Origin of the sequence: Pedobacter sp. 22226 (assembly GCF_052045455.1) — a bacterium.
GTDB lineage: Bacteria > Bacteroidota > Bacteroidia > Sphingobacteriales > Sphingobacteriaceae > Pedobacter > Pedobacter jeongneungensis.
On the sequence record NZ_JBQEPB010000005.1, the window covers coordinates 114,735 to 230,077 of the forward strand.

Consider the following 115,343-nt stretch of genomic DNA (forward strand, 5'->3'; position numbering starts at 1 on the left):
GATCGCGTAACCATGAAACGTATTAAACGTGTACTGACACAGAATAATCATCCGGGCATTATCGATCTGCACTCCGCAAACCAATACAATAAGAGTGATGGTTTTAACAACAGCGCCATTTTATATCTCGAACATTTTCCTTACCTCAACCGCTTGTGGTTTGGCGAATATTTCGATTACCAAAAAAATAATCCCGATTTCTTTTTAACAGAAGTAAGCGGCATTCCCTTTGGTTTAATGGGTGAGATGTTACAGGATGATGGCAACCCATGGCGTGGTATGATTTATGGCATGACGAGTCGTTTAGGCTGGTCGGAGAAAAGCGACCCGAAACCATTGTGGAAAGCATGGGATAATTTCGGCATCAAAGGATCCGAAATGATCGGTTACTGGAGCGAAAACTGTCCGGTTAAAACGGATAATCCGAAAGTGTTGGCTACAGTTTACAAAAAACAGGGAAAAACAATGATTGCTTTGGCGAGTTGGGCAGAAGGGGATACTAAGGTTAATTTAACCCTTGATTGGGCTAAATTGGATATAGAGGCATCGAAAGTTAAAATTACTGCTCCAGCAATTGAGAAATTCCAGGCTGCAGGAAGTTATCCTGAGGGAAAATCTGTTCCTGTAGAAAAAGGAAAAGGTTTGATATTGATAGTGGAATAGTTTATATAAGTTTTCGTCATTGCGAGGCACGAAGCAATCTTAATGCGCTAAAAGGTAGCGATAGTTGTAGGATTGCTTCGTGCCTGGCAATGACGATTTTTTGCATTATACCTTCACATTTTCCATGCGCCGTGGTTTGTGTCCCCACGAACTACATCAATAAATAAAAAAGGTCAAGTTTTTTAAACTTGACCTTTATAACTATATCTTCACATTTTCCATACCGTACTGTTTCAGTACATCAGCAGGAACGCCTGCCCATTGGTTTGGGGCATTACCTACATAACCAATGTCTTTAACCCCGATTTCTGTGGTGTAAAAACCCGACGCCGTTAAATTTCTCATTCTATTGAAAAAAGTTACTCCTGCCTGCATTTCCGGCCGGGCTTTTTTAGGATAGGCAATTTCATCTACGATCGAAATCTGCTGGTCGGCAGAAGCTTCAACAAATGGTTTCTGGAATTTATTAAAGCTGTACACATCCAGCCATTTCAGGCCGCCACGCATGGGTACTTTATGTTCGGGAATATCTTTCACAATAAACTCGATAAACTCAGGCACTTTAGCATCAGATGCACTGCCCGAAACCTCATCTTTAGGGATAATGATATCGGCCAAAATCGTTATAGTTGCCATTTCATGTTTGGTGAAAAAAGTTTCCGATTTCAGGCTTTTGTCGCGGTCTATTTCCCATTGTTCCCTACCAGCCTCTTTCGCGGTTTCTTCCGGTGCAGCGGCTTCTGTTTTTTTTTCAGGTTGTTTACAGGCATCCAAAAGTACAGTTGTACTAATGGCTGTTAAACCTAATGCTTTTATGGAATCACGTCTGTTCATAGTTGGTAATTCTTAAATGTTTTGTTTTTTCTTTTGAGCTAAAATATATTCGGCGGTACGCATAGAAAGGGCTAAAATTGTCCAGGTGGCATTTTTATCTCCCTGTTGAACAAATGGACCTGCATCAACTACGAAAAGGTTTTTACAGTCATGTGCCTGGCAATATTTATTCAGTGCCGATTTTTTAGGATCATCGCCCATGCGGATGGTTCCTACCTCGTGAATGATTTTGCCCGGGTTTAGTAAACCGTAATTGGTATCGGCGCCCTGAATTTCTGAAGTAACCACGGCGCCCATTTCTTTCATAATTGAAAGAAAGGTTTCCTGCATGTGTTTCGCCTGTAGAATTTCATCCTTATCCCACTTATAATTAAATCTTAAAACCGGAATACCATATTTATCTACCGTGTTCGGGTCGATTTCACAATAGTTGCTTTCTCTGGCAATTGCGGTACCTCTGCCAGCCATTCCAACTCCGGTTCCGTAGAAACGGCGGTAATCATCTTTTAACGATTTTCCGTAACCTCCCGCTTCTTTCATTTTGCCATCCCGGCCAGGTACCATCCCGTTCATTTCAGCTACTCCACCACCAAAACCATAAGCCGGCATGCCCATTCCGCCCCAATATTCGATGTGGTAACCACGTGGAAAGTTGAGTTTACGGTTATCTAACCACCAGGGTGAATAAATGTGCACACTACCAACGCCATCTTCATTATAGCGTTTTCTATCCATTAATTGTGGAAGAAAGCCCGAAACACTTGCCCCGGTAGAGTCGTGTAAATATTTTCCAACCACACCGCTGCTATTGGCCAGGCCGTTTGGATGCGATGCAGATTTTGAATTAAGTAATATACGGGCAGATTCGCAGGCACTGGCACCTAAAATAACCAGTTTACCATTTACCTGGTATTCTTGAAGATCTTTACGGTTTACATAAGAAACGCCTTTTGCTGAGCCATCTTTATCGGTAATTACTTCGCGCACCATGGCATCGGTAATTACAGTAAGATTTCCGGTTTTTACCGCGGGGTTTACCAGGCATGAGGAAGCTGAAAAATCGCCATACACTTTACAACTTCTTCCGCACTGGCCGCAATAGAAACAAGGTGCACGGTCGTTATTATTTGGCAAAGCTTCGGTAAGAACAGATCCACGGCCGGTAATTACTTTTACGCCCGCTTTTTCTGCACCTTTTTTAATGAAAAGTTCGTTTAACCTTGGTTTTGGCGGTTTCATGAAAATGCCATCCGGCTCGCTTTCAATCCCTTCAGCCGTTCCATAAATGCCGATCATGCGGTCTACTTTATCGTAAAAGGGTTTTACATCCGCGTAAGTAATAGGCCAGGCATCGGTTAAACCATCTTTGGGTTTAAAATCATCCGGACCCATGCGCAAAGAAATCCTGCCCCAGTGATTGGTACGACCGCCAAGCATGCGCGAACGGAACCATTCGAATTCGCTTTTGTTTTTCTGGGTGTAAGGCTCTCCTTCTAATTCCCAGCCACCGTAAGAAGCATCAAAATCTCCAAACGGACGAACGGTACCTGCGCCACGGCGGGGAGATTCCCAGGGCCATTTTAATTGATGTGAATCTAATCGCGGATCGAAATTTTGACCGGCCTCGAGCAATAAAACCTTTTGTCCTGCATGTGCCAGAACGTAGGCTGCCATTCCGCCACCTGCACCTGAACCAACAATAATGGCATCATATACGGTAGGCGATTTTTTTATCTGAAAGTCACTCATGTGTTTTGGTTAGCTATTTAAATACCCTAATCTAAAGTTTAATTTTTTGAAAAAAAAACGTTTGTCTATTTTGTAATCAATATAGATAATAATATCACTACGCATTTCTAAATCGTATTACGTGATTCATTTATTTAATGCTTTGATAATGGTTTTCTAGCAGAAATTTATTCCATTTTCCCTTTTACATCTTCATCATTCGCTGTATAGTCGCTCTATTGTTACATTATTCCACACATGTTCAGCTCCGGATAAACTTGATTATCTTTGCAGTTCAAAATTATCAATGGGCGTGTCAGAATATATTAAACAGTTTACTAAAGCTTTAAAAGAAAGTGTGGATGCCGCAACTTTCGTGAAAATTTCTTTAGGTAATTATAAAGGTGCAGAGGGAGCATTAAAGCAAATACTTATCCGTAAAGTGGTGATTAAACGGGATGATAAGCTGGCTTTTACCTATCGCTATAAAACCCGCGACGTGGTAAAGAACTATGCCATTAATGAAGCTGTAGATTTGATTGCTGATTACCTGGAAAAAGGATTTAAAATCGGCACTCTGTTTACCACAGAAAAAGACCTGATTTTAGAAGAACTGAATAATGGTAAAGTGGTTTTGAGGGAAACCACAGCATCGGCTAAAGAAGTCCCGTCTGCCGGCCACGATAAAGAAAAAACCAGATTAATTAAGCCTGATTCGAAATCGTACCTAACCGAGTTAAAAATCACAGACGCGGAAGGGAAAGTTTTTAAAAATGCACAGGATAAATTTCGCCAGATTAACCATTACATCGAAATTTTAAGTTCTTTAATTAAAGAATTACCAGCAGGAACGATAAAAAAGGTTGCAGATATGGGTTCGGGGAAAGGTTATTTAACTTTTGCACTGTACGATTACCTGCATTCGGTTTTAAAGCTGGAAAGCGAAGTGGTGGGAGTCGAATACCGCCAGGATATGGTTGATCTTTGTAACCAGGTTGCAGAAAAATCTTCTTTTGCCCAACTCAATTTCTTACAGGGTACGATTGAAGATTATAATGCTGATGATGTAAACCTGCTAATTGCCCTTCACGCTTGCGATACGGCAACTGATGATGCTATTTTTAAAGGAATTAAAGCCAATGCCGAACTGATTGTGGTTGCACCTTGTTGTCACAAGCAAATCCGCAGGGAAATTGAGCAAAACAAAGTAAAAAATGATGTTTCGTTTTTAACCAAATATGGCATCTTTTTAGAACGCCAGGCCGAAATGGTTACCGATGGTATCCGTGCTTTAATTTTAGAATATTTCGGCTATAAAACAAAAGTATTTGAATTTATTTCTGATGCGCATACGCCTAAGAATGTGCTTGTGGTGGGGGTGAAAAAAAGTCCGAAGTCTTTAGTCGGAAGTCCGAAGAACGAAGAGCAAAAGAGAATTTTAGAGAAAATAAAAGCAAGCAAGGAATATTTCGGAATTGGTTACCATCATTTGGAAAGATTGCTGGAGTTGTCTTGATTAGATGCCCGCGAAGGGTCGTTATTTCGACCGCAGTGGAGAAATCTTTGAGTTTGTTAATCCATAGATTTCTCTCCCGAATTTTCGGGAATGCGCTTTAGTCAAAATGACGATTACTCTTTTAACTTTCCTTTCCATTAATTAAACATAAATCCAAAGCAAGACCGGTTTTTTCTTCGTTTTTAGCAGTGCATCTATTTTACTCATGGTAGCATCTGATAAAACAGGGCAGCCGGCACTTTGTCCGAATAAAGTTTGCGGATAAATTTCCTGGGCCGGAACTGGCGTGTAAGAATGTAAAACCACAATCCGTTTAAAAGCATTACTGTTTGTTTTTTCTAACCCATACATTTTATAGTGGAAATGAACGCCCCAATTGCTGTATGCGCGGCCTTTAACTTTGTATTTGCCCAATGAAGTGCAATAACTTCCTTCTTTATTGCTGAAAACCGGCTTGGTTGGAGTACTTCCACCGCCAACGCCATGGGCACATAAACCTTCGATGGTGATCTTTTTTTGTTTAAAATCGTAAACAAAAATCCTGTTTTTGCCCGAGTGGATACTCATATCAACCATAATAGCGATGGAAGTGTCCATGTTGTTTTTCTTGCAGAAAGTTAGGGCTTCTTTAATTCTATCGATATTTATTTTGTTGTTCTCAATAGGTTTAAACCCGAAGAGCGTAAATAAGATGAGAAGAGCGGATAATTTTAGCATACATAACTAATGTTGAGAAACATCTTAGTCGGTGCGGCACCGACCAATAGAAGGAGATTGACTTAGCCGGTATGATACCAACCAATAGCGTTGTTTATAAGTGCAATAAAATCAAGGCTACCAATGCCGGTATTGATTGCACATAAAGGATCTTTTTACTGGCCGTTGCGGCGCCATAAATGCCGGCGATAATTACACAGGTTAAAAAGAATATCGCTACATAAAATTTCCATTGATGATCGCTTATACATAACGACCAGATTAAACCCGCTGCTAAAAATCCATTATATAAGCCCTGGTTTGCTGCCAGAGTTTTAGTTGGCACAAATAAATCTTTCGGGATGGTTTTAAAAACTTTTGGTGCCCTGGTGGTCCATGCGAACATTTCCAACCAAAGGATATAGAGGTGAATGAAGGCTACTAAGCCGATTGCGATTTGAGCTGCTAATTGCATATAATAGGGATTACACTGATTTAAATGATTGCACAGATGGATTGTAATTTAAATATAGTAAACTTTGTGGTTATTTTTTGCACCTGCCCTTGTACATAAACCCGATAGGAGCGAACACGAGTGCAACGAAGTAAAGCGGATAGCGGGGCTGCTGCTCCCGACGAGATTCGAACTTTCATTTTCAAATCACTTTTAAATAATCTCTCTTTCAGCTTTAGTTTTCAGTCTTAATCTTCCCTCATCCATCTTCCATTTCCCATCATCCATCATTCTCTGTCATGCTGTCAGTAGATACCAGTCTCTTTTTTTACATTTTAACAGTCTTTTACCTATATTTTCTGCCAAAAACCAATTGGCACAAGCATTGTTTAACAGGAGTAGAAATTATAATACTTTAAAAAGAGAAATTAAAAATACAATGGGAAAAATTATTGGAATAGACTTAGGAACAACAAACTCTTGCGTGAGCGTAATGGAGGGCAATGAGCCTGTAGTTATCGCAAACAGTGAGGGTAAACGTACTACACCGTCTATTGTTGCTTTTGCAGAAAACGGTGAGCGCAAGGTTGGCGAGCCTGCTAAACGTCAGGCTATAACCAACCCAACAAAAACGATATATTCGATTAAACGCTTTATGGGTAGCAGCTACGACGAAAGTGCGAAAGAAGCTGGACGTGTACCTTATAAAGTAGTTAAAGGTGATAACAATACACCTCGTGTAGAAATCGACGACAGAAAATATACTCCACAAGAGATTTCTGCGATGATTTTACAAAAAATGAAAAAAACTGCTGAAGATTTCCTGGGTCAGGAAGTTACAGAAGCGGTTATTACTGTACCTGCTTATTTTAACGATGCACAACGTCAGGCTACTAAAGAAGCTGGTGAAATTGCAGGTTTATCTGTAAAACGTATCATTAACGAACCTACTGCAGCTGCTTTGGCTTATGGTTTAGATAAAGCACACAAAGACATGAAAATTGTTGTGTTTGACTGTGGTGGTGGTACACACGACGTATCTGTGTTAGAGTTAGGTGATGGAGTTTTCGAAGTAAAATCTACTGACGGTGATACACACTTAGGTGGTGATGACTTTGACCACATTATTATCGATTGGTTAACTTCAGAATTCAAAGCGGAAAACAACATGGACCTTGCAAAAGATCCAATGGCGTTACAACGTTTAAAAGAAGCTGCTGAGAAAGCTAAAATTGAGTTATCTAGCACAACTTCTACTGAAATTAACTTACCATATATTACTGCTGATGCCAGCGGCCCTAAACACTTGGTACGCACATTATCGCGTGCTAAATTTGAGCAATTGGCTGATAGTTTGATTAAACGTACTATCGATCCTTGTAAATCTGCTTTGAAAAATGCTGGTTTAAGCACAAGCGATATCGACGAAATTATTTTGGTAGGTGGTTCAACCCGTATCCCTGCTATTCAGGAGGCGGTTAAAGCTTTCTTTGGTAAAGAGCCAAGTAAAGGTGTTAACCCTGATGAGGTTGTGGCTATTGGTGCTGCTATTCAAGGTGGTGTGTTAACCGGTGATGTAAAAGATGTATTGTTATTAGACGTTACTCCTTTATCATTAGGTATCGAAACTATGGGTGGTGTAATGACTAAATTAATCGAGTCTAACACTACTATCCCAACCAAAAAATCGGAAACTTTCTCAACTGCAGCTGATAACCAGCCTTCGGTAGAGATCCACATTTTACAAGGTGAGCGCCCTATGGCCGGTCAGAACCGTACAATTGGCCGTTTCATTTTAGATGGTATTCCACCAGCACCTCGTGGTGTGCCTCAGGTAGAAGTATCATTCGATATTGATGCCAACGGTATCTTACACGTAAGTGCAAAAGATAAAGCTACCGGTAAAGAGCAAAAAATCCGTATCGAAGCATCTTCAGGTTTAACTGATGCTGAGATCAAAAAAATGAAAGAAGAAGCTGAAGCTAATGCTGCAGATGATGCTAAGCAAAAAGAAGAAGCTGATAAAATCAACGGTGCTGATGCATTGATCTTCTCTACTGAAAAACAGTTGAAAGAGTTTGGTGATAAATTATCTGCTGATAAAAAAGCACCAATCGAAGCTGGTTTAGAGAAATTAAAAGCAGCTCACGGTTCACGTAACTTTGCAGATATCGATGCAGCACAAGCTGAATTGCAAAATGCATGGAACGCAGCATCTGAGGAAATGTACAAAGATGGCGGTCAGCCTCAAGGTGGCGAACAACCACAAGCTGATGGTCAGCCTCAGGGTGGTGGCGATAACGTTACCGATGTTGATTTTGAAGAAGTAAAAGAAGATAAATAAGTCTTGAGTCTTCAGTCCTGAGTCGAGAGTCTTGGGAGGATAAAAATAGAAAGCGTTCCTGATTAATTTCAGGAGCGCTTTTTTTGTGGGCTAAACCTCGAGGGGCTCAAAAAGGGCTTATATGTTCTCCTATGTCTTATATGGTTCAAAAGATTTTGGAAATGAAGGGTTCCGTACTTTTAGGAAACAGCAGCCCCGCCATTCGCTACTTCCGATGAAGGATCGGAATCGCTGCTGTCGGGTTTAGAGTGCAGGGCTTGTGGTATAAAAATCCCGCATGTTGTACAAAGTACTTATATGTTTCTTAAATGTCTTAAATGGTGAAATAATCAGGAAATGAAGGGTTCCGTACTTTTCGGGAACTGCAGCCCCGCCATTCGCTACAATCTTTTTTAACTTCTGTCATGCTGAGGTACGAAGCATCTTTTTCATCGTTTACGGTTGCTTCGTGCCTCAGCATGACATGATATTCAGGGTGGCTGCAAACAAAAAGGATTTTGCTGCTGTCGGGTTTATTGAGGAGGGGTTATAAAAATCCCCGCATTTTGTAAAGAGTACTTATATGTTTCTTAAATGTCTTAAATGGTGAAATAATCAGGAAAAGAAGGGTTCTGTACTCTTCGGGAACTGCAGCCCCGCCATTCGCTACAATCTTTTTGAACTTCTATCATGCTTAGGTACGAAGCATCTTTTTCATCGCTTAGGGTTGCTTCGTGCCTCAGCATGACAGGATATTCAGGGTGGCTGCAAACAAAAAGGATTTTTGCTGCTGTCGGGTTTAAAATGTAGGACTTATGATATAAACCTTGCAGGTTTGAAAAAGCACTTATATGATCCTTAGATGTCTATATGGTCAATATTGCAGTAGGTTTATTTTTAATATTGTATTTCGTAGCGGGATGCTACAGTCAGGCTTAGGTGAAGAACAATTTCTAAACCAAATACTCTTCAATAATATCCTGTAATTCTTTTTCGTTTACAGCTAATTCGTAAAGCAATTTAAACTGGTTTTTAACGCGATCTAAGTTTTGTGCAGGATAACTTGTTGGGTAATACTTGTTTCCGCTTAAAAAATCGGTTAAAAAGCGTAAGGCCTGCATGTAAATCATGTATTTGCCCGAAAATAAGATAAGCTCCTTTTCTGTTTCCGTTAAAATACCTTTCATTTCAGATAAATAACCCTTTATCATCGCTTCGAAATAAGGCAAACGAATTTTGATCTTATTCAGATCGGTTTCATTTTCGGAGAAAGCACAGAGGTAGGTACGCATCATATCGCCCAGATCGGAAATAAATTTGCCGGGCATAATCGTATCCAGATCAATTACGCAGATGCCTTCGTATGTTTTGCTATCCAATAACACATTGCTGATTTTCGTGTCATGGTGCATTACACGGTCAGGGAAATCGGTGCGATGTGCATATGAGTTAAAATAATCTAAAATGTACTTATGGCTTAATGCATCTCTGATTTGTGTACTCGCCTGCTCTTTTTCAGGTTCTGATGCCTGGTTTAAGGCTTCCATAAATTGCTCATACCTTAAACCTAAATCATGAAAACCCGGGATGGTTGGCTGAAGTGTTTTCGCATCAAATCGATTCAGCAGTCTGCTCAGCTTACCAAATTGCCTGGCAGCTTCATAGGCTTGTTTAGGATCAGCAAGCACATCCAAAGAGATGGTATTGGGCACAAAAGGAAGCATCCGCCATTATTCGTTGCGGATATGTGCCATTTCTTCGCTGTTAATCGTAGAAACAGGTTTTATAAAAAGGTATTCGGGATAATTAACGGTGAGGTAATCTGCAATTGCCCTAAGGTTATTGGCAATGGCCTGTGGTGATTGAAAAACGGAAGTATTGATGTTTTGAAGGATGTATTTCCGTTCTTCGCTTTGGGGCGAAAGCAAATAAGTACGGTTAATTAAACCCGTACCTATTTGTGTAATTTTTGTATTTTCTTTAGTATATCCGTAGGCTTTTAAAACTTCGGAATCTAAATTTAGTTCCATAGTTTTTCCGGATATGTTCCGTTCTTCACTAATTGGTCAATACTGTCCTGAACATATGGTTTATCTTCCTTATAAGTTACACCGAACCATTTGTTAGGCGTTTGCACTACTTTAAAGGTTGCGATATTTCTTTTTACCAGGTTTTCGCCGATTAGCGGAATAAAAAATTCAGCTTTTGGCTTGTCTTTATTTGCTTCTGCAAAATCCCTGAACATTTCTTCTGTAATTTTGAAAACTGCTGGTGTAAAGCCCCAGAAATTCATCGAAACCGGTGTTTCGTAAGCTAAAGGAAATTCTTCACCATTTTCTTCGTAAAAAATACTGCCATCTTTTGGATAAACTTTAGTACGTTCTACAATTTCTTCCAGGTTACCTGATGCGTCAACTTTACAAACACCACGCGAAACAGCACCAAACTCAGATAATGTTTTGCCGATTTCGTAACCAATGATTGAATAATTACTGTCGCTTACTTCTGTGGTTAAGAAATCAACCATTTTTTTAAAGGCATCGTAACCATAATAATCATCTGCGTTAATTACGCAGAATGGTTCTTTAATTACATTCCTGCCCGAAAGGATTGCATGGGCAGTACCCCAGGGCTTTTCTCTGTAAATTTCTTCTTCGATACCGAACTGTTTTAAATCGAAATTCTGAAAAACGTAGTCAGTTTCAATTCTGCCTGCAAGTTTAGGCTCAAAAATAGCTTTAAAGTTATCTACAAACTCTTCTTTAATGATAAATACAACTTTACCAAAACCTGCATTTATGGCATCATATATCGAATAATCGATAATGGTTTCGCCATTAGGGCCAAAACCATCAATCTGTTTCATACTTCCGTAACGGCTTGCCATACCTGCAGCCAATATTAATAGGGTGGGTTTCATTTATTGTTCTTTATTTGTGGGACGACCTGATATGATTAAAATATCTATTTAATCATGCCGGGTTTATTGCGAAATTAATAATTTGCGTATTTTATTAGGTTAATTAATCTTTTTTAGAAGCCAAACAATCCTCCGCCGGTTTTCGACCGTGTTTTTTTTCCGGTTAACATGCCGAAAATACCACGGACAATCTCCTTGCCGATCTGGCGGGTGATGGTTGCACCCATAACCTGTTCAACCAGGCTTTTTTCACCCGGCTTCGGTTTACTTTCCTGTTCGGCCTGCTTTTGGGCTTCTGCTTCTTGTTTTTGTTGTTCGGCTGCCGCAGTTTGATCGTTAATGCGTTTGGTTAAAATTTCGTACGCGCTTTCCGGATCAATGGCATCTTTGTATTTCGTGTACATCGGACTGGCGTGAACCAGCTGCTCGAAATCTGCAGCAGTAAGTGGTCCCATAACAGCTCTTGGCGGGGTTAGCAGGGTTGCCGATACTTCCGTTGGGATACCCTTCTCATTCAGTACGGTAACCAAAGCCTGTCCGGTTCCTAATGAGGTTAATATTTTATCAATCTCGTAGAAATCTGATTTTGGATAAGTATTAACCGTCTTTTTCAGCGCATCTACATCATTTGGGGTAAATGCCCTTAATGCATGCTGTACGCGGTTACCCAACTGACCTAAAACACTTTCAGGGACATCGCTGGGAGCCTGTGTACAAAAGAATACGCCAATACCTTTTGAGCGGATTAACCTGATAATGGTTTCTATCTGTTCTAAAAATGCTTTTGATGAGTTTTTGAACAATAAATGTGCTTCATCAAAGAAAAATACCAGCTTTGGCTTATCTAAGTCGCCAACCTCCGGCATGGTATTAAATAACTCGGCCAGTAAGCTGAGTAAAAATGTAGAATATAATACGGGCTGGTTCTGAACATCGGCAATGTTTAATAAACTAATGGTTCCTTTACCATCAACCCGTTCGAAAAGATCTTCAATATCGAATGATTTTTCGCCAAACATACCGCCTAATCCCTGCTGTTCTATAGCAACGATTTTTCTTAACATGGTACCTGATGTGGCTGTTGAAATACTGCCATAACTGCTTTTAATTTCGGCAGCACCTGCACCCTCTGATAAATAGGAAATCAGTTTTTTTAAATCATTTAAATCAATAATGGGCATTTTGTTATCATCGGCATATTTAAATATTACCGCCATTACACCTGCCTGTGTATCGTTTAAATCTAAAATTTTCGATAAAAGGGTAGGGCCAAATTCGAGAACGGTTGCACGCATCTGGGCACCCATTTTACCGGAAAGTGAATAAACCTCGATTGGAAAACCGGTTGGAGTAAAGGGCTTATTAAGCTGCTGGGCCCGTTCCTCTATTTTAGGGTTAACCGCACCGGGCTGGTTTAAACCAGACAGATCGCCTTTAACATCTAACATAAAAACAGGAACTCCGGCATCCGACAGCTGTTCTGCCAGTAATTGTAGCGTACGCGTTTTACCTGTTCCGGTTGCTCCGGCAATCAGGCCGTGCCTGTTCATCATTTTTAGTGATAAATTAACTTCGGCTTCGCTGTAAATCTGTCCGTCTAAAATTCCGGCGCCTAAATAAATGTACGAGCCCGTTGGGGCATAGGATGATTTTATTTTTTCGATGAATTTTGAAGAAAGATCGCTCATTTTTTAAAATTAGACTGCCAATTTAAGAAAGATATCTTAAAAAGGTAGTGTTTTTATTACCACTTTTGATGCAAAATATTGCACAAACGGTTGTTTATTAGTGCTGATTGAGTTGCTTATAATAATTTAATTCGTTCTGAAGTGTGGTTATTTTTTCCTGCATATGCTGCAATTGATTTAGCAAATGGGAAACAGCATGAATCCCCTCTAAATTGATTTCGAGGTCTTGCGCCAGGCGGAGATACTGCTCCAGTTTAGACAACTCATCTACAGGTAAAAAAACCGACTGCTTTTTAATCGTTGTACGAATTAGTCCAAAATCTTCGAGAGACTGGATAAAATTAATTTCCACATGATGATAAGCACAGATATCTTCTACTGATATTAAATTGGTTTCCATAATGGTTAGAATTTGGAAAGTTTTTCGAATAGTTCCTTTTGCTCAGGATTTAAGTTGGTGGGTAGTTTTACCTGCCATTTGATGTAAAGATCGCCGAACTGGTTTTCTTTTTTATACACAGGAAAACCTTTGCCTTTTAAGCGCAGGGTGGCATCTGGTTGTGTACCTTCAGGTACTTTTAGTTTTACCTTGCCGTTAAGTGTTTCTACAATTTTTTCTCCACCTAAAACCGCAGTGTACACATCTATTTCTTCCTGAATGTAGATGTCGTTTCCTTTCCGCTTGAATTTAGGATCGTCGGTGATGTTGAATTTGATGAAAAGATCGCCCGGAGGGCCATTGTTAACGCCCGGTGCACCATAGCCCGGAAGTTTAATTTTTTGGCCGTTTTCTACCCCTGCCGGAATGGTAATACGTACCTGTTTGCCATTTACGGTTAAAGTTTGTTTATGTGTAGTATAGGCATCGAGCAGGTTGAGCTGCAAATCGGCATTATAATCCTGACCTTTGAAAGGTGAATTACGGCTGCTTCTGCCACCACCACCTCCAAACATGGATGAGAAGAAATCAGAAAAATCATCTCCGCCAAAACCTCCTGAATAACTGCTGCCACCACCATAACCTCCACCTTGCGATTGGTATTGCCTTTGCTGCTGTTGCTGGGCATCTAACTGATCGGCATGCTGCCAGTCTTTACCATATTTATCGTACTTCTTCCTTTTCTCCGGATCACTTAAAACCTCGTTAGCTTCATTAATCTGCTGAAATTTCTTGTTGGCTTCCTCATTATCCGGGTTGAGATCAGGATGGTGTTTTCTGGCTAGTTTTCTATAAGCTTTTTTAATATCCTCAGTTGTTGCATCTTTCTTTAAATCGAGGATTTTATAATAGTCTATGTAGTCCATATTGGCTTAACAAATAAGTAAAGGTAATGTTCAGTTTAATGGAATAAATGTAAGGTTTAAATGCGGAAATGTGCATAGGGCAAAAAGTGAATAGCATGGAGTACAGGGGAGAGGAGAAAGGAGCGGATAAGGTAATCAGGCCAAATATCGGATAAAGGCAAAGAATGGATGATGTATCAGTTTGAAATGACTAGCGTAATCCAATAGAAAGGTTGTTAACAAAAAAAGTGCTCCATATAGAAGCACTTTAATCGATAAAGGTAGAGAGAAATTATTTTTTGTTTTTTACATATTTTTCTAACCACTGGTCTTGCTCCCAAAGCATGTGCAACAGGTTTTCTTTACCACGGTAGCTGTGTGCTTCGTAAGGTAAAAATACAAAACGGGTGGTTCCGCCTGCTCCTTTTATAGCATTGAACAAGCGTTCGCTATTGATAGGGAAAGTGCCGGGGTTATCATCAGAATCGCCGTGGATCAATAATATCGGCGTTTTAATTTTATCTGCATAGCTAAACGGACTCATTTCGTAATACAATTGAGGCGCCTGCCAGTAAGTACGTTCCTCATTCTGGAAACCAAAAGGCGTTAAGGTACGGTTGTAAGCACCGCTACGCGCAATACCTGCAGCAAAAAGATTGGTATGCGCCAATAAATTCGCTGTCATAAATGCACCGTAACTGTGGCCGCCAACTGCCATACGTTTTTTATCGCCAACGCCTAAATCAGATAGTTTATTAATTGCTGCTTCGGCATTTAACTGTAATTGATCTACAAAAGTATCGTTTGGTTTTTTACCATCTTTAGCTACAATTGGCATTTCGGCATTGTCTAAAACGGCATAACCACGGGTTACCCAAAAAATAGGAGAGGCCCAGCTAATGGTGGTAAACTTATCTTTCGATCCGCGGATCTGTGCAGCATCTGCAGCAGAATTAAATTCGCGCGGGTATGCCCATATTAAAGCTGGCAGCGGTCCGTCTTTTTCTTTATTGTATCCTTTTGGTAAATACAGATCGCCGGTTAAATCTACTCCATCAGCACGTTTATAAGAAATTTTCTCTTTGGTAATGCCTTCTAAAGATGGGTATGGATTGGTGAAGCTGGTAATCGGCTGATCGGCAATACGCAGCATCAAATTTTTGATAAAATAATTCGGAACCAGTTTCTGGCTTTCTTTACGGGTAATTAAAACCAGTTTATCAGGGTTGATCACATCACTTACATATTCGAAAGTACCCTCTGCACTGCGCCAGATAATTTCATTCTTTTTGGTGGTTAAATCGAATTTAGCAAGAAAAGGTAAATCTCCTTTTTCTGATGAACCTACAATGTTATTCATTAACAGCTTGCTGCCATTATCAACCGTTTTAATTACCTGACGACCGTATTTATTTTTAACGGTAACCGGTGAGCCCGGGTTGCCATAAGCATCGGTTTGGTTGCGGCTATATAATTCTTCTACAGCACCTGTGGTTGGGTTGTAACGGCTTACTTTACTGGTTTGTTTACTACGTAAACCTTCTGAAATTAATGCCAGGCTGGCATCGCCCCATTGTACGCCACGGTAACGTGTTTGTGTTTTAAATAATTCTTTCTCTGTTCCGGTGAAAGGTGCGCTCAGGGCATAAACAGCATCGTGAAATGGAACATCTTTTTTAATCAAGCCGCTATCTAACGGTTTGCTCCAAACCAGTGTGGCCGGTTCGTCGTCGCGCCAATCGAAACCACGAGCTACATTTTGAGTATTGTCATAACCTGATGGTGTACCTTCTGATGAGGGCAGTTCGGCAATAACTTTAATGGTTTTGCCCGTTAAATCGGTAATGCTTACTGTTGACGGAAAACCATAAGCCGACACGAGGTAAGAAAAAGGCTTACGGATGGTTTCTACCATCATATAATTTTTATCGGGCGATAAACTCGTTGAACCATAAATGGCCGGTTTACCGATTGGGGTTTCTACACCAGCGGTATTTTTAACCAATTGTGAGGTCGCAAAAAACTCGAATAACTGTTCATCAAAGGGCGATTTAATTAAATCCTGATAGGTAACACTTGGTGCAGCTTTACCTAAATTTTGTTGAATGGTTGGGCCCTTAGGCATCAATGGTTTTGTAGGCGCTGCGCTTGCCGGTTTGGTTACGGTACGGTAAATAATGGTATTGTCGTTTAACCAGGTAAGGCCACTGCCTAAAACTACGTTTAAAAACGCTTTATTGGCTTTAGTTGCTTTTTTTGTAGCCAGATCGATGATGTAAAGATCTACTCCTTTTGGTGTGGTATGGGTAAATGCAATTTTGTTTTCAGAAGGGTTCCAGCTGATGTTGCCTGCAAATAATGGGGTTGGCAAACCAGCAACCTGAAAACTCTGGTTGGATTTAATATTTTTAAGACTGAAATTATTGATATAGGTTTGCCTGCTGGGCGAATAATTATTCGGGTTTAACCTTAAGCCTGCAATCCGGTATTCGGGCATAGCTAACTCTTCCACTGAAGGATAGGAGTTACGTTCGCTGAATAAGATCCATTCAGCTTTACCATCAATACTTACACCAGGTGTTGGCTTTGCAAGTAACAGATCGGCGATTTCTTTCGGTGGGGTTTGATAGCTGATGGCACCCTGGGCTGTCGCATTAAGCGATGCACAAGCGCCTGCTATTAATAAATAGAGGTGTAATTTTTTAATCATTTCCAGTTTTTTGTTCGAAATAAGGACTGATCAAATATTGCAAAATTTAACTTATTGTAGCGTAACTTCTTATTTACATGGTAATCGAACCGCAAAGGAGTGCGGGCGTAAGCTCAAAGGAAGCAAAGGTTTAGAATTTAATAGCATAAAGGACTATTCCGTGCTAATCTGTGCATCCGTGGCCATTAAATAATTGTAAAAAAAATACGGGTCTTAGCGCGACGCTAAGACCAGTAAGTAGATTTGTTTCGTTAGATTTCTCGACTTCGCTGCACTCCGCTCGAAATGACGGCGGCTGAGCCTATTCCATCATCCATTTTATATCCTCCACATCCTTAAGGGTACATATCCTTAATCTGTGCTACAGAGTTACTCACCATTTCCTTTAATACCTCCACATTTATATCGCTCAATTTTTTTATATAAACACAGGCTTTGGCGCTTTTATGTTTTCCGAATCTTGATAACAGTTCTTCCCGGTTTTTAAATTCAGAAGATAAATATAGCGAGATGGCATCTTTACGTGGCGAAAAACCGGCCAAAGGTGCATCGCCTTCTCTGCCGCTTTCGTATTTATAATGATAGCTGCCAAAACCAACAATGGCATGTCCCCACATTTTCGCTTTAAATCCTGTGGTTTCAGCAATAATATCCAACAGACTAAAACAATCTTTCCGTTTGTTCCCGTCGGTTATGGTATTCAGAAAATCGGTTACGCTTAAATCGTTTTCAGTGGTTTTATTCTGTGCCATATTTTTTATGATGAAGATAAGATTTAATGCAAAATTGTTCAATATGTTCTGATCCTTCACTTTGTAATATTTTTAAGTGTTGGCGGCAGGCCTTTTATAAATTTCTAATTTGGCATACATCAATTTAAAAATAGCATTATGGCCATTAATAACAAGGTTAAATATTTTTTAAGTACCAGCAGTTTTATTATTTGCTTTTTAATCTTTTCTGCCACCGTTTATGCGCAGCAAAAATTAAATGTGGCCATTGCCGGTTTAAACCACGATCATGTGTATCTGATCATGAACAGCTACCAAAAAGCCGAAGTTAACATTATTGGCATTGCAGAAAGTAATCCTGAACTGGTTACCCGGTTTAAAACGCGTTATAAAATACCCGATAGCATATTTTATCATAACCTGAGCGATTTATTAAAGAAAAAGAAACCGGATGTGGTGCTCGCTTACAATGCCATTAGCGATCATTTAGCGGTGGTAGAGGCTGCGGCTCCGCTGGGTATATCAGTTATGGTAGAAAAACCTTTGGCCATATCGGTTAAGCAGGCAGAACGAATGGCAGCCCTGGCTAAACAATATAAAGTACATATACTAACCAATTACGAAACCACCTGGTATCCGAGTAATCAGGAAATTTATAAAAATGTAAAGGAAAGTAATAGCATAGGTGCCTTAAGAAAAATAATTGTACACGATGGGCACCAGGGACCAAAGGAAATTGGTGTGAGTAAAGAATTTTTAAGCTGGCTTACGGATCCCGACAAGAATGGGGCCGGTGCACTGGTCGATTTTGGTTGTTATGGTGCTAATTTAATGACCTGGCTTATGGAAGGCAAAGCACCAATTTCTGTTACCGCCATCATCCATCAAATTAAAAAAGAGGTGTACCCTAAAGTAGATGACGATGCAACCATTTTATTGGAGTACCCAAATGCTACAGGGATTATTGAAGCCTCATGGAACTGGCCCTTTAGTATTAAGGATATGGAAGTATTTGGCGAAACCGGATATATGCAGACCATTAATGAGAAAAACATAAGGGCGAGGCAAAATAATAAAGATGGTTATGAAATCTATCCGGCCAAAACTTTAGCGCCCACTTACGCCAATCATTTAAACTATTTATCTGCCATTTTAAAAGGAGAAATCAAGCCTGAAAATGACCTTTCCTCTTTGGAGAATAATTTAATTGTGGTGAGAATTTTAGAGGCCGCAAAGGTTTCGGCTAAAACAGGGAAGAAAGTGATTTTGAAATAGGCTGGCCGCAAAATAAAATAGCCACCTTAATGATGGCTATTGATAAAAGATTTGCATCTTTTTTATGGTGTGCCTGCCCTCCGCGGATCTCCCGCTCACAGGACTTTTTTGTCTTTCCTTTATGTTTAACAATTTAGGCAATAGTTGGTTTTGTTTTGCAAAATAATTTTACACATCATGTGGAAAATGTTAATATCTCCATAAATTTATCAAATCTGGTCAAAAAGGGTAGATTTCGCCGTAATTCTACCAGATTTTTTAAAGCAAAAACTTTTTTAAGTATTTGATGTTTGTGATTTGATTGCATCATAGGGTTTAGGTAGCCCTTCCTATCGAAAATTATCAAAGATAAAATCATGGTCGAATTAAATAATGAGCTTTTTTGTACACTAGGCGATTTGTCTGCGGATGGATATTTTATTTTTGAACCCCGGCAGCAAAAGTTTTTATACCTGAACAAGTCCTTTACCGACATTTGGGAATTAGAAGCCGATCAAATTTTTGATCATTCTCAAATACTTTTAGAAAAGGTACATCCTGAGGATTTGGCACACGTAATATCTTGTTACGAGGAGTGCCTGGAAGATGGGAAGGAAAAAAAATACGAATTCCGTTTGTTATTTGCAGGGAGGGAGAAATATGTGCGGATTATTGTTTTTGGCGTTCAGGATAAAACTGACAGGCGTTTAGTTGGTACAGTAGAAGATACCACGGTAGCACGGCATAACAAAATCCATATCGAACAGATCAATGCCCGTAAAAATATCACGCTGGAAGTACTGGCTCACGATTTAAAAGAGCCCCTGGGCATGATGAAATTAACAGCCTCATCAATGGAACGTAGCATTGCACAAACAGGCGATGAGCAGATGATGAATTCGCTCTCTTTTATAAAAGACATGTGCGAGCGTAATTTGCTCCTCGTAAGAAGCATGATTAACCGTGAGTTCTTAAAATCATCGGTGATAGAAATTGGTAAAGAAAGGGCCGATCTGGTATGGGAACTCAGGGATGTAGTCCGTTTTTACAAACGGTCTAAATTAGGTAAGGTCAAAAACATTAAGTTTACCAGTTCAGCAGAACAGATTTACCTGCATTTAGATAGCATGAAGTTTCTTCAGGTGATTAATAACTTAATTTCCAATGCACTTAAGTTTACCGATGATAATGGTTACATTGGCCTGCATGCCGAAGAATTGGAAAACACCGTGCTGATTACCGTAACCGACAATGGAATCGGAATCCCGGAAGAGTTACAACCCGGACTTTTTGACCACCTGCCGGAAACCTTAAGACCTGGTTTAAAGGGCGAAGAATCTGGCGGTTTCGGAATGGGCATTATCAAAGCAATTGTTGATTTACATCAAGGAAAAATCTGGTTTAAGAGTAAAACCGGTGTCGGAACTACCTTCTATATCGAGCTGCCTAAGTAGCCGTTTTTAATTTTAAAATACCGTAAGTTATATTTGGATTATGATTAACATTATTCTTGCGGACGATCACAATATCATCCGGACCTCACTAAAAGTACTGATAGAAAAACACGAAGGAATTAAAGTTGTAGCAGAAGTATCTGATGGTTTAGGTGTTTTAGAACTTCTCGAAAAAGGAATAAAAGCTGATATTGTTTTATCAGATATTGTAATGCCAAATCTTGACGGGATTGGTTTGATCAGCAAAATTAAAACAGGTGGATACGATACAAAAGTTGTAGTGCTCTCTATTTTAGATGACGAAAAATATGCTTCAAACGCCTTTATTTCAGGAGCTTTTGCTTACCTCTCAAAAGACATTGAAGAAGACGAATTGTTGTTTTGCCTGCAACATGTAATGAAGGGAAAACGCTATCTTTCTTCCAATTTATGCATTGCGATATTAGAACGTTTTAATACCGAATTGAATATGTTATCGCAAAAAACAAGCACCGAAATTAACTTTTCTGAACGCGAAATCAATGTGCTAACCCTCATAGCCGATGGCTTAACCAATCAGGAAATTGCTGATAAATTATACCTGAGCAGGCGTACCGTAGAGAGCCAAAGGGAAGCCTTAATCAATAAAACCGGTACAAAAAACTCCGCTTCGCTGGTTCGTTTTGCCATGCGGAATGGTTACGTTTCCTGATATTTTTTGCTGTTTTCAGGGCCTTTTTCTATGGTTTTAAATAAACCGTAAAAAATCGGGTATTTCTACAAATAACATTGGATGATGGTATGTTGTTGAATACATAGATCAACCCTAACTGAATATGGAAACATTAAATTTCAATTGCGACATTTACCAATATAAACAGCCGCTTTTCGACCGCGCTTTAGCCTATACCCGTGATGAAGATGATGCTGCAGATTTGGTGCAGGATACGTTTATGAAAGCGTTCAGGTTTTCGGCTAAATTTGAAATGGGCAGTAACGTTAGGGCCTGGCTTTTTACAATCTTAAAAAACACTTTCCTTAACCATTATTACAAAGTAAAGCGCAAAAATGAAATGATCCAGCAGGAAGATGACCTCACCTCTGTTCAACTGGTGCCAAGTGCCTCAGCCAACGGCGGATCGGCCAAATTCATGATGGAAGATATTCAGCGTTCTTTAAACCTTTTACCCGAAGATTGCCGCTTTTGTTTCTGCCGTTATTTTGAAGGGTACAAATACCACGAAATTGCTGCCGAACTCGATATTCCTCTGGGAACAGTTAAAACTAAAATACATGTTGCAAGGGGGCTGCTTAAAAAGATGCTTAAAAACTATAAAGATGGTTTAGCCGCGTAAAAACCGGTCACACAGATCAGGAATAAAATCAAGTATAAATACGGTACTCTGATTAAGTAAGTTAACTTAGCTTTGCTCTCTAATGAGCATACAGGTTAAGAAAATATTTATCGTAGATGATGATGAAAGCATCCATGATATTGTTAATTTAATTTTTGAGCAGGACTTAGTACAGGGTGTTGTAAAAGCCGATAATTTGGAACAGTCCGTACTGGCTTTTTCTCCGGATATCATTTTGATGGATATCCGCATGGGTGATGCCGATGGCCGCGAACTTTGTAACAGGCTAAAAGAAAATCCAAAAACAGCACATATACCTGTTCTCTTACTATCTGCCCTTAATATCGACCTCAACAATTTAGGCTGCATCCCGGATGATGTAATCGAAAAACCTTTTGATATTGCACACCTTATTGAAAAGGTGAACCATTTATTAGCACGCAGAAATGTGGGGTAATTATAAAAAAGGGACAGACTAATAGCCTATCCCTATATCTAAACTCAAACATGCGCTCAAACATGAATGAATCTTAACACTAAACATTTCAGTTTAGTATTGGTTTTAAAAAGGTAAGTTTTCTGGCATTATCAGCACAAATTTTACCTCATCTTTTGTTTTAGTTCTATTTTTAATTCTTTAAGCTGTTCCTGTGCCTGCCGGTTCTCCAGGTAAAAATAGATGGCACTGGCTAAAAATACCTTACCCAGCACAAAAACGGCAATAAATACCCATCTCCAGGCTTTATTTACGCGCATTTGGTTAGATTCTGATTCTACCTCTATATATTTTTCCTGCTTGCTTTCCTGATTGTTTTTATCATGCTTGTATTCAGGCTCAGGGGCTGTTTGTATGGTCTGGTTGCGGCGTTGGATTTCATTAATCTCGTGCTCAATTTTAGCCAATGTGCCGGCAGGTGGCTCAATGCTCATGCTTTGCGCAAGCACTTCCATGTCATATTCAAGCTGCTCTAAGGCATCTTTAAATGCAGGATACTCTTCCTTAAGCGATAAAACTTTCTGTACCTCCTCTTCGGTTGCAATCCCCATTACATAGGTTTCCATTAAACCGCTTTCGATGATTTTATTAATTTCCACTTGCCCTCCTCATTTTATCGATTGATAATTTTAACTGATTGCGGATTTCGTTTTCATCACTGTTCATTTTTGCTGCCAGATCGGAAATTGATTTTCCATGATAATATACCGAACAAAATATTTGCTGTTGTAAATCATCTAACAAATCTAACTTCCCCTGGTTTACAAACTGGTTAGCTTTTAACTGATGATCGTTTGCCGTAAACAAAGTTAATTTGCTTTGTGCATACTGGCGCAATTCCAGCCAGATATTTAACCGGCTTTTTTCCTGTAAAACAACATCCTTAACAAAGGAAGTAAGGATGGAAACCAGGTGATCTTCTGATTTTTGATGATCTTGCACAATGCCATTGATATAGCCAAGCAGCATGGGGGCATACTGATCATAAAACCAGCGGATGTCTTTTGGTTCGGCAGAAGGGATGTTTAAAACTGCTTTGAACATGGATGTTTGAACGGTTACGCTTAATGAGCCGCAAGATAATTCCAAATTTTGAATTATCTTAATAATTTGTTCAAAATATGGCTCATGATGGGCCGGATTGAATGGTTTTAAAATCAAAAACAACAATCTTCCTTTTTCGGCTTTTATTGCGGAGATTTATAAAATGAAAATAGCTACTTATAATGTAAACGGCGTGAATGGACGCTTACCTGTTTTATTACGCTGGCTGGAAGAAACCCAACCGGATGTGGTGTGTTTGCAGGAATTAAAGGCACCGCAGGAAAAATTCCCTGAGCAGGCCATTAAAGATGCAGGCTATAATGCCATCTGGCATGGTCAGAAAAGCTGGAACGGAGTGGCTATACTCGCCCGAAACTTAGAAATAACAGAATTAAAACGCGGTTTGGAAGGCGATCCGGAAGACCTTCAAAGCAGGTACATTCAGGCTTTGGTAAATGGAGTGGTAATTGGCTGTTTGTACCTCCCGAATGGAAATCCTGCACCAGGGCCCAAGTTCGATTATAAATTGCAGTGGTTTGAGCGTTTTGCAGCCCATACAGCAGATTTGCTGGCACAAAATTTACCTGTGGTTTTAGCAGGCGATTATAATGTGATTCCGACAGAGTTGGATGCCTATAAACCTGAAAGATGGGTTGAAGATGCCTTGTTCCGCCCGGAAACACGGGAGGCTTTTAAAAATTTACTTGCACAGGGATGGACAGATGCCATTAGAAAGCTATATCCTGAAGAAACTATATACACTTTTTGGGATTATTTCCGCAATGCCTATGGCAGAAACGCAGGTTTACGGATTGATCACTTTTTGCTCAGTCCTCAGGTAAGCGATCGCTTGAAATCGGCGGGAGTAGACAAGCAGGTTAGGGGATGGGAAAAAACAAGCGACCACGGACCTGTATGGATAGAGCTGAATGATTTGTAATTATGGCAGTGTTTTTTTTAAATCCGTAACATCTAAAGTTGTTCCGATTAATTTTAGCGATTCGCCATCCTGTTGAGATAATATTCCGTCGGCTTTGATCCAGCGGATTTCTCCATCCGGGCGGCGAATCCGGTATAGCACATCATAACTGTTTTTTTCTCTGGTCACCGTGTGCTCAATTTCATCCTGAACATGGTCCAGATCTTCAGCAAGGATTAAACCTAAAACGGTTTCATAACTTAAAACCCCATCTGGCGGGTAACCAAAGTTTTTTTTAAACGATTGGGTTGAGCGAAGTATGCCTGTGGCCACACTTAATTCCCAAAAACCCATACCAACATGGTCGAATACTACATCCCAATGATCATTACAGATAATTGAGAGATCGACGCTTCTTTTGTTTGATCTCATAATAAGGATATCTGACGTTGTTAAATTATAAAAACAATGTAGATATAATTTCGGGTATAAATAACAATAAACGTAATCCCTAAAGTTTTAGTGATTTAATCCTAATAAACGCAGTGCGAATTAGGCTTATTCGAGATAATAATGCCTTATTTTTTTTAGGTCATCATCCAGTTCGTAAACCAAGGGAACACCCGTTGGGATTTCGAGTGCGGTTACTTCTTCGTTTGATAAGTTATCGATGTATTTAATCAATGCCCTTAAACTATTGCCGTGGGCAGAAATAATTACTTTTTCATTCCTGCTTATTGCCGGCACTATACTTTCGTTCCAGTAAGGCAAAACCCTTGCAATGGTATCGCTTAAATTTTCGGTTAAAGGAAGTTCTTCGGGTTTTAAAAGTTGATAGCGAAGATCGTTGCCCGGATAACGTTCGTCGTCTTTGCTAATCTGTGGCGGTTCTTCATCAGGATCCCTTCTCCATTTATAAACCTGGTCTGTACCATATTTTTCGGCCGTTTCTGCTTTATTTAAGCCTTGCAAGGCGCCGTAAAAACGTTCGTTTAAATGCCAGCTTTTATGTTCAGGTATCCAAAGATGATCAAGATCTTCTAAAATAATATGGAGGGTTTTAATGGCTCTTTTTAGTAAAGAAGTAAAAGCAATATCAAAATTGTAATCGTGCTTTTTTAAAATTTCGCCGGCTTTTTTGGCTTCTAAATATCCGTTTTCTGATAAATCTACATCAGTCCAGCCTGTAAAACGGTTTTCGAGGTTCCAAACACTTTGTCCGTGGCGAATGAGCACAATCTTCTTCATAATTGATTAAACAAATAAAGTGTGAAATGTTCTGAAATGATTGTCGGGTAATTGTTAATAGGATCTTATAAAAAGAAAACAGGTTTTTACCATCCACTGCGTTCCAGTCGAGATGACGAATTTTATTTTTAAAAAAAGTCAGGTTTACTGGCCTATTGGCCGTCTTCGTTTCGTCCTTTCGAGCGCAGCGCAGCGTAGTCGAGAAATCTGTCTAGGTAGATCTCTCCATTGCGCTGCGCTCCAGTCGAGAAGACGAATTTTATTTTAAAAAAAGAAGTCAAGTTTGCTGGCGCCTTGGCCGTGCTCGTAATTTCGTCATTTCGAGCGCAGCGCAGTCGAGAACCACGTATGTGCTCGGCGAAGTTAAATCTATCTCGAGATAGATCTCTCCATTCCACTGCGTTCCAGTCGAGATAACGAATTTTATTTTAAAAAAAGAAGTCAAGTTTGCTGGCGCATTGGCCGTTCTCGTGATTTCGTCCTTTCGAGCGAAGCACAGCGTAGTCGAGAAATCTGTCAAGATAGATCTCTCCATTGCGCTGCGCTCCAGTCGAGAAGACGGTCTTTTATTAATCCTGTTTATTCGCTTTTTCGATCAGTTCTTTCTGATCGGTTAAATCTTTATAATAGAAATAGGCGGTAAAACCTAAAATCAGAATAATATTACTAATCTTGAAACTATGATCGAGCCAGTAATTTAATGGAGGTGTGTTGCCACTAAAACTTTGCTTAATACTAGGCCAGGAGTTTATTGTGAAAATAATAAAAACCATCAACAGAAACTTGAGTAAAGTTCTGATGATAATTTTTTGATAATTAACTTTTTCCATTATTTAAATTCCCTGAAATCCTGCCCGTCGGTAATGTTCAGCAAGCTTTCATAAATCAGGCTGATTACATTATCAACATCTTCTTTGTGCACCATTTCTACTGTAGTATGCATGTAGCGCAATGGTAAAGAAATTAATGCTGAAGGTACGCCGCCGTTTGAGTAGGCAAAAGCATCGGTATCCGTTCCGGTAGAACGTGATGAGGCCTGGCGCTGGAACGGAATGTTGTTTTTCTCAGCTGTTTTGATCAGTAATTTATTCAGGTTGGTTTGCACAGCCGGTGCGTAAGAAACCACTGGTCCTTTACCTGAAGCTAAATCGCCCTGAACATTTTTATTGATCATCGGGGTAGTGGTATCGTGCGTTACATCGGTAATGATAGCCACATTGGGTTTAATGCGTTGGGCAATCATTTCTGCACCGCGTAACCCGATTTCTTCCTGTACCGAGTTCACAATATACAATCCGAACGGAAGTTTTTTCTTGTTTTCTTTCAATAAACGGGCAACCTCGGCAATCATAAAACCACCAACACGGTTATCCAGTGCACGACCAACATAATAACGGTCGTTTAAAACCATAAATTCGTCTTCGTAGGTAATTACACAGCCTACATGGATACCCAGCTTTTCTACCTCTTCTTTTGAAGTGCAGCCACAATCTAAAAAGATGTTTTTTAACTCTGGTGCCTGTTCTTTTTCGCCATGACGGGTGTGGATAGCCGGCCAGCCGAATACCGCTTTAACCAATCCTTTTTCGGTGTGGATGTTAACCCGTTTTGAAGGGGCAATCTGATGATCTGAGCCACCGTTACGGATCACATAAATCAACCCGTCGCTGGTGATGTAGTTTACATACCACGAAATTTCATCTGCATGGGCTTCAATAACCACTTTGAAAGCAGCTTTTGGGTTAATTACACCAACAGCCGTACCATAATTATCGATAAAATGTTCGTCGATATAAGGTTTCAAATAGTTTAACCAAATTTTTTGTCCTTCCCATTCGTAACCGGTAGGGGCAGGGTTGTTAATGTATTCTTCAAGAAACTGTAACGATTTTTTGGTTACTACAGCTGTGTGTTTCTTTTTTTCGTCGTCTTTTTTCTTAGCCATTTTAATAGATATGTGATTTGAGTATTCAGATTTGAGACATCATACTCATTTTTAACTTAACTTGATAATTCTTTTTCCATTACCACAAAATCGTGCCCATCTTTGAAAAAGGTTCTATCGGTTTCGTGGAAGCCAAATTTATAATAAAATTCTTTAGCATTTACACGGGCATTGCACCATAGTTTTGTCGCTTTTTGAATTTTACAAAAATCAAGGATATAATCCATCAGCTGCGAACCTAAGCCGAGTTTTTGCGCTGAAGGCAGAATAGCCAGTTTCCTGAACTGGTACACATCACCCTCATGAAAGAGCGAAACTACACCGGTTAACCTATGATCGAGGTATAATCCAAAATGGATGCCATCAAAATCATCTTTCAGTTTTACAATGTCGAAAGGCTCGTCAGGGTACATCGTTTCGTGCCTGATCCGCCAGGTTAATGAAGGAAATATTTGTTCAATCTGAACCATAATTAAAGCAAAAAGCTAAAGCCTATTCTTCCGTCAACACCATAATAGGTTTCATATTTATTGATGCGCATGGTTGGGCCTAATGAAAGTTCGAAATTTGTTTTTTTACCGATACTACGCTGGATACCCCATTGCGGGGTAATTCCGATTTCAAAATTTACCAGATTGTATTGGTCCATATTACCTCCTTTTATCAAAGGTGAGAAATAGCTGGCCACATCAAGGCCAAAATAATTAGAGGAATTATTAATGGTTTTTTTCCCTTTTTTTACCCTGTTTTCGAAATTGTAATATTTCCTGATGCCGGCATAAACATTTGGCGAAAGATCAAAATAGGTTTTGGTGTCTCCTCCGTTAATGTAATTGTAATTGTATTCAATTAAAAAGGTTCCGGCTACACCTGCACCCACATACACAGTAGTTAATTTTCCGATTTTTTGTTCCCTTTCGTAATGAAGCGACAGGAGGTTCAGTCGTATTTTATTCAGCGATTTTACTTCGGTTGGCTGTTCTACCTTCGTACTGTCCTGCGCTTTGGCCTTACCCCAAATGGCCAGGCAAATAAACAGCATTGAAAATGTTTTGATTGCGTTTTTAGATTTCATAAAATTTTATTGGTTAGTTATTTGTTTTTTTCTTCCGTAAAACTGATAAATTAAAATATTGAGAACGATGATCGCCGTCATGCCGTAGCAAAACAATGCCCAGCCACCCTGATCCCAAAGCCACAAACCCAGTGCAGAGCCACAACTGGCACCGATAAAGCTTACCGACATAAAAATAGTATTCAGCCGGTTTCTTGCTTCGGGTATTAACGTATAAATGCGGGTTTGGTTGGTTACATGGATGGCCTGCTGACCGATATCGATTAATACAATGCCGATTACAAACAGGAATAGATGGTCGCCTGTAAAATAGAATAAAGCGATACTAACGATCTGCAGGATAAAGCCGATCATCAGGTTTTTCCTTGGATTGTTGCCATCGCTCAGTTTCCCAACCAGTGGTGCGGCAAGTGCACCTGCAGCGCCTGCTATGCCAAATAATCCGATTTGTAAAGTTTGAAAATTAAATGGCGGATTGGCGAGGAATAGCACCATGGTGGTCCAGAATGCACTGATGATGGCAAAGGCCAAAAAGTTAATGATTGATGTTTCCCTTAATGCAGGCTGGGTTTTGATGTAGCTGAACATCGAGCGCATCAGTTCTTTGTAGGTGCCCTTAAATGCAGGGTAACTTTGCGGAAAACGTTTAGCCATCAGGAAAATTAGTAATCCGCAGATTGCGGCAGCAATATAATAAACCGCCCTCCAGCCCAGCCAGAAGCCAATGCTTCCGCTTACTGCACGCGAGGCTAAAATACCAACCAGTAAACCGCTCATAATCATGCCAATATTTGCCCCACGGTTTTCATCGGTGCTTAAATTGGCTGCCAAAGGCAAAATTAATTGAGGTACGATGGAACAGGTTCCGATCAGGATGGAAGCTACTTCCAATATGAAAAAGGTATGTGAGAGAGCTGCCACCAGCAAGGCAAAAATAGCCAGACCGGTTATAATGAGGATTTGCTTTTTACGCTCAAACATATCACCGAGTGGCACTAAAAGAAAAAGTCCTAAAGCGTAACCAATTTGCGTGAGGTAGGTAATTTTTCCTGCATCGGTTTCTGTAAGATTAAAATCTTTAGCAATTAAGATTACCAATGGCTGGCAGTAGTAAATATTTGCAACAATGAGGCCTGTGCAAAAAGCCATGAGCAAGATGTCTGCTTTTTTTAACATGTAGGATGATGTAAAATGTAATTAGAAATGTAAGATGTAAGTATGTAAAACGGATGATGGTGTTAATATGTAAGATGTGTAATGTAAAATGGATGAGGGTGTTAATATGTAAGATGTGTAATGTAAAATGGATGAGGGTGGAATTAGTCCATTTACCATCTTACTTTATCCATCTTCCGTTAAGTGTAACATAAATATGTAAAATGGGTGATGGGAAATTAGTCCATTATCCATCTTACCTCATCCATCTTCCATGACGTATAATGTAAATATGTAAAATGGGTAATGGAAAATTAGTCCATTATCCATCTTATCTCATCCATCTTCCATGACGTATAATGTAAATATGTAAAATGGGTGATGGAAAATTAGTCCATTATCCATCTTATCTCATCCATCTTCCATGATGTATAATGTAAATATGTAAAATGGGTGAAGGGAAATTAGTCCATTATCCATCTTACCTCATCCATCTTCCCTCATTACAAAGGTATATTTCCATGTTTCTTTCGGGGGTTATTTACCACCTTATTTTCTAACATCCTGAAAGCTTTTATCAACTTTATACGGGTTTGGGCAGGTTCGATTACTTCATCAACAAAGCCGCGTTCTGCTGCACGGTAAGGATTAGCAAAGATATCAGAATAGAGTTTTTCTTTCTCCAGCCATTTTTCTTCGGGGTTTTCTGCTGAGGTAATTTCTCTTTTAAAAATGATTTCTGCCGCACCCTTGGCACCCATTACCGCAATTTCGGCACTTGGCCAGGCATAGTTCATATCTGCACCAATGTGTTTACTGTTCATCACATCGTAGGCGCCACCATAGGCTTTTCGGGTAATCACAGTAATGCGTGGCACTGTTGCTTCGCTAAAGGCATATAATAATTTTGCCCCGTTGGTAATAATGCCGTTCCACTCCTGATCAGTACCGGGCAAAAAGCCGGGAACATCTTCAAATACGAGTAAAGGAATGTTAAAACAATCGCAAAAGCGGACAAAACGGGCGGCTTTATTCGAAGAATTGCTATCTAAAACACCTGCCAGATAAGCGGGCTGATTGGCTACAATGCCAATACTTCTGCCTGCTAAACGGGCAAAGCCTACCACAATATTTTCTGCAAAAGCAGCATGTACTTCTAAAAAGCTATCGGTATCTGTCACCGTGCTAATTACTTCGCGGATATCGTAAGGTTGTGAAGCGTTTTCGGGCATAAAAGTATTCAGCTCCGGACGGCTTTCGTCGGCAGCTTCGTAAGGTAAATGACCGGCAATTTCCTCACAGTTCTGAGGCATATAGCTCAGTAATTTTTTTACATGGTTAATGGCATCGATTTCGTTGGCGCAGGCAAAATGGGTGACACCCGATTTTGTAGCATGTGTGCTGGCACCGCCCAATTCTTCTGAAGTTACTTCTTCGTGTGTTACCGTTTTTACCACATTAGGGCCGGTAACAAACATGTAAGAGGTATTTTCTACCATCAGGATAAAATCGGTAATGGCGGGAGAATATACCGCTCCACCGGCACATGGACCCATAATGGCTGATAGTTGAGGAATAACACCTGATGCCTGAACGTTTTTGTAAAAGATATCGGCGTAACCACCTAAAGAAACCACACCTTCCTGAATACGTGCACCACCACTATCGTTTAAGCCGATTAGCGGTGCACCATTTTTCATGGCCATATCCATTAATTTGCAGATTTTTTCGGCATGGGTTTCGGATAAGGAGCCACCAAATACGGTAAAATCCTGAGAGAAAACATAGGTTAAGCGCCCGTTAATGGTTCCGTAACCGGTTACCACACCATCACCTAGGTATTTTTCACGTTCCATGCCGAAATCGGTGCTGCGGTGGGTAACCAACATGCCGATTTCTTCGAAACTGCCTTCGTCCATTAAAAAATGGATGCGCTCGCGGGCAGTAAGTTTACCTTTTTTATGCTGACTATCAATACGGGCCTGACCGCCGCCAAGGTTGGCCTGGTTGATTTTATCTTTAAGTAATGCTATTTTTTTATCCATTGCTGAAGCTATGAGATTTTAAAATTAAAAATTACTGGCGGTAATGCAAGGCTAATGGAATAAGAAAATAGTTAGGAGTGAATGATTTTGTTTTGGAAACAAACGGTTTTTTAACGGGCGTTGAATGGTTTATCGTTTAAAACGATAAAATTGTTTAGCTATTCGAGCACTCGTTAGAAACGAGCGCAAGCGCTGTTTAGGATGAGGGGTTTGAATAATGCGATGGCGCCACTGCCTTTGTTAATAAACCCGATAGGAGCGAACACGAAGTGCAACGGAGTAAAGCGATAGCGGGACTGAAGCCGCCATAAAAACCGAACCCTTCATTTCCAAAAAAAATAACCACCTTCGCTATCTAAGAATAACTAAAGAACATTTTAATGTTTTAAAAATCTTTGAGGTTTGAATGAGGCGAAAACAAACCAATAACCTTTTTTTTGCATCGTACCTGCCTGCTTTTTACTTAAATTACATTTTTTTTACAGCCTAAAGCATTGAAAAACCAATTATCCGTTTATTTTTGTAAACGTTAGTATTAAAACGACATTAGAATCAGCAAATGTTTTTAAGGAAGTACAAGTATATAATCGTAACCGCATTCATGTTCATCTTCATGGCGAAGATGGGTATTTCTGGTGCACCGGTTTTTTGTACAAGTATCGACAAGGAAATCATGAACGCCGTAATCATGCAGATTGAGTTAGAGCATGACGGCGGGAAGGATACCGCCAAAGACACCGCAAAGTTTACTGATTTTAAACTTGTAGAACTCAATCATCCTATCTTTTCTTACGAGTTCTCTTCTAGTCACTTCATTTTGAAGAGCAGTTTTATCGAGCACTTCAAAAGATATGTAGATCCATATCATCCTACGGTGCCCACACCGCCGCCTAACTTTATCTAGTTCTTGTTATTGGGGTAAATTATTTGTACCTGATTTTTTAATGGAGTATTGCCATGTTAATAAAATTTTACGTGGTTTTGTTCTGCTATGCTCAGTATGCCATTAATATTTCCCCCCGCGATTTATTCGTTAAAATTTACCAGATAATTATATCGTTATGCAAAAGTTTAACCCGGCCTTTTCAGGTTCGGATGTGAAAAAATATATTCTTAAAAAGAATTTAAAGAAAGATTTACCTGCAAGTATTGTAGTGTTTTTAGTGGCATTGCCATTGTGTTTGGGTATTGCACTGGCCTCGGGTGCACCATTGTTTGCGGGTTTAATAACCGGCATTATAGGCGGAATAGTGGTTGCTTCTTTTAGTGGCTCGCAGCTGAGTGTAAGTGGCCCCGCGGCAGGTTTAACCGTTATTGTGCTGGGTGCCATTACCTCTTTGGGCAACTATCCAACCTTTTTACTTGCTGTGGTACTGGCCGGGGTTTTCCAGTTGATTTTGGGCCTGGTTAAAGCCGGAACCATTGGTAATTACTTTCCATCAAGCGTAATTGAAGGGATGCTTGCAGCCATCGGACTGATTTTAATTTTAAAACAGTTACCGCATGCATTGGGTGTTGATACCGATTTTACAGGTGATGAAGGATTCTTTCAACAAGATCACGAAAATACTTTTTCTGCGATTACAGCAGCGCTAAGCCATTTTAGTTTGGCAGCGGTGGTTATCAGCTTATTATCGATTGCCATTTTGATTATCTGGCCTAAATTTCCGAAACTGGCCGTGGTACCTGCACCTTTGCTGGTGGTAACTTTGGGTGTTTTAGGAACGCTGTTGTTTGCTGGTACCGATCATCCGCTACGTGCTGACCAGATGGTTAAGATTCCGGTGGTAAGCGGTTTTGGCGAATTTCTGGGCTTATTTACCCTGCCTGATTTTTCACAACTGGCCAATAAAAATGTTTACATTGTAGCTTTAACCATTGCTATTGTGGCCAGTTTAGAAACTTTGCTGAGTATTGAGGCGGTGGATAAAATTGATCCGATTAAACGTGTAACACCTACAAACAGGGAATTAATTGCACAGGGTATAGGTAACATTACCAGCGGAATGGTTGGCGGTTTGCCTATGACATCGGTAATTGTGCGGAGTTCGGCCAACGTAAATGCGGGTGGCAGAACCAAAATGTCGGCCATTTTTCATGGTACCTGGCTGTTGTTATCGCTGTTGTTTATTCCGGGTTTGATCAATATGATCCCGCTATCCTGTTTAGCCGCAATTTTATTGGTAACTGGTTATAAATTAACCCGCATTGGTTTGTTTAAACACATGTACCACAAAGGCTGGGATCAGTTTGTTCCTTTTGTAATTACCGTTGTGGCGGTTTTATTTACCGATTTGTTAAAAGGTGTAGCTGTTGGTATGCTGGTTTCGGTTTTCTATTTGTTGAGGACGAATATGCGCAACCCCTTCTTTTACAGGATCTCGAACGAAGGGGATAAAAAGAACATCAGGATTAAACTGGCAGAAGAGGTTTCCTTTTTAAATAAAGCAGCGATACAGGTAGTTTTAACAAATATCCCCAAAGAAACCAATGTAATCATTGATGGTTCTAATGCCAGGTACATCGATCCGGATGTATTGGAAACCATTTACAATTACAAACATAATGCTTATACAAAGGGCATTATCGTAACTTTAGAAAACATACAGAAACATTATTCTGTACCGAAATTGAATATAAAAGTAGAAGAAGACATTAATAAAATATAATTATGTGCGCAAAAACAATAGATACGAAAGATATAACCTACGAGAGCTTATTACAGGGTAATAAAGACTGGGTTAAAGATACGATAGACAGTGATCCTGCCTTTTTTGATAAACTTTCAGAAGGGCAGAGTCCGCCGGTATTATGGATTGGCTGTTCTGACAGCCGAGTGCCGGCCAACCAGATTACGAATACCAGGCCAGGCGATATTTTCGTACACAGAAACATTGCCAATGTGGTGGTGCATACGGATATGAACTTACTTTCGGTACTCGATTATTCGATTAATGTGTTAAAAGTAAAACATGTTATTGTTTGCGGCCATTATGGTTGCGGTGGTGTTAAAGCTGCTTTGGGCAATAAACAAGTTGGAATTATCGACAACTGGTTGAGAAATATCCGGGATGTGTACCGTACGCACGAACGTGAGATGGCTACCATTAAAGATCCGGAGCAACGTTTTGACCGCCTGGTAGAATTAAATGCGATTGAGGGCGCTGCGAATGTAACCAATACTTCGATTGTACAAAGTGCATGGGCCAACGGACAGGAATTAGCCGTGCATGCCTGGGTTTATAGCTTAAAAACAGGAATCATCAAAGATTTAAAAGTAACCTGTACTTGCCTTGATGATGTTGCCCCTGCGTTTAAGGTAGGATAAAACACCCCACAGGTGTTATTTTTTAGTTGTTAGGAGAAGCTCCCGATTTTACATCGGGGGCTTTTATTTTTCGGTGCTGTTCGGCATATTGCCTGCATGGCCTTTATTGCCTTTTTCGGCATCTTCCCTGGCTTCTTCAGAGCCAAAATCGCCTCTTCCAAAATTCCTGCCCAGGTTACCGGCATCGCTTTCTACGGTGTTTTTCTTTTCGCTATCGTTGCTGCGGTGGCGCGGAACCAGCTGATCGGGCATGTTGGTTTTATCTGCTGAATTATCAGCATTTTTATCGCCTAAATTCTCGTTGTTATCTTTTGTACTTTCCATAATTTCAGGTATTAACTATTTATATAGAACAGCACAGTTGCAGATTGGTTTTGGTTTATTTGGCAGCAATCTGCGGATTTTTATCCCGGATTACCAATCGTAGTCCATTATATTCTCTTCATCATGGAGAAAGTGTTATTTCGGGTTTACACCAGCTGGCTTATGCTTGTGGTTTTAAAAACCTTTTTCACTTTAATAATTTTTTAAACAGGCTAAAGGGTTACGCCGAAAGAGTATAAGAGGATGTTGGTGGTGGATTAGTGCTTCTGGCTATACTGTCATTCAGAGATTCCTTTAGAGGGGTCGTCATTGCGAGGAGGCTTTTTCAGCCGACGAAGCAATCTTACAATGATCGCTACTGGCGTGAGCTTTAAGATTGCTTCGTCGTTCCTCCTCGCAATGACGACCTTTTTAATGGAACCTGGCAATAATGATCTACCTCGTCCTTGCTTCTTCTGCGCTCAGCAAAGCTTCCAGTTCTTTTATTTTTTCGGGATATTTTGATGCGAGGTTATTCTTTTCGCCAACATCATCGCTTAAATTATACAATTGGGCAGCTGGCAGGTTGCCGCTATCCGTATGGGTTAGTTTATAATAAGCTTCTCCTTTTGATGGCCTGATGTATTTCCAGTGATCTTTAACGATGGCCAGCTGGCCGCTCTGTTCGATAAAAAAATCACGTCCCTTCTGGTCTTTTCCAATAAAAGCATTCCATTGGTTTTTGCTATCAATCGCATTTTTACTTTCTAAGTTGAAAAAACCGGCAAAGGATGCCAGAAAATCAATCTGCGATACCAGGGCATCAGAAACGCCGGGTTTTATTTTTGCCGGCCACGAGATGATAAAAGGTTCGCGGGTGCCGCCTTCTAAAATGCTGTATTTCCCGCCACGTAAGGGGCCAGCGGGGCTATGTCCGTTTAATTTTTCAGCACCCTGATCTTCATATCCATCCATAATTACCGGACCATTGTCGCTACTGAAAATAATCATGGTGTTTTTGTCCAGGCCTAAGTATTTCAGTTGTTTGGTGATTTCGCCAACCGCCCAATCGAGTTGTAAAATTACATCACCGCGGTAACCGAGTTCACTTTTGCCTTTAAACATGGTAGCTGGTAAACGTGGTACATGTGGTTCGGTTAAGGCATAGTAGAGAAAAAATGGCTGTTCCTTATGGTCTTCAATAAAATTTTTGGCTTTGGTTAAAAAAGTAAAAGGGAGTTCCTCATCGGTCCAGCGGGCCAGTTTTCCTCCTTGCATGTAACCAATCCGGCCAATGCCGTTTACAATCGTCATGTTATGTCCGTGATTTACTTCCGCAGGCATTTTTAACAATTCCGGATGATCTTTTCCTGTTGGATCGGTGCCAATCGGGTTTTTGTAGTCAACCGTAATCGGATCTTTCGCATCTAAACCCACCACCAGTTGATTTTCCATAAAAACAGTTGGCACACGATCGGCAGTGGCCGGAAAAATGAACGAATAATCGAATCCTACTTCTTTGGGGCCGGGTTTTACTTCCTTATTCCAGTCTTTTTCTACGGCAGTACCTAAACCTAAATGCCATTTACCCACAAGACCGGTTTTATAGCCCGCCTGCTGGAAAATGGATGGGAGCGAAGTGTTATCGGTTGGGACAATCAATGCCGCATCGCCAGGTAAAACGCCGGTTCCTTTTTTGCGCCAGGCATATCGTCCGGTCATTAACGAATAACGCGAAGGGGTACAGGTAGCAGCCGTGGCATGGCCATTGGTAAACCTTAATCCGTTTTTGGCCAGCGCATCAATATTAGGGGTTTTTATTTTTGTTGCGCCATAACAGCTCAGATCGCCATAACCTAAATCATCAGCATAGATGATGATGACATTGGGTTTCTTTTGTGCGGATGCGTAAAAATTAAAGCTTGCTAAAAAAGCTAATAAGGAAAGTAAAAATTTGTGGTTCATGGTTAGAAAGGGTATTCGGTCAGGCATAAAAAAGGCCAGACAATAATTGCCTGGCCTGATGAGTAAATATTAATCTTCTGCTAAGAAAGGGTAACGGTAATCAGTCGGCGATTCGAAAACCTCTTTAATGGTACGTGGAGAAACCCAGCGTAATAAATTGATCATCGATCCGGCTTTATCATTAGTACCCGAACCTCTTGCACCACCAAATGGTTGCTGGCCTACAACGGCACCGGTACATTTATCGTTGATGTAAAAGTTACCAGCCGAATTACGTAGGGCATGACTCGCTTTTTCAATCGCATACCTGTCCTGAGCAATTAAGGCACCGGTTAAGGCATAAGGCGAAGTAGTATCAATTAACTCCAGCACCTGATCGAAATCCTGATCGGCATAAACATAAACGGTTAAAACCGGACCGAATAATTCTTCGCTCATGGTGGTATATTTCGGATCATCAACCACTAAAATGGTTGGTTCGATGAAATAACCTTTAGATTTATCGTAGTTACCACCGGCAATAATTTCTACACCCTGGTCCTGTTTAGCCTGATCGATGTATTTAGCCAGTTTATCAAAAGAACGTTCATCAATAACTGCGTTGATAAAATTGCTGAAATCTTCCGTTCCGCCCATTTTAAAAGTGGCAAGATCAGCTAACATTTGTTCTTTAATTTCAGGCCAAAGGCTTTCTGCAATGTACACACGGCTGGCCGCAGAACATTTTTGTCCCTGGTATTCGAAAGCACCACGTGCGATAGCGGTACTGGCTGCTTTTGTTTGTGCTGAGGGGTGAACAAGGATAAAATCTTTTCCTCCGGTTTCGCCCACAATACGTGGATATGATTTGTATTTGTGGATGTTTGTTCCGATTGTTTTCCAGATTTCCTGAAATACTTTGGTTGAACCTGTAAAGTGGATACCTGCAAAATCAGGGTGGTTAAAAATAACCTCGCCGGTTTCAGGACCATCGGCATATACCAGATTGATCACACCATCAGGTACACCAGCTTCGCGGAAAATCTCCATTAAAAGGTTGGCAGCATAAACCTGTGTATCGGCTGGTTTCCAAACTACAACATTACCCATCATGGCTGCAGATGCCGGTAAATTAGCCGCAATTGCAGTAAAGTTGAAAGGGGTAAGGGCGAAAACAAAACCTTCTAAAGGGCGTTGCTCTACACGGTTCCAGCTTCCGCGGGGAGAAACAGGAGGTTGTTGTTTGTAAATATCAACCATATAGCTTACGTTAAAACGTAAGAAATCGATCAGCTCGCAGGCAGCATCAATTTCGGCCTGGTAAGCATTTTTACTTTGACCCAACATGGTCGCAGCGTTTAATTTATAGCGGTATTTACCTGCAATCAGATCGGCAGCTTTTAAGAAAATGGCCGCACGGTGTTCCCAGGCCAGGTTTTCCCAGTCTTGTTTTGCCGCCAAAGCTGCATCAATCGCTTGTGAAATATGTGTTTTATCGCCAATGCTGAACTGGGCTAAAATATGTTGGTGGTCGTGTGGAGGAACAACTTTACCTTTTTTGGCAGTATGAACCTGTTTTCCGCCGATATACATCGGAATATCCTGTTGCTGTGCGCGGGCTTCGGCAAGTGCTTCTTTTAAAAGTGCACGTTCTTTACTGCCCGGGCCATAATTTAATATAGGTTCGTTTACCGGAGTGGGTACGTTAAAAAATCCTTTAAGCATATTTTATTTTTTATGATTTGAGCAAAGATAAGGCTTTTTGAGCTAGGCAATTCTATAATTCTGTAAAGAAAACAGGGCAAACGTTTGTTTGTGGAAAGGGAATTATTGAACAGATAATTTTAAAGCAGTTGTGGTTAAAATCCGGCTAATCTGAATGGTGGTATGAATCTGTTATTCCTTATATTTACTTACTTTAAAAAAGTAAATTAACAGATCTTATCAACCGTTTTTTAAAAATTACTACAATGGAAAAAAAGACATTATCTATCATCTGGAGTATTGTTTTAACTGTTCTTCTCTTTGGTGAAATAGCTGAATCTTTAGGCCGCAGCATCGCAAGAGATTTTAATCTTCAGAAGATAGAAGTAAAGAAATAACGGCGTGGTTTGAAATTTCTTCACTGCGGTAGCGATGATGATAATCAAAAAATAGTAGAATAATGCCTGATCAGGGGATATGAAAAGATAATTTATAGCGGTTGAGGTAAATAGTGTGGGTGGTGAGTATAAAAGACTCAAATTTGAGACTAATAGTCTCGCGGTTGAGGTAAATAGTGTGAGCGGTGAGTATAAAAGACTCAAATTTGAGACTAATAGTCTCGCGGTTGAGGTAAATAGTGTGGGTGGTGAGTATAAAAGACTCAAATTTGAGACTAATAGTCTCGTGGTTGAGGTAAATAGTGTCAATTACGGGTATAAGATACTCAAATGATGAGGATGGAGGTATGGATAGGAAGAAGCGGATGGTGTTTTCTCTGTTTTAACATTAATCATTATCATATAAAGGCACTTAGAAGGGTAAAACCTGTTCTAAGTGCCTTTTAGTTCATACTTAAATTGATTTAGACCCTTTTCTTGCAAATCTTTGGCTTAAATCTTCATAAATTGGCTTAGAAGCAGGTACTCCTTTAGCGTAAGCTTCTTTAACCTGTCCATAATAAAGCAATGCCGATGATATTGCATCGCTTCCGGCGAGCACCACGGTGTCATCAAGATCGGAAGCAAGTTGTTCTGCCAAACTGCTTAAAGGACTAAGTTGTGCGGCAAGTTGCTCATCTTTTAAAAACTCGGCCTTATCCATGTAAGCAGGAACAAATTCCGGATTTGTTTCGATATACGACTTCACCTTTTTTACAGTTGCTATGGTTTTATCGCCCATTTTAAACAACGATTTTTTTTCGTCATCGCTAAGGGCACGTAAATAAGGGGCCAGGGCAGCTTTGCTTTCCTGCAAGGCTTTCAGGGCTTTTGCAATTACCGCTGCGGGTATTTCCAGTGAAATTTGATTAGATGTACTCATATGTTTATTATTAAATGTTTCATCTTTAATACGGTTACTGTGGGATGATTTGCCTAAAGCCAGGGATTGCTTTAGATTTAATAATCGGGATGAGCTGAAATGTAATATTAATTATATTCCGATAGCTAATTTAAGAGATTTTTTAATAAATTATAAATTAGTATTATTTTTTTAAGGAATTTTTATCTGAATGTTTTTTGTGGGGCGACTTACCGCCAGGGAGTATTCTAAAAAGGTGGCATTAAATGGCTTTTTATACTTACAAATAGTTTTTGGTGCATCTTTTTTTGTAGTGGGATTTAAAAAAAGATACTTGTTGTATGTTAGGCCAGCACCAATACAGGTGGTTTCTAAGTGTTGACACTTTCTGGTTACACTGCTAATAAAGTTGTCAACTCTGGAATTAATACACCAAAGCCAGGTACCTGCCATGATGGCTCACACAGGCCGGGTTAGTACTTTTATAATCGAAAAAATGATCCGGAGCTGCATAAATCGAGATTTTAATCTCCTCCAGGTGCTTGTAAACCGCTGAGGCAATGGTATGCACAAACGGTGTCTGGATATTACTTTTGGTGAAATAGGTATCGCCATCAATATTTACTTCGCCATAAGTATTCGAATGAATCATACACTTTAAACCTTTAGGAGCAAAATTCCGGAGGCCGGTTTTACGGTTATGGATTTTATAGGCCGATTCTTTCATGCTCCACAACAGCCAGACCATCGCATCAGGATTTTCTGCTGCGGCAATCAGCAACTGTTCTTCGGTAGTAAAAATCTTGTTGAGGTAATTTTTACGCCGCCAGTTGCTCTGGGTTTTGGCAAGGTCTAAATCAACAATATCATTGCCCGTCACGCGCTTCCAGTTTTGATGCTATAATAGCTGTTGTAGCCTTTACATTGAGCATTTTTGCCATAGAATCGTTGTCTATTTCGATATTAAATTTCTCTTCAATATCAAGAATAATATCAACCAGGTTGGCTGAGTTGATCTTTAAATCGTTGATAAAATCGGTATTTTCATCAATATGGGCCAAAGCCGAGGTTTCTTCGCTGTAAGGCTGAACAATGGTTTTTAAAGCTTCGATAATCTGTTCTTTATTCATGAGGTGTATTTTTTAAATATGACGCAGGCATTAATGTCGCCAAATCCGAAACTGGCTTTAGCTAAGATATTAACCTGCTCGCGGATTAAGGTTTGGGGAATGCTTTTTTCAGGAATTAATTCCTTAATTTCTGCACTTAAATCTTCACAGTTGATGTTCGGGAAAATGAAATCTTCGGCCAATTCGAGTATGGAAGCCACACATTCTATACTGCCCGAAGCGGCAATACAATGCCCGATCATGCCTTTTAATGAGTTAATGTAGGGAAAACGACCTGCAGGTAGTTGCAATGCTGCTTTCCAGTTTTGGATTTCGAGGGCATCTTTAGTGGTAGCGGTAAGGTGACCGTTAATTACGTCGATTTCTGCCGCTTGTATGCCTGCGCTTTGCAGTGCCGCTTTAATACAACGCTGAACGGCATCAGGATTAGGTGCAGTCATCGTACCTGAACCCCGCTGACCACCCGAATTAACATGACCACCCAGTACTTCGCCATAAATTCTGGCATTTCTGGCAAGGGCACTTTCCAGCGATTCTAACACCAGTGCACCTGCACCGCTTCCCGGCACAAAACCACTTGCGGTTGTACTCATTGGCCTGCTGCCGCTTTCCGGTTCGTGATTGTGTTTAAAGGTGCAAACCTTCATGGCATCAAAACCGCCCCAAATGTAAGGGCCGCTATCGCTGGTGCTCCCTGCCAGCATTCTTGTAGCCTGACCGGATTTAATCCTTTCGTAAGCCAGTAAAATGCTTTCTGCTCCGGTTGCACAGGCCGATGAATTGGTGCTCACCTGGTTGCCCAATCCGAGTTTACCGCTGATAAATGCACTCACTCCGCTGGCCATGGTCTGTATCACTACCGTGCTTCCCAGTTTTTTGATTTCGAGCTCATCAATTTTATTAATGGCCCATCTGAATTTATCGATACCCGAAGTTCCCGTTCCGAAAACAGTCCCGCTGTCCCAATCGGGTTCATTGTTATTTTCTATTGGTAAACCTGCATCTTTCCAGGCATCCAATCCTGCAATTACACCGTAAACAATACCGCTGCTGTTTAAATTGCGGAGCTCGAGCGGGGTAAAATACTGACTGATCCTTTCTTCGCTCAATTCGGGTTTGCCGGCAATCTGACAGGAGAAATTTAACGTTTCCAGGTCAGGCTGATGGCGGATACCAGAACGTCCGTTTTTAATCGCATCCGAAAATTCCGGAATCGTGGTCCCATTCGGCGCGCATACGCCCAAACCGGTAATTACAACCCTGTTATCCATTGCTTTTTGTAATTAACATGCCCGAAATATTTCCCTTGCAAACCAACTCACCACCCACATTTTCCATTTTTACTTTGCAATTCAGTTTATTAAACCTGAAATAAACTTTCTCACTCGTAATCACCACTTTTTCGCCAGGATAAACCGGTTTTAAAAAGTCGATGGTGTTCGAAGTCATCGCAATTGATAGCTGATGTTCAGTGTGGTTATCTTTTAATAAATAAATCCCCAGGCATATCAAACCGATCTGTGCCATGGTTTCGGTGAGGATAACCGCCGGAGTAACCGGATGGTTTTTAAAATGGCCTTCATAAAAGAAGAGGTTTTCGGCATAAGTAAACGTTCCCTTCGCGCCGTTTTCGTCAACGTGCAATAACTCATCAACAAATAGAAAGGATTTGCCATAGGGGAGTTTAGCTAATATTTCGTGTTTTGTCATGGATTATTGAATGATGGAATGATGGAAGGATTGAATGTGTGAATGATTGAGGGATTGAATGTGTGAATGATTAAATGATAGAATGAGTGAATGATTGAATGAGTGAATGATGGAATGAACTTACCATTGTAACAATATTCTTTGTGCAGAAAAACCCGGGCCAAAACTAAGCATCAAACCTTTTTCTCCGGGTGCGGGATTTTTATCCATCATACGTTCTAAAACATAGAGTACGGTTGCGCTGCTCATATTTCCGTAAAGCCGTAAAACTTCTTTTGTTTCGTTTATATTTTTACCGAGTTCGCTGAATAGTTCTTCTACAATCTGAATAATTTTTTTCCCTCCCGGATGAAAAATCAAATGGTCGATATCTTTAATTTCAAGGTTGTTTTTTGCCAGAAAGGGGTGGATAATATCGGGGAAATGCGCTGCAATGGTTTCGGGCACCGCAATATCCAGTACCATTTGTAAGCCGGTGTTGGTAAGCTGAAAACCCATCATTTCTTCTGCATCATAAAAATGGTACATTTCTTCGGCTAAGATCTCTGGTCCGCTGTCTTTTTCGTCCGAACTTAAGAGTACACAGGCAGCGCCATCGCCAAATATGGCCGCACTCACAATATTGGCCATTGAGAAATCGTTGAGCTGAAAGGTTGCGGTTGGCGATTCTACAGCCACAACTGCTGCCCGTTTGCCTGGGTTTGCTTTCAGAAAGTTTTTGGCGTAAATCATACCCGATACGCCGGCTGCGCAGCCCATTTCGGTTACGGGCAAACGCACCACATCCTGACGGAGTTTTAATAAATTGATCAGGTAGGCATCCAGAGAGGGGATCATAATACCGGTACAGCTCACCGTAATGATGTAATCCAGATCCTGCGCCTGCCAGCCTGCTTTTTCGAGTGCCGAGCCCAAACATTTAGCGCCTAGTTTGATGCCTTCACGTACATAAATCTTATTCCGCTCTTCAAAGCTTAAATCACTAAAAACTTCTTCGGGCGACATAAACGAATAGCGTTTATCAACCGCTGCACCTTCGAAAATCTTTTTTACTTTTCTTACAAAGCGTTCGTCCTGGTCTTTTAACCAAACATCGAGGAATGGCAAAATCTCATCGGTTGATCGCCAGAATCCGGGCAAGGCTTTGCTTACTGCTTTTACGGTTACGCTCATATTGTTTTAATTATCCATTGGTAGCGGAAAGCCCATTTCCATTTTATCGAACCCGATTTAAGGTGTAATTGTTTCGCATATTTAACCAGGTCGGCTCTTTTAAACCCGCGGAGGATTGATACCAATCCATCCTCGCGCGACATATCGTTTAACCGGAACACATAACATAAGGCTTTAAAAAGCCGGTAAGCCAGTGCACTTCGCTGCAAATCGTTAATCACGATGCCCAATCTGGCCGATCTTTTAAAATTTTCCAGCAGCGCAATAATTTCTTCATCCTTAAAATGATGCAGGGTTAAGGTGCAAAGCATAATGTCGCAGGGTTCATCTTTGCCCAGGTCTTCAAAAATATCGCTGCAATCGTACGTGATATTGGGATAATTTCCGGATAAACTTTTCGCATGATCGATGGTAAACCTGTTGGCATCAATTCCTTTTAAGATAAAATTTAAACCTTTCCTTTTGGCATAACCGGCTAAAGTGCGCAGCATATCGCCGTTTCCGCAGCCAATATCAGTAATACGTATCAGTTCATCCTTTGGTTTGCTGCCGGTTAATTTTTTAACTCCATCTAATGTAACTTTGTTGCCACCCAGGAGTTGGTTAATGCTGGCTATTTTATCCAGTGCATCGCGTAATATTTCGCCTTCCATGGCAAAATCGTCCATAATTTCGGGGGCATTGCTTCTATATGTGGTATCTACAGGCATTTATGTTGTAATGGTAATCGGTTTTCCGTGGGTTTGTTTAATAATTTGGTTGAGCAAAAAGGGCATTTTACCTAAAGTATTCATTGTAAAACGCTCAAGGTTATTGTTTTTAAGCAAAGAAGATAAAAGCCTGCCCATTTTTAAGCGGTTTTTAAATTCCCTGTTCCATTGCATGGTATAATGATTTTCCAGCGTGGCGCGGGAGCTGATTTTACCATTTATTTTTTGATGTAATAGTGTTGAAACGATTTTGGCACTGTGAATGGCCATCGCCATGCCATTTCCACAAAGCGGATGGATAAGTCCGGCGGTATCTCCAGTCATTAAAATGTGGTTATATACCGGTTCTTTGGCTTCAAAGGAAACCTGACTGATGGTTAAAGGCGTGTCGAATAAATTTTCTGCTTTTTCAAAAATCGCTTTCAGGTAACTGTTTTTGTAAAGGATATTTTCCTGATAAGCCAGAATGTTTTTGTGCTTTTTAAAACTTTCGTAATTGGCGAGGTAACAAATGTTTAACCGGTTATTTTCTACTTTGGAAACCCCGCAATAGCCGCCTTCGAAATTATGCAGGCTAACCACATCATTAGGGAAATCTGCTTGATAGTGTGCCTTTACAGCCAGATAGGGCGATTGCTTGCTGATGAATTTCCGGTTTAGTTTAACATCGATTGCTGATCTTTTTCCATAAGCGCCGATAACATAGGCTGCAGTAAAACTATTAGTTGCTGTTTCGACTATAAATTGATCGTTAGCGAAACTTACCTGCACAACGCGATCGTGAATTACCTTTACATTTCTACTGATAAGTTCGGTATAGAGGTAGTGGTCTATCGTGTACCTGCTAAGTCCGAAACCGCCAAGTGGTAATTTCGTTTGTATGCTTTTGCCAGAAAGGGAAGTAAAAAGCAGGTCGCTGATTAAAGCAGGCATAAGACTTTCAATATTGAGGCCGAGCCATTTAAAATAGGGCAGTACTTCGTTCGAAATGTATTCGCCGCAAACTTTATGATGGGGATAGGGATCTTGCTCAATCAGTATCACGTTTAGCCCGAGCTTATTCAGGTGGAGTGCAGCAGTTAATCCTGCCAATCCGCCTCCAATAATTAAAATTTCTGTTTCGGACTGCATAAGATGAGATGGAACGCTAATATAACACTTTAAATTTCTGTTTGTTCCGGTTGCAAGTCTTTAACGCGTATGTGCCCGTTTCCAAACGAGTGCAGAAATCGCTTTATGATTACATCGTTTAAAACGATGAGTTATTGAACACTCGTTAGAAACGAGCGCTAGCTTAAAAATTAACAACCTGGCGCCGGGTTTAAAAACCTTTAACAGCAGCACTGCCGGTATTGATTAAACGGGATTGCAGCGATATACTTTTGTTTTCCTTCAAAAACAAAAGATTTAGTGGAAAGCCCGGCTAACATTAATCTTTACTGCAGGCATTGCTTTCCTAATGATTAGGATGTATAATCGCTTTATGATTACATCGTTTAAAACGATGAGTTATTCAACGCTCGTTAGAAACAAGCGTTAGCTTAAAAATTAACAACCTGGCACCGGGTTTAAAAACCTTTAACAGCAGCACTGCCGGTATTGATTAAACGGGATTGCAGCGATATCCTTTTGTTTTCCTTCAAAAACAAAAGATTTAGCGGAAAGCCCGGCTAACATTGATCTTTACTGCAGGCATTGCTTTCCTAATCATTTAATCTATTTATGTTCGCTTGCCTTCATTTCCAAACGAATGCAGAAATAGCTTTACAATTGCATCGTTTTAAACGATGAACTATTCAACGCTCGTTAGAAACGAGCGTTAGCACTACCTGTCGCTCCGTTCTTCCATATTTAAATCGCTATCAAACGGACTTTTGGTAAAAGGATAAATAGATTGTTTAACAAAACCTTTCGGGTAGGCTGCCTCGTGTACGCCCGTTCCGGCGGGCCATTCCTTGCCCGGTAAGTAATAGGTGCCGAACATCATGTCGATAAATGGAAATATGGAAGCAAAATTATGTCCGTAATATTTCGGGTCTTCGCAATGGTGCCAGTGGTGGTATTGTGGGGTAGTAAAAATGTATTTAAGCGGTCCGAAATTAATGCGGGTGTTGGCATGGATCAATACGGCGTGTATCGCAATGAAAATAATGTACACGTTAAAAACCATCGATGAGAAACCTAAAACGTAAAGCGGAATAAATGTCATGGCCCGGGTAAAAAAGATATCGATAAAATGGGTGCGGCTTCCGGCCAGCCAATCCATATTCTGCGTAGAGTGGTGTATCGAATGGAAACGCCATAAAGCTACACGGGTATGGAAAAAACGATGTGCCCAATACTGAAACAGATCTGTACTAAAGAATGCCAGGAACAAAGCCACTATAAAAGGCAAACCCTGTACCCATGCATGTACTTTATCTAATCCCATCCAGCCAAAGAATAATACGGCAGGTTTTTGGGTAATAATGCCAAAAAACTGAATAAACAGGTGACTGATTACAAAATAGGTTAAATCAGTGCGCCACTCTTCGTGAAATTTGGTTTGCTCGTTATTTTTTGGAAAGAATAACTCCAAAGGAACAAAAATAGCGACCATCAAAAGCAGGTCTAAGATCATCCAGTCTAACCCAAAATGCCAGCTCGATTTGGCTACATCCCTGCCTTCAACACTTAATGCGCCTAATATTACTGCTAAGGCGCCCAATGCAAAACCCGGCCAGGCCCATTTAATTTTTTTGCTGAGGATTAAACTCAACAAAGAAAAAAAGAAACAGGCAATAACGCCACCCAGCATTAAAGCTTCCATGCTTTCTTTGGTGTATATTTCGCGAAATTCGGGGGTGGTTAGCTTTTCAGGATAATGAAAACACAGGATCCCTAAAAGTGCCAGTACGGCTAAGAAAATAGAAATATATCCACTGATCTGGCCCTGGCCAACAACTAATCTTTTACTAGGAGACATTAAATTATGTTTTGATAGGTAACAATGATAATAAAAAAACTTAAATTATAGTTGATTTATTAGTTCATTAGTTCATTAGTCAGCATGATGCAAAAAAATATTCAGTGTAGATCAGTGCATTCGTGGCTAAATTGTTCATTAGTCATTTGTTGATTGGTAATCGCCAACTGAAAACAGGTTATTGGTTCATTGTTCATTAGTGCACTTAGTTACTGATCATTTGAAATTGATTATTGATCATTCCATCTTCCATCTTCCATTTTACATCTTTCCAAACCATTTCCTCCGCTCAGGGGTTGCTTTAATGGCATGCCGGTACAAATGCCTTTCTTTTTTAAATAATCAGTATTTTTGAAACCACGATATGTTACTAAACTACCTGCGTCTTTTACTGCTCCCTTTTTCACTGCTATATGGATTGGCGATTACCCTCCGTAAAAAATTATACGATTGGGGGATGCTGCGTTCTGTAAAGTTTGATTTGCCCGTAATCTGCGTGGGGAATCTGGCTGTTGGCGGATCAGGAAAAACGCCTACCGTTGAATATCTGGTGAGGTTGCTGGCCGATCATAAAATCGCAATTTTAAGCAGGGGTTATGGACGCAAAACAAAGGGATTTATCCTTGCCGATGCCACTACAACCGCCGAAACCATTGGTGATGAACCTTTACAGTACCATCAGAAATTTAACAGCGTAACTGTTGCCGTGTGCGAAGACCGCGTAAAAGGCATCAACCAGCTAAAAGAAAACCATGATCTCATTATCCTCGATGATGCCTTTCAGCACCGTGCGGTACAGGCAGGTTTTAATATCCTGCTGTTCGAATTCAGAAAATTAGGGACTTTACAGTTTTTACTGCCGGCGGGTAATTTGAGGGATGTTTTTTCTTCGCGTAAACGGGCAGATGTATTATTGGTTACCAAATCACCGGTTCCTCTATTACACGTAGCACAACAGGCCTCAATAAATGAGCTTCAGCCCAATACCAGTCAGCCTGTATTACATTCGTATTTAAAGTATGGTAAGCTGGTTCATTTATATGGAAAAGAAACCCGCGAACTCGAATCGGTAAAAGATTTTGAAATTTACCTTTTAACCGGTATTGCCAATCCGGAACCTTTAATAGAAGAACTTGGAAAATATTCCAAAACCATTAAACATGAAGAATTTCCTGATCATTATGCTTTTAAGGAAGCTGATATCAGAAAGTTTAAAAACACTTTTCTGGCCGGGATTAAAAAAGAAAAAATCATCATCACAACAGAAAAGGACAGCAAGCGTTTAAGAGCTACCGGATTTGAAGATTTACTGTTAGATTTACCTGTATATTATTTACCCATAGAGGTTGAATTATTTGAAGAAGATAAGATTACCTTTGACGAACTCATTTTAAATTATGTTAAGAGCAATAGAAGAAACCGTTGAATATATAAAACGCAAAACCGAAAATTTTAAACCGGAAATTGGAATTATTTTAGGTACTGGCTTAGGCGGCCTGGTAAAAGAAATCGAAGTAGAACATCAGTTGATGTATTCTAATATTCCAAACTTCCCTATTTCTACGTTAGAATTTCATAGCGGCAAACTTATTTTTGGTACACTGAATGGTAAGAAAATTATTGCCATGCAGGGCCGTTTGCACTATTACGAAGGTTACAGCATGCAGCAGATTACCTTTCCGGTAAGGGTAATGAAAGGTTTGGGTATCGAAAACCTGATCGTTTCCAATGCAGCAGGCTCATTAAACCCTGAATTTAAAAAAGGCGATTTAATGATTATTGAAGATCACATTAACTTACAGCCCGATAATCCCTTACGTGGCATTATTGAAAGTGAATTAGGTCCGCGTTTTCCCGATATGAGCCAGCCTTATAAACGCGATATTATTGCCAAAGCTTTAGAAATTGCAAAAAATGTAGATATAAAATGCCATAAAGGCGTATATGTTGCCGTTTCTGGTCCGAATTTAGAAACCAAGGCAGAATATAAATATTTACGTTTAATTGGTGCCGACGCTGTGGGTATGAGTACTGTACCGGAAGTAATTGTGGCCAACCATGCCGGTTTACCGGTTTTCGCCATTTCTGTACTTACTGATGAAGGTTTCCCTGAAGATCTGCAGCCCTTTAACTTAGATGAAATTTTAGCCGCTGCGGCAAAGGCCGAACCGAAGATGACAGAAATTTTAACCCGCTTAATTTCTGAATTGTAACATGCGTAAAATCGTTCAAATCTGTTTTTTAGTCTTCATGCTTGCCGGCATCAATAAAGCCTTTGCACAAGATTTAAAAACAAATGTGGGTACCAACAAAGAGCTCGATTCTGTTCGGAAGAAACTGGATGGCGGAAAAGATTCGGTGGTTTTTACTGCAAGGTATATCCGTTATACCAAACTTGGCCTCAGTAAAGATAGCATTGTACTGTTGCCTTTAGATACCTCTACGGTTAACATTCAGAATTATAGTCCGCTTTTGCAACCCATGCACCCTACCATCAGCACCGGAAACATGGGCTTATCTGCAAGGCCTTTATTGTACGAGCCAAGTAAAAGAATCGGTTTCGATGTGGGTTTCCACTCGCTCGATTATTACGCCTTAACGCCTGAAGATATCATTTACTATCAGGCCAGAACCCCCTTTACCAGTTTATACTTTGTTAGTGCCGGACAAAAGGAACAGCTTTTTAGGGCTATACACAGCCAGAACATTAAAAAAAACTGGAATGTTGGCGTAAATTTTAACCGGGGAGATTCCAAGGGTTTCTATGTAAGGCAACGCGGTGATAATTTAAATGTTGCCGTTTTCTCCTGGTACCAATCGCCAAGCAAGCGTTATAACATGTGGGCCTCTGCAATTTTTAACACCATGCGGGGTTACGAGAATGGATCGGTTGTGGCACAGAATATCTTCGATCCGGGATATAACGCCATCAGCAGGGATGGTGAGGCTGTAAACCTGACCGATTCAAGAAACATGTATAAAAAAAATACCGTGTTTTTAAAGCAAACTTATTACGTTGGCCGGATTGATACTTCGGCAAATGCAAATAATGCTGTTTTGCCGACTAATAAGGTTACCTATACTTTTGAGTACAATAACGACAGTTACGATTTTTATAAAAATGGTACCGATCCGAATAATGTATTGCCCCCAGGGATAAACAGTACAACCTTTACCAACGATTCTACCCATGTGCAGCACATTAAAAATGAATTTATTTATAGCTTTTTCTTAAGGCCAAAAAATTCTTCACTGATTAAAAATGAATTAAAGGTTGATGCCGGGGTAAGGCACGATTATTACAAACACGAATTTTTGGGCATTAAACAGGATGGAACAAATTACGAGCGAAGCCGTTTTGCTTATCAGAATATAACCATTTTGGGTGCTGCAGGATATCGTTTCTCTTCCAATATTGATTTTAACTTAAATGTTGAGCAGATTTTACAGGGCGAAAACGCGGGCGATTACCTCTACGAAGCTAAAAGTAAAATTTTGCTGAGCAAATCAATCGGACGGATAGAGCTGGGTGCTTACGCACAGAACCAATCGCCGGCAACCATATTTAATTATTACCATGGCAACCACTACCAGTGGACCAATAACGATTTTAAAAACACTAAAATTGCCAATTTATCATTCAATTATATTAATGATAAATATGGCCTGAACGCAGGGGCCCGGTATATTTTAACCAGTAATTACCTGTATTTCGGAGCCGATCATTCTAATGGTACCACGGCTATTTTACCTAAACAGGCCACTGCCGATATCAGCCTGATCAGGATAGATGTATCTAAAAAATGGAGGTTTGGAAGGTTTGCAATGGAAAATTACATCGCCTACCAGAAAACCGATAACAATGCCATCTTAAGAACTCCTGATTTTTATACTTATAACAGTATTTATTTCGATAATACCTTTTTTAAGGTACTAAAAGCAAACATCGGTTTTGATGTAAGGTACAATTCTGAATATGCAAATTACCTGTATTCGCCTGCTACTGCGCAGTTTTATATAGATGAAACCAATCCGATAACATTTGCCTCAAAACCAATTGTAGATGTTTTCTTTAAAGCCAATTTAAAACGGGCAAACATATTTGTGAAATACGATTTCGTAAACCAGGGTTTATTTCAGCGGGGATACTACACTGTAAACCGGTACCCGATGCAGGATGCATTGTTAAAGTTTGGCGTAACCTGGAATTTTTACGACTAATAAATTTAAGGCATAAAAAAACCGTCCCGATTTTTACATCGGGACGGTTTTTTACTTTTAAGGCTTTTCTTAGAACGAATAACCAACTGAGAAACCTAACACACGGTTAGTTAATTTGTTGGCGTTAGCCTGTCTGTCTTTTGGTGTTAAATCAGTTAAACCTAAACCGTAGTTAGCACCTACTAAAAAGCCAGAGTTTGTACGGTAAGCTAAACCAAAGTTTGCACCAAATTCTGTGCTACCATAGTTTTTGTCGCTTGCACTACCAAAAGATAAATCCCTGTCATTCGAGTTGGTAACAGTAGCACTTGTATTATTGCTGTTGTTAACCGTAGTGATTGTTGTTTGTCCTTTGTCTTTACCCGAAATGTTAAAACCGATGTAAGGACCGGCACTGATCTGAACTGCACCAGCATCGCCTGTAGGGATTCTGAATACCGCGTTAATTGGAACTTCAATAGCCATTAAATTTGTTTTAACAGATGAAGTTGTGGTAACGGTATTGTTTCCAATAGTTGAAGTACCTGTAGATTCAAATTTGTTACCCTTGTTCTGTAACGAAACACCTGGTTGGATAAAGAAGTTATTTCCTACACCAAAATCGCCGAATGCTGTAACATTAAAACCTACATTGTTTTTTGCATTGTCGTTAAAAGCATTTGCTGCTGCATCATCGCCACCTGCATGGAACTTTGATAAGTTAACACCGGCTTTAATTCCAAAACGGGCAGTTTCACCAGTCATTTTTGTTTGTGCAAATGCACCTGTTGCCAATAAAATAACCGAAGCGCTTAATAATAACTTTTTCATAATATTTTTCTTTTAGAAGAATCTTGTTTTAAAATTTCAGGCTCTCACCTGTTGTTAATTACAAGCCTCAATTCCAAAAGCTGTGCCAAAGTATCAAGTCTGTTACATTTAAGTGTCTAATATGCTGGTTTACAGTGTCTTTTTTAAGAATTTTTGGTGGAGTGATATTGATGAATAGTGATACCAATGCAGCATTTTTACTGTATAGTTAACAGGAATATCAGCAAAAATTAAGATTTTTTTAATCCTGAAAGGAATAATGCCAAAATGGTGATAATATTAAAAGTTAAGTTTTTTGCGGTTTCTTTTTGGCTGCTGGGAAAAGTACATTATTTAAAATTAAACGGTAACCCGGCGAATTAGGATGCAAACTTAAATCTGTTGGTGGATCGCCAACCGCGTGCTGGTAATCTTCCGGATCGTGGCCACCATAAAAAGTAAACTGACCTTTTCCTATCTCGCCATGCAAATACCTTACCTCGGCAGCACCTTTATTTTCGCCCAGAACAGTTACACTGGTTTTAACCAGGCTTTTTCTAAAAGAGGTTGTTTGGCCCATAAAACCTTTAATCACCTTGTCATGATCCTGGGTAAGCATGGTGGGCACCAGGTCCCATTTGGCAGAAAAATCGAATAAGGTAAAGTAATCGTTGCTTTGGTTTAACGTACGCGTTTGTGTAGCATCAATATCCGAAAATTCATAATTCATCGGATTATTGTCCAGCTTAAAATTCTGGAAAGCCAATGTTTTATTAAAATCCAGTTTAGCCTGTGCATTTGGGTCGGCAGGATCGCCGTCGAACATTTGTGCACAGATATCTACGCCATCAGCAGCCAGCGCAATATCAAAACTATCCGTACCAGAGCACATGGCAAAGAGAAAACCTCCGCCTGCACAATACTCTTTAATGTGTTTGGCCACCGCCAGTTTCATTTCCGATACTTTTTTATAGCCCATGCGTTTTGCTAAGGCTTCCTGATTTTTAACATCTTCCTGGTACCAGGTGGCATACCTGAAATTAGCCCAGAAACGCCCGTATTGCCCGGTAAAATCCTCATGGTGCAAATGCAGCCAGTCGTATTTGCTTAGTTTATCCTGAAGTATGTCGTCATCATAAATCACATCGTAAGGAATTTCGGCATAAGTAAGCACCAAAGTAACCGCATCGTCCCATGGTAATTTACTTTTAGGAGAATATACCGCGATTTTAGGTGTTTTCTCCAGTTTCACCATTTCCATATTTACGGATGGATCGCTGATTTCGTTCAGCAAACTCACTACTTTACCATCAGCAATTACCTCGTAAGATACCCCGCGGATTTTCAATTCATCTTCTACCGCTTTATTGTATTTGATTAAAAAGCTGCCGCCACGGTAATTTAACAGCCAGTCAACTTCCAGCTGTTTGCTAATGGTCCAGTAGGCAATTCCGTATGCTTTCAGGTGGTTTTTTTGGTCTTCATCCATATAAATTAAGAGCGATGAAGCCCTGAGTCCTAAAGAACAAAGCAGGCAAAAGAGGAGGATATAATATTTCTTTATCAAATCGGTATGCTTAAAACACTAAAATACCGCATTTAAACTGGATAGAAAAATTTAATGATGTTATAAGTTATACAATTTTGTTATTTTTGCCCTCTACCAAAAAAAATGAGCAATTTTTTTTAGGCAAATAAAATTTAAAATTAGTACCGATATTAATATGAGTAAAGCAATAATAAAAACAGAAAAAGGCGAAATGACCGTAGAATTCTACGAAAACGATGCGCCGAAAGCCGTTGCAAACTTTAAAAAATTAGCTAAAGAAGGCTTTTATGATGGTGTAACTTTTCACCGTGTAATCCCTAATTTTATGGTTCAGGGTGGATGCCCGAATTCAAAAGATCCGGCTAAAGCACATTTGGCAGGTACTGGTGGCCCGGGTTACAAAATTGACTGCGAACTTGACGGAGAAAACCAATATCATGACCGAGGCGTATTATCAATGGCACATGCCGGCCGTAACACCGGTGGGTCACAATTTTTTATCTGCCACAGCAGAGCCAATACTGCGCATTTAGACCGTAACCATACTTGTTTTGGTAAAGTTGTGGAGAATGTAGATCTTGTTGACGATATCCGCCAGGGCGATAAAATTTTGAACATAGAGGTTTTAGAAGACTAAAAAATAGATGCGAGATTTGAGACATTAGATTTGAGACTTGATTTTCTCTGATTGATGCTCCTATCTCATTAATAATTGAACAAAGAGCTTTAGTTATTTGATTTGAGTGATTTCTCATATCTCATATCTCGAATCTCATATCTCAAAAAAATATGAATTTAAGAGGAATTGTTGCCGTATCCGGCAGACCGGGTTTGTTTAAACTGGTTGGACAAAATAAAGTGGGTTATATTTTAGAGGGTTTAGATGCCCAAAAAACTAAAATTGTAGCCAACATTACCAATACTAAACTGGCTTCGTTAGAAGACATTACTGTATATGGTGAAGAGGAAGAAATTAAACTGGCAGATATTTTTGCTAAAATTTCTGAAAAGGGATCCACTCCGGATTTAAAAGGCGATTTACGTGCTTACTTCTTAGAAGTAGCTCCGGGCCACGATCAGGATAAGGTTTATGCTTCGGATATGAAGAAAATCATTACCTGGTATAACCTGTTGAAAGATCTTCCTTTATTTACTGAAGAAACTCCGGAAACTCCAGGAACAGCAGCAGAAGTTAAATTATCAGAAGAAAAAGCAGCAGCAGATAAGAAAACTAAAGCTGGTGGCGCAAAAGCATCAGCAAGTGCTAAAGCAACTACTAAAACTTCGGCTCCTGCAAAGAAAGCAAGCATGACAAGTAAAAAAGGCGTTTAAGCTTTATTTACTTTGCAATAAAAACACCAGGCAGATCTGTCTGGTGTTTTTTTATGGGTTTAATCGAAGAAATACCAAAGCAAGGCTACAATTACCAATGAAGCAATGATGCTGATCCATAAGTATTTATTGTTGCGGTTCTGATCACTTTTGTACCTGTATTCCCGTTTATATTTATCTAATAGCATAATTTCTTTTATTTAATGATGATTTTAATCTAGTTTTTCCATATTTCAGCCCCATTATCCATCTTCCCTGTACCATCTTCCATTTTACCTCTTCCATCCTTATGCGTGATGATAAGGTTCTCCTTTTAAAATGCTAAATCCGCGGTAAAGCTGCTCAACAAAAAATAACCTGATCATTTGGTGCGAAAAAGTCATATCCGATAGCGAAATTAAACCATTTGCCCTTTTGTAAATGCTTTCGTCAAAGCCATAGGGCCCGCCGATAATAAAAATAAGGTGCTGTACGCTACCCACCATCTGTTTATTTAAATAGTTGGAAAATTCTACCGACGAATATTTTTTTCCTTTTTCATCTAATAAAATCACAACATCGCCATTATTAATTTGTTTGTGCAATAACTCCGCTTCTTTTGCTTTTTGCTGCGCCTCACTCAGGTTTTTAACGTTTTTTACATCGGGTATGGCCAAAAAACTAAAGTTAATGTAATGTTTAAGGCGGTTGATGTATTTATCAATTCCCTCAATTAGATATTTATCTTCAGTTTTGCCAATGGCGATCAGGGTAATCTTCATTTAATATTTTGCCTATCTTTAGAATTTGGAGTTCCAAACTTAGAGAAAATTGTAACAAAAAATATAATCTATCCATCTGATAGCTCCGGAAATGTATATTGAATATAAATCATGCTAAAACAAAAACAAGAAATAATTGCCTTTTACGATCAGAAAATCAAAGAAGTAACAACAGCTATCAGTCAGAGCAAAAAACTGATTGATCAGCTTTCTTTTGTGCGCATTGGTTTATTCCTGGCCGAAATTTTACTATTTATTGCACTGGTTAGCTCGGCAGATGATAATCTGCGAACTTTAATTCAGATTGGTTTAATGCTGCCTGTAATTGCATTTGCCTTTATTGTGCGCCGGCAAAGTAAGCTCGATCGCGAAATCGATTATAAAAAACAGCTTTTGTGGGTTTATCAGAACGAGTGGAATGTTTTAAACGGAAACGTGAACGGATACGACCAGGGTACTGCTTTTGAATCGGAATTGCATCCTTATGCTGCTGATCTTGATATTTTTGGACATGCCTCATTATTCGCGCTGATTAACCGTTGCAGCACCAAAAGCGGAAATAATATTTTGGCAAAAAATTTAGGAGAAAAATCTACACGCGATAAGATGCTGCAGAGACAGGAAGCGGTAAAAGAAATAATTGAAAAGATAGATGAGACCTATAGTTTCAGGGCTAATCTGCATGGCTACGATCCGGATAAGATAGAGCAGATTAAAATGCAGTTAAAGTATCAGTTGGGAGCGCAACTGGAATTTGTAGCCGGAAAATTTTTGCGGCTTTACGTTAAATTAGTCCCTTACCTGTCTATCGCGCTGGTTTTGGCGGGATTATTTGTAAGCAGTGGTTTCTGGAAAGTTTTAATCCTGCTTTGCATTATCCACATTGGATGGAACGTATTATTGGGAGCAAAGATCAATAAGGTTTTTTATAGTTTCGGTGGAAGTTCTAACCTGTTAAACGGATATGCAAGCGCTATTTTATGGACAGAAAATCAAAACTGGAAGAGCCCTTACACCTTGAATTTATTAGACTCGAAAATTCCGGTAAGTAAAGAAATTAAAAGCCTGTCTAAAATTATCGAAAATTTTGATGCAAGGCTTAATATTATCGTTGGTGGAATATTGAATGCAATTTTATTATGGGATTTAAGGTGTTGTGTTAATCTTGATAAATGGTATAAATCGTCTTCAAATGATGTGGTTACAGCCCTCCATCACCTGGGAGATTTTGAAGAACTGATTTCGCTGGCCACCACAGCTCATAATCATCCTGATTGGGTTTTTCCGGTACTTACTGATGAGTTTGCCCTTTCGGCTATCAATATCGGGCATCCGCTTATTAATGAAAAATTAAGGATAAACAATGATTTTCATCTGGAAGCGAAACCAACCGTTGATATTGTAACGGGATCTAACATGGCGGGTAAAAGCACTTTTCTCCGCACTTTGGGCATTAATATGATATTGGCTTATGCAGGAGCACCGGTTTGTGCCAAAAGTATGAAATTATCTGTTTTCTCGATTAACACTTACATGCGGATTAAAGATTCGCTAAACGAAAGCACTTCTACATTTAAGGCAGAATTAAACCGTTTGAAAATGATTTTAGATCATGTGGTAAAAGACAAAGATACGTTGGTTTTGATCGATGAAATGCTCCGTGGTACCAATAGCAGGGATAAATACCTGGGATCAAAAGTTTTTGTAGAAAAACTGATTGCCGAAAAAACACCTGCGCTTTTTGCCACTCATGATCTGCAACTGGCCGATCTGATTATTGACCACCCCGAAACGGTTCGTAATTTCCATTTCGATATCCAGATTACAGAAGGCGAAATGAAATTTGATTATCTGCTTAAACAAGGACCCTGCAAAACTTTTAATGCTGCCATTTTACTGAAAGAAATTGGGTTGACTTTGGATTAGTGAGGTATCAGCAGCACTGTAGAAAGATATTTATATTAATCGGATGTAACTCCAAACTGCACAGGAAAATAGAATTAGAAAATCCATAGAATTCGTATCTTGGTTTAAAAAAACGCTAAACTCAATCTAAATTAAATGTATATGAAACATTCGCTCACTTATACTTTAAAAGTAACATTAACCACCTTGTTGCTTTGCACACCCATTACTTTTGCAATCATGATGGGCTATCTTAGGCTGTTGCCACTTATATCTTCAAATTACAGTTTCAATGTTAACCTGGATATAAAAGATGCTGCTGTATTTATTGTATTAACTTTCTGCACACTTTTATTTAATATGAGGAAAATTGGCGGTATTGCACCGGTAACTTATAATAAGCCTAATATTACAACCAATGCAATGATGACTTCAATTGCGATCTTTTTGGTCTATCTATGGTTTCGGGAAAAATTAATGTACCTTTCAATTGATGAATTCTTAATCACATATGGTCCTACATTTCTCATTACCTTTATTTGCATGAGGGTTTATGCACTAAGAAATGAAGAAAGCCAGGCTAAATTAATTTAAAAATTGCACAGCCTGCACGTTAATTAAACCTGTTATCCCGGTACTGTTTTGGCGAAATGCCTATAATGCTCGAAAAAAGTCTGCTGAAATAATAAGGATCGTTAATGCCGATTTTTTGGGCGATTTCATTGATCCGCAAATTGGTGAACAGTAAATATTGGGTGGTTTTCTGAATTTTGAGCTGGTTAAAGTAATCGATAGGAGAGGTTCCTGTTTTCTTTTTAAAGATCGCTGATAAATAAGATGGTGATAGGTAAACTGCCAAAGCCAGTTCTTTTAAACTCAGCATTTTTTCAATATTGTTCCGCATAAAATCAATAACTTCTTCTACTTTATCAGGCTCAATAATTTTGTCAGTCTGTTTATCGGTAAAAATAATTTCTGCAATGTAGTGGTGGAAACATAAATTGGCATAAATGATGTTTTCTTTACTAAAGCCTCTCTCCAGCCGGTTATAAATGGTATCGAACAGGATTTTTCTTTCTTCGTTAAAACCTGCATAGGCTTTGTAATGCTGTAATGACTCCACAATATTGTCGGCACCGGTCCCTGAAAAGTGGAACCAATAAATAGTCCATGGTAAAATCGGATCAGCCTGATAAATATGTGGTGTTTTTTTAGGGATGATGATGAAGTTACCGGCTTCTACATGATAAGACGTGCCCTGAAATTCAACATTTCCCTTGCCTTCGGTACAATAAATTAAAATGTGCTGATCAGCTCCATGGTTTCTTCGGGCGTAGTGATTCAGTGCCTTACGGTAATAGCCAATATCGGTAACAAATAAATTGTTGATTATTCCGTTGGCAATGCATTGTTTTAAAAGTACATTCTTTGGAATGATAATGGATTTTTGGAAATCGAAATCATTTTTTTCTCTAATCGGACGTTTTTCCATATTTAATTTCTAAAGAAAAAGTAAAATAATCCATCTTTTGCACAAATTAATACATTTTTGGCTATTATATTTTTATTCACCTTTGGTTTTACAGTAACTGTAAATTAGCAATTTAGGCTAAGAGCTGCTCCCGTTATGGTTTTGACAGATGTTTAGCTTGGTTTAACTTTGTGTATAAATACAAAACTGCTAAAAATTAATTTAAGTTTATTCTAACCAATGGTATTGAAAAAGAAAATGTTATTTACGGCCGGCTTCGCACTGGTTGTGATCACTTTAATTGCCTTTTCACTTTTTTCTTCAGAAAAACAGATTGATTTTAACGCGCAGGTAAAACCTATTCTGAATAAGAAATGTATTTCGTGCCATGGCGGGGTTAAGCAACAGGGTGGTTTTAGTGTGTTGTTTAGAGAAGAAGCTTTGGCCAAAACCAAAAGTGGTAAACCTGCAATTATCCCCGGAAATCCGGAAGATAGCGAATTTATCAAACGCTTAAAATCCAACGATCCTGAAGAAAGGATGCCATATAAGCACCCTGCCTTAAATACTGATGAAATTGATATACTGAGTGGCTGGATAAAACAAGGGGCAAAATGGGGTAACCACTGGGCCTACGTAAGTGTAAAGCCAACTGAGGTGCCCAATGTAAATAACGACTGGATCCGTAACGATCTGGATAAGTTTATTTTTGCCAAACTGGAAGAAAACAAACTCGAACCTTCTAAAACAGCTGATAAAGCTACCTTATTAAGAAGAGTAAGTCTGGATCTGATTGGTACCTATCCTTCAGATCAGCTGGCGAAATTTTACCTCAACAGTACTAACGAACAGCAGGCTTACAATGTACTGGTTGATAGTTTATTGGCTTCGCCGAAATTTGGCGAACGCTGGGCATCTATGTGGCTTGATATTGCCCGTTATGCTGATACCAAGGGTTATGAGAGCGATCCGAACCGAAATATCTGGAGTTACCGGGATTGGGTAATTAAGGCCTTTAACAAAGATATGCCTTACAATCAGTTTATTACTGATCAGATTGCCGGCGATTTGTTTCCAAAACCAACCGATGCCCAATATATTGCAACAGCCTTTAGCAGAAATACCCCAACCAATGATGAAGGCGGGACCAATAACGAAGAATTTAGAACAGCAGCCGTTTTAGACCGTGTAAATGCCACATGGGAAGGTTTGATGAGCACTACATTTTCTTGCGTACAATGCCATAGTCACCCTTACGATCCCTTTAAACACGACGAATACTATAAATTCATGTCGTATTTTAATAACACGAGGGATGAAGATGTTTCAGAAGAATATCCGCTGTTTAAAAATTTTAACGATAGTCTTAAAAATCAGCTTAACCTGTTAACCAGCTGGGTTAAAAATGTTGCAGGCAAAGAAAGGGCATCAGAAGTTGAATTGTTTTTAAAAACCGGTCAGCCTGCCTTCAATTCTACCACGGCCGATCAATTGGTAAATTCGGTTATTGGCAACAATAATATTGCCTTGTATTTTAAAAACAGTTCGTCAGCGAGATTAAAAATGGTTAACCTCGCAAATGTTGATCAGCTGATCATGCGTTATAACTGCAGCAAAGCAAACGGCACCATGAGTTTACATTCAGGTTCGCCAAACGGGCCGGTTTTAAAATCGTGGAAGCTGGCGCAAACCAGTGGCTATCAGAATGTGGAAATCGATTTCCCAAAGCAAACCGGGGTAAAAGATGTGTACCTGAAATACACCAATGCTTCAGTAAAAAATCCTGACGAATTTATGGTGTACTTCGATTGGTTTTATTTTACCAGACAGTTTCCCGGAAAAGGCAGGCCAGAGTACTTATCCTATAAAAAAACATTTAATACTTTAATGGATGCGCAGGTGCCCACTACACCAATTATGGTCGAAAATCCATTAAGTATGCAGCGTAAAAATTATGTATTTGAGCGTGGTGCCTGGACGTCAAAAGGTAAAGAAGTAAAAGCTGGAGTACCCAATTCCCTGGCTTTTGCCATGCCTAAAAATGCACCAGATAACCGGATGGGTTTAGCGATGTGGCTTACCGATAAAAGAAATCCGCTCGTATCCCGTACCATGGTAAACCGTTTATGGGAGCAGCTTTACGGTGCCGGTTTGGTTGAGACCCTCGAAGATATGGGCACGCAGGGGATGGCGCCAACCCACCAGGAACTTTTAGATTTTATGGCTTACCAGTTTATGTATAAATACAACTGGAGTGTTAAAAAAATGCTGAAAGAACTCGTAATGATGGCAACTTACCGGCAGGACAGCAAAGTATCGAATGAATTAAAAGAAAAAGACCTTTTTAATAAGTTTTATGCACGCGGCTCGAGGGTGCGGTTAAGTGCAGAGCAGATCAGAGACCAGAGTTTAGCCGTTTGTGGGGTGTTGAGCAATAAAATGTATGGTCCGCCGGTAATGCCATGGCAGCCTGAAGGGATTTGGTTTTCGCCTTATAACGGTGCCAAATGGATAACCAGTGGGGGCGAAGAACAATATCGCAGGGGAATTTATACCTATTGGAAACGCACAGCTCCTTATCCATCTGCCATCGCTTTTGATGGCGCTTCAAGAGTAGTTTGCAGTCCGCGGCGTATTCGCACCAACACGCCTTTGCAGGCATTGGTTACCCTAAATGATAGTGTTTATATCGATCTGGCGAGAAAACTTGCCCTCCGTATGGAAAAAACAGGCGGAAATACCAGTAAAACCAAAATTGCAAAGGGCTACGAAATGATTTTATATAAAAGCATTCCTCAAAACAGATTAAAGGTGTTTGAAGACCTTTACGCCAAAGCTTTTGAGGAGTTTAAAAAGAATTCGGCAAGTGTTTCGGCATTTATGGGCGATAAACAAAAAAAATATAAACCGGAAGATGCTGCAATGGTGTTAGTGGCCAATGCCATGCTTAATCTGGATGAAGTAGTTACTAAAAATTAATCTGATCAGGTTATGACGAGAGACGAATTAAATGCACATCGGTTAATTAAAGAAGCACATGAGGCAAACGCAAGGCTCCACTCCAGACGGCACTTTTTAAAAGAAAGTGCCATGGGGCTTGGTGCTTTGGCAATGGGGTCATTACTGGGGAGCTGTGGTAATCTTTTTTCAGCTAAACAAACCAGGATCGCCTATGATCCTGCACATCCTTTATTGCCAAAATCGCCCCCACTTGTTGGTAAGGCTAAAAGTGTAATTTATTTGCACATGGCTGGTGCGCCCTCACAACTGGAACTATTCGATTTTAAACCCGAACTAATGAAAATGGATGGACAGGATTGTCCGCCTTCTTTACTGGCCGGTAAAAAGTTCGCTTTTATTACCGGGGTGCCTAAAATGCTTGGTCCGCAGGCAGTTTTTGCCAAACACGGTCAGTCTGGTGCTTTGGTGAGTGATAATTTACCTCATTTTTCTACCATGGTAGATGATGTAACCTTTTTAAAGGCCGTAAAAACCGATCAGTTTAACCACGCACCGGCGCAGCTTCTGGTACACACGGGTTCGCCCCGGTTGGGCCGGCCGAGTATGGGCAGCTGGGTAACTTATGGTTTAGGTTCAGAAAACCAGAACCTGCCGGGTTATGTGGTGTTAACCAGCGGAGGCAGTTTCCCTGATGCCGGTAAAAGTGTTTGGGGAAGTGGTTTCTTGCCATCGGTTTACCAGGGCGTACAATGCAGGAGCGAAGGCGATCCGGTGTTGTTTATTAAAGATCCTGATGGAATGAACCGTGATTTGAGAAAAGCCTCTATAGAAGCCATTAACAAAGCCAACGAGCAGCAATATCAGGAATATAATGATCCGGAAATTTTGTCGCGGATAGCCCAGTATGAAATGGCTTACCGCATGCAGATATCGGCGCCTGAAGTAATGAATATTAATGACGAACCCGCCTACATCCACGAAATGTATGGTACACAGCCCGGTAAGGCCTGTTTTGCCAACAATGTGTTGCTTGCACGGAAACTGGTAGAAAAAGGCGTGCGGTACATTCAGTTATTCGATTGGGGCTGGGATGCGCATGGCGATAACCCGCACAACTCGCTTAATATAGGTTTGAAAAATAAATGCAGAAGCATCGACAGGCCAATCACAGCGCTATTGCTTGATTTAAAACAACGCGGTTTGTTAGAAGAAACCCTGGTAGTTTGGGGCGGTGAATTTGGCCGTACACCGATGATGGAAAACCGGAACGGGATACAAAACCCATTTAAAGGAAGAGATCATCATACCGAGGCATTTACCATTTGGATGGCCGGAGGCGGTGTTAAAAAAGGCTTTACACATGGCGAAACCGACGAAATAGGCTATAGTGCCATTAGCGGAAAAGTTGATGCCTTCGATATTCAGGCTACGATATTAAACCAGCTTGGTTTTGATCACGAGCAATTTACCTATCCTTTCCAGGGCCGTCCGTTCAGGTTAACCGATGTGGCAGGGAAAGTGATAACCGAGATTGTAGCTTAATTAGTGCGAAATCCGAAGTCGGAAGTTCGAAGTCGATCAGACAATCAATCAATATTCAATAACCAATTGACAATGAAATAATTAATAGTTGGCTGTGAACTATGAACCAATCAACTATTGACTAATGAACAAATGAACAATTGGCTATAAACTATGAACAAATCAACTATTGACCAATGAACAAATGCTAAATGAACAAATGCTAAATGAACCAATGAACCAAACAAGAAGAAAATTTTTACAAAATACAGCGGTTGTTACGGCGGCTTCCATGCTGGCTCCAATACAGAATATCAGTGCCAACCCGTTTAAAAATATGAAAGCTAAGGCAGGATACGAACTGTTATTTATGCAAACCGATTGGGGCTTCGAAGGTACACGGGACGAATTTTGTGCTGCGGCTAAAAAAGAAGGTTACGAAGGGATAGAAGTGTGGTGGCCAGGTGAAGATAAAGCGATAAAAGAGCTGTTCGATGCTGTAAAAAAGTATAAACTGGAGATTGGTTTTTTATGTGCAGGATCGCAATCAAATATAACAGAGCACCTGGCTTCCTTCAAAAGGAGCCTGGATGCCATTTGCGCTAATAGTTATCAAAAACCGGTTTACATCAATTGCCATTCGGGAAAAGATTATTTCACTTATGAGGAAAACAAACAGATTATCGATTACGTAACAGCTAAAAGAAAATCGTCGGGGATACCGATTTACCATGAAACCCACCGTAGCCGGATGATGTTCGCGGCACCGGTTGCCAGGAATTTTGCAGAAAAAAATCCTGAGCTCAGGTTTACGCTGGATATTTCGCATTGGTGTAATGTGCACGAAAGTTTATTGTCTGATCAGAAACAGACCATCGATTTTATTCTGGAAAAAACAGACCATATCCACTCGCGGGTAGGGCATCCCGAAGGACCGCAGGTTAACGATCCACGTGCACCAGAGTGGACAAAAGTAGTAGAAGCTCACCTGGCCTGGTGGGACAAGGTAATTGAACGTAAAAAGAAAAACGGAGAAAGGATGACCATCCTTACCGAATTTGGTCCGGCAGATTATATGCCAACTTTGCCTTACACCCGCCAACCCGTTGCCGATCAGTGGGCAATAAATGTTTATATGATGAACTTGTTAAGAAAAAGGTATCAGTAAAATGTTAGATTTTTTTGGCCGTTTTCACCCGGTTTTTGTCCACCTGCCGATTGGGATTTTATTATTGGCCTGCATTTGTATTCTTTTATCTTTCAAGCCAAAATTTACCGGTTTAAAGTTTGCCATCCCGTTGATGCTGCTGTTTGGAGCATTGAGTGCTGCTGTTTCCTGTATAACAGGATATCTTTTGGCCAATGGCGGTGATTATGAGGGTAACCTGGTGAGTTATCACCAATGGATGGGGATTAGTGTGGCTATTTTATCAATCATTTTATGGGCCATTTATAAAAAGGTTAAATCTAATGGCATATTGGGGACAGTTGCAATAATTCTCGTGGTGTTGATTTCCATTACTGGCCATCTCGGTGGTTCTTTAACCCATGGAGCCGATTATTTAACTGCTCCGCTTACATCAGGAAGTACAAAGGGAGGAGCCGCCATCCCGCCAATTCCCAATGTGCAAGAAGCTATTATTTATCAAAATGCTATTCAACCATTATTAAAAAGCCGTTGTTACAGCTGCCATGGTAGCGAAAAGCAAAAAGGCAGGTTACGGTTGGATCAGGAGGAGTATATTTTAAAAGGCGGCGAAGATGGACATACAGTTGTTAAAGGAAAAGCTGATGAAAGTGAACTGATCAAGCGGATTCTCCTTCCTTTAAGCGATGAAGACCACATGGCGCCAAAAGAAAAACCACAGCTTACTGCCAATGAAATTGCGTTGTTAAAATGGTGGATCAATAATGGTGCTGATTTTAAAAAGAAATTTAAAGATCTGCCGCAAAACGATGAAATGAAACCGGTACTGGCCAGTTTGCAAAAAGGAGAAAATGCAGAAGCTGAAATAAAAGATAGTGATATCCCAAAAGATGAGGTTTCTGCTGCTGATGATAAAGTGCTGAAAAAATTGGCAGATGCAGGTATTACAATCGTTCCGGTTGCACAAAATACAAATTATCTTTCTGCAAACTTTGTCAATGCGCAATCAATGGGAAAAGATGTTTTGGACCTCCTTAAATCAATCGACAAGCAATTGCTTTGGCTTAAGTTAGAAAATGCTAAGGTAAACGATCAAACATTAACCGCCATTAAAAATTGTAAAAACTTAAGCAGGGTAAACCTGAATAATACCAAAATAACTGATGCCGGTTTATTAGCGTTAAAAGATTTAGATCAGTTACAATCGCTGAGTTTGGTAGGAACAAAAATTACCGCTAAGGGAATTAATCAGTTAAAAAAACTTCAAAATTTAAAATTTTTGTACATCTACCAAACTGGTGTAAATAAAGCAGATTTGGCCAGTATAAAAAAACTTTTACCGAAAGTGAGCCTGGATACCGGAAATTATAAAGTACCAATGCTTGCGCAGGATACCACAGTTGTTAAGCCATAGTAATATCGAAAAACAGTCATTTCGTTACGGTTTAGCGCGCTTTTCGCTAAAAAGTTATTGCTTAACGATTTGTTAATATTAAACTTGCAACTTATGGCAATTAATTGGTAAACAATGGTCAATGCGAGCAATTTTGGTCAGGATTTTTTGTGGGGAGTAGCTACTGCTGCCGCCCAGATAGAGGGTACTGCAACCCAATATGGCAAAGGTCCCTCTATTTGGGATACCTTTACCGCAAAAAACGGAAAAATAAAAAAGAACCATAAATTAGATCCGGCCTGCGATTTTTACCACCGTTATACCGAAGATGTTGCCCTGGTTAAACTTTTAGGTTTTAAAGTCTTCAGGTTTTCTATTGCCTGGTCGCGGATTTTGCCTGCAGGTAGGGGAGAAATCAACCAGGAAGGCATCAGATTTTATCACAACTTAATCGATGAGTGTTTATCAAACGGAATTATCCCTTACATTACACTGTATCACTGGGATTTGCCCCAGGCTTTAGAAGACGAAGGCGGTTGGACCAGCTTCAGTATCAATGCTGCTTTTAATGCTTTTGTAAGCATCTGTGCTTTAGAATATGGCGACAAGGTAAAAAACTGGATTGTATTGAACGAACCTTTTGGTTATACCTCTTTAGGTTATATGCTCGGCATCCATGCACCCGGTAAAACGGGCCTAAGCAATTTCTTTCCTGCTGTATTGCATACTGCTCTGGCACAGGCCGAAGGGGGCAAGATTTTACGTGCAGAAATTAGCAATGCCAATATTGGTACTACTTATTCCTGCTCAGAAATTATCCCGAATACACAAAGTGATAACGATATCCTTGCCGCAAAACGCGTAGATTGTTTAATGAACCGCTTATTTATAGAGCCTGCACAAGGAATGGGTTTTCCAACCGCTGACTGGGATTTGCTCGAAAAATTTCAGATCGAATATGGTACATGGCGGCTACAGGAGCGGATGAAGTTTGATTTCGACTTTATCGGCCTTCAAAATTATTTTCCGCTGGTGGTAAAATACAATGCTTTCATTCCTGTAATCCAGGCTTGGGAAGTAAAAGCCAAAAGCCGGAAAAAGCCGCATACTGCCATGGGCTGGGAAATTAATGCCGATAGTTTTTACAATATCGTAAAGCAGTTTGCGGCCTATCCAAATGTTAAAAATATCATCATTACTGAAAATGGTGCAGCTTATCACGATAAGCTAACTGATGGCAGGGTGGAAGACCCTGAACGGATTGAATATTTTAAGCTTTATCTCAGTGCGCTTTTGAAGCTAAAAAACGACGGCGTAAATGTTACCGGTTACATGGCCTGGACATTGATGGATAATTTTGAGTGGGCCGAAGGTTTTACTGCCAGATTCGGTTTGATTTACAACGATTTTAAAACCCAGCAGCGCACCATTAAAGATTCCGGGTATTGGTGGCAGGATTTTCTTAAAAGGTAGCGGATAAGCTGCGGTTTTCTCTTTCTTTGCTGAACAAATTCTTATGTTTGGTTTATGAACGATAAAACAGTTGTTTACAGCACCTACTACAATCCCATGGAGGCCAATATTATAAAGGCCAAACTGGAAGATAGCGGTTTTGCCTGTTTCCTTGCCGATGAAAATGTAGCTACATTAAACCCTCTTTACAATCAGGCCATTGGGGGCGTAAAACTGATTGTTTTTGAAAGAGATGTAGAAGCAATCAATAATTTGCTGGCAGAAGATAATAGCCTGAATATTGGATCAGCTGATGAAACGGGCGATAATGAAGAACCAACAGAAGAACAGCCTGATTGCCCAAAATGCGGTTCAAAAAATGTTGGTTATGGAATGGCTACCGATAAAAAGTATAGCCTTTGGGCTACTATACTTGCCTTTTTAACATTTACCACGCCAATTAAAGCCAATAAATGCTACCATTGCTACAATTGTGGTTACGAGTTTAAATAATTACAGTTTTTTGAAGCGCAGCGTCAGTAGCCATATTAAGGTTGGTTTCCGTGCTTCGCTGTATCCTTGCGCTTCGCTTCAGGGATGCCGCTGCGCCCGGGGCTGGAAAGTTCCTTTACTGCAGGAAAGACAAAACCTCACCTCATTGTATTCAAGCAGGTATTTGTTGAATAAAGCATTTTTTGGGTAAAAAGTATTCCTGCTTCTGATCTCTAAACCCGATATACGCGTATGCTGGTTTTTTTCTAACCAGCAGCAGCATTAGCGGGACCAACCCCAACCTAAGCATTACTGCACCTGCTTTCCAAATAAAAAAAAAATCTCATTTATTTAGCCTTCCAAAATAACGGTAGAGATTGCTTCGCCGGCTTAAAAAGCCTTCTCGCAAACGAGTTTTACAATAAAAAATCCCGTTCTGATTTAACAAAACGGGATTTATATTATTTATATCCAGCCTTCGGACTACAGACTCCGGACTTTCAGACTAATTAAAGCGCTGCCTTAGCCGCTGCTTCTGCCCTGATGATATTTAATGCACCACCAGCCTTAAACCACTCAATTTGTTGAGCGTTATAACTGTGATTTACAGGGAACGATTCTTCTGTGCCATCAGCGTGGTGTAAAACCAAAGTTAATGGTTGATCAGGAGCAAAGGTTGTTAAGCCTAAGATATCGATGGTATCATCTTCCAGGATTTTATCGTAATCTTCTTTATTGGCAAACGTTAAACCCAGCATTCCTTGTTTCTTAAGGTTGGTTTCGTGGATACGCGCAAAAGATTTTACCAATACAGCACGAACACCTAAGTGACGAGGCTCCATAGCAGCATGCTCACGAGATGAACCTTCACCATAGTTTTCATCACCCACAACGATCGATCCTAAACCAGCCGCTTTGTAATCGCGTTGTGTTGCAGGAACCGGACCGTATTCGCCGGTGAGTTCATTTTTAACGTTATCTGTTTTATCATTGAAGAAGTTAACTGCACCGATAAGCATGTTGTTAGAAATGTTATCTAAGTGACCACGGAATTTTAACCATGGACCAGCCATAGAAATGTGATCGGTTGTACATTTACCTTTGGCTTTGATTAAAAGTTTTAAACCTTTTAAATCTGTACCTTCCCAAGGGGTAAAAGGATCTAATAATTGTAAACGGTGAGAAGTTGGAGAAACCAAAACCTCAACTTTAGAACCATCAGCAGCCGGTGCCTGGAAACCTGCATCTTCTACAGCGAAACCTTTTGTTGGCAATTCATCGCCGGTAGGTGGATCCAGTTTAACCTGCTCGCCTTTATCGTTTGTTAACGTATCGGTTAATGGATTAAAACCTAAATTACCTGAAATCGCTATTGCAGCAACCATTTCTGGCGACGCTACGAAAGCGAAAGTATTAGGGTTACCATCAGCACGCTTAGCAAAGTTTCTGTTAAACGAGTGTACAATTGTATTTTTTTCTGCTTTTTCTGCACCTGTACGGTCCCACATACCAATACATGGTCCGCAGGCGTTAGTGAAAATTGTAGCATCTAAATCTTCGAAAGTTTTTAAGAAACCATCACGGTTAGCCGTGTAACGCACCTGCTCAGATCCCGGGTTAATACCGAAAGCCGATTTAGTAACCAAACCTTTAGCAATAGCCTGGTTTGCGATAGAAGCCGCTCTTGATAAATCTTCGTAAGAAGAGTTGGTACAAGAACCGATCAATCCCCATTCTACTTTTAAAGGCCAGCCGTTTTTCTCAGCTTCCACTTTCATCTGAGAAACCGGAGTAGCTAAATCAGGTGTAAACGGACCGTTTAAATAAGGCTCTAATTCATCAAGATTAATTTCGATCACCTGATCGAAATAATTTTCCGGATCAGCATAAACTTCATCATCACCTGTTAAATATGCAGCAATTTTGTTTGCCTCATCAGCCACTTCATCTCTGCCTGTAGCACGTAAATAACGCTCCATGCTTTCATCGTAACCGAAGGTAGAAGTAGTTGCACCAATTTCTGCACCCATGTTACAGATGGTACCTTTACCAGTACAGCTTAAGTTAATAGCGCCATCACCAAAATATTCTACAATTGCACCGGTACCACCTTTTACGGTAAGGATACCTGCAACTTTAAGGATAACATCTTTAGCTGCAGTCCAGCCGTTTAATTTTCCTGTTAATTTAACACCAATTAATTTAGGAAATTTAAGCTCCCATGGTAAGCCAGCCATTACATCACAGGCATCAGCACCACCAACACCAATAGCAACCATACCCAAACCACCTGCATTTACAGTGTGTGAGTCGGTTCCGATCATCATTCCGCCCGGGAAAGCATAATTTTCTAAAACTACCTGGTGGATAATACCTGCACCTGGTTTCCAGAAACCGATGCCATATTTATTTGATACAGAAGATAAGAAATCAAAAACCTCAGCACTTTCAGTTTTAGCATGAGGTAAATCTATTGAAGCACCTTCTTTAGCCGTAATTAAGTGATCACAGTGAACGGTAGAAGGAACAGCCACCTGTGGCCTGCCTGCCTGCATAAACTGCAATAATGCCATTTGTGCTGTTGCATCCTGCATCGCCACGCGATCTGGTGCAAAATCTACGTAATCAGAACCACGTTTAAACGCCGTTTTAGGATCTCCATCCCAAAGGTGTGCGTACAATATTTTTTCAGATAATGTTAAAGGCCTGCCAACTATTTTACGCGCAGCCTCAACACGGCTACCGAAGTTCGCATAAACCTTTTTAATCATGTCTATATCAAAAGCCATCGATTTTTATTGGTTAAAAGGTAATACTTCTATTCTAATAGCTGCGAATTTACAAAAAAAATAGACCTCTTAAGGTCATCCTTAGATCATTGTATTATTTGGAAATATTCTAAATAGTTAGCGGAGAATAAATTTTTAATTTTATTGCAAATGAGTCATTAAGTTTTATGGAATCTGGATGTTCTGATCATCAATCTGATAAAAGATAATGAGAAAAATATGCTACCTGATGTTGTTGCTCTGCGCAACTTTTAATGCGAAAAGCCAGGAAAATAATGCTGAAAAGCTAAGCTGGCTAAATAAAAATGCCGTTGATCTGAAATCTGCTTACCTGAAAACGCTTTCAGCACAATTAGGCCAAAACGTTATGGTGGGCCTGGGAGAGGCTTCACATGGAACAGAAGAATTCTTTCGGGAAAAAAACAAAATAGTTGAATACCTCATCACTGATCAGAAATATACTCAGATCGGGTTCGAAGTTCCGGATGAGGCCATGGCAAAAGTAAACGATTATGTTACCTCTGGTAAAGGCGATTTAAAACTATTGCTAAAAGATTTCAGGTTGTACCATACAAAATCCTTTTTCGATCTTTTCGAATGGGTAAAAAATTATAACCTTGATCCAAAGCATACTAAAATTGAGGTTTTTGGCTTCGATAACGCCGGCTATACCAATCCATTTGAACGCGATAGCCTGATGGCTAAGAATGCGGTAGAGCGGCAAACAAAAACCAAGGCTAAAATGGTGGTTTGGTCGCATAACCTGCATTTATTAAAAGATACTACGGGCGGCTATAAAGCATTCGGCTATTTCCTGAATAAGCATTACAAAACCGACTTCTTTAACATTGCTTTTGATACTTATGAGGGGAAAGTGAATACCATCAGTGTTAATGATGATGGTACCAGCGAGGTAACAGCCCATCAGCTTGAAACCCCGGCCACTGGTTTTACAGCGCTATTTGCAAAAGCCAGATACGATAATTTTTTTATTGATTTTCGGAACATTAATCCTTTCTCAGGAGTAAAAGATTCTATCACCAATATCTGGGCAGATTGGAGGGCACCTTATGCCATGCCAATCCGGGTGGGTAATGATTTTGATGCCATTATCTTTATTAAAAATACCACGGCATCGCTTCCGTTAAATTAAAAATTTCATTTATTTATTTGCTGTTCAAAATCGGACATATTTGTACGGTTTTGAACAGTTTTTTGTTTGGTGCTATTTTAAGATATTGATAGTGAGGTGTTTGTTTGCTTTTTTTATGCTTGGCATAAGATTGGCTTGGCGCTATAACGTTGAAAAAGTGAAACCTTTTTCAGTAAAATAAGCTAATGCCTTGGGAAGTGTATAAGATAAACGATCAAATGCTTTTAAACTATCGTGAAAAACAATAATAGAACCATTTTCGGTATGTTTTATCACATTTTGATAGCATTTTTCGGGTGCGAGATTGATATCGAAATCACCACTGAGCACGTCCCACATTACAATGTTCAGTTTTGAGTCTTTAGTCTCCAGTCCTGAGTCCGACTTTGGACTTCGGACTTTGGACTTCAGACTTTTAATCTGGCTTTTCTTAATCCTCCCGTAAGGTGGGCGAAAAAGATTAGTTTGTGTAAGTTTCTGGCATTTTAGCGTATTTTCGAGATAGGTTTCATCATCGGTTTTCCAGCCTTTTAAATGGTTAAAAGTGTGGTTGCCGATGGCATGTCCGTCGTTTTTTACACGTTCAAAAACCTCGGGGTGTTTTACAATATTATCGCCAATGCAAAAAAATGTAGCTTTAGCATTGAAAGCTTTTAAAGTTTTTAATACAAAATCTGTAACATTGGGTATAGGTCCATCGTCAAAGGTCAAATAAATAACTTTTTCGGTGCGGGATTTATTCCATAACAAGGATGGATAATACCATTTTAGCAGAAGCGGTGATTTGATCAGGTACATTTAGAACCAAAGTTAGTAAATGCCTGTACAGATTGAAATTATTAAAGTTGTTTATATAGATTTGAAACAAATTATGAAGATGTTTACCAAGAATAAGTTAATTACCGGATCTGCGTTATTAGTGGCATTAAGTTTTAGTCAGCAAATTAGGGCTCAGGAAGTGATCAGCATTGAACAGGCGGTCGAAAATACCTTAAAAAATAATCTAAACATCAAACAGGCAGCATTTAGTGCTTCTTTAAGTGAAGAAAATGTGCGCCAATCTAAAAATGCCCTACTGCCAACCGTAAATGGTACCATTAACCAATCCATGCAATGGGGTAGGAGTCAGCAGGTATCGGGTTTATTCGAAAACACTCAGAATTATAATTTAAGTCCAAATGTGAGTACCAATGTTTCGCTTTTTGGCGGTGGAACTAAAATAAACCAGATCAGGCAGAATAAAATTTTATTGGCTGCCAACCAAACCAATGTAGAAAAGGTAAAAAATGACCTCATTCTTCAGGTGGTAACGGCATATCTTCAGGTTTTAAATAACCAGGATCAGGTTAAAGCTACGCAACAACAACTGGATGTGGCAAATTCTACCTTAAAAAGAGAGCAAGCGCTTTTAGATGTGGGTAACAAAACTCTAGCCGATATTTCACAGGCCAAATCTCAGGCCGCAACTGCTGAACTTAATTTAACTAATGCACAGAATCAGTTAACTATATCTTACTTAACTCTAGGACAGTTAATGGAAATTCAGCCACCAATGACATTTAAAGTGCAGGCGCCATTGGTTAACGAATTGAATAACATTCAAAACACCTACGTTCCAAGTGATATTTATAAACAGGCGCTTAATACTTTCCCCGATATTAAGTTAGCAGAACTGAATAGTAAAGCAGCCGAAAAAGCAATAGACATTGCCAAAGGTGGTTTTTTTCCTCAAATCAGTTTAGGTGGAGGTTTAGGATCAGCTTATTATTATCAATTTAATTCGAATTTCCCGATTTCAAAATTTACTAATCAGTTATCCGATAACTTTGGTCAATATGTGAGCATGGGTATTTCGATTCCGATTTTCAACGGTTTTACAACCAGATCGTCGGTTAGGAAGGCAAAGATTACCTGGATGCAGCGTAGAACTGATGAGCAAATTTCAAAAAATAACCTGATCAAAGTAATCAATCAGGCTGTAGCTGATTTAAATGCAGCGCAAAGCCGGTATTCCTCTACCCAAAATGCGTTTCAGGCACAAAAAGATGCTTTTTATGTAATCGATCAGCGTTATAATGTTGGTTTGGTAAATTCCCTGGATTACAGTACTGCACAAACCAATAGAAATAAAGCCGAAATAGATTTTATTTTAGCGAAATACGATTTACTGTTCCGCGCCAAAGTGATTGATTATTATTTAGGCAAACAGATTGTTTTTTAAGACTAAAGCTGAAAGCACATGGCATTCGATAAAACCTTTCAACTTTAGACCCCTAAAAACCTACAACTTTAATACAAACAAACGAAATACAATAAATAAATTATGAAACTGAAGCATATTATTATCACCGTAGTTGCTATCGTAGCCCTTCTGGTTATACTTAAACTGGCCGGAGTGATAGGTGGAGACAAAACCGAAAAAGTAACTACAGAAAAAGCATCAGATAAAACTGTTGTAGAAACAGTTACGGCAAGTGGTAAAATCCAGCCGGAAACTGAGGTTAAACTAAGTTCGGAAGTATCTGGAGAGGTAGTAGAATTAAAGGTAAAAGAAGGTGATATTGTTAAGGCAGGTCAGTTGCTTTGTAAAGTACGCCCGGATGTATTACAATCAGGCTACGAAAGAACAGTGGCGAGTTTTAATGCTCAAAAAGCCAGTGTGGCTGCAGCACAACAGCAGCTAGTGCAAAACCAGGCTAATTTTGTAAATGCAGAAGCAACTTATAAACGTAATGTAGAGCTTTTTAATAAAAAAGTAATATCAGCTTCAGAGTTCGATTCGGCCAAAGCTGCCTATTTAACTGCTAAAGCCAACCTGGCCAGTGCAAAAGAAAACGTAACCGGTGCTAAATTTACCTTAGAACAAACTGGTGCAAACGTAAAAGAAGCAGGTGCAAACTTAGCTAAAACTACCATTTATGCTCCGGTAGATGGTGTGGTTTCAAAATTATCAATCGAATTGGGCGATCGTATTCTTGGAACTTCGCAAATGGCTGGTACCGAAATTATGCGTATCTCTAACCTGTCATCAATGGAAGTTAATGTTGATGTAAACGAAAATGATATTACCCGTGTTAAAGTTGGCGATAAAGCTTCGATTGAAGTAGATGCTTTCTCTGATAAAAAGTTCAGAGGGGTGGTAACCGAAATTGCAAGTTCATCAACCGCTGTGGGAACTGCGGTGTCTACCTCGGTTGATCAGGTAACGAATTTCTCGGTAAAAATCAGGATTACTGAAGAACTGGCAGGTAAACAACAATCTATTTTCCGTCCGGGTATGTCGGCCACGGTTGATATCGAAAGCGAATCGTTAACAGGTTTAGCCATTCCAATCCAGGCGGTATTCACCGATACCGGAAAATCTGGCGAAAACCAGGGTAACCAGGAAAATACCGATAAACAAAAATCTAAACTGGCCGATAAAAAGGTTAAGCAATATATTTATGCTTACGATGCAAAAACCAAAAAGGTTAAAAAAACAGAAGTAACCACAGGTATCCAGAACGATCAGTTCATAATTGTAAAATCTGGTGTTAAAGCAGGACAAGAAATTGTAACAGGACCTTATTCTGCCATCCAGAACAAATTAAAAGATGGAATGATCGTAGAAAAAACCGCTAAAGACCAATTGTTTAACAAAGACGGCAAAAAGTAAGGTATATTTAACCATAATAAATATTTAAATTGTCCCGGTTTAAAACATTAAACCGGGATTTTTATTTTATAATCATGGTACCTAAAATAGCAATGATAGGGGGTGGGAGCTGGGCTACTGCCATTGTAAAAATGCTTGCAGATAATTTAGCTGAAAAGGAAATTTTTTGGTGGATGCGTAATGAGAGTGCTATAGAGCACATCAAGAAATTTAAGCATAATCCCAATTACATCAGTTCTGTTGAGATTAAACTTGGCCAGGATGATCATATTTCATCGAATATCAATTCCATTGTAAAATCTGCTGATTTTGTGATTTTAAACGTTCCTGCGGCATTTTTAAAAACCACATTAGCTTCTGTTACTGCTGAGGATTTAAAAGGTAAAAAAATCATTTCTGCCATAAAAGGCATCGTGCCGGAAGATAATTTAATTATCGGTGAGTTTATGCACGAAAAATATGGCGTTCCGTACCACGATATTCTGGTGGTTAGCGGTCCATGCCATGCCGAAGAAGTTGCCCTCGAAAAGCTTTCTTATTTAACCATTGCCTGTACCAATATAGAGCAGGCTTCAACCTTTGCTTCTTTTTTAAATACCCGTTATATTAAAACCAATGTGTCCGACGATATTTTCGGGACGGAGTATGCCGCAGTTTTAAAAAATATTTATGCCGTGGCCAGCGGTATCTGTCATGGAATCGGTTATGGCGATAACTTTCAGGCGGTACTGATCAGCAATGCCATCCGCGAGATTAAACGCTTTGTAGATGCAGTTCACCCGATCGATCGCGACATTAAGGAGTCTGCTTATCTCGGCGATTTATTGGTTACCGCTTATTCGCAATTTAGCCGCAACCGCACTTTTGGCAACATGGTAGGCAAGGGGTACACCGTAAAATCGGCCCAGTTAGAGATGAATATGATTGCCGAAGGTTATTATGCCGTAAAATGCATGCACATTAAAAATCAGGCCTATAATGTAGATATGCCAATTTGTAAGGCGGTACATAGCATTATCTATGAGAACCGTTCGCCGCGCATCGAAATGAAATTATTGGCAGAAAAATTAAATTAACGCCGAGTATCAGGCTTTATTTTTTATTTAATATTTGTTTGTAAATCAAGGTTCCTTGCTTTTCGGTTGGGGCAGTCCTTCTTTCCGCTATTATCTTTTTGTGAGGGTTAGCAGAATATTTTAGGATGTGCAACAAAAAGGATAGCCGCTGCAATAAGGTTTATTAAACCGGGGGCAGCTGAAGGAACAAACCGGCGCTTTGCCTATGTTCTGTGCCTTGATTATTGCAGCACCTGTGTTTCTTAGCCCCGGGCGCAGCGGCATCCCTGAAGCGCAGCGGAGGGATATAGCGCAGCACGGGAACAAACTTAAATAGTAGCTCTGGCACTGCGCTCTAAAAAAGAATTAAAGTTTATTTTGTAAAGCTGGTTCCTTGCTTTTCGGTTGGGACAGTCCTTCTTTCCGCTATTATCTTTTTGTGAGGGTTAGTGGAGTATCTTTGGTTTGTGCAACAAAAAGGATAACCACTGCAATAAAGTTTATTAAACCAGAGGCAGCGTAAGAAACAAACCGGCGCTTTGCCTATTATTAGATGTTTTGTGCCTTGTTTATTGCAGCACCTGTGTTTCTTAGCCCCGGGCGCAGCGGCATCCCTGAAGCGCAGCGGAGGGATATAGCGCAGCACGGGAACAAACTTGAATAGTAGCTCTGGCACTGCGCTCCAAAAAAAGAATTAAAGTTTATTTTGTAAAGCTGGTTCCTTGCTTTTCGGTTGGGGCCAGTCTTTCTTTCCGCTATTATTTTTTGTGAGCGTTAGTACATTATTTTAGGATTTGCAACAAAAAAGATAGCCGCTGCAATAAGGTTTATTGAACAAAGGACGGTTCAGGAAACAAATTGGCTTAATTATTTGCTTCGTACCCATTGATTGGTGTGGCCGGCTTAAAAAATAATATTTTAAAATTTTATCTTTATTTATGTAACAGAAATAAAACAAATCTAATGATCAACTGTTATCACCTAAACAAAATATAGCTGTCATGAAAAAGAAATTAGTAATGGGTTTATTAACACTTGCCTTGTTTGGTGGTGCAGCCCTAAATGTAAATGCTCAGGAAAAGAAAAAAACAGAAGTTGGTAAAGCGTTAGACCATACAGGTAAAGCAATTGGAAAAGGTGCTAAATCTGTAGGTAATAAAACAGCAGAAGTTGCTGTAAAAGGAAGCTCGAAAGTTGCAGATAAAACCTGGAAAGGTAAAATGGCACCAGACGGAACTGATGTTTACATTAATGCTAAAAATGAAAAATATTATGTAAACTCTAAAGGTGCTAAAATCTGGTTAAAGCCTAGTCAGATTAAAAACAGGCCTGAACCTAAAAAATAGAAGGTTAAAGTTTATAGAAAAACCCTCGTAGATGTTAAAACCTATGAGGGTTTTATTTTATACAATTGTTCCGTATAAATCGAAATCTTCAGCGCGATCGATTTTTACATTAACAAAGCTTCCGTTTGCAGCATAACCTGTTGCAGCATCAATTAACACTTCGTTATCCACTTCCGGTGAATCGAATTCAGTTCTTCCCACAAAGAAATCACCTTCTTTTTTATCCACCAATACTTTAAAAGTTTTGCCTACTTTTTCCTGATTGATATCAAATGAAATACCTTGCTGAATTTCCATAATATCATCCACGCGTTGTTGTTTTACTTCGTCCGGAATATCATCAACTAAAGTATGTGCATGGGTTTTTTCTTCATGCGAATAGGTAAAGCAGCCTAAACGGTCGAATTTTGTCTCAGCAACCCATTCCTTCATTTCTTCGAAATCGTATTCTGTTTCTCCCGGGTAACCGCAGATTAATGTGGTACGCATGGCAATGTTTGGTACTTTATCGCGGATCTGATTCACTAAATCGATGGTTTTTTGTTTGGTGGTACCACGGCGCATCGATTTTAGCATGTTATCGGTAATGTGCTGTAATGGCATATCCAGATATTTGCAGATGTTATCGCGTTCATTCATCGCATCTAAAATTTCCATAGGAAAGCCAGAAGGGTAGGCATATTGTAAACGGATCCATTCGATACCTGGTACATCAGATAACCGGCGCATCAGTTCATCTAATTTACGTACACCATAAAGATCCAAACCATAATAAGTAAGGTCCTGGGCAATTAAAATAAGTTCTTTTGTGCCGTTTTTAGCCAGAATTTTTGCTTCGTTAACCAATTCTTCCATTGGCTTGCTCATGTGCTTGCCACGCATTAACGGAATGGCACAGAAAGAGCATGGACGGTTACAGCCTTCGGCAATTTTGAAATAAGCAAAATGTGATGGGGTAGTAAGCAAACGTTCGCCAATAAGCTCATGTTTGTAATTGGCACCTAACTCATGTAATATATTCTGCAGATCGTTCGTGCCGAAAAAGGCATCAACATTGGTAATTTCCGATTCTAATTCGGGTTTGTAACGCTCAGATAAGCAGCCGGTTACCACCACTTTACCAATTTTGCCAGCTTCTTTAAGCTCACTGAACTGCAGGATGGTATCTATTGATTCTTGTTTAGCATTATCGATAAAACCGCAGGTATTAATTACAACGATATCATCTTTACCCATCTTATCTGATTCGTGCACAACATTTAAATTGTTGCCACGCAATTGCCCCATCAATACTTCCGAATCGTATATGTTTTTTGAACAACCTAATGTAATAACATTGATTTTAGGTTGTTTAATTGCGCTTTTACTTCTTACTATTTTGGTATTCATCTTTTACACTTGATCTTTACTGTATTAATATAGCCGTCACCCTGAATTTATTTCAGGGGCTTTTTTAAAAGATGCTGAAATAAATTCAGCATGACGATGGCATTGAAATAACTACGCCTATTTAAACAAACTATTCACAAACTCTTTCTTGTCAAAAAGCTGTAAATCGCCTATTTTTTCACCTACACCGATATATTTAACAGGGATTTTGAACTGGTCTGAAATCCCGATTACTACACCTCCCTTTGCTGTTCCGTCTAATTTGGTAATGGCCAGTGCATTTACATCTGTTGCTTCGGTAAACTGCTTGCATTGCTCAAAAGCATTTTGACCGGTAGAGGCATCCAGTACCAGTAAAATTTCGTGAGGAGCACCAGGAACAACCTTTTGCATCACCTGTTTAATTTTGCCCAGCTCGTTCATTAAGCCAATTTTATTGTGCAAACGTCCGGCGGTATCAATAATCACTACATCTTCGCCACTGGCAACGGCCGATTGTAAAGTATCAAAAGCCACTGAAGCAGGATCAGAACCCATAGCCTGCGCCACAACTCTAACGCCTACACGTTCGCCCCAAAGTTTAATCTGATCAACCGCAGCGGCCCTGAAAGTATCGGCAGCACCTAAAACAACTTTAAGACCTGATTCTTTAAGTTTATGTGCCAGTTTTCCGATGGTAGTGGTTTTACCCACACCGTTTACACCAACCACCATAATTACATAAGGTTTATGGTCGCCATATTCGAACTGACGAAAATCATTACTGTTATTTTCTGATAACAACAACTGGATTTCATCGCGGAGAATAAAGTTAAGTTCAGAGGTGTTAAGGTATTTATCTTTTGCAACACGCTCTTCGATGCGCTTGATGATTTTTAAGGTAGTACTTACGCCTACATCAGAAGTAACCAGAACCTCTTCGAGGTTATCAAGTACCTCATCATCAACAGAGGATTTTCCTGCTACAGCCTTGGTAATTTTACTGAAAAAACCATCTTTGGTTTTCTCTAAACCTTTATCCAATGCTTCCTGGGCTTCAGGTGCAGTTTCTTTCTTTTTGAAAAAATCGAATAAACCCATTAGTTTTTTATGTTTTTTAAGAAATCGGTAGGTGTTTAAAAGCTACAATTGGGTGAATGTATTAAATGCCCAGTAAGTTTATTGAGAAATTTCTGAGGATCTTTCTTGAGCAATATTTTGTTCCGTCTGAACTAAAATAATGACTTCAACTTCTTTGTTTTTTACATCAAATCCTTCGGGAACAGAAATAGTTCCATTTTCAGAAACCTTTGTCTTAAACTTGTACGCTTCCATGGTTATGCTTTTAATCAAAGATAATCAATTATTTCCTACCGTAAATTTCACTAACAAAAAAAGCCCTTCCGGTTAAAACGGAACGGCCTTTAATATTTTTATATTAAAAAATATTAACCTTATTTAGATGCGATAGCATCTTTTACGTGGTCGTTGTGTACGATAAGTTCTTTGAATGAGTAAGCACCGGTTTTAGGTGATTTTACCATTGTGATAACTTTCGAATATTCTTTACCTGTACCTGTTTTAAGGGTTGCAACTACTTTCTTTGCCATGTTCTTATAATTTTAATTATTAGATTTGAGATATCAGACATTAGATTTGAGACTTGCAAATGCTTTAGTCTTTAAGCTTTGGTCTTTTATTCTTAACCTATTTAATTTCTTTATGTACGGTTACTTTTCTCAATACCGGGTTGAATTTTTTCAATTCTAATCTCTCAGTAGTGTTTTTACGGTTCTTGGTAGAAATATATCTAGACATACCTGGCATGCCACTTTCTTTATGTTCAGTACATTCTAAAATAACCTGAACTCTGTTACCTTTTTTTGCCATTTTATTATAAATTGAAAACTGTTAATCTCAACAGTTAATGTTTTTTACAAAAATCCTTTTTTTACGAAACGGTTAATTGCTTCGCTAATGCCCACTTTATTGATGGTTTTGATCGCTGAAGTAGAAACTTTCAACGTAATCCAACGGTTTTCTTCAGGAATATAAAATTTCTGAAGTTGTAGGTTTGGGTAAAATTTGCGTTTGGTTTTAACGTTTGAGTGAGAAACGTTGTTACCTACCATTGCTTTTTTTCCTGTTAAATCACAAACTCTTGACATGACTTGTAAATATAGTTGTTAATATCGTCCGCTTAATTTTTTTAAGAGTGTGCAAATATCTGAATAATAATTGTAAAAGACAATAGCCTAGCTAATTATTTTTATAATTAATATCTGAAGGCCGCAAAGGTTTGTGCAATGTATATTAACGCTTAATATTAAATTCTTAATATATTGAAAAAAAATATTTCGAATCAAACGTTTGATATTCATTTTGATACGATAAGAGTATTTTTCCTTGGTATTATTTATTTAAATTAGCCGCAACTAATCCAAAATATAAAACAGAGCAATGCAAATAACATCTTTTAAGCAGTACGAAGAAGATTATAAAAAAAGCGTAGAAAACCCCGAACAGTTTTGGGGCGAAGTAGCACAGAATTTTCAATGGCGTAAACCCTGGTTTAAGGTTTTATCGTGGAATTTTAATGAGCCCAATATTAAATGGTTTGAAGGCGCTAAACTTAATATTACCGAAAACTGTTTAGACCGTCATCTTGCAACCAATGGCGATAAACCGGCCATCATCTGGGAACCAAATAATCCTGAAGAAGAAAGCGTTACCTATACTTATAAGATGTTGCACGAGCGTGTTTGCCGTTTTGCCAATGTGTTAAAACGCAATGGTGCTAAAAAAGGCGACCGCATCTGTATTTATATGCCAATGGTACCCGAACTGGCCATTGCTGTTTTGGCCTGTGCCCGGATTGGTGCCGTTCACTCGGTTATTTTTGGTGGCTTTTCTGCAAAATCCATTGCCGACCGGATTAACGATTCGCAGTGTAAAGTGGTAATTACTGCCGATGGTTCTTACCGTGGTAACAAACAGATTCCTTTAAAAGATGTAATTGATGATGCATTGATCGGTTGCCCAACGGTAGAGAAATGTATTGTATTAACACATGTCCGCACGCCTGTTTCGATGCTGAAAGGCCGCGATGTTTGGTGGGAAGATGAAGTAAAACATGTAAACGATATCTGTGAAGCTGAAGAAATGGATGCAGAAGATATGCTGTTCATCCTTTATACCTCAGGCTCTACCGGGAAGCCTAAAGGTGTGGTGCATACCTGTGGCGGTTATATGGTTTATGCAGGTTATACCTTTTCGAATGTATTTAATTATCAGCCGGGTGAAGTTTATTTCTGTACGGCAGATATCGGCTGGATTACCGGTCACTCTTATATTGTTTACGGACCGCTTTCGCAGGGTGCAACTTCTGTGCTTTTCGAAGGTATCCCGACTTACCCTACGCCATCGCGCTTTTGGGATATTGTAGAAAAACATAAAGTAAATACTTTATATACTGCTCCAACCGCTATCCGTTCGTTAATGAGTTATGGCGATGAACCCTTGAACGGAAAAGATTTAAGCACTATCCGCGTTTTGGGCTCGGTAGGAGAGCCGATTAACGAAGAAGCCTGGCATTGGTTCGATGAGAAAATCGGTCATGGTAAAGCACCTATTGTTGATACCTGGTGGCAAACCGAGACCGGAGGGATTATGATTTCGCCCATTGCTACGGTAACGCCAACCAAACCTAGTTTTGCAACCCTGCCTTTGCCTGGTATCCAGCCGATTTTGGTTGATGAGAATGGCAATGAAATTGAAGGGAATGGTGTAATGGGAAATCTTTGTATCAAATTCCCATGGCCAGGTATGCTGCGTACCACTTATGGTGATCACGAACGATGCAAGCAAACATATTTTTCTACTTATGAAAATTTATATTTTACCGGCGACGGCTGTTTGCGCGATGAGGATGGTTATTACCGGATTACTGGTCGTGTAGATGACGTTTTAAATGTTTCAGGACACAGAATCGGTACGGCTGAGGTAGAAAATGCCATTAATATGCATGCCGGTGTGGTAGAAAGTGCAGTGGTAGGCTACCCGCATGATGTAAAAGGACAGGGGATTTATGCTTTCGTGATTTACCCTGAAATGCATGGCGAAGCAGAATTATCGAAAAAGGATATTTTACAAACGGTTACGCGTGTAATTGGCGCGATTGCCAAGCCTGATAAAATATTATTTGTTTCCGGCTTGCCGAAAACACGCTCGGGTAAAATTATGCGCAGGATTTTACGCAAAATTGCCGAAGGCGATACCAGCAATTTAGGTGATACCTCTACCTTGCTCGATCCGGGTGTGGTAGAAGAAATTATTGAAGCAGCGAAGAAGCTTTAGTATAAACTTAATTTAGCAACAAAGCCTCCTGATTTGATTTTCAGGAGGCTTTGTTGTTTATGAAAAATATGATTAGTAGCCTGCGTTTTGAGTCAATTTGGTATTGGCATCAATTTCTCGTTGTGGAATCGGGAAAACCAATTTGGTTGAATTCCATGGTATGTTACCGATGTTAGTTTGAGTTCTTTTCGCATCGTGCAATGAAAAGCCTTCAAAAGCAAATTCAAGCTTTCTCTCGTTAAGGATGTCTGCCAGGGTAGCTGTTATTGTCGTTAAGCCAGCCCTGCTTCTAACTGTCGCCAAATCCTGCAATGGTGTTACGCCTCCAATTGGTGCTGCAGGTGCCAAACGTACATTGGATTCTGCCCTGATTAAATACATCTCTGCAAGTCTGATCACGGGAACATTACCAAATTGGTTGCCAAATTTAGCGGTAAAAATATCGTCATCATCGTAAAAGGCATTAATCCTGTCATCATCGGTGCTGTAGGTTGCATCAATCCAATCTTGCGAAATTACAGCATCTCCACGTCCGCCAAAAGTTGATGAACCATAAAACTCGTTAAATCCATTAAATCCGGTAAGCGTTGTTACCTGCATGGCAAAAACATCTTCCGTGGTATTGTCTCCAGGTTTTGCCGGTTTACCACTCTCCGGCATTTTTGGGAAAGCATCCAGGTAGTTACTGGTTAAATGATAATTTCCCGATGTAATTACGCGGTTTGCTGCATTAGCTGCAGCGGAGTAATTACCCATTTGTAAGTATAATCTGGCCAGCATAGCAGCCGCAGCCGATTTGGTTGCAAAAAAACCATTAGTTGCCGGAAGCTTAGTTTCGGCGTCTGTTAAATCGGCTATAGCCTGGTTGTAGACAGCGGTAACGGTAGCCCTGCTTACATAGTTAGCCTCGCTGATGAGATTGGTTGGTGTTAATACTATAGGTACTCCCAGATTTGTAGTTGGCGAACCATCATTATAGTCCCTTCCAAACAGTCTAACCAGTTCAAAATAGGCAGCCCCTCTGATGAACTTCGCTTCTCCTTCAACCCTGCTTTTTTTTGCGGCATCAACCTTATCAATTGCTGCGATTACGTTATTAGCATCATTAATGGCAGTGTAACCGGAAGCCCAAACGTTATCAACAAAAACATTTGTTTTTAATAGTGATTTGTTGATAGCCTGTGTTAATTCTTCATAAGTACCAAACCATTCTACAGCATCAGTATTAGCCAGGAAATCTGCCATTAAAAATGGTCGCCCACCAAAGAAATTACGGCTGCCGAGATCAGAATAAGCACCAACTAATGCACCTTCCACATCTTTTGACGTATTTAAAGCATTTTTTTGCTCGATAGTATCAACAGGGTTTATATCTAATGCTTTCTTGCATGATGATAGCATCATCAACAATATGCAGGTAAATATGATATTATTTATATATGTCTTTTTCATTTTGATTCTTGTTTAATTATAGCCCAATGTTTATACCAAATGAAATTACGCGTGGTTGAGGTGCAGAATAAAAATCAACCCCCTGATTAATGTTGGTTGATTGATAATCGGCATTGACTTCAGGATCCCAGCCTTTGTAACCTGTAATTGTTGCTAAATTTTGTGCGGTAGCGTATAATCTTAATTTACTCAGTTTAATTTTGGTTAATACGGAAGCCGGAAAAGTATAGCCAAGTGTTAACGTTTTTAAGCGGAGATATGAACCATCAGATAAGTACCTGGTAGAGTTGCCAACACCATTGCCAGCAAACAACCGTGGCTCCGGAACTGTAGTTATATCGCCTGGTTTGTCCCAATAATCCATCTGATCGGTCGTTTGGTTATCATAACCATTTGAGCCATTTGCACTCATATACTGACCACCTGAATTAAAAATCTTATTACCTTTTACGCCCTGGAAAAATATTCCCAAATCAAAATTCTTGAAAGAAAAAGTATTGTTTATACCGAATGTATATTTGGGATTCGGATTTCCGGCAAATATCCTTTGTGCCTTATTAATATCCGTTGTAGTTGATCGGTCGATATTACCTGATGCATCCGTAGTGTTCAGGTAATATAAAGCATCTCCATTGGCCGGATTTACCCCGGCATATTCAGGAAGATAAAATACACCAATCGGCTGACCGGAAATAGCGGCATTAATTTCATTGCTGTTTAAAACCTGTCCACCCAAATTGGTAATTTTGTTATTATTAATTGCGCCTGTTATAGCTGTTGACCATTTAAATGCACCTACAAAATTTTCGGTATTGATGCCTAATTCAAAACCTGTGTTTTTTAACGATCCTAAGTTTTGCGTTTTAGTAGAAAAACCTGTTGTTTGTGGGATAGGGACATCCAATAATAAATCTGTTGTGTTTTTTTGATAGAAATCAAAAACTCCTGTGATCCTGTTTTTTAAGATTCCGAAATCGAAACCGATATCCAGCTGTTTGGTTTTTTCCCAGGTCAAATCTGGATTGGCAATCCGCGAAGGTATCTGTCCGGGTAAACCACCGTAAGCGCCTGTTCCGCTAAATAAACCACGTGCAGAATAATTTCCGATCTCCGCATTACCCGTTAAACCATAACTGGCCCTTAATTTTAATAGGCTGATGGTTTCACTTTGTTTTAAGAAATCTTCTTCCGACATAATCCACGCCAATGATCCTGCAGGGAAATAACCATACCTGTTGTTGGTACCGAAGCGTGATGAACCATCAGCCCTTACACTAAAGCCAACTAAATAACGATCATTATATTTATAATTAGCCCTGAAAAAGTAAGATAAAAAGCTGAATGCACCTTCATTACTAGTTGCAATTACTTTTGTTGCCGCAGAGCCCAGTTTAATATAAGAGTCGCTAGGAAAATCCTGTCCTTCAATAGTACTGTATTTAGTTGTTGATTTTTGATAACTTGTACCTAAAACAGCATCAAATGAACTTTTTCCGATAGCGGTGTTATAGCTAAAAAAGTTATTGGTATTGGTGTTGATTACGAAAGTTGAAATATTCTGTCCATCTCCATTTGATGTGCCTGTATTTCTAAAGGTTAATGAACCATAGTAACTTTCTTCGTTTTGGTTTAAATTGTCAACTGAAAAATCCGTGCTGAATTTTAGACCTTTAGCAATATTGATGTTGGCGAAAGCCTTGCCAATGGTTCTGTACACCGTGGCTTTATAAAAAGCATTGTCGGTACTAATAAATGGATTATAGTAAACCGGATAGTTAGATGCTGCACCAGGTAAAGTTCCACTCACCAGGCCTGATCTAGGATCAATAAATGGTGTAATTGGTGATAAAGCGACCGATTGCAGAGGACTGGAAAAGGCGTTATCGTTTGATAACCTGTTATTAATGCTGTTAGAAAAGTTAAGGTTAATTCCAACTTCCAAGAAATCGGTTACCTTATTGGTAAGGTTTAGTCTGCCGCTATAGCGTTTGTAGCTGTTTCCGATTAATATTCCCTGCTGATCCAATGCCTGGCCTCCCATGTAAAATTTAGTCTTTTCATTTCCCCCGGTTAAGTTAAGGTCGTATTGTTGTGTAACCGGATTATCCTGATACGATGCCGCCTCCCAGTTAGAATTTACCTTGTAAGTTTGATAATCATTATTGCCGGCAGAATATCTGTTCAAACGTGCTTCAACGCTGGCACTGTAATCGTCAAGGGCTTCCTGTAAAGTGGCATAATCTCCATTAAGAAAATCCTGATTGGCAGCTCCCTGTCCTGCTCTTCGTAATAGTTTAACGTATTGTTCTGCATTTAAAAACTCCTTGTGATTTGATGGAGTGCTTATTCCGCCCAATGCGTTAAATTGGATCAATGTCTTGCCCGCTTTTCCCTGCTTGGTTGTAATGATGACTACGCCGTTAGAGGCTCTCGCTCCATAAATGGCCGAAGCAGATGCATCTTTTAGTACTTCGATAGATTCAATATCATTGGTGTTAAGGTCTGCCAATGCGCTGGTTGGTGCAGTGGTGCTGGAAAAATCACCGGAAGTAATAGGGATCCCATCTACAATATAAAGAGGCTCGCTACCCGCTGTTACTGATGCTGCACCCCTTACCCTTACCGTTATGCCCTGGCCCAGCTTTCCATTTTGTGCTGCAATCTGCACACCTGCCGCTTTACCCTGTAAGGCTTGTTCAAAACTGGTTACAGGCAGGTTTTCAAGGTCTTTTGATTTAACAGAAGCCACAGACCCTGTCACATCCCGTTTATTCTGCGTACCATAACCAACCACCACCACATCAGAAAGGGTATTGTTTTTCTCATCCAAACTTACGTTAATGGTTTGCCCGGTAATGGGCACTTCTTTGGATTTGTAGCCAATAAAGCTAAAAACAAGTGTTCTGGCATCATCTGGCACGGCTAATTTAAAGGCTCCGGTTGCGTCGCTCTGCGTGCCGGTAGATGGCGAGCCTTTTACAAATACGCTAACGCCAGGAATAGGTCCGGAGGCCGATGTCACCTTCCCGGTAATCACTTTGCCCTGCGCGAAAGCAAATGAAATTAAACCGAGAGACAAAATCATACTTAATAGTAGTTTTTTCATCAAATTGTTGTTTAGTTAATAATGTTTAGTAGTGAGTAGAAATGATACCCTTAATATAATTAAAAATATACACAAAACCTCAGGGAATAAGCTGAAATAAATTGGTTTTTTAGATAATGAGTCGAAAAACGAAACAAAAAGTGGCAAACATTGTTAATTATTTTATAAAAAACCATTATTCACAATAAAAAATACGAGCATGGATAAGTTAGAATTAAAAGGAAAGTGGAATGAAATAAAAGGAAAGGTTAAACAAGCTTATGCTGATTTAACAGACGATGATTTAAAACACGAAGAAGGACAGGATGACGAATTGTTGGGGAAACTTCAACAGAAAACCGGAAAAGGAAGAGATGAACTTGTAAAATGGATCAACTCATTATAATAACAATTCTATAAGATTAACAGGCGGTCAATTTGGTCGCCTTTTTTGCTTTAAAACATTTTTTATGCCCGATATTGCCAGAAGATTTCCCGAAAACCCAATTTTGTGTCCAAAAGATTTAACTCCAAGTAGGGCAGGACTGGAAATTGTTTGCCTTTTAAATCCAGGTGTTTTTACATTTAAAGGGAAAACATGGCTGCTGATCCGCGTTGCTGAAAGACCTGAACAAAAGGAGGGTGTCATTTCTTTTCCGGTATTAACAGAAAATGGAATTGATATTATTGCAATTGCAGAAAACCATCCCGGTCTGGACGCCACCGATCCGAGAGTAATCAATTACAAAGGCGCTGATTACCTAACCACTTTATCTCATTTAAGATTGGTTTGTAGTGATGATGGCATAAATTTTTATCAGCCTGAAGGGTATCCGTTATTGCAGGGCGAAGGGGAGGATGAAGCTTTTGGAATCGAAGATTGTCGCGTTGCCTTAATTGATGACACTTATTATTTAACCTTCACTGCTGTATCAGGGCATGGAGTCGGCGTGGGCATGCGTAGTACAAAGGATTGGAAAAATTTCGAAAACCATGGAATGATTATTCCACCGCACAATAAAGATTGCGCCATATTTGAAGCATGCGTAAACGGTAAATTTTATGCGCTTCACCGGCCCAGCAGCGTAGCTTTAGGAGGGAATTATATCTGGCTGGCCGAATCTCCGGATGGCATCCATTGGGGGAACCATAAATGTATTATTAAAACCAGGTCAGGGCTTTGGGATAGCGCACGTGTTGGTGCCGGCGCCGCGCCCATCAAAACAGAAGCTGGCTGGCTCGAAATTTACCATGGTGCAAACGAAAAACATCAATATTGCCTGGGTGCTTTTATAATGGATTTAAATGATCCGTCTAAAGTATTAGCCCGAACGGAAGCGCCAATTATGCTACCTAAAGAAGATTATGAACTGCATGGTTTCTTTGGCGAAGTGGTATTTACAAACGGGCATGTGGTTAATGGCGATGAATTAACCATTTATTATGGTGCTGCTGATGAATTTGTTTGCGGAGCTAAGTTTTCGGTGAAAGAGATTTTGGGAGCGTTGGTTTATTTCTAAAGATTTTTTACGAAGATACGGAAGTAAATTTTTTTTCAGTTATCAATTCGGAGTTGACAGTTTTATAATGAATCACGAGCTTTCTCACATCCTGCTAACCAATGTACTAATGGCTGATGAACCAATAAACTTTTTAGCCACAGATGCACTGATTGGCACGGAATAATTTTTTCTTACATCAACTTAATCATTGAGCCAATGGAATTGAACGGAAAGCAGCTTTCAGGGTGATCAATTTGAATGGAATAGTTTAAAAATTTACCATTGAGTGTGATTTGTATTTAAATAATGCAATTTCAAGGCGGTTTGAATGGTTTTTGGATAAAAATAGTCTGTAGTCGACTCTTCTATAGGCTGTTTGATACTTAATAAGATCGATGTCTAGCTTATTAAGTATCAATGAGGGTGAAAAAAGATTGGTGTCGAGCTTAATTAGTGTCAACGAGGATAAAATAAATATCAACGGGGGTGGAAAAAGGTCGGCGTCGAGCTTAATTAGTGTCAATGAGGGTGGAATAAGTATCAATGGGGGTGAAAAAAGGTCGGTGTCGAGCTTATTTAGTGTCAACGAAGGTAAACTAAATATCAACGGGGGTGGAAAAAGGTCGGCGTCGAGCTTAATTAGTGTCAATGAGGGTGGAATAAGTATCAAAGAAAAGTAAACGGAAGGCTGTTCAATCAATTGTATCATTGATTAAATCTGTTGATTTCAACCTTAAATAGTACCACAGAAATCCCGTTTTTAAACCGGATTGAAGAGGAGATCCTTTTTTGTCGACTGCGTTTGGGGGCTAAGGCAAAAAAGATCGTATCGAAAAGCCGGACGAAACATCAAACAGGTTTACAGAACCCTGCTTTTCAAATCCGGATTTTCCAGGCGGTAAAGCGTTTGACGATTTGTTTAGCAACTGTTACTTTCCCAAGTATAATCGAAGGGTAAACCATTAACCATCTTAATGAGTTTGCAATTTGCAATTTGCAGTTACCAATAAACCAATGACTAATTAGCAAATGAACCAGTTTTCAGTTTGCAGTTACCAATAAACCAATGATAACTGAACCAATAAACCAAAAAAAGCGATCCCCATTTCTGAGAACCGCTTTAAGCTTTGGCCTTTCAACCCTCCTGCCTTCAACCTCACTTAGTATCCAAAAATCTGCTCTAAGCTCAATTTAGTCACCGGACCAAATTTTGCTAAATCGGCCATGTTGATTTTTTTCTCTGAAGCAACGATACAATAGCTGTAAGGTTTGCCGGAAAGATTGGTTTGGTGGAACGATTTTACGTCGTTAAAAGTTAATGGTTTTAAATTAGCGTACTCATCAATTCTTGAATCGTGATCATAACCTAATTTTTTATCTGCTAAATAGGTATAAATGATGCCGTCTTTAGTAATGCGGCTGGTTTCTATCCCATTTAAAGAATTGGTTTTCGATAAATCGAATGATTTGTCCGATTCAGGCAGAGTGGTTAATAATTCGTTCATACCTGCAACTGCATCATTCATTTTATCGGCCTGTGTACCTACATAAGCAATAATTGTATTTTCTTTCTCTTTACTGTTTGGAGAAGAATATACTGCAAAAGTAGAGTAAGCTAAGGCTTTAGATTCGCGGATGGTTTGGAATACCACAGAACCCATACCGCCACCAAAATAATTGTTAAATAAAGCAATTTTAGCTGAATTGGCCGGATCGTACAATCCACCGTTACGTACCCAACGGATTTCTGCCTGAACCATGTCATAATCGGCAAAGTAAACCTTGTTCGAATCTGTTTTAGTATATACAAATTTCTTGATCGGTGCTGCATCGGTAAATTCTTTTGCCAATGGATGCGCTTTAACAATCTCAGTAGAAAATGCGGCTAAAGTTTTCGGACCATAATAGGTAATGGTGTGTTTATAATTGGTAAGGTTGTGCAAAATATAGATCAGATCGGCTGATTTCATATTTTTGATCTCATCATTGGTTAATCCATAGTTGAAAGGATTGTCTTTGCCATATTGTGCATAACTCATTAAACCACCCAGGATAGATGATTTATTCAGTTTTGCATTATCCCTCGATTTTAACAAACGGCCTTTTAAGTCTTCTAAGGCTTTTTCGTTTGGTTTGCAATGTGCTAAAACATCTTCAAGCAGCGCTACAGCTTTTTCGAAATTCTCTTGTAAACCGCTAATCGATACAGTGGTAACATCGGTGCCAACGTTAACGTTATAGCTACAGGCAATGTTGTAAAAGGCTTTGCTGATATCTTCTGCAGAATATTTATCAGTACTTAAAAAAGATAGATATTGAGCAGCGTAAGGCAACAATTTGTAATTGTAAGAACCCATATCAAAACGGTAACTCATGCGGAAAATTCCGTTTTCAGTATTTTGAACGGCAATTACATCGGCAATGCCCGCTTTACCGAACTGAAGATCTTTTGTATAATCTAAAAATTTAGGAGCAATTGGTTTAACCGGAGCTGCAATAATTTCTTTAGTGAATGGAGAAACCTCGTTTACATTGGTTTTTACAGCAGTAATGGTCGGTTTTTCTACTTTAATAATGCTTTTGTCTTCGCCTTTATGTTTTAAGATGGAAACATAATTGTTGATGAAGAACTTATTGGCAAAATCTACAATTTCTTTTTTGGTTACCTTACCCATTGCATCGGTTGATGCCAATGTTTTATCCCATTCGGTACCACGGTTCTGGATAAAGGCATTCATAGTGAAATCTGCACGTACATCATTGTTATCGAAGTTTTGTAGTTCAGATAGTTTAATGTTTGCAACCGTTGCTTTAATAAGGCTTTCATCAAATTCGCCTTTTTTAAGCAATTCTACCTGCTCTAACAACAATTTTTGAGCTTCTTCTAAACTCTGACCAGCTTTTGGCGAACCGGATAAAATGAAGATACCATAATCTTTCATCGAGTTGTAACCGGCGCCTGCCCTTAACATTTTTTGCTGTTTATTAATGTTGATATCCATTAAGCCAGCTTTGCCGTTAGCTAAGATGCTGCTAATTAAATCAAGCAGTAAACTCTCGTGGGTATTTTGTGCAAAACCCCTGTAGGCAACGTATAAACTTTCGGCACTTGGACCATAAATATCAACTTTCTGAACCTGTGTTAATGGTTTTTCAGGAGCAGGGTTGTATAACGATAAGGGTTTAGACTTCATATAAGCGAAATCCTTATCGATTTTTTTAATCAGGTCATCATAATTAATATCACCGCTCATAATTACGGCCATATTGTTCGGCACATAATATTTATCGTAATATTTTCTGATTTCGATTAATGATGGGTTCTTTAAATGTTCTATGGTACCAATGGTGGTTTGTTGGCCGTAGTTGTGTGTAGGGAACAAAGCATACAGCATTTTCTCGTACATTTTACGTCCATCGTTATCCATACCGATGTTTTTCTCTTCATAAACCGCTTCCAACTCGGTATGAAAAATACGGAAAACCGGTGCACGGAAACGTTCTGCCTGTACCGCTAAAAATTTATCGATGGCGTTTGATGGAAGGTCTTCTTCGTAAACCGTTTCCTCTACCGAAGTATGGGCATTGGTACTGTTGCTTCCGATCGATTTCATCATTTTATCGTATTCGTTAGCAATAGAATAATTAGAGGCCTCGCCCGAAGTTTTATCGATTTCCTTATAAATCTCTTTACGTTTAGCCGGATCGGTGGTTTTGTTATAAGTTTCGTAAAGCGACTCAATTTTATCCAGGTAAGGTTTTTCTTTGGCGTAGTTTAACGTTCCGAATTTATCCGTTCCTTTAAATAAAAGGTGTTCTAAATAATGCGCTAAACCGGTATTGGTCCGCGGATCAGTATTACTGCCTGCCCTTACGGCCATTTTATAGGTAATATTAGGCTCTTTGTTATTTTGAGATAAAATTACGGTTAAGCCATTTTTTAAGGTATAAAAACGGGTTTTGGTCGGATCGTTGGTTACGTACCTGTAAGTGTAGCCACCCGAAGTCCCTGTTTTCCACTGATAGGTTGTTTGTGCTTTCGCTAAAGAACCTGTAATCAGAAAACAAGCCAAAGTAAATAGTTTGAATTTCATTGTTTGATTTTGGTTTATGATCATGAGTGAGTATTTGGCGATTGCATAGAAAGTCCAAATACAGCGTTCATTTTTAATAAGTTATTTATTCAAATATATATGCTTTCTGGTATCGAATGAAAATAATTTTTATTTCCGAACGGAAAAGTAAGCAATAAATGATTTTAGCATATAAATCATGGTTTATTGTGCCCTGAATTTATAAATCTGTATTTTTACCGGCATGACAAAGCAGGGCACAAAACCAAATATTTTAGTTGTAAACGACGATGGCATTACAGCTACGGGTATCAAAAATTTAATGGAAGTAATGCAGGGGCTGGGGAATGTAGTGGTAGTTGCACCAGATAGTCCTCAAAGTGGGATGGGGCATGCCATAACCATTGGAAAACCGATCCGTTTTGATAAAGTTGATCTTTATGAGGGGGTAGAAATGTATAAATGCAGCGGAACTCCTGTTGATTGTGTTAAAATAGCTGTAAATAAGATTTTTAAAGGTAAAAAACCCGATTTATGCGTATCCGGAATTAACCATGGATTAAATAATTCCATTAATGTATTGTATTCAGGTACCATGTCTGCTGCGGTAGAAGGTGCCATTGAAAAAATTCCATCTATTGGATTTTCTTTGGATGATTTTGCCGCCGATGCAGATTTCAGCCACACTAAAAAGTATATTAAAAATATTTGCGAACAGGTTCTGGCTAATGGTTTACCTGAAGGCACTTTGTTAAATGTCAACTTCCCGAAAGGCGACAATTTAAAAGGTGTTAAAATCTGTCGTCAGGCCAATGCCAAATGGATGGAAGAATTTGATGAGCGTACAGATCCTTATAAACGACCATATTATTGGTTAACCGGTGTTTTCGAAAATTTTGATAAAGGAGAAGATACCGATGTTTGGGCATTAGAACACAATTATGTTTCTATTGTTCCGGTGCAGTTCGATTTAACTGCCCACCATGCCATTCAGGCATTAAACAGCTGGGATTTTACCGGTAATGAAGGTGCTAAATCTGGAAATGGAGGTACAAAAGTTTCAGCACCAGATGGCATTAATTTAGGTTAATTCCGATGATCGATCGCTTAAAAAAGTTAAATAATTCGGTATGGGTAGGTTTGGGCATTGGTTTGCTTATCCCTGCAATTTTTTGTTCCATCGCATGGTATATCATTCACCATGTAGCCTACCTTGCCAAAGCAGATTTATTATACATTGGTGCAATTGCGATAAACGCCTACACCATGCAAACATTTTTTAAATACAATAAAGAAAACACAGGCAGGGGCATATTGGCAGCGACATTTGTATGTGCTTTTGTGTTTTTTGCGTACAAAGTTTTTTAAAGAGACATGTGAGATGGAATATGGATGAGGGAGCGTATATTTCCGTTACCAATTTTCCATCATACATGAAAAGAAATATTTAATATGGATGAGGTGATACAATTCCATCATCCATTTCACATCTTCCATAATTATGAAGTACTACCTCGTAGCAGGAGAAGCCTCAGGCGATTTACATGGCGCCAATTTAATAAAAGCCTTAAAAACTGAGGATAGCGAAGCAGTGTTCAGGTATTTTGGTGGCGATAAAATGCAGGCCGAAGGTGGCGAGCTGGTTAAACATTATGCCGACATGGCTTTTATGGGGTTTACCGAAGTACTTTTAAATTTAAGGACTATTTTTAGAAACCTTAAAGCTTGTAAAGAAGATATTATAAAATGGAAACCCGATGTATTGATTTTGATCGATTTTCCAGGGTTTAACCTGAAAATAGCGGAGTTTGCCAAAGCCAATGGCATAAAAGTCTGCTATTATATTTCGCCAAAAGTTTGGGCCTGGAACCAGAAACGGGTACTTAAAATAAAAAGAATTGTCGACCACATGTTCTGTATCCTGCCTTTCGAAGTTGGTTTTTATAAAGAATGGGGCATGAAGGTAGATTATGTGGGTAATCCTTTATTGGATGAAATTGCGCAGTTTACACCGGATGTAAACTTCCGTAAAAACAATCAGCTGGGGAATGAAAAAATTATTGCCCTGTTGCCCGGTAGCCGTAAACAGGAAATAGAGCGTTTGCTGCCGGTAATGTTAAGCATTACAGACGAATATCCTGAATATGTTTTTGCCATTGCCGCTGCACCAACTTTTACCGAAGCCTATTACCACCAGTTTACCGGAAATAAAAAAGTTAAACTCCTTTTTAATAATACTTATAATTTATTGCACAATGCCCATGCGGCAATTGTAGCCTCCGGAACGGCTACACTCGAAACCGCCTTATTTAAAGTGCCGCAAGTAGTGGTTTATAAAGGAGGTACCATTTCAATTGCCATTGCCCGGATGCTGGTAAAAATTAAATTTATCTCTTTGGTTAACCTCATTGTAAACAAAAAGATTGTAACTGAATTGATTCAGCAAGATTGCAATACCCAAAAGGTTAGCGAAGAACTCAAGATTCTTTTAACTGGAGCGGGTAGAATCGAAATGTTAAAGCAATATGATGAGCTTCTTTCGTTAATGGGCAAACCGGGTGCTTCGGCAAAAACTGCCGTGTTAATCACTACATATTTAAACTAAGTTAGTTTTTCTGCCAACGTAACATTTTAGGTTGGTTTTGATTTTTTTTAAAACAAAATGCCCTTTAAGGCGTTACTAAATCGTTTTGCGGAAATCCTAATTAAAACTAATTAATCTCAGTGCTCTTATTAATTTGGTGAAATTCGGCCGCATTGCGTAACTAATTATAAACTAAACTAGTGAGTGCCAATGAGAAACATTTTACTCAGGATGTCAGGATTCCTATGCCTGATCCTACTTTCAAGCCCCCAGTTGTTTGCAAAAATTAAGAGCGAAAAAATCAATTTCAATCGCTATTATTTTCAGCAGGATACAACTAAAAAACAAGACACAACAAAAAAAGTTCCGGTTGCCAAACCCGCTGATTCGGTAAAAGTACCACCAAATCCGCTGGGAGGCGCACGTCCGGCTACTGCACCGGCAACAGCACCAGCAACAACGGCACCTGCCACACCGGCGAGCACCGCTCCGGCAACATCATCCGCACAAAAAACAATTACCGGTACTGTTGTAGATGAGCAGAAAATCGGTTTACCTGGCGTTGGGATTAAAATCCAGGGCAAAACAGGTGGTAGTGTAACACAGGAAAACGGTAAGTTCAGTATTAATGTAACTTCGCCAACCGATGTGCTGGTATTCAGTTATATAGGTTACCAAACCAAGTCTGTTCCGGCAGGTAATGGTGCAACGCCGTTAAACATCAGCCTGGTACCATCACAGTCACAAAAATTAGACGAAGTAGTGGTAGTGGGTTATGGAACGCTGAAAACCAAAGAAGTTACTTCTTCTGTTGCTCACGTTGATACGGCACAATTTCGGCAAAGTGGTGCGCGAAATCCGCTCGATCTGATTCAGGGTAAAGTTGCAGGTTTGAATATTACCAGGGGTAGTTCAAATCCAAATTCTGGTCCCAGTGTGCAATTACGTGGAGTGGTTTCCGTAACCGGAAGTGCAAGCCCACTTTTTGTAATCGATGGTATCCCGGGCGGTAACCCCGATCTTTTACAACAAGATGATATCTTATCTGTCGATGTTTTGAAGGATGGCTCTGGAGCGGCAATTTATGGTACGAGTGCCAATGCGGGGGTAATTTTAATCACCACAAAAAAAGGTAAGCCAGGTGCTCCAACTTTCAATTATTCAGCATATGTTAGAAAGGAGTTTATCCAAAACCGCTTAGATTTTTTAACAGCTGATGAATTTAGGCAAAAAATTGCTTCTAAAGAGATTAATGCTATTGATTACGGTGGCAGCGAAGATCTGTACGATCGTTTAGTTAACCATAATAACCTTTCACAAAATCATAACCTATCATTATCCGGAGGATCTGACAAAACAAGTTATCGAGCAAGTATTAACTATAGAGATTTACAGGGAATTGCTTTAGAAAATGGCCGTAAAGAATACACATTAAGGCTGAATGTAAATCAAAAAGGGCTTAATGATAAATTGAATGTTCAGATGAATTTGGCCGCCAATTTTAATAATGCAAACTTACTCTCAAATGGTACAAAAATCGATTTTTTCGATAACGAATTAACCGGTAGCGGCTGGGAAGAAGAAGCAACAAAAAATCCAACAAAACTGATTTATAACCCAGACGGATCGTTTTATCACGATACACAGAGTACTAATCAGTTTGCCCGTTTGTTCCAGGAAACCAGCTATAGGAAACAACAAACCAGTTCTGCCGATATTAAAGCTGATCTCGATATAATTGAAGGTTTAAAGGGTAGTATTTTTGGATCCGTACAGAGAGATAGTTATATAGATGGCGGTTATGGTGATCTTGCCAGTGAAAATTCTATAGAAAATACCGATTATCCAGGGGGCGGATATGCTTTTAAAAATAATTTCCTGTCACAGAGTTTTGCTCTTGAGCCTACATTGCAGTATACCAAAACCATTGCAGACAAACATTCTTTTACTGCATTGGCCGGATACAGTTACCGTTATTATATCGAAGAGGGGGCAAAAGCAAGCAACCGTGGCTTTTTGAATGATCAGTTTCATGAAGATAATTTAAATGCGGGGCAGGCGCTTGCTGATGGTAAAGCAGGAATGGGAAGTTTTAAAAACGATAATACCTTGATTGCTTTCTTCGGTCGTATCAATTATGCATTTGATGGCAAGTATTTGGCTCAGTTTATTTTAAGGAGAGAAGGTTCGTCAAGGTTTGGTGATAATAATAAATGGGGAAATTTCCCAGCCGTATCATTGGGATGGAATGTAACCCAGGAGAAGTTTATGGAAAATGTAAAATGGGTTAATAATTTGAAGTTAAGAGCTGGTTATGGTGTGACCGGTAATTCAGGCTTTCAGAACAATGCCTCAAGGGTTACGCTTAGTACCGGGGGTAAATACCTTTACCCTGATGGTGCTTATCGCGAAACTTATGGCCCTAGCCGAAATGCAAATCCATTTCTTAAATGGGAAAGTAAACGCGAGTTAAACATAGGTGCAGACTTTACTTTATTTAATAACAAGTTAACCGGTGCTTTAGATGTATTTAAACGCACAACCAAAGATTTATTGGATACATACACCACACCACAGCCACCTTACGTTCAATCGAGCATTTTTGCTAATGTTGGTCAGATTTCATCAAAAGGTATAGAACTTGCCTTATCATATCAGGCTATTAAAACCAAAGACTTTACTTTTAGTATGGATTTTACCGGAAGTACAATTAAAAATACGCTGGATTCTTATTCTAACGATATTTATACCGTTCAATACAAAACTTTTGGTAGTATTGGTGGATCTGGAGACCTTGGCGATGCCATTACCACTTACGAAGGAGAGAACCTTGGTGTATTTTGGGGTAAACGCTTTGCAGGTTTTGATGCAGATGGAAAATGGTTGTTTTTTAACCGCAACGGACAAGCAGTACGCAATGATCAGATTAATTATTCGAAAGATAAAAACCTTACCGACCTTGCTCCGATCGGCAACGCCATTCCGAAATACTATGCATCTTATACAGCCAACTTTACCTATAAAAATTTCGATTTCAGGGTATTCTTGCGTGGAAAATTCGATTACCAAATCTTAAATACAACAGCACTTTCCTACGGAAACCCTTCAATTTCCGGAATCAATTACCTGCAGGAAGCGTTCGGTAAATACAGCCAGATCAAGGATACCTATATGTATTCTGATTATTATTTAGAAAACGGAACCAACGTTAAAATTGATGAGGTAACTATTGGTTACAACTTTAAATTTAAAACTAAAATGATCCGTAATCTGAGGGTATATGCAACAGGGCAGAACCTGGCCACCATTACAGGATATACGGGTAATGATCCGGATTTCGTACAGGACACAGGTTTAGGCCCGGGTATTGATAACCGTGGTGCTTATCCAAGTACCAGATCATTTTTATTCGGTGTTAACGTAGGCTTTTAATTATATCAAAATGAAAAATAAATCGATAATACAAACAGCATTATTTTTATTGGTTGCTATTGTAAGCGCCTGCACCAATCTTGATGAAAATGCTTATAGTGAAATTCCTTCCGATAAATTTTATAATAATAAAAACGAAGTAATCTCAGCAGTTTTACGTCCCTACACACATGCAAACGCATGGGTAACTCCTTCGGGGCAGGACGGATGGTGGCGACCGGCAGAATTATCGGCTGATCAGCTGGCCTGGCCAACTAAAGGTCCGCATGGCGAAGATAGCGGGAAATGGAAAAGATTGCATTACCATAGCTGGACGGTCGACGAAGCCGGCTTAAATAATGCCTGGTCTTTAATTTATAGCGGCATAGGCTATTGTAATGATCCGATTGCAAATATTGGTACACGTGATATTTCGGCATTGGGTATCACCCAAAAAGAAAAAGACGAATTTATTTCCGAATTGAAATTGCTGCGTGCTTTCCATTATTTAAAACTTATGGATCTCTTTGGTGGCGTACCCATTGTAACTGAGCCTGCTGATCCGGCAAATCCGGTTTATCCAGCAACTTCAAGCAGAAAAGAAGTTTTCGATTTCGTCGAAAAAGAAATTAAGGATAACATCAATAATGTACCGAAACTATCTAGGGCAATGTTAGGTAGAATGAGCCAGGCCAGTGGTTATGCCATGCTGGTAGAACTTTATTTAAATGCGGAAGTATGGTCGGGAACAGCTCGTTGGGACGACTGTATTGCCGCAGCAGATAAACTGATCAACAATGAAGGCGGTGGTCAAAATGGAACCATGCAATTAGATACCACCATTACCGATCAGTTTAAAAATACAAATGATTTATCAAAAGAGGTGATTTTTTCTATCGCTTACGATTTCACCAGGGCAAAGTTCGAACCTTCATGGACAGGCGAGTTTTATCATTTTGCGCAAAGAGATATTTATGGTGGCGGCAGAAATGGCAATGATGGCGTGGTATTGGTACCGGGTGTTTATACTACTTATGATAACGACGACCGCAGGAAAAAAGAATGGTTGCTTATTGGGCCGCAATTTAAATTTGCCAATCCTAAAGAGGCTGTACTAGGTACCGTAGAATATGCTGGCAAGCCATTATCTTTTGTTGACAATATCCAGAAAAACACAAAAAATTCCACCGTTTCCAACATGAGCGAAGGTGAAGAGAACAGTGGAGTAAGATTTAACAAGTATAAACTGGGCAATTCCGTGCCGGGTTTTGTGATCAATGGTCAGGATACTGTCGCTGTTCAGCCTGATCCAAATTACAACAACAACGACTGGAATGTTTACCGTTTAACATGGATTTATTTTGCCAAGGCGGAAGCATTAATGCGTAAAAGCGGTGGTACAGCTACTGCTGAAGCGGTAGCTTTAATCAATACGACAAAAAAACGTGCTTATGCGCCAGCTATACGAGATGCTAAGGCTTACACTACTGCTACTTTAACTTTAGATGAGCTTTTGGCAGAACGTGGCAGAGAGTTTATTTTCGAAGGCTTTAGAAGAGATGATTTGATTCGTTTCGGGAAATTTACAACCGGAACCTGGTGGGACCACGTAGCCTCATCAGCAACGAAAGCACTTTTTCCTATTCCTCAAAGACAACGAGACCTTAATCCAAAACTCACACAAAACCCCGGATATTAATTTTGATACAAAAGGCGCCTGATAAGCGCCTTTTGCTGTTTTAAGCCTCATTTTTTTATCCCGCCAACCTTTAACAAGTCTTTCTAAAACGATTAACATAAAAAATGTTAAATTGCGTTTTTATAAACGGGCAAAAATTTAAAAGCTATAATTTTTATTTAGCTTTGAATCGATTAACTTAAAAGAATTCCGACCAAATGAAATCGCTTTCTATCAAAGATATAGCTGTAAAAGCAAATGTATCCATTACCACAGTTTCCTTTATTATCAATGGTAAAGCAAAAGAAAAATCGATCAGTGAAGCGGTTATAGAAAAAGTAGAAAAAATTATTGCAGAGAGTGGTTATAAACCCAACCAGATTGCCAGGAGCCTGCGCACCGGAAACTCGAATATTATCGGACTGATTATCGAGGATATTTCAAACTCTTTCTTTTCAAGAATCGCGAGGTTAATCGAAGATAAAGCCTATAAAAGAGGTTATAAAATTATCTATTCCAGTACCGAAAACAGTGTTGATAAAGCAAAAGAACTCATCAACATGTTCAAATCGCGCAAGGTTGACGCTTACATCATTTCGCCCATTAAAGGAATAGAAGAAGATGTGAAGATGTTGTTGGAAGATGGCAATCCCGTAATCTTTTTTGACAGGAACCTGCCCGATATTAACACCAGCTATGTAGGCGCCGATCATTTGAATGCTTCTTACCAGTCTATCCAGAGTTTTATCGATCAGGGTAAAAAGAACATTGCCCTCGTTACTACTGATATCAATGTAGAGCAGATTGTAGAGCGTTATGATGGTTATAAAAAAGCATTGGAAGACAATGGCATTAAATACGACGAAAACCTTGTTTTAAAAATCCATTTTAACCAGGAAGAAAGCGAAACCATTAGCCAGATTAAGCAGCTATTTGAACAAAAAAATATCGATGCCGTGCTGTTTGCCACCAACTACCTTGCCATTAGCGGCCTAAAAGTGTTAAAACAGATCAATAAAAAAATAGGGGATGACTTTGCGGTTATCGCATACGATGATCATGAAGCCTTCGAATTGCATACCCCTGGAATTTCGACCGTACAGCAACCGCTGGAAGAAATCGCCGAAAATGTGATCAAAATAATCCTTAAACAACTTTCTTCTAAAACAAAACTGGAAAACCAGCAGGTCATCATTCCAGCCAAACTCATCATAAGAGATTAATATTTTGTAACTTAAATATTACGAGATGTGGTTTTAATATGATTTTTAAATTCTCTAATATTGGATTAGTAAAACGTTTTACTTTATTGCGGCTTTAGAGAACAAAAATCCATCTTAACCAGAATTATCATCCTCATTTTCATTCCCATCAGAATAAATATTTGGTCGGTAAATTAAGTAAAACGATTTATCCATTGCAACGAACCAAATATTGAACGATGAGAAACCTTTCCTTACTGGCATTTTGCCTTTTTATTACCTTCACCCTTAAAGCACAGGATAAAGCCCCGGCTTACCCGCTGATTACGCACGATGCCTATTTCAGTATCTGGTCTTTTGGTGATGGCTTAAATAAATCGGTTACCAAACACTGGACGGGTAAGGAACAATCTTTATTGGGCATTATAAAAGTTGACGATCAGTTTTATCGTTTTATGGGCGAAGAAAGTAAGACCTTTAAAACCATTCTCCCTGCTGCTGATGAGAGTAAATACCAGGCCAGCTATACCTTCGATCAGCCTGAAAAAGATTGGGAAACCAATACTTACAATGATGGCGCCTGGAAAAAAGGCGATGCGCCATTTGGCGATGAGCGTGCTGATCAAACAAAGTGGAATACCAACGACCTCTATTTCAGAAGGACTTTTGAAGTTGCAAATCTAACATCTGCAAAAAAATACCTTAAACTCAATCACGATGATAATGTAATGGTGTACCTCAACGGTAAATTAATTTACAGGAAAAACGGATGGGTTTCTGATTATATTTACCTGCCTGTTGAGGAAGGTATTTTACAAAAAGGTAAAAATGTACTGGCCATCCATTGCAAAAATACCGTTGGTGGCAGGCACCTCGATGCCGGGATTGTAGAAGAGGAAGCCCAGGAGATAAAAATCGACCCCGCAACGCAAACCAATGTATCACTATCAGCAACTACAACAAAGTATGGTTTTACTTGTGGTAAAGTAGCTTTAGAAGTGAGTTTTACTTCTCCGTTATTGCTTAACGATATTAAACTAACCGCGCGACCAATCAGTTACATCAATTATGCTGTAAAATCAGCCGATGGCAAGGCACACAAAGTGGATCTTTTCTTTGGTGCATCATCAAATATTGCCGTAAATACACCAACACAGGCTGTTTCGGCATGGAAAAGTACCAAAAACAACCTTTCTATACTTAAAACAGGAACTGTTGAGCAACCGGTGTTAAAAAAACGTGGCGATGATGTGCGGATCGATTGGGGCTATTTATATGTGGCTGTTCCGGCTAAATTTAATGCTATACAGTTTATAGGTACGCAGAATGAAAATTTAAAAACATTTATGGGCGCAAAATATCCTGCTCAAAACCAGGTTTTAAATGCCAAAAACTTAAGCTTAAGCAGCGTGATTCCCTTCGGTACCGTCTCTTCTGCTACGGTAGAGAAATATGTGATGCTCGGTTACGATGATTTAAAATCAGTAGAATATTTTGGAGAAAAACTATCGCCGGTTTGGAGACAATCGGGTTCGCAGCAATTTGAAGATCAGTTGGCTGACGCGAATGCACAATATTCATCTTTAAAAGCAAAATGTGCTGCTTTTGATACTAAACTTTATTCTGATGCCGAGAAAGCAGGGGGCAAGGAATATGCAGAGATGTGCAAACTGGCTTACAGACAAGCTATTGCGGCCCATAAAATTGTTTATGCACCTAATGGGGATATTCTTTTCCTTTCAAAAGAGAATTTCAGTAACGGATCAATCAATACCGTTGATGTAACCTATCCGTCTGCGCCACAATTTTTGGTGTATAATCCCGAATTATTAAAAGGCATGTTGAACGGTATTTTTTATTATTCGGAAAGCGGGAAATGGAAAAAACCCTTTGCCGCGCATGATTTAGGCACTTATCCACTGGCTAATGGGCAAACCTATGGCGAAGATATGCCGGTAGAAGAAGCCGGAAATATGATCATTTTAACTGCCGCCATTACCAAAGCTGAAGGAAGTGCCAAATATGCCGAAAAACACTGGGAAGTGATGTCGGTATGGGCAAACTACCTGTTAAGAGAAGGTTTCGATCCTGCCAACCAATTGTGTACCGATGATTTTGCCGGTCACCTCGCCCGTAACGCCAACTTATCGGTAAAAGCCATCGTAGCCTTAGGTGGTTATGCCCAAATGGCACAATTGTTAGGTAAAACTGATATAGCCACTAAATACCGTACTGCTGCATTACAGATGGCACAGAACTGGATGAAAATGGCCGACGACGGCGATCATTATGCTTTAACTTTTAATGATAAAAATACCTGGAGCCAGAAATATAACCTGGTGTGGGATAAACTTTTAAAACTGGATCTTTTCCCGAAAGAAGTATATAAAAAGGAAATCAATTTCTATCTGACCAAACAAAAGGATTTCGGCCTGCCTTTAGATAGCCGCAGAACCTACACCAAATCGGACTGGATTATTTGGACCGCCAGCCTGGCAGATAACGAAGCAGATTTTCAAAAATTTATAAAACCGATTTACCGTTATGCTACCGAAACTGAAAGCAGGGTGCCATTGAGCGACTGGCACGAAACCACCAACGGAAAAATGACGGGTTTCCAGGCGAGGAGCGTGGTTGGCGGTTATTTTATTAAAATGCTCGCCGATAAATGGAATATTAAATAAAACATCAATCAGCTTTGCCTGCACCCATTTACCTATGCAGGCGATAGCTGATTTTTAATATACAGTTGATTTATATCGGCTGAAAAGAACCAACAACACACAAATGAAACTTAAATTAATTGCATCCGTTTTATGCTGCCTTGCTGCCAAAGGGTTATTGGCACAGCAGAAAGATTGGGTCCACTATGTAAACACGCTGCAGGGCACCAATTCTAAACACGAACTTACCAGGGGAAATACCTATCCCACTACTGCACTGCCATTCGGCATGCATACCTGGACGCCCCAAACCGGCAGAAATGGCGATGGCTGGAAATATCAATACTTTAAAGATAAAATCAGGGGCTTTCAGCAGGCACACCAATGTAGCTCCTGGACAAGAGATTACGCGGTATTTTCTTTAATGCCCATGGTTAATGAACTGGTTGTTGATGAAAATCAGCGTGAAGCCAGGTTTAGCCATAAAGATGAAATTGCCAAACCCAATTATTATAAAGTAAAGTTCGAAAATGAAATTACCACAGAAATTTCTCCTTCAGAGCGGGGTGCACACCTGCGTTTCAGCTATCCGAAAGGCAAAAGAAGTTTCCTGATTCTGGATGGATACACCCGGCTTAGTGGCGTTCAGATTTATCCTAAAGAAAATAAAATTACTGGTTGGGTAAACAACGGAGAAGGTTTTAAACGTGGCTGGAAAAGTTATTTTGTGATTCAGTTCGATCAGCCTATAAAAGCTTATGGTACCTGGGAGAACAAACGCAATACCGTAAATAAAGATTCGCTCATTGCCGAAGGATTGGGCAAAGGTGCATTTGTACAGTTCGAATCAGGTACGAAAGTGCAGGTAAAAACCGCTTCCTCTTACATCAGCTTAAAACAGGCAGAACTGAATTTAAAGAGAGAATTAGGAAATGATAAAACTTTAGAAGATACCAAAGCCAATGCGGCTGCGATATGGAATAAATCGCTTGGTAAAATCGAAGTAGAAGGTGGATCGAAAGCCGATATGGAAACCTTTTATTCCTGCTTTTTCAGGGCAAGTTTGTTCTCGCGAAAGTTTTATGAACTGAACGAAGCCGGAAAACCTTACTATTTCAGCCCTTACGATGGAAAAGTACACAATGGATACATGTTTACCGATACCGGTTTCTGGGATACTTTTCGTGCGCAATTTCCTTTAAATACTTTGGTACAGCCCGAAATGCATGGGCGTTACATGCAGGCCATGCTCGATGCTTACGAACAATGTGGTTGGCTGCCTTCGTGGTCGTTCCCCAGCGAAGCGGGAAGCATGATCGGCAACCATGCCATTTCCTTACTGGCCGATGCCTGGGCGAAAGGAATCAGGACTTTCGATCCAAAGAAGGCACTGGATGCCTATTACCATGAAGCGATGAATAAAGGGCCATGGGGGCCGGCAAACGGAAGGGATGGCGTAAATGAATATAACCAATTGGGTTATGTACCTTATCCAAAATATAGAGAAGCTACTGCTAAAACTTTAGAATATGCCTACGATGATTATTGTGCTTATCAATTGGCCAAAATGATCGGCGATAAACATTATATGGAGGTTTTCGAAAAACCGATGTACAATTATAAAAATGTGTACGATCCTGCTACACGGTTTATGAGAGGCAAAAATGCAGAGGGCAAATGGTCACCAAATTTCGACCCGACAGAGTGGGGCGGACCTTTTACCGAAGGTAATGCCTGGCACTGGCAATGGTCGGTTTTTCAGGATACCAAAGGTTTAATTAGTTTAATGGGCGGAAATGACAATTTTACGGCTAAACTAGATTCTGTTTTTACTGAACCCAATAAAGTTAATGTGGGCTCTTACGGCGGCATGATCCACGAAATGACCGAAATGGTGATGGCTAACATGGGACAATATGCGCATGGCAATCAACCAATACAGCATATGGTATATTTATATAATTATGCCAATCAGCCCTGGAAAGCGCAGTTTCATGCCCGCGAAGTAATGCGAAAATTGTATGATGCTACCGAAAATGGTTACCCCGGAGATGAAGACCAGGGGCAAACCTCATCGTGGTATGTATTAAGTGCATTGGGTTTTTACAGCGTTACACCAGGTACAGGAGAATACGTTTTAGGTAGTCCCGTGTTTAAGAAAACGACTATTAATTTAGAAAATGGCAAAAAATTCGTAATCGAAGCACCCGCAAATGACGCAGAGCACGTTTATATTAAATCTGCAAGTTTAAACGGTAAAAATTTCACTAAAAACTTTATTAATCATAGCGATATTTTAAAGGGTGGCGTGTTAAAATTAGAAATGAATGTTAAACCTTCGTTAAATAGAGGACTTTTAGAAGACGATAAGCCATTTTCGCTGAGTAAATAAATATTGAATCGCTATTTTTGGCGCATTGATGAGAATTAGTAAAAATAACAGAAATATAGATATAGAATGGAAAAGCCTGTTGCATTAGGTGTAGATATTGGCGGCTCGCATATAACAGCCGCATTGGTGGATTTGGAAACAAGAACTTTGGTGAAGGATTCCATCAAGCGTAGCCCTGTGAACTCACAGGAGAATAAGGAAGTGATTTTATCGGCATGGTGCGATATTATCAGCAAAGCTTTTCAAAACATTAAAAACGGTGCGCGGAATGTGGGGATTGCCATGCCCGGACCGTTTAATTATAACGAAGGGATTTCATTGATCAAAGATCAGGATAAGTTTAAGTCGCTTTATCAGGTAAATGTTAAAGAAGAACTGGCCAAACGTTTAGATATCCCGGCAGAAAATATCCACTTTATAAATGATGCCGCTGGCTTTTTACAGGGTGAGGTTTTTGCCGGTGCTGCAAAAGGAAATGCAAGTGTACTAGGCCTAACATTGGGAACAGGGCTTGGATCTTCGCTTTGTTTAAACTACAAAGCCTTTGATGCCGACCTTTGGAACTCCGAATTTTTAGACGGAATTGCAGAAGATTACCTTTCTACGCGCTGGTTCGTAAAACGTTTTAACCAACTTAGCGGTAAAACGGTAGATGGCGTAAAAGAACTGGTCGAAATTGTAGAAACCGATCATTTTGCCACCAGGGTATTTATGGAGTTTGGCTATAACCTTGCCCAGTTCCTAATTCCGATTATCAGAAAACATAAAATAGATACCGTAATTGTTGGTGGTAATATTGCACAATCTTTTAGTGCTTTTGCACCTGAACTGATTGCTACACTTAAAGGTAATGGCATAGAAACCAGTATTAAAATTTCGGAACTTAAAGAGCACGCTGCGTTAATTGGCGCCGCCAGTTGTTGCGATTTAAGTTTAATCTAAAGTGTTTTACCAGAGTATTTTACATTTTTTATTCCCTTTAAAAATAACCGCAGAATTGCAATTTTAATAAAGTAATTCTGCGGTTAATCTTCATTTTTTCTTTTTTCTTAAGAAAATGATCCTTTTTATAGGATATTTTCATTCATTTTTCTCTTAAACATGACCAGCAGGAGAATTTTTTAATATTTCTTCATCAAAAAAAAGATATATAATTCTTGATTTATTAAGAATATGCTTATTATTGCTTAATAAAACGTTTTAGTCTTCAGTTATTTAAGTATTCTTATAGAGCTGATACAAGAGCAAGTGTTGATCATCGATCAAGGCTTTTTTTTACGAAACAAAACTAAAACGTTTTAGTTTAACCAAAAAGTAACTAACCATTCATACAGAAATAAGAGGAGAAACTCAATGAAGTAAAATTTACATTCTGATATACCCATTCTGCCCTGCGGAAACCAACAAACTAATCAAACACCAACCAAACTAATCATGACCAAAAACTTCCCAAACCAGCGCTGGCTGTCTATGCGCCATTAGTATTCTTTTCGTAATACGAGAGAGGCTAACGATAAAGGTAACTGAAAATCATTTCGCTGTAAATCAGCTGTTTGCGTTGTTAACTCCCAATTAACTTGTACAGGGGTTAATGTACTGAACTAATTATTTTCTACACATTTTAGAATTAGCGCTTCTTTAAAGACAGATTCAATTCCTGATCTATCATTGATCATGTGGCTAAATATTGCACATTTTAATAACCAACAAACTATAAATTAATCAATTATGAATCTTTTAAAAATGACCAAGAAAGCCGCAGGGCTCTGCTTTGCGTTAGCTTTACTTCTTGGATGCGGTAAAGAAGAGTACCCTGCAGTGGATCTTTTTACCTGGAAAGCAAAGGTAGATGTGACCGCTAAGGCCGTTGTATCTGTTAACTTTGAAAACTCCGGAGGTGCTTCAGCAGGAGAAGGATCGCTAAAAGTGGTTGATAATGATATCAACACAAAATTCCTGATCAATCCGTATCAGTCGGCCCTTTATATCCAGTTAACCTTTCCTTCACCCCAACAAGTGGCATCCTATACTTTAACATCGGGCGGTGATGCTCCCGACAGGGATCCTAAAAACTGGAAATTAAGCGGTTCTACAGATGGGAGCACCTGGGTAGATCTTGATACCAGAACAGGTGAAACATTTTCGGGCCGTAACATGACCAAAACCTACAGTTTCAAAAACAAAGTGCTTTACAAGTACTACAGACTTAGCATTACGGCAAATAACGGTGGCTCTTTGTTCCAGTTGTCTGAGTGGCGGGTAATTGAAGTGCCTGAGGAGCAACAGTAATTTATCACTCTTGCTATTACTAGACAAATTAAGATTATTCTGCCGGTTAGTATGGCAGGCAATAAGATTTTCAACTGATCAATAGACCAAATAACAGTATTTCTGTTAACAAAAAAAATTTTATGATGAAAAAAAATACAAATTTAACTGGGGGCAGGCTCAGGCTTAAAGATTGTGCTTTTAAGGCGCTTGCTTTTACAGTAGCCTTAAGCAGTGGTTTTTATGCAAAGGCCAATGCTTCAGCCATTAATATAAACAGTTCGGTTGCGGTTAGCCAAACCAGGGCCGATATTATAATCCGTGGTATCATTAAAGATGAGGCAGGTTTGCCTTTACCAGGTGCAGGTATCAAAGTAAAAGGCAGTTCTACCAGTGCAGCTGCAGATACGAACGGCGCATTTACCATTACTGTTCCTGATCAAAACACAGTTTTGGTTATAACTTATGTTGGTTATGATACCAAAGAGATTCCTGTGGGTACGCAAACAGTATTGGATATCCGTTTAAAAGAAACAGTAGGTGCCAATTTACAGGAGGTAGCTATTGTAGGTTTTGGTACGCAGAAAAAGGAAAGTTTGGTGGGTGCACAATCTTCAGTTAATGTGGCCGATTTAAAACAACCGGTTTCGAGCATGAGCCAGTTATTGGCAGGCCGTATACCGGGGGTAGTTAACGTATCTAGAAATGGTGAGCCAGGTGCAACAGGATCTGATATTTTTATCCGTGGTATATCTTCGTTAACAGGTACCGATAGGGGCCCGCTAGTAATTATCGATGGTGTTCCAAACCGTAACCTGAATGATATCAGTGTATATGATGTAGAGAATTTTACTGTACTGAAAGATGCTGCTGCAACAGCAGTATATGGTATCCGTGGTGCAAACGGTGTAATCCTGATCAATACCAAGCAGGGAAAAATTGGTACACCGAAAATCAATGTGGAATATTATGAAGGGGTGAGCCGTTTCACCAAAAGGCCACAGTTAATTGATGGTGTTGATTATATGAATTTAGCCAACGAAGCTAAGTATTCTGATTATTTAAGAGGTGGTGCAGCAGGTGCATTTACACCAGCATACTCAATTGATGCCGTTCAAAAAACAGCGGCAGGTACCGATCCGATCCTTTACCCTAATGTAAACTGGTTTGATGCCATATATAACGATTTTGGTAGAAACAGATCAGCAACAGCCAATTTAACCGGTGGTGTAAGTAACGCAAAATACTATGTATCCTTAGGTTATTATGGCGAAGATGGTTTATTTAAAACTGATGATGCCGTAAATTCTGCTGTAAAACAAAATTATGGCCGATACAATGTAAGCGCAAATTTAAACTGGGACATTACAGGTACAACTAAATTAGACTTAGGTATTAAGGGAATATTATCGCAAAATAACTACCCAAGTAACTTCAGTGCACAGGATATTTTTAGCCAGGCTTTCCAGATTAACCCAACCTCATTCCCCATTCTTTATCCAAATGGAAGTTTACCGGGTATCAGTCCGCAGTCCGATCAGCGTAACCCTTATGGTGATGTTACCCGCAATGGTTATAGGGTAGGATATACCAATCAGGTAAATTCTAACCTTCGTTTAACACAGGATTTAAAAGAGTTAACCCCGGGTTTATCGGTTACTTCAATGTATTCTTTTGATGCCAGTAATACCAATTTCATCAACAGGATTAAAAGGGAAACCATATATAGGATCAATCCTAACGACCCTTATATTACTCCCGGCAATCCAAATTCAGGTTATAAATATGGTTTGGTATTACAGGGACAGGATTTCTTAAATTATGGACGAACCAACAGGGGCGATAAGAAATTATACTTTGAGCTTGGCTTTAATTATAACCGTACATTCGGAAAGCATGCAGTAACCGGTTTATTATTGTACAACCAGAACGATAATACCAATCCATTTGTCGATAATTTAACACTATCTCTACCATATAGGTTACAGGGTATTGCCACCCGTGCTACTTATGCTTATGATAACAAGTATTTCTTCGAATTTAACATGGGCTATAACGGTTCAGAAAACTTTGCACCAAATAAACGTTATGGTTATTTCCCTGCAATAGGTTTGGGTTGGTTGCTTTCGAACGAGAAATTTTTCGAACCACTTAAAAATGCTATTCAGATGGTTAAATTCCGTTATTCTGATGGTATTGCAGGTAGTGGAGGAAGCGGTAACAGTTATGCCGATAACGAAGGCCAGCGCTTTTACTATTTAACAAAGGTAGGCGATTCGCCTAGTTATTCTTTTGGACAGAATGGAAACATCGTTCCGGGTAGCAATTCATCAACAGGTGGTTTAGGCGTAACGGCTTATGGGGTAGATGTAACCTGGGCCGAAACGCGTAAGCAGGATTTAGGTTTCGAAATAAAAACGTTAAATAATAACCTTTCGTTAATTGTCGATTTCTTTAAAGAAAGAAGAAAAGATCAGTTTATTACCAGGGGTACCGTGCCAAATTATATCGGTTTGGCCAATACGCCGATCGGTAACCTGGGTATTGTAGAAAATAAAGGTATTGATGGTACGATACAGTACGATGCAAGGTTTGGTGAAAACTGGTCGCTTAATTTAAGAGCCAACTTTACTTATAATAAAGATAAGGTAATTGAGAATGATCAGGCTCCTCAGGCTTATCCATGGATGGAGCAACGTGGTCTTAACGTACTGGCTGCTACAAGAGTAGGTTACATTGCCGAAAAATTATTCGATAGTCAGGCAGAAATCAATGCGAGCCCTACACAGTTTGGAACGCTGATGCCAGGCGATATCAAATACAAAGATTTAAACGGTGATGGTAAAATCGATTCGTTCGATAAAACGGTTATCGGTAGAGGTGACATTCCAAGTACCACTTATGGTTTCGGTTTCTCGTTAACCTATAAAAACTTCGATTTTGGTTTGTTCTTCCAGGGACAGGATAATGCCGATATTCTTTTGAATATTCCTTCATTCGCCAATTCTGGTGGTTTGGGTAATATGTTAGCAGTAGCTGCAGATCGCTGGACAACAACTAATCCCAGTCAGGATGCAGTGTATCCACGTTTATCTTATGGTGGTACCAATAACAATAACTATCAATCAAGCACCTGGTGGAAACGTGATATCAGTTTCTTAAGGTTGAAAAATGCAGATTTTGGTTACACGCTTAAAAATGGAATCAAATCTCTTGGTGTTAAACGCTTAAGGGTTTATGCAATGGGCTATAACGTATTTACCATCAGCAAATTCAAACTATGGGATCCCGAATTAGGTACAGATAACGGTACCAGATATCCGTTAACCTCAAATTATTCTTTAGGTTTAACCGCTAATTTTTAAAATAAAAAGGATGAAAAAAATATTAATATATACAGTTGCTGCATTACTTCTTGTAAGTAATTATGGCTGTAAGAAATTTTTAAACCAGGTACCTGATGATAGGTTAACCTTCGACCAGATGTACGAGAAAAAGGCTACTGTTGAGCGTGCACTTGCAAATGTTTATTCAACACTTCCTGATCAGGATCAGGACCGTTCTCCATCAGCTTTGGGTAATATTGGCCCGTGGACAGCCGCTTCTGATGAAGCAGATTATACCTTGCCCAACTTTAGCGAAAACGTAAACACAGGTGCCTGGGATGCAACTGCAGGGCAGGTAAATTATCACTGGCAAAATTATTATCGCGGCATACAGGCTGCCAGTTCATTTATGGCAAATGTTACTAAATGTACCGATTGTAACCTTGGTAATATTGATATCGTTAACCGTTATTATAATGAAGCAAAAGCATTGAGGGCTATTTATTATTATTACCTGGTGAGACAATACGGACCGGTAATTTTATTGGGCAATGATCCGATTGCATCTGATGCACCGTTGGCAGCAATCAGTAAACCACGTAACTCTATGGATGAGTGTATCGATTATATTGTAAGCGAATTAGAGGCAGCGAGTGCTAAATTGCCTGCTACTCCACAAGCTGCAGAAGATTATGGCCATATAACAGCGTCTGTGGCAGATGCTTATAAAATTAAGGCACTCCTAACTGCCGCGCGTCCGTTATTTAATGGTAATACAGATTATGCAAATCTTAAAAATCAGGATGGTAAGCAATTGATTAACCAAACTTACAGTGTTGCGAAATGGACAAGATTGGCAACAGCTGCTAAAGCATTTTTAAATAATGCCAATTATGGCAGTTATGCACTTTATAGTGTTACAGCCACACCTACAGGTTTGCCTAACAATGCTTTTAACAGAGCTTTTATTGCCACAAGAGATGTGTTTTTAAATGGCTGGAACTCTGAAATTATTTTTGGCAGAGGTGGAGACGTTACACTTTATCAATATTCTTTAGCGCCTAACCATGCAGGTGCTTCGGGTGGTGATAAAGGAGGTTCATTTTTATCCCCATCACAACAATTGGTAGATGCCTATTTTACGGCCAATGGTTTGCCGATAGAAAATGATCCATCTTATACAGCAAATGGTACTTCCGCTTTTCAGGC

General features: G+C 39.5%; 99 protein-coding genes (2 of these 99 cut by a window edge). 46 read left to right on the plus strand and 53 right to left on the minus strand.

The features are described 5' to 3' along the window. Nucleotides 1–663, plus strand: the 3' end of a protein-coding gene (locus tag ACTJKC_RS12690) for a glycoside hydrolase domain-containing protein (RefSeq protein WP_440792370.1). It extends 2,307 nt beyond the left edge of the window; the window shows 663 of its 2,970 coding nt (coding positions 2,308–2,970); the start codon falls outside the window, past its left edge; the stop codon is at nt 661–663. Between the two features lie 201 nt (nt 664–864). Here ACTJKC_RS12690 and ACTJKC_RS12695 read toward each other — a convergent pair whose 3' ends face one another. Then, nucleotides 865–1,497, minus strand: coding sequence for a gluconate 2-dehydrogenase subunit 3 family protein (locus ACTJKC_RS12695; RefSeq protein WP_440792372.1), 633 nt, complete (start codon nt 1,495–1,497; stop codon nt 865–867). A gap of 12 nt (nt 1,498–1,509) precedes the next feature. After that, entirely contained in the window at nt 1,510–3,246 is a 1,737-nt protein-coding gene (locus ACTJKC_RS12700) for a GMC family oxidoreductase (protein ID WP_344852741.1), read from the minus strand. 286 nt (nt 3,247–3,532) lie between these two features. Here ACTJKC_RS12700 and ACTJKC_RS12705 point away from each other — a divergent pair, with 286 nt between their 5' ends. Next, nucleotides 3,533–4,741 carry a class I SAM-dependent methyltransferase gene (locus ACTJKC_RS12705; protein WP_440792374.1) on the plus strand — a complete coding sequence of 403 codons (1,209 nt, stop codon included), beginning with the start codon at nt 3,533–3,535 and terminating at the stop codon, nt 4,739–4,741. A gap of 141 nt (nt 4,742–4,882) precedes the next feature. Here ACTJKC_RS12705 and ACTJKC_RS12710 read toward each other — a convergent pair whose 3' ends face one another. Both ACTJKC_RS12710 and ACTJKC_RS12715 read right to left on the minus strand, forming a co-directional pair. Then, nucleotides 4,883–5,458, minus strand: a complete 576-nt coding sequence (locus ACTJKC_RS12710; protein WP_440792376.1) for a murein L,D-transpeptidase catalytic domain-containing protein — start codon at nt 5,456–5,458, stop codon at nt 4,883–4,885. Between the two features lie 94 nt (nt 5,459–5,552). Continuing rightward, on the minus strand, nt 5,553–5,912 hold the full coding sequence (locus ACTJKC_RS12715) for a DUF1304 domain-containing protein (protein ID WP_344852744.1): 360 nt from the start codon (nt 5,910–5,912) through the stop codon (nt 5,553–5,555). A gap of 418 nt (nt 5,913–6,330) precedes the next feature. Here ACTJKC_RS12715 and dnaK point away from each other — a divergent pair, with 418 nt between their 5' ends. Continuing rightward, entirely contained in the window at nt 6,331–8,235 is a 1,905-nt protein-coding gene (gene dnaK, locus ACTJKC_RS12720) for a molecular chaperone DnaK (protein WP_344852745.1), read from the plus strand. A gap of 313 nt (nt 8,236–8,548) precedes the next feature. Here the strand turns inward: dnaK and ACTJKC_RS12725 are convergent, their stop codons facing one another. From ACTJKC_RS12725 to ACTJKC_RS12770, 10 genes are all read right to left on the minus strand, one after another. Continuing rightward, a complete protein-coding gene (locus ACTJKC_RS12725; protein ID WP_440792379.1) occupies nt 8,549–8,695 on the minus strand; it encodes a hypothetical protein in 147 nt (48 codons plus the stop codon). 118 nt (nt 8,696–8,813) lie between these two features. Beyond that, a complete protein-coding gene (locus ACTJKC_RS12730; RefSeq protein WP_440792381.1) occupies nt 8,814–8,960 on the minus strand; it encodes a hypothetical protein in 147 nt (48 codons plus the stop codon). A 207-nt stretch (nt 8,961–9,167) separates the two neighbouring features. After that, nucleotides 9,168–9,938, minus strand: a complete 771-nt coding sequence (locus ACTJKC_RS12735; RefSeq protein WP_440792383.1) for a phosphotransferase enzyme family protein — start codon at nt 9,936–9,938, stop codon at nt 9,168–9,170. 6 nt (nt 9,939–9,944) lie between these two features. Beyond that, a complete protein-coding gene (locus ACTJKC_RS12740; protein WP_440792385.1) occupies nt 9,945–10,244 on the minus strand; it encodes a hypothetical protein in 300 nt (99 codons plus the stop codon). After that, nucleotides 10,235–11,134, minus strand: coding sequence for a nucleotidyltransferase family protein (locus ACTJKC_RS12745; protein ID WP_440792387.1), 900 nt, complete (start codon nt 11,132–11,134; stop codon nt 10,235–10,237). Before ACTJKC_RS12745 ends, ACTJKC_RS12740 begins: the two co-directional genes overlap by 10 nt. Before the next feature lie 113 nt (nt 11,135–11,247). Next, entirely contained in the window at nt 11,248–12,822 is a 1,575-nt protein-coding gene (locus ACTJKC_RS12750) for a helicase HerA-like domain-containing protein (RefSeq protein ID WP_440792389.1), read from the minus strand. Nucleotides 12,823–12,919: 97 nt separating this feature from the next. Next, nucleotides 12,920–13,222 carry a chaperone modulator CbpM gene (locus ACTJKC_RS12755; protein ID WP_344852750.1) on the minus strand — a complete coding sequence of 101 codons (303 nt, stop codon included), beginning with the start codon at nt 13,220–13,222 and terminating at the stop codon, nt 12,920–12,922. Between the two features lie 5 nt (nt 13,223–13,227). Then, the gene (locus tag ACTJKC_RS12760; protein WP_440792391.1) at nt 13,228–14,127 is read right to left on the minus strand and encodes a DnaJ C-terminal domain-containing protein; all 900 of its coding nucleotides are present in this window, start codon (nt 14,125–14,127) and stop codon (nt 13,228–13,230) included. A 271-nt stretch (nt 14,128–14,398) separates the two neighbouring features. Further along, on the minus strand, nt 14,399–16,816 hold the full coding sequence (locus tag ACTJKC_RS12765) for an alpha/beta hydrolase family protein (protein ID WP_440792393.1): 2,418 nt from the start codon (nt 16,814–16,816) through the stop codon (nt 14,399–14,401). A 335-nt stretch (nt 16,817–17,151) separates the two neighbouring features. Further along, nucleotides 17,152–17,568, minus strand: coding sequence for a DUF1801 domain-containing protein (locus ACTJKC_RS12770; RefSeq protein WP_440792395.1), 417 nt, complete (start codon nt 17,566–17,568; stop codon nt 17,152–17,154). A 138-nt stretch (nt 17,569–17,706) separates the two neighbouring features. Here ACTJKC_RS12770 and ACTJKC_RS12775 point away from each other — a divergent pair, with 138 nt between their 5' ends. From ACTJKC_RS12775 to ACTJKC_RS12795, 5 genes are all read left to right on the plus strand, one after another. Next, nucleotides 17,707–18,822 carry a Gfo/Idh/MocA family protein gene (locus ACTJKC_RS12775; RefSeq protein ID WP_440792397.1) on the plus strand — a complete coding sequence of 372 codons (1,116 nt, stop codon included), beginning with the start codon at nt 17,707–17,709 and terminating at the stop codon, nt 18,820–18,822. A 356-nt stretch (nt 18,823–19,178) separates the two neighbouring features. Beyond that, nucleotides 19,179–20,255: a PAS domain-containing sensor histidine kinase gene (locus ACTJKC_RS12780; protein WP_440792399.1), complete on the plus strand. Its 1,077-nt coding sequence runs from the start codon at nt 19,179–19,181 to the stop codon at nt 20,253–20,255. Nucleotides 20,256–20,295: 40 nt separating this feature from the next. Then, on the plus strand, nt 20,296–20,946 hold the full coding sequence (locus ACTJKC_RS12785; protein WP_440792401.1) for a response regulator: 651 nt from the start codon (nt 20,296–20,298) through the stop codon (nt 20,944–20,946). Nucleotides 20,947–21,070: 124 nt separating this feature from the next. Continuing rightward, a complete protein-coding gene (locus ACTJKC_RS12790) occupies nt 21,071–21,589 on the plus strand; it encodes an RNA polymerase sigma factor (RefSeq protein ID WP_344852757.1) in 519 nt (172 codons plus the stop codon). A gap of 82 nt (nt 21,590–21,671) precedes the next feature. Next, on the plus strand, nt 21,672–22,046 hold the full coding sequence (locus tag ACTJKC_RS12795; RefSeq protein WP_440792404.1) for a response regulator: 375 nt from the start codon (nt 21,672–21,674) through the stop codon (nt 22,044–22,046). 143 nt (nt 22,047–22,189) lie between these two features. On the opposite strand, the gene ACTJKC_RS12800 is transcribed toward ACTJKC_RS12795, so the two are convergent. Further along, entirely contained in the window at nt 22,190–22,684 is a 495-nt protein-coding gene (locus ACTJKC_RS12800; RefSeq protein WP_440792406.1) for a hypothetical protein, read from the minus strand. Then, nucleotides 22,674–23,129, minus strand: coding sequence for a hypothetical protein (locus ACTJKC_RS12805; protein WP_344852761.1), 456 nt, complete (start codon nt 23,127–23,129; stop codon nt 22,674–22,676). Before ACTJKC_RS12805 ends, ACTJKC_RS12800 begins: the two co-directional genes overlap by 11 nt. Before the next feature lie 163 nt (nt 23,130–23,292). Between ACTJKC_RS12805 and xth the strand changes: the two genes are divergently transcribed. Continuing rightward, on the plus strand, nt 23,293–24,069 hold the full coding sequence (gene xth / locus ACTJKC_RS12810) for an exodeoxyribonuclease III (RefSeq protein ID WP_440792408.1): 777 nt from the start codon (nt 23,293–23,295) through the stop codon (nt 24,067–24,069). Here xth and ACTJKC_RS12815 read toward each other — a convergent pair whose 3' ends face one another. The 8 genes from ACTJKC_RS12815 to ACTJKC_RS12850 form a co-directional block, all read right to left on the minus strand. Next, the gene (locus ACTJKC_RS12815) at nt 24,070–24,480 is read right to left on the minus strand and encodes a PAS domain-containing protein (RefSeq protein ID WP_440792410.1); all 411 of its coding nucleotides are present in this window, start codon (nt 24,478–24,480) and stop codon (nt 24,070–24,072) included. It lies immediately after the preceding gene. Between the two features lie 126 nt (nt 24,481–24,606). After that, nucleotides 24,607–25,296 carry a 2,3-diphosphoglycerate-dependent phosphoglycerate mutase gene (gpmA, locus tag ACTJKC_RS12820; RefSeq protein WP_440792412.1) on the minus strand — a complete coding sequence of 230 codons (690 nt, stop codon included), beginning with the start codon at nt 25,294–25,296 and terminating at the stop codon, nt 24,607–24,609. Between the two features lie 569 nt (nt 25,297–25,865). Next, on the minus strand, nt 25,866–26,126 hold the full coding sequence (locus ACTJKC_RS12825; RefSeq protein ID WP_344852765.1) for a hypothetical protein: 261 nt from the start codon (nt 26,124–26,126) through the stop codon (nt 25,866–25,868). Further along, a complete protein-coding gene (locus ACTJKC_RS12830) occupies nt 26,126–27,241 on the minus strand; it encodes a M42 family metallopeptidase (RefSeq protein WP_440792414.1) in 1,116 nt (371 codons plus the stop codon). The genes ACTJKC_RS12825 and ACTJKC_RS12830 overlap by 1 nt, the downstream gene beginning before the upstream one ends. A gap of 56 nt (nt 27,242–27,297) precedes the next feature. Beyond that, nucleotides 27,298–27,711, minus strand: coding sequence for a GNAT family N-acetyltransferase (locus ACTJKC_RS12835; RefSeq protein WP_440792416.1), 414 nt, complete (start codon nt 27,709–27,711; stop codon nt 27,298–27,300). A 2-nt stretch (nt 27,712–27,713) separates the two neighbouring features. Then, nucleotides 27,714–28,316 (minus strand): hypothetical protein, encoded by a 603-nt coding sequence (locus ACTJKC_RS12840; RefSeq protein WP_440792418.1) that lies wholly within the window; start codon nt 28,314–28,316, stop codon nt 27,714–27,716. A 6-nt stretch (nt 28,317–28,322) separates the two neighbouring features. Next, complete coding sequence (locus ACTJKC_RS12845) at nt 28,323–29,492, minus strand: MFS transporter (protein WP_440792420.1); 1,170 nt, start codon at nt 29,490–29,492, stop codon at nt 28,323–28,325. Between the two features lie 482 nt (nt 29,493–29,974). Continuing rightward, nucleotides 29,975–31,516, minus strand: coding sequence for an acyl-CoA carboxylase subunit beta (locus tag ACTJKC_RS12850; protein ID WP_440792422.1), 1,542 nt, complete (start codon nt 31,514–31,516; stop codon nt 29,975–29,977). Nucleotides 31,517–32,117: 601 nt separating this feature from the next. Here ACTJKC_RS12850 and ACTJKC_RS12855 point away from each other — a divergent pair. From ACTJKC_RS12855 to can, 3 genes are all read left to right on the plus strand, one after another. Further along, nucleotides 32,118–32,420 carry a hypothetical protein gene (locus ACTJKC_RS12855; RefSeq protein WP_293310014.1) on the plus strand — a complete coding sequence of 101 codons (303 nt, stop codon included), beginning with the start codon at nt 32,118–32,120 and terminating at the stop codon, nt 32,418–32,420. Nucleotides 32,421–32,577: 157 nt separating this feature from the next. Then, nucleotides 32,578–34,185 (plus strand): SulP family inorganic anion transporter, encoded by a 1,608-nt coding sequence (locus ACTJKC_RS12860; RefSeq protein WP_440792424.1) that lies wholly within the window; start codon nt 32,578–32,580, stop codon nt 34,183–34,185. 2 nt (nt 34,186–34,187) lie between these two features. Next, a complete protein-coding gene (can, locus tag ACTJKC_RS12865) occupies nt 34,188–34,844 on the plus strand; it encodes a carbonate dehydratase (RefSeq protein ID WP_440792426.1) in 657 nt (218 codons plus the stop codon). Nucleotides 34,845–34,907: 63 nt separating this feature from the next. Here the strand turns inward: can and ACTJKC_RS12870 are convergent, their stop codons facing one another. The 3 genes from ACTJKC_RS12870 to pruA form a co-directional block, all read right to left on the minus strand. Continuing rightward, nucleotides 34,908–35,168: a hypothetical protein gene (locus ACTJKC_RS12870; protein ID WP_344852774.1), complete on the minus strand. Its 261-nt coding sequence runs from the start codon at nt 35,166–35,168 to the stop codon at nt 34,908–34,910. A 435-nt stretch (nt 35,169–35,603) separates the two neighbouring features. Beyond that, complete coding sequence (locus ACTJKC_RS12875; protein WP_440792429.1) at nt 35,604–37,112, minus strand: sulfatase family protein; 1,509 nt, start codon at nt 37,110–37,112, stop codon at nt 35,604–35,606. Nucleotides 37,113–37,181: 69 nt separating this feature from the next. After that, nucleotides 37,182–38,816 (minus strand): L-glutamate gamma-semialdehyde dehydrogenase, encoded by a 1,635-nt coding sequence (gene pruA, locus ACTJKC_RS12880; RefSeq protein WP_440792431.1) that lies wholly within the window; start codon nt 38,814–38,816, stop codon nt 37,182–37,184. A gap of 245 nt (nt 38,817–39,061) precedes the next feature. On the opposite strand from pruA, the gene ACTJKC_RS12885 reads away from it, so the two are divergent. Further along, complete coding sequence (locus tag ACTJKC_RS12885; protein ID WP_440792433.1) at nt 39,062–39,193, plus strand: hypothetical protein; 132 nt, start codon at nt 39,062–39,064, stop codon at nt 39,191–39,193. 454 nt (nt 39,194–39,647) lie between these two features. Here ACTJKC_RS12885 and ACTJKC_RS12890 read toward each other — a convergent pair whose 3' ends face one another. The 10 genes from ACTJKC_RS12890 to ACTJKC_RS12935 all read right to left on the minus strand — a co-directional run bounded on the left by ACTJKC_RS12890 (nt 39,648) and on the right by ACTJKC_RS12935 (nt 48,189). Next, entirely contained in the window at nt 39,648–40,115 is a 468-nt protein-coding gene (locus tag ACTJKC_RS12890; protein ID WP_344852778.1) for a hypothetical protein, read from the minus strand. Nucleotides 40,116–40,518: 403 nt separating this feature from the next. Continuing rightward, nucleotides 40,519–40,974, minus strand: coding sequence for a 4'-phosphopantetheinyl transferase family protein (locus ACTJKC_RS12895; RefSeq protein WP_440792435.1), 456 nt, complete (start codon nt 40,972–40,974; stop codon nt 40,519–40,521). Continuing rightward, nucleotides 40,961–41,224, minus strand: a complete 264-nt coding sequence (locus ACTJKC_RS12900; RefSeq protein ID WP_344852780.1) for an acyl carrier protein — start codon at nt 41,222–41,224, stop codon at nt 40,961–40,963. Before ACTJKC_RS12900 ends, ACTJKC_RS12895 begins: the two co-directional genes overlap by 14 nt. Continuing rightward, complete coding sequence (locus ACTJKC_RS12905) at nt 41,221–42,495, minus strand: beta-ketoacyl-[acyl-carrier-protein] synthase family protein (protein ID WP_440792437.1); 1,275 nt, start codon at nt 42,493–42,495, stop codon at nt 41,221–41,223. The genes ACTJKC_RS12900 and ACTJKC_RS12905 overlap by 4 nt, the downstream gene beginning before the upstream one ends. Beyond that, nucleotides 42,488–42,934 (minus strand): 3-hydroxyacyl-ACP dehydratase FabZ family protein, encoded by a 447-nt coding sequence (locus ACTJKC_RS12910; protein WP_440792439.1) that lies wholly within the window; start codon nt 42,932–42,934, stop codon nt 42,488–42,490. The genes ACTJKC_RS12905 and ACTJKC_RS12910 overlap by 8 nt, the downstream gene beginning before the upstream one ends. Nucleotides 42,935–43,054: 120 nt before the next feature. Then, the gene (locus ACTJKC_RS12915; RefSeq protein ID WP_440792441.1) at nt 43,055–44,107 is read right to left on the minus strand and encodes a type III polyketide synthase; all 1,053 of its coding nucleotides are present in this window, start codon (nt 44,105–44,107) and stop codon (nt 43,055–43,057) included. Beyond that, nucleotides 44,104–44,817, minus strand: coding sequence for a methyltransferase domain-containing protein (locus tag ACTJKC_RS12920; RefSeq protein ID WP_344852784.1), 714 nt, complete (start codon nt 44,815–44,817; stop codon nt 44,104–44,106). The genes ACTJKC_RS12915 and ACTJKC_RS12920 overlap by 4 nt, the downstream gene beginning before the upstream one ends. Next, nucleotides 44,818–45,948: an NAD(P)/FAD-dependent oxidoreductase gene (locus tag ACTJKC_RS12925; protein WP_440792443.1), complete on the minus strand. Its 1,131-nt coding sequence runs from the start codon at nt 45,946–45,948 to the stop codon at nt 44,818–44,820. It lies immediately after the preceding gene. Between the two features lie 694 nt (nt 45,949–46,642). Beyond that, complete coding sequence (locus ACTJKC_RS12930) at nt 46,643–47,782, minus strand: sterol desaturase family protein (RefSeq protein WP_440792445.1); 1,140 nt, start codon at nt 47,780–47,782, stop codon at nt 46,643–46,645. Nucleotides 47,783–48,012: 230 nt separating this feature from the next. Next, complete coding sequence (locus tag ACTJKC_RS12935; RefSeq protein WP_440792989.1) at nt 48,013–48,189, minus strand: hypothetical protein; 177 nt, start codon at nt 48,187–48,189, stop codon at nt 48,013–48,015. Here ACTJKC_RS12935 and lpxK point away from each other — a divergent pair. The 3 genes from lpxK to ACTJKC_RS12950 are packed head-to-tail and all read left to right on the plus strand — an operon-like array spanning nt 48,147 to nt 52,003. Then, on the plus strand, nt 48,147–49,208 hold the full coding sequence (lpxK, locus tag ACTJKC_RS12940) for a tetraacyldisaccharide 4'-kinase (protein ID WP_440792447.1): 1,062 nt from the start codon (nt 48,147–48,149) through the stop codon (nt 49,206–49,208). The two genes, ACTJKC_RS12935 and lpxK, sit on opposite strands and share 43 nt — an antisense overlap. Beyond that, entirely contained in the window at nt 49,180–49,995 is an 816-nt protein-coding gene (locus ACTJKC_RS12945; protein ID WP_187591642.1) for a purine-nucleoside phosphorylase, read from the plus strand. Before lpxK ends, ACTJKC_RS12945 begins: the two co-directional genes overlap by 29 nt. Nucleotide 49,996: 1 nt before the next feature. Next, the gene (locus ACTJKC_RS12950; protein ID WP_344852788.1) at nt 49,997–52,003 is read left to right on the plus strand and encodes a putative porin; all 2,007 of its coding nucleotides are present in this window, start codon (nt 49,997–49,999) and stop codon (nt 52,001–52,003) included. Nucleotides 52,004–52,072: 69 nt separating this feature from the next. Here the strand turns inward: ACTJKC_RS12950 and ACTJKC_RS12955 are convergent, their stop codons facing one another. Both ACTJKC_RS12955 and ACTJKC_RS12960 read right to left on the minus strand, forming a co-directional pair. After that, nucleotides 52,073–52,813: an outer membrane beta-barrel protein gene (locus ACTJKC_RS12955; protein WP_344852789.1), complete on the minus strand. Its 741-nt coding sequence runs from the start codon at nt 52,811–52,813 to the stop codon at nt 52,073–52,075. A gap of 286 nt (nt 52,814–53,099) precedes the next feature. After that, entirely contained in the window at nt 53,100–54,281 is a 1,182-nt protein-coding gene (locus ACTJKC_RS12960) for an asparagine synthetase B (RefSeq protein WP_440792450.1), read from the minus strand. A 235-nt stretch (nt 54,282–54,516) separates the two neighbouring features. On the opposite strand from ACTJKC_RS12960, the gene ACTJKC_RS12965 reads away from it, so the two are divergent. Both ACTJKC_RS12965 and ACTJKC_RS12970 read left to right on the plus strand, forming a co-directional pair. Next, nucleotides 54,517–54,978 carry a peptidylprolyl isomerase gene (locus tag ACTJKC_RS12965; protein WP_344852791.1) on the plus strand — a complete coding sequence of 154 codons (462 nt, stop codon included), beginning with the start codon at nt 54,517–54,519 and terminating at the stop codon, nt 54,976–54,978. 152 nt (nt 54,979–55,130) lie between these two features. Further along, entirely contained in the window at nt 55,131–55,673 is a 543-nt protein-coding gene (locus ACTJKC_RS12970) for a DUF5606 family protein (protein ID WP_344852792.1), read from the plus strand. Between the two features lie 59 nt (nt 55,674–55,732). Here ACTJKC_RS12970 and ACTJKC_RS12975 read toward each other — a convergent pair whose 3' ends face one another. Next, on the minus strand, nt 55,733–55,861 hold the full coding sequence (locus ACTJKC_RS12975; RefSeq protein WP_255497459.1) for a hypothetical protein: 129 nt from the start codon (nt 55,859–55,861) through the stop codon (nt 55,733–55,735). 99 nt (nt 55,862–55,960) lie between these two features. Next, nucleotides 55,961–56,434 (minus strand): 23S rRNA (pseudouridine(1915)-N(3))-methyltransferase RlmH, encoded by a 474-nt coding sequence (rlmH, locus tag ACTJKC_RS12980; RefSeq protein WP_025145144.1) that lies wholly within the window; start codon nt 56,432–56,434, stop codon nt 55,961–55,963. A gap of 111 nt (nt 56,435–56,545) precedes the next feature. Between rlmH and ACTJKC_RS12985 the strand changes: the two genes are divergently transcribed. Both ACTJKC_RS12985 and ACTJKC_RS12990 read left to right on the plus strand, forming a co-directional pair. After that, on the plus strand, nt 56,546–58,360 hold the full coding sequence (locus ACTJKC_RS12985; RefSeq protein ID WP_440792453.1) for a MutS-related protein: 1,815 nt from the start codon (nt 56,546–56,548) through the stop codon (nt 58,358–58,360). A gap of 141 nt (nt 58,361–58,501) precedes the next feature. Further along, nucleotides 58,502–58,933, plus strand: coding sequence for a hypothetical protein (locus ACTJKC_RS12990; protein ID WP_440792455.1), 432 nt, complete (start codon nt 58,502–58,504; stop codon nt 58,931–58,933). Nucleotides 58,934–58,952: 19 nt separating this feature from the next. Here ACTJKC_RS12990 and ACTJKC_RS12995 read toward each other — a convergent pair whose 3' ends face one another. Then, the gene (locus tag ACTJKC_RS12995) at nt 58,953–59,831 is read right to left on the minus strand and encodes an AraC family transcriptional regulator (protein WP_440792457.1); all 879 of its coding nucleotides are present in this window, start codon (nt 59,829–59,831) and stop codon (nt 58,953–58,955) included. Between the two features lie 225 nt (nt 59,832–60,056). Here ACTJKC_RS12995 and ACTJKC_RS13000 point away from each other — a divergent pair, with 225 nt between their 5' ends. The 6 genes from ACTJKC_RS13000 to ACTJKC_RS13025 all read left to right on the plus strand — a co-directional run bounded on the left by ACTJKC_RS13000 (nt 60,057) and on the right by ACTJKC_RS13025 (nt 68,797). Next, nucleotides 60,057–62,789 carry a DUF1553 domain-containing protein gene (locus tag ACTJKC_RS13000; protein ID WP_440792459.1) on the plus strand — a complete coding sequence of 911 codons (2,733 nt, stop codon included), beginning with the start codon at nt 60,057–60,059 and terminating at the stop codon, nt 62,787–62,789. Nucleotides 62,790–62,801: 12 nt separating this feature from the next. Further along, nucleotides 62,802–64,313, plus strand: a complete 1,512-nt coding sequence (locus ACTJKC_RS13005; RefSeq protein ID WP_440792461.1) for a DUF1501 domain-containing protein — start codon at nt 62,802–62,804, stop codon at nt 64,311–64,313. A 214-nt stretch (nt 64,314–64,527) separates the two neighbouring features. Beyond that, nucleotides 64,528–65,460, plus strand: a complete 933-nt coding sequence (locus tag ACTJKC_RS13010) for a sugar phosphate isomerase/epimerase family protein (protein ID WP_440792463.1) — start codon at nt 64,528–64,530, stop codon at nt 65,458–65,460. A 1-nt stretch (nt 65,461) separates the two neighbouring features. Further along, a complete protein-coding gene (locus ACTJKC_RS13015) occupies nt 65,462–66,853 on the plus strand; it encodes a c-type cytochrome domain-containing protein (protein ID WP_440792465.1) in 1,392 nt (463 codons plus the stop codon). 114 nt (nt 66,854–66,967) lie between these two features. After that, nucleotides 66,968–68,305, plus strand: a complete 1,338-nt coding sequence (locus ACTJKC_RS13020; protein WP_440792467.1) for a GH1 family beta-glucosidase — start codon at nt 66,968–66,970, stop codon at nt 68,303–68,305. 54 nt (nt 68,306–68,359) lie between these two features. Then, the gene (locus ACTJKC_RS13025) at nt 68,360–68,797 is read left to right on the plus strand and encodes a DUF2007 domain-containing protein (protein WP_440792469.1); all 438 of its coding nucleotides are present in this window, start codon (nt 68,360–68,362) and stop codon (nt 68,795–68,797) included. Between the two features lie 488 nt (nt 68,798–69,285). Here the strand turns inward: ACTJKC_RS13025 and ACTJKC_RS13030 are convergent, their stop codons facing one another. Beyond that, on the minus strand, nt 69,286–71,565 hold the full coding sequence (locus tag ACTJKC_RS13030; RefSeq protein WP_440792471.1) for an aconitate hydratase: 2,280 nt from the start codon (nt 71,563–71,565) through the stop codon (nt 69,286–69,288). Between the two features lie 208 nt (nt 71,566–71,773). On the opposite strand from ACTJKC_RS13030, the gene ACTJKC_RS13035 reads away from it, so the two are divergent. Continuing rightward, nucleotides 71,774–72,718: an erythromycin esterase family protein gene (locus tag ACTJKC_RS13035; RefSeq protein ID WP_440792473.1), complete on the plus strand. Its 945-nt coding sequence runs from the start codon at nt 71,774–71,776 to the stop codon at nt 72,716–72,718. 141 nt (nt 72,719–72,859) lie between these two features. On the opposite strand, the gene ACTJKC_RS13040 is transcribed toward ACTJKC_RS13035, so the two are convergent. Beyond that, nucleotides 72,860–73,516 carry a polysaccharide deacetylase family protein gene (locus tag ACTJKC_RS13040; protein WP_440792475.1) on the minus strand — a complete coding sequence of 219 codons (657 nt, stop codon included), beginning with the start codon at nt 73,514–73,516 and terminating at the stop codon, nt 72,860–72,862. 73 nt (nt 73,517–73,589) lie between these two features. On the opposite strand from ACTJKC_RS13040, the gene ACTJKC_RS13045 reads away from it, so the two are divergent. The 4 genes from ACTJKC_RS13045 to ACTJKC_RS13060 all read left to right on the plus strand — a co-directional run bounded on the left by ACTJKC_RS13045 (nt 73,590) and on the right by ACTJKC_RS13060 (nt 78,774). Continuing rightward, nucleotides 73,590–74,939 (plus strand): TolC family protein, encoded by a 1,350-nt coding sequence (locus ACTJKC_RS13045; protein WP_440792477.1) that lies wholly within the window; start codon nt 73,590–73,592, stop codon nt 74,937–74,939. A 102-nt stretch (nt 74,940–75,041) separates the two neighbouring features. After that, nucleotides 75,042–76,373 (plus strand): efflux RND transporter periplasmic adaptor subunit, encoded by a 1,332-nt coding sequence (locus tag ACTJKC_RS13050; protein ID WP_440792479.1) that lies wholly within the window; start codon nt 75,042–75,044, stop codon nt 76,371–76,373. A 74-nt stretch (nt 76,374–76,447) separates the two neighbouring features. Beyond that, nucleotides 76,448–77,449, plus strand: a complete 1,002-nt coding sequence (locus ACTJKC_RS13055; protein WP_440792481.1) for an NAD(P)H-dependent glycerol-3-phosphate dehydrogenase — start codon at nt 76,448–76,450, stop codon at nt 77,447–77,449. Nucleotides 77,450–78,429: 980 nt separating this feature from the next. Continuing rightward, nucleotides 78,430–78,774, plus strand: a complete 345-nt coding sequence (locus ACTJKC_RS13060) for a hypothetical protein (protein ID WP_025145126.1) — start codon at nt 78,430–78,432, stop codon at nt 78,772–78,774. A 57-nt stretch (nt 78,775–78,831) separates the two neighbouring features. Here ACTJKC_RS13060 and rimO read toward each other — a convergent pair whose 3' ends face one another. The 6 genes from rimO to rpmB all read right to left on the minus strand — a co-directional run bounded on the left by rimO (nt 78,832) and on the right by rpmB (nt 82,310). Beyond that, nucleotides 78,832–80,163, minus strand: coding sequence for a 30S ribosomal protein S12 methylthiotransferase RimO (gene rimO / locus ACTJKC_RS13065; protein ID WP_440792483.1), 1,332 nt, complete (start codon nt 80,161–80,163; stop codon nt 78,832–78,834). Between the two features lie 117 nt (nt 80,164–80,280). Then, nucleotides 80,281–81,243 (minus strand): signal recognition particle-docking protein FtsY, encoded by a 963-nt coding sequence (gene ftsY, locus ACTJKC_RS13070; RefSeq protein WP_440792485.1) that lies wholly within the window; start codon nt 81,241–81,243, stop codon nt 80,281–80,283. A 78-nt stretch (nt 81,244–81,321) separates the two neighbouring features. After that, entirely contained in the window at nt 81,322–81,477 is a 156-nt protein-coding gene (locus tag ACTJKC_RS13075; RefSeq protein WP_158544351.1) for a hypothetical protein, read from the minus strand. A gap of 119 nt (nt 81,478–81,596) precedes the next feature. Next, complete coding sequence (locus ACTJKC_RS13080) at nt 81,597–81,752, minus strand: DUF4295 domain-containing protein (RefSeq protein WP_010599808.1); 156 nt, start codon at nt 81,750–81,752, stop codon at nt 81,597–81,599. A gap of 97 nt (nt 81,753–81,849) precedes the next feature. Further along, nucleotides 81,850–82,032: a 50S ribosomal protein L33 gene (gene rpmG / locus ACTJKC_RS13085; protein WP_010599807.1), complete on the minus strand. Its 183-nt coding sequence runs from the start codon at nt 82,030–82,032 to the stop codon at nt 81,850–81,852. Nucleotides 82,033–82,076: 44 nt separating this feature from the next. Further along, complete coding sequence (gene rpmB / locus ACTJKC_RS13090; RefSeq protein ID WP_025145121.1) at nt 82,077–82,310, minus strand: 50S ribosomal protein L28; 234 nt, start codon at nt 82,308–82,310, stop codon at nt 82,077–82,079. 292 nt (nt 82,311–82,602) lie between these two features. On the opposite strand from rpmB, the gene acs reads away from it, so the two are divergent. Then, nucleotides 82,603–84,498, plus strand: a complete 1,896-nt coding sequence (acs, locus tag ACTJKC_RS13095; RefSeq protein WP_440792489.1) for an acetate--CoA ligase — start codon at nt 82,603–82,605, stop codon at nt 84,496–84,498. A gap of 72 nt (nt 84,499–84,570) precedes the next feature. On the opposite strand, the gene ACTJKC_RS13100 is transcribed toward acs, so the two are convergent. Together ACTJKC_RS13100 and ACTJKC_RS13105 are read right to left on the minus strand one after the other, a co-directional pair. Further along, nucleotides 84,571–85,950 (minus strand): RagB/SusD family nutrient uptake outer membrane protein, encoded by a 1,380-nt coding sequence (locus ACTJKC_RS13100; RefSeq protein WP_440792491.1) that lies wholly within the window; start codon nt 85,948–85,950, stop codon nt 84,571–84,573. Nucleotides 85,951–85,966: 16 nt separating this feature from the next. Next, nucleotides 85,967–89,056, minus strand: coding sequence for a SusC/RagA family TonB-linked outer membrane protein (locus ACTJKC_RS13105; RefSeq protein WP_440792493.1), 3,090 nt, complete (start codon nt 89,054–89,056; stop codon nt 85,967–85,969). Nucleotides 89,057–89,255: 199 nt separating this feature from the next. Between ACTJKC_RS13105 and ACTJKC_RS13110 the strand changes: the two genes are divergently transcribed. Both ACTJKC_RS13110 and ACTJKC_RS13115 read left to right on the plus strand, forming a co-directional pair. Further along, nucleotides 89,256–89,441: a CsbD family protein gene (locus tag ACTJKC_RS13110; protein ID WP_029276197.1), complete on the plus strand. Its 186-nt coding sequence runs from the start codon at nt 89,256–89,258 to the stop codon at nt 89,439–89,441. 64 nt (nt 89,442–89,505) lie between these two features. Further along, nucleotides 89,506–90,555 carry a glycoside hydrolase family 130 protein gene (locus ACTJKC_RS13115; protein ID WP_440792495.1) on the plus strand — a complete coding sequence of 350 codons (1,050 nt, stop codon included), beginning with the start codon at nt 89,506–89,508 and terminating at the stop codon, nt 90,553–90,555. 1,142 nt (nt 90,556–91,697) lie between these two features. On the opposite strand, the gene ACTJKC_RS13120 is transcribed toward ACTJKC_RS13115, so the two are convergent. After that, nucleotides 91,698–94,631 (minus strand): M16 family metallopeptidase, encoded by a 2,934-nt coding sequence (locus tag ACTJKC_RS13120; RefSeq protein ID WP_440792497.1) that lies wholly within the window; start codon nt 94,629–94,631, stop codon nt 91,698–91,700. A 223-nt stretch (nt 94,632–94,854) separates the two neighbouring features. On the opposite strand from ACTJKC_RS13120, the gene surE reads away from it, so the two are divergent. The 12 genes from surE to ACTJKC_RS13180 all read left to right on the plus strand — a co-directional run. Next, nucleotides 94,855–95,700 carry a 5'/3'-nucleotidase SurE gene (gene surE / locus ACTJKC_RS13125; RefSeq protein ID WP_440792499.1) on the plus strand — a complete coding sequence of 282 codons (846 nt, stop codon included), beginning with the start codon at nt 94,855–94,857 and terminating at the stop codon, nt 95,698–95,700. Between the two features lie 5 nt (nt 95,701–95,705). After that, complete coding sequence (locus ACTJKC_RS13130) at nt 95,706–95,978, plus strand: stationary phase survival protein SurE (RefSeq protein WP_440792501.1); 273 nt, start codon at nt 95,706–95,708, stop codon at nt 95,976–95,978. 133 nt (nt 95,979–96,111) lie between these two features. After that, nucleotides 96,112–97,215 (plus strand): lipid-A-disaccharide synthase, encoded by a 1,104-nt coding sequence (lpxB, locus tag ACTJKC_RS13135; protein WP_440792503.1) that lies wholly within the window; start codon nt 96,112–96,114, stop codon nt 97,213–97,215. 189 nt (nt 97,216–97,404) lie between these two features. Next, nucleotides 97,405–100,626, plus strand: a complete 3,222-nt coding sequence (locus tag ACTJKC_RS13140) for a SusC/RagA family TonB-linked outer membrane protein (RefSeq protein WP_440792505.1) — start codon at nt 97,405–97,407, stop codon at nt 100,624–100,626. A gap of 10 nt (nt 100,627–100,636) precedes the next feature. Then, nucleotides 100,637–102,304, plus strand: a complete 1,668-nt coding sequence (locus tag ACTJKC_RS13145; protein ID WP_440792507.1) for a RagB/SusD family nutrient uptake outer membrane protein — start codon at nt 100,637–100,639, stop codon at nt 102,302–102,304. Nucleotides 102,305–102,501: 197 nt separating this feature from the next. Continuing rightward, nucleotides 102,502–103,506, plus strand: coding sequence for a LacI family DNA-binding transcriptional regulator (locus tag ACTJKC_RS13150; protein WP_344852820.1), 1,005 nt, complete (start codon nt 102,502–102,504; stop codon nt 103,504–103,506). 218 nt (nt 103,507–103,724) lie between these two features. Beyond that, nucleotides 103,725–106,169 carry a glutaminase domain-containing protein gene (locus ACTJKC_RS13155; RefSeq protein ID WP_440792509.1) on the plus strand — a complete coding sequence of 815 codons (2,445 nt, stop codon included), beginning with the start codon at nt 103,725–103,727 and terminating at the stop codon, nt 106,167–106,169. Between the two features lie 103 nt (nt 106,170–106,272). Continuing rightward, nucleotides 106,273–108,540 carry a GH92 family glycosyl hydrolase gene (locus tag ACTJKC_RS13160; RefSeq protein WP_440792511.1) on the plus strand — a complete coding sequence of 756 codons (2,268 nt, stop codon included), beginning with the start codon at nt 106,273–106,275 and terminating at the stop codon, nt 108,538–108,540. Between the two features lie 66 nt (nt 108,541–108,606). Further along, nucleotides 108,607–109,482, plus strand: a complete 876-nt coding sequence (locus ACTJKC_RS13165) for an ROK family protein (protein WP_440792513.1) — start codon at nt 108,607–108,609, stop codon at nt 109,480–109,482. A 786-nt stretch (nt 109,483–110,268) separates the two neighbouring features. After that, a complete protein-coding gene (locus tag ACTJKC_RS13170; protein WP_440792515.1) occupies nt 110,269–110,829 on the plus strand; it encodes a discoidin domain-containing protein in 561 nt (186 codons plus the stop codon). A gap of 122 nt (nt 110,830–110,951) precedes the next feature. Further along, on the plus strand, nt 110,952–114,173 hold the full coding sequence (locus ACTJKC_RS13175; protein ID WP_440792517.1) for a SusC/RagA family TonB-linked outer membrane protein: 3,222 nt from the start codon (nt 110,952–110,954) through the stop codon (nt 114,171–114,173). Between the two features lie 10 nt (nt 114,174–114,183). Continuing rightward, nucleotides 114,184–115,343, plus strand: partial view of a RagB/SusD family nutrient uptake outer membrane protein gene (locus ACTJKC_RS13180; RefSeq protein WP_440792520.1) — the 5' portion only. 667 nt of this gene lie beyond the right edge of the window; 1,160 of the gene's 1,827 nt are visible here — the first part of the coding sequence; the start codon lies at nt 114,184–114,186; its stop codon lies beyond the right edge, outside the window.

Bases quoted from the DNA above. Each gene is read 5' to 3' on its own strand.
- ACTJKC_RS12695 (WP_440792372.1), bottom strand. From the start codon at position 1,497: ATGAACAGACGTGATTCCATAAAAGCATTAGGTTTAACAGCCATTAGT.
- ACTJKC_RS12700 (WP_344852741.1), bottom strand. From the start codon at position 3,246: ATGAGTGACTTTCAGATAAAAAAATCGCCTACCGTATATGATGCCATT.
- ACTJKC_RS12705 (WP_440792374.1), top strand. From the start codon at position 3,533: ATGGGCGTGTCAGAATATATTAAACAGTTTACTAAAGCTTTAAAAGAA.
- ACTJKC_RS12710 (WP_440792376.1), bottom strand. From the start codon at position 5,458: ATGCTAAAATTATCCGCTCTTCTCATCTTATTTACGCTCTTCGGGTTT.
- ACTJKC_RS12715 (WP_344852744.1), bottom strand. From the start codon at position 5,912: ATGCAATTAGCAGCTCAAATCGCAATCGGCTTAGTAGCCTTCATTCAC.
- dnaK (WP_344852745.1), top strand. From the start codon at position 6,331: ATGGGAAAAATTATTGGAATAGACTTAGGAACAACAAACTCTTGCGTG.
- ACTJKC_RS12725 (WP_440792379.1), bottom strand. From the start codon at position 8,695: ATGCTGAGGCACGAAGCAACCGTAAACGATGAAAAAGATGCTTCGTAC.
- ACTJKC_RS12730 (WP_440792381.1), bottom strand. From the start codon at position 8,960: ATGCTGAGGCACGAAGCAACCCTAAGCGATGAAAAAGATGCTTCGTAC.
- ACTJKC_RS12735 (WP_440792383.1), bottom strand. From the start codon at position 9,938: ATGCTTCCTTTTGTGCCCAATACCATCTCTTTGGATGTGCTTGCTGAT.
- ACTJKC_RS12740 (WP_440792385.1), bottom strand. From the start codon at position 10,244: ATGGAACTAAATTTAGATTCCGAAGTTTTAAAAGCCTACGGATATACT.
- ACTJKC_RS12745 (WP_440792387.1), bottom strand. From the start codon at position 11,134: ATGAAACCCACCCTATTAATATTGGCTGCAGGTATGGCAAGCCGTTAC.
- ACTJKC_RS12750 (WP_440792389.1), bottom strand. From the start codon at position 12,822: ATGAGCGATCTTTCTTCAAAATTCATCGAAAAAATAAAATCATCCTAT.
- ACTJKC_RS12755 (WP_344852750.1), bottom strand. From the start codon at position 13,222: ATGGAAACCAATTTAATATCAGTAGAAGATATCTGTGCTTATCATCAT.
- ACTJKC_RS12760 (WP_440792391.1), bottom strand. From the start codon at position 14,127: ATGGACTACATAGACTATTATAAAATCCTCGATTTAAAGAAAGATGCA.
- ACTJKC_RS12765 (WP_440792393.1), bottom strand. From the start codon at position 16,816: ATGATTAAAAAATTACACCTCTATTTATTAATAGCAGGCGCTTGTGCA.
- ACTJKC_RS12770 (WP_440792395.1), bottom strand. From the start codon at position 17,568: ATGGCACAGAATAAAACCACTGAAAACGATTTAAGCGTAACCGATTTT.
- ACTJKC_RS12775 (WP_440792397.1), top strand. From the start codon at position 17,707: ATGGCCATTAATAACAAGGTTAAATATTTTTTAAGTACCAGCAGTTTT.
- ACTJKC_RS12780 (WP_440792399.1), top strand. From the start codon at position 19,179: ATGGTCGAATTAAATAATGAGCTTTTTTGTACACTAGGCGATTTGTCT.
- ACTJKC_RS12785 (WP_440792401.1), top strand. From the start codon at position 20,296: ATGATTAACATTATTCTTGCGGACGATCACAATATCATCCGGACCTCA.
- ACTJKC_RS12790 (WP_344852757.1), top strand. From the start codon at position 21,071: ATGGAAACATTAAATTTCAATTGCGACATTTACCAATATAAACAGCCG.
- ACTJKC_RS12795 (WP_440792404.1), top strand. From the start codon at position 21,672: ATGAGCATACAGGTTAAGAAAATATTTATCGTAGATGATGATGAAAGC.
- ACTJKC_RS12805 (WP_344852761.1), bottom strand. From the start codon at position 23,129: ATGTTCAAAGCAGTTTTAAACATCCCTTCTGCCGAACCAAAAGACATC.
- xth (WP_440792408.1), top strand. From the start codon at position 23,293: ATGAAAATAGCTACTTATAATGTAAACGGCGTGAATGGACGCTTACCT.
- ACTJKC_RS12815 (WP_440792410.1), bottom strand. From the start codon at position 24,480: ATGAGATCAAACAAAAGAAGCGTCGATCTCTCAATTATCTGTAATGAT.
- gpmA (WP_440792412.1), bottom strand. From the start codon at position 25,296: ATGAAGAAGATTGTGCTCATTCGCCACGGACAAAGTGTTTGGAACCTC.
- ACTJKC_RS12825 (WP_344852765.1), bottom strand. From the start codon at position 26,126: ATGGAAAAAGTTAATTATCAAAAAATTATCATCAGAACTTTACTCAAG.
- ACTJKC_RS12830 (WP_440792414.1), bottom strand. From the start codon at position 27,241: ATGGCTAAGAAAAAAGACGACGAAAAAAAGAAACACACAGCTGTAGTA.
- ACTJKC_RS12835 (WP_440792416.1), bottom strand. From the start codon at position 27,711: ATGGTTCAGATTGAACAAATATTTCCTTCATTAACCTGGCGGATCAGG.
- ACTJKC_RS12840 (WP_440792418.1), bottom strand. From the start codon at position 28,316: ATGAAATCTAAAAACGCAATCAAAACATTTTCAATGCTGTTTATTTGC.
- ACTJKC_RS12845 (WP_440792420.1), bottom strand. From the start codon at position 29,492: ATGTTAAAAAAAGCAGACATCTTGCTCATGGCTTTTTGCACAGGCCTC.
- ACTJKC_RS12850 (WP_440792422.1), bottom strand. From the start codon at position 31,516: ATGGATAAAAAAATAGCATTACTTAAAGATAAAATCAACCAGGCCAAC.
- ACTJKC_RS12855 (WP_293310014.1), top strand. From the start codon at position 32,118: ATGTTCATCTTCATGGCGAAGATGGGTATTTCTGGTGCACCGGTTTTT.
- ACTJKC_RS12860 (WP_440792424.1), top strand. From the start codon at position 32,578: ATGCAAAAGTTTAACCCGGCCTTTTCAGGTTCGGATGTGAAAAAATAT.
- can (WP_440792426.1), top strand. From the start codon at position 34,188: ATGTGCGCAAAAACAATAGATACGAAAGATATAACCTACGAGAGCTTA.
- ACTJKC_RS12870 (WP_344852774.1), bottom strand. From the start codon at position 35,168: ATGGAAAGTACAAAAGATAACAACGAGAATTTAGGCGATAAAAATGCT.
- ACTJKC_RS12875 (WP_440792429.1), bottom strand. From the start codon at position 37,112: ATGAACCACAAATTTTTACTTTCCTTATTAGCTTTTTTAGCAAGCTTT.
- pruA (WP_440792431.1), bottom strand. From the start codon at position 38,816: ATGCTTAAAGGATTTTTTAACGTACCCACTCCGGTAAACGAACCTATA.
- ACTJKC_RS12885 (WP_440792433.1), top strand. From the start codon at position 39,062: ATGGAAAAAAAGACATTATCTATCATCTGGAGTATTGTTTTAACTGTT.
- ACTJKC_RS12890 (WP_344852778.1), bottom strand. From the start codon at position 40,115: ATGAGTACATCTAATCAAATTTCACTGGAAATACCCGCAGCGGTAATT.
- ACTJKC_RS12900 (WP_344852780.1), bottom strand. From the start codon at position 41,224: ATGAATAAAGAACAGATTATCGAAGCTTTAAAAACCATTGTTCAGCCT.
- ACTJKC_RS12905 (WP_440792437.1), bottom strand. From the start codon at position 42,495: ATGGATAACAGGGTTGTAATTACCGGTTTGGGCGTATGCGCGCCGAAT.
- ACTJKC_RS12910 (WP_440792439.1), bottom strand. From the start codon at position 42,934: ATGACAAAACACGAAATATTAGCTAAACTCCCCTATGGCAAATCCTTT.
- ACTJKC_RS12915 (WP_440792441.1), bottom strand. From the start codon at position 44,107: ATGAGCGTAACCGTAAAAGCAGTAAGCAAAGCCTTGCCCGGATTCTGG.
- ACTJKC_RS12920 (WP_344852784.1), bottom strand. From the start codon at position 44,817: ATGCCTGTAGATACCACATATAGAAGCAATGCCCCCGAAATTATGGAC.
- ACTJKC_RS12925 (WP_440792443.1), bottom strand. From the start codon at position 45,948: ATGCAGTCCGAAACAGAAATTTTAATTATTGGAGGCGGATTGGCAGGA.
- ACTJKC_RS12930 (WP_440792445.1), bottom strand. From the start codon at position 47,782: ATGTCTCCTAGTAAAAGATTAGTTGTTGGCCAGGGCCAGATCAGTGGA.
- lpxK (WP_440792447.1), top strand. From the start codon at position 48,147: ATGTTACTAAACTACCTGCGTCTTTTACTGCTCCCTTTTTCACTGCTA.
- ACTJKC_RS12945 (WP_187591642.1), top strand. From the start codon at position 49,180: ATGTTAAGAGCAATAGAAGAAACCGTTGAATATATAAAACGCAAAACC.
- ACTJKC_RS12950 (WP_344852788.1), top strand. From the start codon at position 49,997: ATGCGTAAAATCGTTCAAATCTGTTTTTTAGTCTTCATGCTTGCCGGC.
- ACTJKC_RS12955 (WP_344852789.1), bottom strand. From the start codon at position 52,813: ATGAAAAAGTTATTATTAAGCGCTTCGGTTATTTTATTGGCAACAGGT.
- ACTJKC_RS12960 (WP_440792450.1), bottom strand. From the start codon at position 54,281: ATGGATGAAGACCAAAAAAACCACCTGAAAGCATACGGAATTGCCTAC.
- ACTJKC_RS12965 (WP_344852791.1), top strand. From the start codon at position 54,517: ATGAGTAAAGCAATAATAAAAACAGAAAAAGGCGAAATGACCGTAGAA.
- ACTJKC_RS12970 (WP_344852792.1), top strand. From the start codon at position 55,131: ATGAATTTAAGAGGAATTGTTGCCGTATCCGGCAGACCGGGTTTGTTT.
- ACTJKC_RS12975 (WP_255497459.1), bottom strand. From the start codon at position 55,861: ATGCTATTAGATAAATATAAACGGGAATACAGGTACAAAAGTGATCAG.
- rlmH (WP_025145144.1), bottom strand. From the start codon at position 56,434: ATGAAGATTACCCTGATCGCCATTGGCAAAACTGAAGATAAATATCTA.
- ACTJKC_RS12985 (WP_440792453.1), top strand. From the start codon at position 56,546: ATGCTAAAACAAAAACAAGAAATAATTGCCTTTTACGATCAGAAAATC.
- ACTJKC_RS12990 (WP_440792455.1), top strand. From the start codon at position 58,502: ATGAAACATTCGCTCACTTATACTTTAAAAGTAACATTAACCACCTTG.
- ACTJKC_RS12995 (WP_440792457.1), bottom strand. From the start codon at position 59,831: ATGGAAAAACGTCCGATTAGAGAAAAAAATGATTTCGATTTCCAAAAA.
- ACTJKC_RS13005 (WP_440792461.1), top strand. From the start codon at position 62,802: ATGACGAGAGACGAATTAAATGCACATCGGTTAATTAAAGAAGCACAT.
- ACTJKC_RS13010 (WP_440792463.1), top strand. From the start codon at position 64,528: ATGAACCAAACAAGAAGAAAATTTTTACAAAATACAGCGGTTGTTACG.
- ACTJKC_RS13015 (WP_440792465.1), top strand. From the start codon at position 65,462: ATGTTAGATTTTTTTGGCCGTTTTCACCCGGTTTTTGTCCACCTGCCG.
- ACTJKC_RS13020 (WP_440792467.1), top strand. From the start codon at position 66,968: ATGGTCAATGCGAGCAATTTTGGTCAGGATTTTTTGTGGGGAGTAGCT.
- ACTJKC_RS13025 (WP_440792469.1), top strand. From the start codon at position 68,360: ATGAACGATAAAACAGTTGTTTACAGCACCTACTACAATCCCATGGAG.
- ACTJKC_RS13030 (WP_440792471.1), bottom strand. From the start codon at position 71,565: ATGGCTTTTGATATAGACATGATTAAAAAGGTTTATGCGAACTTCGGT.
- ACTJKC_RS13035 (WP_440792473.1), top strand. From the start codon at position 71,774: ATGAGAAAAATATGCTACCTGATGTTGTTGCTCTGCGCAACTTTTAAT.
- ACTJKC_RS13040 (WP_440792475.1), bottom strand. From the start codon at position 73,516: ATGTACCTGATCAAATCACCGCTTCTGCTAAAATGGTATTATCCATCC.
- ACTJKC_RS13045 (WP_440792477.1), top strand. From the start codon at position 73,590: ATGAAGATGTTTACCAAGAATAAGTTAATTACCGGATCTGCGTTATTA.
- ACTJKC_RS13050 (WP_440792479.1), top strand. From the start codon at position 75,042: ATGAAACTGAAGCATATTATTATCACCGTAGTTGCTATCGTAGCCCTT.
- ACTJKC_RS13055 (WP_440792481.1), top strand. From the start codon at position 76,448: ATGGTACCTAAAATAGCAATGATAGGGGGTGGGAGCTGGGCTACTGCC.
- ACTJKC_RS13060 (WP_025145126.1), top strand. From the start codon at position 78,430: ATGAAAAAGAAATTAGTAATGGGTTTATTAACACTTGCCTTGTTTGGT.
- rimO (WP_440792483.1), bottom strand. From the start codon at position 80,163: ATGAATACCAAAATAGTAAGAAGTAAAAGCGCAATTAAACAACCTAAA.
- ftsY (WP_440792485.1), bottom strand. From the start codon at position 81,243: ATGGGTTTATTCGATTTTTTCAAAAAGAAAGAAACTGCACCTGAAGCC.
- ACTJKC_RS13075 (WP_158544351.1), bottom strand. From the start codon at position 81,477: ATGGAAGCGTACAAGTTTAAGACAAAGGTTTCTGAAAATGGAACTATT.
- ACTJKC_RS13080 (WP_010599808.1), bottom strand. From the start codon at position 81,752: ATGGCAAAGAAAGTAGTTGCAACCCTTAAAACAGGTACAGGTAAAGAA.
- rpmG (WP_010599807.1), bottom strand. From the start codon at position 82,032: ATGGCAAAAAAAGGTAACAGAGTTCAGGTTATTTTAGAATGTACTGAA.
- rpmB (WP_025145121.1), bottom strand. From the start codon at position 82,310: ATGTCAAGAGTTTGTGATTTAACAGGAAAAAAAGCAATGGTAGGTAAC.
- acs (WP_440792489.1), top strand. From the start codon at position 82,603: ATGCAAATAACATCTTTTAAGCAGTACGAAGAAGATTATAAAAAAAGC.
- ACTJKC_RS13100 (WP_440792491.1), bottom strand. From the start codon at position 85,950: ATGAAAAAGACATATATAAATAATATCATATTTACCTGCATATTGTTG.
- ACTJKC_RS13105 (WP_440792493.1), bottom strand. From the start codon at position 89,056: ATGAAAAAACTACTATTAAGTATGATTTTGTCTCTCGGTTTAATTTCA.
- ACTJKC_RS13110 (WP_029276197.1), top strand. From the start codon at position 89,256: ATGGATAAGTTAGAATTAAAAGGAAAGTGGAATGAAATAAAAGGAAAG.
- ACTJKC_RS13115 (WP_440792495.1), top strand. From the start codon at position 89,506: ATGCCCGATATTGCCAGAAGATTTCCCGAAAACCCAATTTTGTGTCCA.
- ACTJKC_RS13120 (WP_440792497.1), bottom strand. From the start codon at position 94,631: ATGAAATTCAAACTATTTACTTTGGCTTGTTTTCTGATTACAGGTTCT.
- surE (WP_440792499.1), top strand. From the start codon at position 94,855: ATGACAAAGCAGGGCACAAAACCAAATATTTTAGTTGTAAACGACGAT.
- ACTJKC_RS13130 (WP_440792501.1), top strand. From the start codon at position 95,706: ATGATCGATCGCTTAAAAAAGTTAAATAATTCGGTATGGGTAGGTTTG.
- lpxB (WP_440792503.1), top strand. From the start codon at position 96,112: ATGAAGTACTACCTCGTAGCAGGAGAAGCCTCAGGCGATTTACATGGC.
- ACTJKC_RS13140 (WP_440792505.1), top strand. From the start codon at position 97,405: ATGAGAAACATTTTACTCAGGATGTCAGGATTCCTATGCCTGATCCTA.
- ACTJKC_RS13145 (WP_440792507.1), top strand. From the start codon at position 100,637: ATGAAAAATAAATCGATAATACAAACAGCATTATTTTTATTGGTTGCT.
- ACTJKC_RS13150 (WP_344852820.1), top strand. From the start codon at position 102,502: ATGAAATCGCTTTCTATCAAAGATATAGCTGTAAAAGCAAATGTATCC.
- ACTJKC_RS13155 (WP_440792509.1), top strand. From the start codon at position 103,725: ATGAGAAACCTTTCCTTACTGGCATTTTGCCTTTTTATTACCTTCACC.
- ACTJKC_RS13160 (WP_440792511.1), top strand. From the start codon at position 106,273: ATGAAACTTAAATTAATTGCATCCGTTTTATGCTGCCTTGCTGCCAAA.
- ACTJKC_RS13165 (WP_440792513.1), top strand. From the start codon at position 108,607: ATGGAAAAGCCTGTTGCATTAGGTGTAGATATTGGCGGCTCGCATATA.
- ACTJKC_RS13170 (WP_440792515.1), top strand. From the start codon at position 110,269: ATGAATCTTTTAAAAATGACCAAGAAAGCCGCAGGGCTCTGCTTTGCG.
- ACTJKC_RS13175 (WP_440792517.1), top strand. From the start codon at position 110,952: ATGATGAAAAAAAATACAAATTTAACTGGGGGCAGGCTCAGGCTTAAA.